Below are 115,343 nucleotides of genomic sequence, written 5' to 3'. Positions count from 1 at the left end.
TTGCCCTGGCGGGGGACGCGTTGTCCGCCGGCGCCTTCCTCGGCCTCACGGGGCTGATCTTCACCAGCGGCTTCGACGGCTACATCTACGCCATCGGCTATTCCACCGGCATGCCCATCGTGGTGTTCCTGCTGGCGGAGCGGCTGCGCCGGATGGGCAAGTTCACCTTCTCGGACGTGGTGAGCCTCCACCTCGAGGAGACGCCCATGCGCATCTTCGGCGCGGTGGCGTCGCTGGTGGTGATCGCCTTCTATCTCATCGCCCAGACCGTCGGCGCCGGCGCCCTCATCGAGCTGCTGTTCGGCATCGACTTCAAGGTGGCGGTGACCCTCGTTGGCGCGCTGATGATCTGCTACGTCATGTTCGGCGGGATGATGGCCACCACCTGGGTGCAGATCGTCAAGGCCTGCCTGATGCTGGCCGGCGGCGCGCTCATCGCCGTGCTGGTGCTGCAGCGCTTCGGCTACGACCTCTCGGCCCTGCTCAAGGGCGCCGCGTCGGCCCATGCGAAGGGAGCCGGCGTGCTCGCCCCGCAGGCGGCCTCCCGCTCGCCCTTCTCGGCGCTGTCGCTGGCCCTCGCGCTCATGTTCGGCACCGCCGGGCTGCCGCACATCCTGATGCGCTTCTTCACCGTCCCGGATGCCCGTGCGGCGCGCAATTCGGTGGTGTGGGGCACCGCCTTCATCAGCACCTTCTACGCCGCCACCGCCATCTTCGGCTTCGGCGCCATCGTCATCCTGTCGGGCGATGCCTCGGCCGTCGGCGCGGATGGCAAGGTGATCGGCGGGGTCAACATGGTGGCCGTCCACCTCGCCCGCGTCCTCGGCGGCGACGTGATGCTGGGGCTGGTCTCGGCCGTGGCGTTCGCCACCATCCTGGCCGTGGTGGCCGGGCTGACGCTGGCGGGGGCTTCCGCCGTCAGCCACGACCTCTACGCCCGGGTGGTCCTCAAGGGTCATGTGGACGAGAAGCGGGAGCTGAAGATCTCGCGTCTCGCCACGGTGGCGCTCGGCCTGTTCGCCATCGCGCTGGGCATCGCCTTCCAGGGCCAGAACGTCGCCTACATGATCTCGCTGGCCTTCGCCATCGCCTGCTCCTCCACCTTCCCGGTGCTGGTGCTGTCGATCTACTGGCGCGGGCTGACGACACGCGGCGCCATCGCCGGCGGCAGCATCGGGCTGCTGGCGGCGCTGGGGCTCACCGTGCTCGGCCCCTCCATGTGGGTGAAGGTGTTCGGCTTTGCCGCGCCGGTGGTGACGCTCGATCCGCCCACCCTCATCTCCATGCCGCTGGCCTTCCTCACCTGCTGGCTGGTGTCGACGGTGGAACGGCGCGGCGCGCGCGTCCTGCCCGGAGCCGCCTGATCGCTCGGCCGGGGCGGAGCGGCCCCGGCCCCTCCCGAACATCCGGACGGGCGCGCCCCGCGCCCATGCCTTCCCTTGCACTGGTGATCCGACTCCATGACCACGATCGATCCGCAAAGCCTGAACACGTTCCGCGAGTTGATGGCCATCCGCTCCGGCCCGGACCTGCCGGCCGGCGAGGTGACGCTGACCGGGCGCGACCCGTTCTTCCCCACGCCCCTCCGCATCGGCGAGGTGTCGGCGGCGGTGCTGGCCGCGCGCGGCGTTGCCGCCAACGACCTGTGGGCGCTGCGCACCGGCCGCCGCCAGACCATCGCCGTGGATGCCCGGGCCGCGGCGGCGACATCCCTCTCCGGCGGGGAGGAGACCCTGCTGAAGGGCGAGGACGGCTGCTACCATCCCATTCCCGCCTCTGCCGCGGTGAAGCACATGGTGGCGCTCACCCAGCCCTGGGCGACCAAGGATGACGGCTGGGTGCTGCCGCACACCAACCTGCCCCATCTGGAACGGCGGGTGCTCGACGTGCTCGGCTGCGACAGCTCGGTGGAGGGTGTCGCGCGCGGCGTGGAGCGCTGGGAGGCCGATGCGCTGGAGGACGCGCTCGCCGCGGCGCGGGCATGCGGCGGCAAGGTGCGCACGCCGGAGGAATGGCTCGCCCATCCCCATGGGGCCTATCTCGCCTCCCGTCCGGTGGTCGAGATCACCAAGGTGGCGGACAGCGCGCCCGAGCCGCTGCCGGAGGAGGGCGATGCGCCGCTCTCCGGCCTGCGGGTGCTGGACCTCACGCGCATCCTTGCGGGACCCACCGCCGGCATCAGCCTCGCCGAGCACGGGGCCGACGTGCTCATGGTCACGGCGCCGGACCTGCCGCAGGTCCCGGCCTTCGTGCGCGACACCAGCCACGGCAAGCGCAGCACCTTCCTCGACTTCACCCGCCCGCAGGAAGCGGCGCGCCTGCGCACGCTGGTGCGCTCCGCCGATGTGTTCATCGACGGCTACCGGCCCCATCGCCTCGCGGCCCATGGCTTCGGCGCGGAGCAGCTCACGGCCCTGCGGCCGGGGCTGATCCATGTCTCGGTGAACTGCTTCGGCTCGGGCGGTCCGTTCGCCGATCGGGCGGGATGGGACCAGGTGGCGCAGGCCGTCACCGGCATCTGCCACACCCAGGGCGAGATGAGCGGCGCCGGGCGCCCGCAGCTGACGCCGGTGTTCATGTGCGATTTCATCACCGGCTTCCTCGGCGCCTATGGCGCAATGCTGGCGCTGGCGCGCCGTGCGCGCGAGGGCGGCAGCTACCGGGTGCAGGTCTCCCTGTGCCAGTCGGCCATGCTGCTGCAGCGGGAAGGGCTGGTGGCGGACTTCGCCGAGGCGCCTGGCCGGCTCGCGCGCGAGGAGTTCGAGGCGCTCTCGGTGCGCGTCGACGGCACCTGCTACGGCGACCTGAAGACCCTCGCCCCGGTGCTGCGGATGTCGCAGACGCCCTGCCGCTGGTCGCGCCCGACCCCGCGCCTCGGCAGCGACCGCGCCGAGTGGCTGGGCGGCGACGCGCCCGCGCGCCTGCCGGCGGCGGCTGTCGCCTGACGCGCGATGTGTCCGGGGGGCGCCGCTCGCCGCGCTCCCCGGATGGCGCGCTCCACGCCCGCCCCGGACTTCGCCCGTGGTGGATGCTTGCGGGGGTGGCCCGCCCCTCGGCGCGATGCTGATCCCCGCCCAAGCCGCTCCCCGCCGCCGCCGCTCCCTGCCGGCGCCGCTGCCCGACGGACTGCGCCGCTCGTGGCGTCGCCGAGGCGGGGGCGGCGGCGGGCGCGCGATGATGCCGCGACCGGGCGCGCGCTCCGCCGCCGCTTGTCCCGCATATGGTTCTGAGCCGGGCGATCGGCACCGGCTCGGATTCGACGTGCGGGAGGCGCCGGGCCGGTGCCGCGGCGTCCGGCATGCGCGGACGCGAACCGGCCTTGCGACCGATGCTTCAAGTCTCTGCTGTTCTTGATGCCTGATGGTACAGGTGGGTGGGCTCGAACCACCGACCTCCGGTTCCACAGACCGGCGCTCTAACCAACTGAGCTACACCTGCACGGTCACCGCGGCGCGAGGCGCCTGCGGAGAGCGCGGAACCTACGCGGACGACCGGGTAATTTCAAGAGGCCCTTTGGCGCAAGCCACAACCGATTTCAAGGCCCCCCGCCGGGCCTCCGCGGGTGGCGATGCCACCCGCGCCAAGCCTCAGTTCGCCAAGATGAAATTGGCGTCGGTGGTGAGTGTCTCCACCTTGGTCAGGATGGAAACCCAGGCCGCATGCTCCTCCGACTTGCCGCCCATCTCGAAGCTCTCCGCCATGCGTGCGGCGAAGGCGACGCCTTCCGGCCCGTACTGCTCGGCGATGACGAAGGCGGCGCGCCAGGCATCCTCTTCGCAAACCATGGTCCGTCCCCCGCGCGAATGATGGTTTCCGCCTGTCACAAATCCAACACGAGCAGGTCGCCTTTGCCCCGCGAGACGCAGGCGAGGAACCAGCCCTGGGCCTTCTCCTCCGGCTTCAGGCGCTTGTCGCGGTGGTCCACCTCGCCCTCCACCACCTTGACCTTGCAGGTGCCGCAGGCGCCCTGCTCGCAGGAGGTGGGCACCTTCACGCCGGCCTCCTCCAGCGCGGTGGAGACCGAGCGGTCGCCGGGGATGGTGATGACCTGCCCGGTGCTGGCGATCTTCACGTCGAACACCTTGTCCAGCAGCGGCGGCGGCGCCTTGGCGGTGAAGCGCTCCACGTGGATGCGGTTGACGCCGTAGCCCTTCTTCTGCGCTCCGGCGACGATGGGGTCGAGCCACCAGTCCACCCCGCACAGGAACAGGTGGGTGTCGTCCGGCCGGTCGGACAGCAGGGCCTGCGGGTTCATGCGCGGCTCGGTGGTCTCGAGATAGAAGGTGGTGTTCCCGGCGTAGGGCGAGGCTTCGATGGTGGAGCGGAACGAGCCCGGGGAGCCGCCGGCGAACATGTAGTGGAACTCGAAGGGGATGCCCTTCGCCTTCAGGTGGTCGGCGATGGAGAGCACCGGCGTCGCGCCGATTCCGCGCGCGAACAGCAGCGCCCGCTTGACGTCGCGCGGCACCGCGAACCGGTTGCGCGGCACCCCCACGGCGAGGCGGTCGCCCTCGTTGACGGTCTGGAACAGGGCCTTGGAGCCGCCGCGGCTGTTGGCATCCTTCCACACGCCGATGACATAGCGGTGCCGCTCGCTGGCGCTGTTGCACAGGGAATACTGGCGCACCAGCCCGCCCGGCAGGGTCACGTCCACATGGGCGCCCGCCGTGAAGGCGGGGAGGGCCTCATCGTCCGCCGGCACGAGCTCGAGCGAGATCATGTTCTCGGCTTCGATCGTCTTGCGGGCGACCACCACCGGGTGAAGCGCTTCGTCCGACATCGCACACTCTCCCTCCGCACACAGGACCTGGACCGGGACAAGCAAGCCCGGGGCCAGTTCGCGGGGCAGGGGAGGGCGCGCCCGCCCTCAGGGCTTCAGGGCGGAGCTCTCGCTGCGGCTGCCGGCCGCGAGCGCGTCGGCGATCGCCTTGCGCAGGGCCGGGTTCTCCCCGGCGAACCGGGCGCCGGCGGAGGACAGGTGGTCCATGTCGAAATAGTAGAACTTCAGCCCGTCGGCGGCCTTGCAGGTGTCACCGGCGCAGAACACGTCCGACATGTTGAAGGCGGTGACGCCCTTGTGGCGCGCGGCGGTGGAGGCGATCACGTCGTTGGCGTAGCCCACGTCGGCCAGAACGTCCTTCAGGCTGCGCGAGACGCAGGTTTCGTGGCTGCCGGAATGGAAGAACTCGCTGCGGGCGACGCAGCGCGGCACCGGATTGGGATATTGCGGCGACTGGCCCAGCACGATCACCTGCGAGCCGATCTCGCGCAGGGTCGTCACCGTGCGGTCCAGCATGTGCACGAACACCCGCGAGCTGTTCCTGGGGTTGAGCTCCTGCCCGCCCGGCAGTTCGTCGGTGATGAGGGTGAAGCCGGCCCCGGCCATGGTGGTCCACAGCGCCCAGCGCCCCACCAGGATCACCACCTTGGGCTTCACCCGGCGGATCTCATCGATCACCGAGGCATTGAAGGTGGTGCAGAAGCTGCTCAGCACCAGATCGCGCCGCGCCACGCCGCCGATGAGGGGCGGGCAGCCGGCCATGGTCTGGAGGCGCGCGGTGTAGCCCATCGCCGCCACCTGCTCGGCGATGCCGAGGAAGGTGGCGCCGGCATGGGAATCGCCCCACATCACCACGTCGTAGGTGCCCTTGGCGAGGCCCGGACCGATGCCGCAGGCCGTCATGGGCTTCATGTCGGCCTCGCTCCAGAACTTCTTCTCGTTGTTGCAGTCGCGCTGGAACGTGCTCTTGTCGTCGGCCGCGGCCTCGGCCATGGCGCCCACCGGCGAGATGGAGAAGAAGCCCTGGCCCGCCCGCTCGATGCCGACGGCCACGAGGATGGTGGCGAGGATGGCGCCCGCCCCGGCGGCGATGCGTGTCATCCGCCGGCCGCCCAGCGCGTCCGAGCGGCGCATAGGGGTCTCGATGTACTTCAGCGTCAGCGCCGAGAGGGCGATGGCGAGCACCACCAGCAGGCCGGACTGGATATGCGTCAGGCTGCGGCCGCGCAGGATGGTGGGCAGCACCAGCAGCGGCCAGTGCCACAGGTAGAGCGAATAGGAGATGCGGCCCACGTACACCATGGGACGCAGGCTGAGGATGCGCGAGACGATGCCCGACGGCGCGAAGCTGCCGGCATAGATGATGGCGGCCGCGCCCAGCACCGGCGGAGCGGCGGTGAGGCCGGGGAAGGGGGTGTCGTGGTCGTACAGGAACACCGGCACCACGATGGCCAGCGCGCCGGCCGCAGCGACCCATCCGGCCACCTTCTGCGGAATGCGAGGCCAGGCGAACAGGGCGAGCAGCGAGCCCACCAAAAGCTCCCAGGCGCGGCTGGTGAGCAAATAGAAGGCCGCGTGGCGATCCACCTCCACGATGCTCTGGGCGTACACCGCCGAGACGATCGCGATCAGGGTGAGCCCCGCCAGCGCCACCTTGCGCCCGCCAAGCCGCATGAGCGCGAAGAGCACCAGCGGGAAGAAGATGTAGAACTGCTCCTCCACCGCCAGCGACCACAGGTGCAGCAGCGGCGCCTCGGCCGCCTTCGGGCCGAAATAATTGAGCAGGTTCTGGAAATAGATGTTGGCATAGAACAGCGCCGCCGGCGGCAGCATCTGCACGTATTCCATCATCTGCCGCGGCATCAGGATCAGCGCGCACAACAGCGTCGTCACCGCGATGACGGTGAACAGCGCGGGGAAGATGCGGCGGATGCGCCGGTCGTAGAAGTCGACCAGCGAGAAATTCCCGTTGCTGATCTCGCGGTAGATGATGGAGGTGATCAGGAAGCCGGAGATGACGAAGAAGACATCCACGCCGATGAAGCCGCCGGAGAACGGCGGAAAACGCGCGTGATAGAGCACGACGCTGCCCACCGCGACGGCGCGCAGGCCGTCAATGTCGGACCTGTAGGCCAGACTCATCCGCTTCCCTTTCGACACCTGCCCGTTCGACGCCCGCCCGTCCGGCGGCCACCCGCCGAAATCGGGGCGCGCGCCCGGACGCTCCCGCGCCCGGATGCCCACGGGCGCCGCGATCCGCGCGCCCTTCCCGGCCGGGGACGCATTTAGCCGCTTAACGGCGGAGCGGCAACCGAGGCGCGCGCCGGCCGGGCCGGAGCGTCGTCGTCGGCGGGGCGTTCCGCGTCGCGTTGACACCCCGACGGCGGCGCTTATGGTCCCTGCGCCTTTTGCCAGGAGACGGGTCCCATGAAGCTCACCGCCATCTCGTTGGTCCGCGACGAGGCGGACATCATCGAGGCGTGGGCGCGGCACAATCTCCAGATGGTGGACCGGCTCTATGTGGTGGACGACGGCTCCACCGACGCCACGCCGGAAATCCTGCGCCGGCTCGCGGCCGAGGGGCTGGACGTGCGCATCGTCGACGACGGCGTGCATGCGAGCCTGGTGCAGAGCCGCCGCATCCGCGCCCTCATGGCCCATGCGGTGAGCGACGACAGCTGGGACTACGTCTTCCCCATCGATGCCGACGAGTTCATCGCCGCCGAGAGCCGGCAGGTGCTGGAGGAGGATCTCGCGGCGCTGCCGGCCCCCCACGTGGGCGGGCTGTGCCCCCTGCATTACCGCAGCAGCCCCCAGGACGACCCGGCCGACCCGGATCCGCTGTCGCGCCTGAAGAACGTGGTGGTGCACGATCCCTATCCGTTCAAGGTGGCCATTCCGCGCCATCTGGCGGAGCACCCCGAGACCGGCATCCAGGACGGCTACCACAAGATCACCCAGTGGCAGAACGTCATCCCCTCGCCGATCCTGCCGCGGGTGCCGCTGGCGCATTTCCCCATGCGCTCGCGCGAGCAGCTCGTGGCGAAATGCGTCATCGGCTACATGCGCTGGCGGGCGCGCGACGATTTCCGCGAGACCTTCGCCACCATGATGATGGAGGCGGCGCGCATCCTGCGGGACGAGAAGACGCTGGAGCTTGAGCATTTCGAGCGGTTCGAGGCCACCTACGCGCCCTATTCCGGCAACGCCACCATGTTCCGCCCCTTCACCGAGCGGCGCGGGCGGGTGGCCTATTCCGACCTTTCCGCCACCTATCCCTACCGCCGCATCCTCGCTGCCGCAGAAGGCCTGATCGACGGCGCGCGCGCGGCCGCGCAGGAGAACCGGGCGCTGAAGCACCAGCTGGAGCTGAGCCGGGGCGGCGCCTTCTCCCACTTCGTCGCCAAGACCCGGCGCTCCCTCATGAAGCGCCTCACCCGGCGGGGCTGACACGGCCCTTTAACCACATCGCGCCTCCAGCGGAGAGAACATATTGCGAACATGGAACAAAGCATGTACAAGTCGGGTGTTCTCATTTCCCCTTGCGCCAATACCGGAGCGCGGCGATGACTCAGGCGACACTCCGACTCGTCGAAGGTTCTTCCATGGATAAGACCAAGGCGCTGGATGCCGCGCTCTCCCAGATCGAGCGGCATTTCGGCAAGGGCTCGATCATGCGGCTCGGCAAGGGCGGCAAGGCCCTGGAGATCGAGAGCATTCCGACCGGCTCGCTCGGGCTCGACATCGCGCTCGGCATCGGCGGCCTGCCCAAGGGCCGTATCGTCGAGATCTATGGGCCGGAATCGTCGGGCAAGACCACGCTCGCCCTGCACGCGGTGGCGGAATCGCAGAAGCGCGGCGGCACCTGCGCCTTCATCGACGCCGAGCATGCGCTCGATCCGATCTACGCCCGCAAGCTGGGCGTGAACCTTGACGACCTGCTCATCTCACAGCCGGATGCCGGCGAGCAGGCGCTGGAGATCGCCGACACGCTGGTGCGCTCGGGTGCGGTGGACGTGCTGGTGGTCGATTCGGTCGCCGCGCTGACGCCCCGCGCCGAGCTCGACGGCGAGATGGGCGACAACCAGCCGGGCCTGCAGGCGCGCCTCATGAGCCAGGCGCTGCGCAAGCTCACCGCCTCGATCTCCAAGTCCAACACCATGGTCATCTTCATCAACCAGATCCGGATGAAGATCGGCGTGATGTACGGCTCGCCGGAGACCACCACCGGCGGCAACGCGCTCAAGTTCTACGCCTCGGTGCGCCTCGACATCCGCCGCATCGGCGCCATCAAGGAGCGTGACGAGGTGGTGGGCAACCAGACCCGCGTGAAGGTGGTGAAGAACAAGCTGGCCCCGCCCTTCAAGCAGGTCGAGTTCGACATCATGTACGGCGAGGGCGTGTCCAAGACCGGCGAGCTGCTGGATCTCGGCGTGCGCGCCGGCGTGGTGGAGAAGTCCGGCGCGTGGTTCTCCCACGACAGCCAGCGCCTCGGCCAGGGCCGTGAGAACGCCAAGACCTTCCTCAAGCAGAACCCGGAGATTGCCGGTCGGATCGAGGCTGCGATCCGTCAGAATGCCGGCCTCATCGCCGACCAGATTCTCGCCGGCACCCCGGAAGAGGACGCCGAGGGCGACCCCGCCGACGCCTGAGGACACGGACGCCTTTCTGGACAAGCGGCGAGGGCGTCGCTAAACGAACCCGGTTCCGGCGGACCGTACCCGTGTCCGCCGGAACCGCGCGGCCTGCCGGTGGGCCGGCCGGCGCGGAGCGATCACTCACCGGCTCCGCCCTGCGGACCCGGACCGAAGGGCAATGGCCGGCACATGAGCGGCGTCAACGAGATCCGGTCGAGCTTCATCGACTACTTCGTCAAAGCGGGCCACGAGGCGGTGTCGTCCTCGCCCCTGGTGCCGCAGAACGATCCGACGCTCATGTTCACCAACGCGGGCATGGTGCAGTTCAAGAACGTCTTCACCGGTGTCGAGAAGCGTCCCTATTCCCGTGCCGTGACCTCGCAGAAGTGCGTCCGCGCCGGCGGCAAGCACAATGATCTCGACAATGTGGGCTACACCGCGCGGCACCACACCTTCTTCGAGATGCTCGGCAATTTCTCGTTCGGCGACTATTTCAAGGATCGCGCCATCGAGCTGGCATGGAACCTCGTCACCGGCACCTTCGACCTGCCGCGCGAGCGCCTGCTCGTCACCGTCTACAGCGAGGACGAGGAAGCACACGCCCTCTGGAAGAAGATCGCTGGCCTGCCGGACGACCGGATCATCCGCATTTCGACCTCCGACAACTTCTGGTCCATGGGCGATACCGGCCCGTGCGGCCCGTGTTCCGAGATCTTCTTCGATCACGGCGATCACATCTTCGGCGGCCCGCCGGGCTCGGCCGACCAGGACGGTGACCGGTTCATCGAGATCTGGAACCTGGTCTTCATGCAGTACGAGCAGCTGCCGGGCGGCGAGCGGGTGGCGCTGCCGCGGCCGTCCATCGACACCGGCATGGGTCTCGAGCGCGTCTCCGCCGTGCTCCAGGGCGTGCATGACAATTACGACACCGACCTCATGCGCGCGATCATCGCCGAGGTCGCCGAGCTGACCTCGGTCGATCCGGACGGCCCGCAGCAGGCGAGCCATCGCGTGATCGCGGACCACCTGCGCGCGTCCGTCTTCCTCACGGCCGATGGCGTGCTGCCGTCCAACGAGGGGCGGGGATATGTTCTGCGCCGCATCATGCGTCGCGCCATGCGCCACGCTCAGCTGCTCGGCGCCAAGGATCCGCTGATGCACCGTCTGGTGCCGATCCTGGTGCGCGAGATGGGCCGGGCCTATCCCGAGATCGTCCGCGCCGAGGCTCTCGCCGAGGAGACGCTGCTTCTCGAGGAGACCCGTTTCCGCCGCACGCTCGAGCGCGGCCTCTCGATCCTTGAGGAGGAGAGTTCCGGCCTCGTTGCCGGAGCCAGCTTCCCCGGTGAGGTGGCGTTCAAGCTGTACGACACCTACGGCTTCCCGCTCGATCTCACCCAGGACGCCTTGCGCGCCCGCGGCATCAGCGTGGACACCGACGGTTTCGGCGCCGCCATGGCGCGGCAGAAGGCCGAGGCGCGCGCCAGTTGGGCGGGCTCCGGCGAGGCGGCGACCGACACGCTCTGGTTCGCCGTGCGCGACAAGGTCGGCGCCACCGAGTTCCTCGGCTATGAGACCGAGAAGGCCGAGGGCGTGGTGACTGCGCTGGTCCGCGACGGGGTCGAGGTGGACAGCCTCGGGGCCGGCGAGACCGGTCTCGTCATCCTCAACCAGACGCCGTTCTATGCGGAATCGGGCGGTCAGGTGGGCGACACCGGCCGCGCGAGCGGCGAGGGCGGCATTGCCGTGAGCGTGGTGTCCACACAGAAGAAGCTGGGCGACCTGTTCGTGCACGAGGTGAAGGTGGAGGCCGGCACGCTGAAGCGCGGCACGGCGCTGGTGCTGGATGTCGACCATGCGCGGCGGTCGTGCGTGCGTGCGAACCACTCGGCCACCCATCTGCTGCACGAGGCCCTGCGGCGCGTGCTGGGCGACCATGTCGCCCAGAAGGGGTCGCTGGTGGCGCCCGACCGTCTGCGGTTCGATTTCGCCCACCCCAAGCCGGTGAGCGATGCGGAGCTGGCGCGGGTGGAGGACATCGCCAACCATTTCGTGCTGCGGAACGAGCCGGTCGAGACGCGCCTGATGGCTGTTGACGACGCCATCGCGTCCGGCGCGCGGGCCCTGTTCGGCGAGAAGTACGGCGAGGAGGTGCGCGTCGTGTCCATGGGCACGGACGACGGCAATGGCGCGCCGTACTCGGTGGAGCTGTGTGGCGGCACCCACGTGCGTCGCACCGGCGATATCGGGCTGATCTCGGTCGTGTCCGAGGGCGCGGTCGGCTCGGGTGTGCGGCGCATCGAGGCAATGACCGCCGATGCCGCACGGCGGCACCTGAATGCTGCGTCGGCGGCCTTGGCGGCCTCGGCCGCGACGCTGAAGGCGCCGGTGGCCGAGGTCGAGGCGCGCGTGGCGACGCTGGTCGAGGAGCGGCGGCGCCTCGAGCGCGAGCTGGCCGATGTCCGCAAGAAGCTCGCCATGGGCGGGGGCCAGGGTGGCGCCGAAGGCGGCGTGCGCGCCGTGGGTGACGTGAAGCTCCTGGCCCGGCACGTGGAAGGCATCGAGATCAAGGATCTCAAGAGCCTGGTGGACGAGGGCAAGAAGCAGATCGGTTCCGGTGTCGTCGCCATTGTCGGTGTCACGCCCGATGGCAAGGCGGGTGTCGTCGTCGGCGTCACCGCCGATCTCACCCCCCGCTTCGACGCTGTCGCTCTGGTGCGCCGCGCGGCCGAGGCTCTGGGTGGGAAGGGCGGCGGCGGACGGCCCGACATGGCGCAGGCCGGTGGTCCCGACGGCGCCAAGGCGGAAGACGCGCTGGCGGCGGTCGAATCCGCTCTCGCTGGCTGATCGGCTCCGGCGGCTTGCGGTCGCGTGAATGCGCGCGGCCGCCGGTGGTATCGCGGGGACGTGGGACATCGCGCCTGCGGGCACCCGGTGCTTCCGCCTGTCGGCATGGGCGCGTGGAGTGCGTTCCGGCGCCCGAGGCGCCGCGTGCGTGATGATGCGCCGCTTCGCTGTCGTCCCAAGGTGTGGCGTCGCGTCGGGCGGCACCGGGGATTTGGCTGCCGGCATTGTTCTGCCTGCCTGATCGGTGACGCGGATCGACAGCGCAGGGTCGGAATGTCGCGCCGGGTTGGATCTGCGCCGCCGGCCGTTCCCGGGAACTGTTTTTCCAAGCTCTGCCACCGGCATCGCGTTTGCGCTGGGGCAGAGTTGCAAACGGACCGGTGAGGGGTGCGGACGCTGCTTCGGCCCGGGCTTGGTATCTGCGTGAGCCTAAGGCCGGGATGTGGCGTCCCACGCCTGCATCCGTGAAAGCAAATTGGCCGCTTGTCTGGACGGTTTCGCGACCCCCGGTTTCCTTCGGCACGGAAAGCCCTGCTCGTCCCGTGTGTCCGTCTCCGGGCACGGCCCATGGACGATGGGGCGCTGGCGCGGGAAACGCGTGGTCTCGGCAATTCCGATACGTCGGGCCACGCGTTGGTGCGCGCGGCGGTCCGGCCGGATTTTCCGGCCTTTTCCATGGCTTTGCATTGCGGCGTACGCAGGTCTGGCTTGCAGAAGCCTGCGCCTGCGAATCTGCGTGTTTTCTGTCGTTTCCTCCGCCGGTTTCGCCGCGACGCCGAAAGGTGCAGCACGGCTGCCTGAAATTGGAGCGGTTCCGGACAACAAACAGGGTTTTCGCGCCTTGTTCCTGGGCCCCGGCGCGTTCAGATAGGCGCCAGGACGCAGCTTGGCCTCGGCGGAGCGCGCGGCAGCCTCGGCTGCCGTTGCCGGCCGGGACCGGGCTGCCCCCAGCGCGTGCTGCTCCGGCGCCATGTGCCGGGGTGACGAACAGCAACAGGAAAGGTATCCCCATGGCGACCACGACGGCGGAGCTCGACGCGCTCCTCTCCCAGCGCTCGCTCACGGATCCGCAGCTGCTTGCCGCCGCCGAAGCGGCAGCCGACTACCGGATTCTCCCCGAAGCCAGCGTCATCAAGATCGGCGGCCAGAGCGTCATCGATCGCGGCCGCGCGGCGGTCTATCCGCTGCTGGAGGAAATCGTCGCCGCCCGCAAGGCGCACAAGCTGCTCATTGGCACCGGCGCCGGCACCCGCGCCCGTCACCTCTACTCGATCGCCGCGGAGCTGAACCTGCCCGCCGGCGTCCTGGCGCAGCTCGGCGCCTCGGTGGCGAACCAGAATGCGGAAATGCTGGGCCAGCTGCTGGCCAAGCACGGCATTTCCAGCGTCAGCGGCGCCGCCCTCTCGGCGGTTCCGCTCTACCTCGCCGAGGTCAATGCGGTGGTGTTCAGCGGCATGCCGCCCTACGCGCTCTGGACGCCCCCGGCGGCGGAGGGCGTCATCCCGCCCTATCGCACGGATGCGGGCTGCTTCCTGCTGGCCGAGCAGTTCGGCTGCAAGCAGATGATCTTTGTGAAGGATGAGGACGGCCTCTACACCGGCAATCCGAAGACCGACAAGGCGGCGACCTTCATTCCGAAGATCTCCGTGGACGAGATGAAGACGCGGGGTCTCGCCGACTCCATCCTCGAGTTCCCCATGCTCGACCTGCTGAAGAAGGCGCGCCACGTGCGCGAGGTGCAGGTGGTGAACGGGCTCAAGCCCGGAAATCTCACCCGCGCCCTCGCCGGCGAGCACGTCGGCACCATCATCACCGCGAGCTGAGGAGACCGCATCATGACCGAGAGCACCATCAAGCACGTCTCCTCGCCCCTCGCGAGCCAGACCCTCCTCGACGGCGCCCTGACCCGCCCCGTGGCCGGCGTCCGCCCCATCCGTCTCCTGCCCTGGCTGCAGGTGGTGAAGATCGGCGGCCGCTCGATCATGGATCGCGGCCCGCAGGCGATCCTGCCCATCGTGGATGAACTGCGCCGCGTGCTGCCCGAGCACCGCCTGCTGATCCTCACGGGCGCCGGCATCCGTGCCCGCCACCTCTACGGCGTCGGCCTGGATCTCGGCCTGCCGGTGGGCTCGCTGGCGCCGCTTGCGGCGAGCGAGGCCGGGCAGAACGGGCATATCCTCGCCTCGCTGCTGGCGCCGGAGGGGGTCTCCTACATCGAGCACCCGACCATCGCGAGCCAGCTGGCGATCCATCTCTCCGCCGCCCGCGCCGTGGTGGGCAGCGCCTTTCCGCCCTATCACCATCACGAGTTCCCCGGCTCGCGCATTCCGCCGCACCGGGCGGATACGGGCGCCTTCCTGCTCGCCGACGCGCTTGGCGCCGCCGGCCTCACCATCGTCGAGGACGTGGACGGCGTGTTCAATGTCGATCCCAACGGCCCGGAGGGCGACAAGGCGCGTCTCATCAGCGAGACCGGCTATGCCGACCTCGCCAAGACCGAAGGCACGCTGCCGTTCGACCGCGCGCTGCTGGAAGTGATGGGCACCGCCCGCCACATCGAGCGAGTGCAGGTGGTGAACGGCCTCGTCCCCGGCCGCCTCACCGCGGCGCTGCGCGGCGAGCATGTCGGCACGCTGGTGCATACCGCAGCCCGCACCGCCTGATCGGCGCAGCACACAAGCAAAGGCCCTCTCCCCAGCCGGGGGAGGGCCTTTTGCTTTTGTGGCGGGGTCTCGCCGGTCTTGCTTGCGGAGCGCTCAGCCGCCGGATGGGAGGCCGGCACCGGGCGGCTCGAAGCCGTAGAGGCCTGCCGGATTGTCGATGAGGATCTGCCGGCGCACCGCCGCCGGCAGCTGCGGCAGGCCGAGCGCGCCGGCAAGTTCGATGTCGTCGGGAATATCGGACCACATTTCCGAGTGCGGCCAGTCGCTGGCCCACAGCAGCCGGTCGGGGCGATGGGTTGTCAGCGCCGACACGAACGGCATGAGTTCGGCATAGGGGCATCCCGCCGCGCTGATGCGATAGGGGGCGGACAGCTTCAGCCAGAAGGCGCCGCCTTCCATCAGCCGCAGCAGGTCGGCGAACGGGCCGGGCGCGACCGGCCAGCGCGGATCGAGCAGGCCGAAATGGTCGATCACCAGCGGCACCGGGCAGTGGCGCGCGAGGCTGGCGAGATCCGGTCCCCGCGCCAGCTCGATCTGCAGCTGGATATGCCATCCCAGCGGCGCGATCCGCCGGGCGAGGGTGCCGACATCCTCCAGCGCCAGGCCGCCGGGGTTGCGGCGGTTGACGCGGACGCCTCGCACGCCGGCCTCGTGCAGGGCGACCAGCTCCGTATCGGGCACGTCCGGCGGCACCACCACCACCGCCCGCAGCCGCTCCGGCATCCGGGCGAGGGCTTCGAGCAGGGCGGAATTGTCGGTGCCATAGACGCTCGGCTGCACCAGCACGGCGCGGTCGATGCCGAGCGTCTCCATCACCGGGAGGTAGTCGTCGAGGCCCACCGGCTGCGGCGTGTAGTTGCGGCCGGCCGCAAGCGGATAGCGCTCCGCCGGACCGAAGACGTGCATATGGGTGTCGCACGTTCCGGGCGGCAGCGGCCGCACGGTGGGCGGCGGCCCCACCGGGCGCGGCGGCAGGCAGAGCGGGGCGGCGGGCGTCACGCGGCCTGTCTCACTTGCGGATCATGAAATCGAAGTCGCACCCTTCGTCCGCCTGTAGAACGCTCTGCTGGAACAGGCGGGCGTAGCCGCGATCGGGCAGGGGCCGTTCCGGCGCATCGGCGAGCGCCTCCCGCCGGCGGGCAAGCTCCTCCTCTGCCACCATGAGATCGATGCGGCGCCCCGCGGCGTCGAGGCGGATGGTGTCGCCGCTCTCCACCAGGGCGAGCGGGCCGCCCACCGCCGATTCCGGCGTGATGTGCAGCACGATGGTGCCGAACGCCGTGCCGCTCATGCGGGCATCGGAGATGCGCACCATGTCCTTCACGCCCTGCCGGCCGAGCTTTTTCGGGATGGGAAGATAGCCGGCCTCCGGCATGCCCGGCGCACCCTTGGGGCCGGTGTTGCGCAGCACCAGCACGTCGTCGGCGGTGACGTCGAGATCCGGGTCGTCGATGCGCGCCGCCATGTCGGCCACCGAATCGAACACCACGGCGCGGCCGGTGTGCTGCAGCAGCCGCTCGGTCGCGGCGGCCTGCTTCAGGATGGCCCCACCGGGCGCGAGATTGCCGTGCAGCACCACCATGGAGCCACTGGCCTTGATGGGGTTGGAGCGCGGGCGGATGACGTCCTGGCCCGGCACCTCCTCCGCCGCGTCCACCACCGCGCGCAGGGTGCCGCCGGCGATGGTGGGCGCATCGAGGTCGATCAGGTCGCCCAGCTGCTGCAACAGCTTGGGCACGCCGCCGGCGTGGTGGAAATGCTCCATGTAATGGGCGCCGGACGGCTTGAGATCCACCAGCACCGGGACCTCGCGGCCGATGTCGTCCAGCGTCGCGAGGTCGAGGCGAACCCCGGCGCGGTTGGCGATGGCGGTGAGGTGGATGATGCCGTTGGTGGAGCCGCCGATGGCCTGCATCACCACCATGGCATTGCGGAACGCGGCCGGCGTGAGCAGCGCGCTCGGCACCGGACCGCCCTTCACCGCCAGCCGCGCCGCCACCTTGCCGCTCGCCTCGGCGAGGCGCACGCGCTCGGCGTGGGGGGCGGGGATGGTGGCGCTCATGGGCAGCGAGAGGCCGAGCGTCTCGGTGATGCAGGCCATGGTGGAGGCGGTGCCCATCACCATGCAGGTGCCCACCGATGGCGCGAGGCGGCCGTTGACGGTCTCGATCTCGGCCTCGTCGATCTCGCCGGCGCGATGAGCGCTCCACAGGCGCCGGCAATCGGTGCAGGCGCCCAGCACCTCGCCGCGATGATGGCCCACCACCATGGGGCCGACGGGAACCACCACGGTGGGCAGGTCCACGCTCGCCGCCGCCATGATCTGGGCGGGCAGCGTCTTGTCGCATCCGCCGATGACGACCACCGCATCCATGGGCTGGGCGCGGATCATCTCCTCCGTGTCCATGGCCATCAGGTTGCGCAGGAACATGGAGGTGGGATGGGCGAAGCTCTCGTGAATGGAGATGGTGGGGAACACCATGGGCATCGCCCCCGCCAGCATCACGCCGCGCTTCACCGCCTCGATGAGCTGCGGCGCGTTGCCGTGGCAGGGGTTGTAGTCGCTGTAGGTGTTGGTGATGCCGACGATGGGCCGGTCGAGGGCATCATCCGAATAGCCCATCGCCTTGATGAACGCCTTGCGCAGGAACAGCGCGAAGCCGTCATCGCCATAGCTCGTCAATCCTTTTCGCAGTCCCCGGGCCATCCTCGCCTTCCTCGTGCCGATCATCGCCGACCTGGATGCCGACAATTCTCCGGCGTCGGATCATTGTCAATAATATAAGCCAAGACATGGAGCTTATTGCGCAGAAAGTGCCTTTACGCCGATTCATTATTGACAATAATTAGGAGCCCACGCAGTCTCCCGCCAAAAGCCGGCCGTGACCGGATAACAGCGGGAGGGAAGCGGATGAGAAGCGTTCGAGGCATCGGGGCTGCGGCGGTCGTGGCGCTCGCCACCGGATGGGCGGGGCATGCCATCGCCCAGTCCACCGAGATCACCATGTGGAGCAACTGGCCCGACGAGCCCGCCAAGAAGGAGTGGGTGACGGCTCGGGTGAAGGAGTTCGAGGCCGCCAACAAGCAGTGCACGGTGAAGCTCAGCTTCATCCCCAAGGCCGACATCTACACCCAGGCGAAATCCGCCGTGCGCACCGGGCAGGCGCCCGACATCTTCTACATGGAGCCGGACCAGCCAGAGTTCCTCGCCGGCGGCTTCCTGGAACCCCTCGACGGCTATATCGACGTCACCGGCATCGAGGATTGGGCGCGGCCCGCCTGGACCTCCAAGGGCAAGGTCTACGGCGTGCCGGTGGAGGCCTACACGGTCGAGCTCTACTACAACCGGGATCTGGTGAAGAAGGTCGGGGTGGATGTGCCGCCCTCGTTCCAGCTCTCCCAGGCCCAGTTCGCCGACCTCGTGAAGAAGGGTGTCGCGGCCGGCATCACGCCGGTGTCGCAGGGCGTGGGCGACCGGCCCTTCCCCGGCGGGCAGCTGCTGTTCGAGTCGCTGCTGCGCAAGCTCGGTCCCGACGATTACATGAAGCTGCTCACCGGCGAGCTGTCGTTCAAGGACCCGCGCGTCAAGGACGTGATGACCTGGGTGAAGGGGCTGGTGGATACGGGCGCCTATCCCAAGAGCTTCTCGACGCTGAAGCTCGGCGAGTCCCACTTCTATTTCTACAACTCGCCCGGCGCGCTCACCTTCCCCGATCCCAGCTGGTTCACCGGCCGCGCCTTCGCCGCGCCGGAGAAGGGCGGCATGCCTGCCGATTTCCCGCTCGGCATCATGAAGTTCCCGGCCATGGACAGCGGCGCCTGCCCGAACTGCAAGACGCTCGCGGTGGCAGGCAGCTTCGTCATGTATTCCAAGGGCAAGAACAAGGATTGCGCCGGCGCGCTGCTGAAATCCATCGCCAATGCCGAGAACGGCACCAAATGGATCAGCGAGGTGGCTCTGCAGAGCGGCCTGAAGTCCGATCCGGCGAAGATCGTCAGCCCCCACAAGGCGTATTTCGACGAGCTGAACGCCCGCAACAAGGATGTGACCTACTTCTTCGGCACGCCGCTGCTCTATTACCGGGCGAAGTGCGCCGAGACCTACGTGCAGGTCATGAACAACGCCTTCCCCGCCGGCCTCATCAGTGTCGATGACGCGGCGGAGAAGATGGACGCCGCCTGCCTGAAGAAGTGAGCGATGCCCGACGCCATCTCCCTGCGAACCCCGGCGAAAAGCGGGGAGGCGAAAGCCTCCTCGCGTGCCGCCCTCGCCGATCCTCGCCGCGCCACGCGGCTGGTGCTGGCCATCTTCCTCGGGCCGGCGCTGCTGGTCTATTGCGGGCTGACGGCCTATCCCGCCTTCCGCACCATCTATGACAGCTTCTTCACCATCGAGGGGCTGGACGCCACCTTCGTCGGCCTCGCCAACTACCGCGACCTGATGGGGGACGAGACTTTCTGGGTGGCGGTGCGCAACACCTTCATCTGGTCGTTCGTGGCCCCCATCCTGGATGTGGCGACGGGGCTTCTGCTCGCCCTCGCGCTCTATGCCGGGGTGCCGTTCGCGCGCTTCCTGCGGGTGGCGTGGTTCACGCCGGTGCTGCTCTCCTACGTGGTCGTCGCGATCCTGTGGATGTGGATCTACAACTACGACTGGGGCGTGCTGAACGTGATGCTGCGCGCCGTCGGCCTCGGCGACCTCGCCTCCTCCTGGCTCGGCGACCCCAACCTCGCGCTCGGCGCGGTCATCGTGACCCATGCGTGGAAATGGGCCGGCTTCAACATGGTGGTGTGCCTTGCCGCCATCCATTCCCTGCCCAAGGAAGTCCTGGAGGCATCCGACCTCGACAATTGTGGCTGGGGCGCCAAGCTGCGCTACATCATCGTTCCGATGCTGCGGCCGACGCTGCTCAGCCTCTACATCCTCTCCTTCATCGGCAAGATGAAGGTGTTCGACCTGGTGTGGATCATGACCCAGGGCGGGCCGCTGTGGGCCACCGAGACGGTCTCCACCTACGTCTACAAGCGCGCCTTCAACTGGAACACCTTCGACCTCGGCTACCCGTCCGCCATCGCCACCGTGTGGTTCCTGGTGGTGTGCGCCGCGGTCGTCATCCTCAACCGCGTGCTCGGCGCGCGCGAGCGGCTGGAGTATTGAGATGTCCGCATCCCTCGCCGCCCGCGAAGGCGCCCGGCCGCTGCCGCGCCTGTTCTCGCGGGGCATCCTCGCGCTGGTGCTGGGCGTCTACACCATCTACCAGCTGGGCCCGTTCCTGTGGCTCGCCACCATGTCGGTGCGCACCACGGCGGAGATCAGCGCTGATCCCTACGCCTGGCCGAGCCCGCTGCACCTCGACCAGTTCCGGACCGCCTGGGTGGATTCCGACTTCGCCACCTATTTCTGGAACTCCACCCTCGTGGTGGTCGGCGCGGTGGCGGTCCTCACCTTCATCGGCGCGGCGGCGGCCCATGCGCTGGCGCGCTACCGCTTCCGCGGCAACCGTCTGATCTACGGCATCCTGTTCTCGTCCATCATCTTCCCGCCGCAGATCACCCTGATCTCGCTGTACCAGATCCTGGTGGACTACCACCTCTACAACAGCCTGTTCGGGCTGGCGCTGGTCTATATCTCGCTCCAGCTGCCGTTGACCGTGTATCTGCTGGAGGGCTTCTTCGCCCGCATCCCGCAGGACCTGTTCGACGCGGCGAAGATGGATGGCTATGGCGACCTTGAAATCTTCTGGCGCGTCGTGCTGCCGGTGGGCATGCCGGCCATCGCCACCACGCTGATCCTGAACTTCATCCAGCTGTGGAACGAGTTCCTGTTCGCCGTGGTGCTCATCACCGATCCGGACAAGCGCACGCTGCCCATCGGCATCCGCGCCTTCATGGGCGACCATTTCCAGGACATCGGCATGATCGCCACCGGCGTCATGATCTCCGTGATCCCGGTCATCGTCGTCTACGTCTTCTTCTCCGAAAAGCTGATCCGCGGCATGACCGCCGGCGCGATCAAGTGAGGCTGCCATGGCGGTGGTGAAACTCGACAAGATCGTGAAGCGCTACGGCCCCGCGGGCGGGCCGGTGGTGGTGGAGGATGTGGACCTCACCATCGCGGACGGGGAATTCATGGTGCTGCTCGGCCCCTCGGGCTGCGGCAAGTCCACCACCCTGCGCATGATCGCCGGGCTGGAGACCATCTCCGGCGGCACGCTCTCCATCGACGGGCGGGTGGTGAACAACGTGCCGGCCAAGGACCGGGACATCGCCATGGTGTTCCAGTCCTACGCGCTCTATCCGCACATGAGCGTCGCCGACAATCTGGCGTTCGGGCTGCGCCGCCGCGCCATTCCCGCCGGCGAGATCGAGCGGCGGGTGGGCGAGGTGGCGGCCATCCTCGGCCTCGCGCCGCTCCTGGCGCGCAAGCCCAGCGCGCTCTCCGGCGGCCAGCGCCAGCGTGTCGCCCTCGGGCGGGCCATGGTGCGCGAGCCGCAGGTGTTCCTGTTCGACGAGCCGCTCTCCAATCTCGATGCCGCGCTGCGCGTCAACACCCGCAGCGAGATCATCAAGCAGCACCACCGCCTCGGCTCGACCATGATCTACGTCACCCACGACCAGGTGGAGGCGATGACCATGGGCACCCGCATCTGCGTGATGAACGCGGGCAGGGTGGCGCAGATCGGAGCGCCGCTGGAGGTGTACTGGCAGCCGGCCAACACCTTCGTCGCCCGCTTCCTCGGCTCGCCTCCCATGAACCTGATGGAGGCGACCCTCTCGGGCGGCGAGCGCCGCGCCACCAGCGCCGCGCTCGATGCGCCGCTCGCGCGCTGGACCGACGGCGTGCTCGCCGCCCACGACGGGCGCACGGTGACGCTGGGGGTGCGCGCCGAGGACATGGTGATCGACCGCGCCGGGCTCGGCGGCGCGCCATTCGGCAGCGTGAAGGGCCGCACGGTGGCGGTGGAGCCGCTGGGCGCCGAGACCCTGCTGCTGCTGGAGCTGCCGGGGGGCGGGGAGATCACCGCCCGCCTGCCGCGCGATGTCTCGGCCGCGCTGGACGAGATGGTGGAACTGTTCTTCCGCGCCGACGCCGCCTATCTGTTCGACGCCCGGACCGGCGACGCCATCGCCCCGCGGGAGACCGGCTCCGCCGCCGTGCGCGCGGCCGTGCAGAGGCGGGCGCACTGATGGGCGCGCCTGTTCACCCCGCTCCCCTGCGTGTCGGCCTCATCGGCGCCGGCTGGGTCACCCAGCATCACCTGAAGGGATGGGCCGCGCTGGGCGATGCCGCCCGCGTCGTCGCCATCGCCGATCCGTCGGCGGAGCGCGCCGCGGAGCGGGCGGCGGCGTTCGGCATTCCCGCCGTGTTCGCCAGCGCCGGGGCGATGCTGGAGGCCGGCGGGCTCGACGCGGTGGACATCGCTGCCCCCCGCGCGGTCCATGCGGACCTCGCGCGCCTCGCCGCGCGGCACGGCCTGCCCATCCTGTGCCAGAAGCCGCTGGCGCCGACGCTGGCCGAGGCGGAGAAGCTGGTGGCCGACATCGGCGGGCAGGTGCGCCTCATGGTGCATGAGAACTGGCGGTTCCGTGACTATTACCGGCAGGCCGCCGAGTGGCTGCGGGCCGGGCGCATCGGCAGGGTGAAGGCCGCGCACCTCACCCTCGTCACCTCCGGCACGGTGCCCGACGCCCACGGCCGCCTCGCGGCGCTGGAGCGGCAGCCCTTCATGCGGGACGAGGCGCGCATGCTGGTGGCGGAGGTGCTGATCCATCACCTCGACACGCTCCGCATGCTGCTCGGCCCGCTGAAGGTGGAGGCCGCCGCGCTCAGCCGCACCTGCCGCGAGATGCGCGGGGAGGATGGCGCCGTCATCCAGCTGTCCACTGCGGAGGGGGCGGGCGTGTCGGTGTTCGCCAGCTTCGCGGCCCACGGCGCGCCGCCGCAGCAGGCGGACCGGCTGGCCATCATCGGGGATGCCGGAACGGTGTGGCTCGACGGGCCGGAGCTTCGCCTCGCCGGAGCATCGCCGGAGCAACTGGCCTATGATGCGGAGGCGACCTATCTCGGCTCCTACGCCGCGACCATCGCCCATTTCGTGGATTGCCTTGCCAGCGGCTCCCCCTTCGAGACCTCGCCGGAAGACAATCTGGAGACCTTGCGGCTGGTGGAGGACTGCTACAGGCTCTCCGGCTTCGAGACGGCGAACAGGAGCGCCGCATGACCGACACCTCCCTCACAGCCACCCGTGATGACGAGCAGGCGGACGTGCTCCGCCAGCTGGAGGACGACATCATCTTCGGCCGGCTCGCACCCGGCGCGCGGCTGGTGGAGGACACGCTGATGGCGCGCTATGGCGCCTCGCGGCATTACATCCGGCAGGCGCTGGTGCAGCTGGAGCGCACGGGCGTGGTGCGCCGGGAGAAGAATGTCGGCGCCACCGTCTGCTCCTATTCCGCCGAGGAGGTGCAGCAGATCTACGCCGTGCGCGAGATGCTGACCCGCCAGGCCGCGCTGATGATCCCGCTGCCCGCGCCGCCGGATTTGATCGCGCGGCTGAAGGCGATCCAGGCCGAATATTGCCGCCACGCCGATGCCGGCAACCTGCGCGGCATCCACGAGACCAACGACCAGTTCCACCTGGCGCTGTTCTCGGGCTGCGGCAATCCCTATCTCGTGCGCACGCTGCAGGACTACATGGGCTACACATTGCCCATGCGTGCGAAGAATCTGGCAGACCACGACGGCCTCCAGCTCTCCCGCCGGCAGCACGACATCATGATCGAGCTGCTGCAGGGAACCGACCACTGGGCGCTGGCACAGCTCTGCGTCGATCACATGCAGTACAGCAAGGCGGACTATCTGGCGCGCACCGCCAACGGCACCCCCGCGGGACGCCTCACCCTGGCGGACTGATCCCGCCGCGCGCTCACCAAGAAGGAAAAGCCATGGATCTGGGACTGAACGGCAAGGTCGCGCTCGTGCTTGGCGCCGGCGGCGGCCTCGGCAGCGCGATCGCCGAGACACTGGCGCGCGAGGGCGCGAAGCTCGCGCTCGGCGACATCGACGCGGCGGCGGCGGAACGTACCGCGGCCAATATCACCGCCGCGGGAGGGACGGCGCTCGCCCTGCCGTGGGATCTTGCCGACCTCTCCATCATCGAGGCGCGGTTCGCCGCCATCGAGCAGGCGCTCGGCGGCGTGGACGTGCTGGTGAACAACACCGGCGGCCCGCCGCCCACGCCGGCCGGCGGCCAGCCTCCCGAGCTGTGGGCGAAGAGCTTCCAGCAGATGGTGCTCTCCGTGATCGCCGTGACCGACCGGGCGCTGCCCGGGATGCGCGCACGCAAGTGGGGGCGGATCGTCACGTCCACCTCGTCCGGCGTGGTGGCGCCCATCCCCAACCTCGGCATCTCCAACGCGCTGCGCCTGTCGCTGGTGGGCTGGTCGAAGACGCTCTCCCGCGAGGTGGCGCGCGACGGCATCACCGCGAACATCGTGCTGCCCGGCCGCGTCGCTACCGACCGCATCAAGTTCCTCGACGAGCAGAAGGCCAAGCGCGAGGGCCGCTCGGTGGAGGAGGTGTCCGCCGAAAGCACCGCCTCGATCCCGGTGGGCCGCTATGGCGAGCCGCAGGAATACGCCAACGTGGTGGCTTTCCTCGCCAGCGCCCCCGCCTCCTACCTCACGGGCTCCGTCATCCGCGTGGACGGCGGCCTGATCGCCAGCATCTGAGGACACATCATGCCTCTCGACCACACCGCCGCCGGCCTCTACCCCATCGCGCCGACGCCGTTCCTTCCCGACGGTCGGATCGACGAAGCCTCCGTCGATACGCTGATGGAGCGCTATCTGGCCGCCGGCGCCACCGGCGTCACCGTGCTCGGCATCATGGGCGAGGCGCCCAAGCTGGAGCCGGAGGAAAGCCTTGCCATCGCCGCACGCTTCGTCACCGGCATGGCCGGCCTGCCGGTGATCGTCGGCGTCTCCGCGCCCGGGTTCGCCGCCATGCGGGCGCTGGCCCGCTCGGTGATGGAGAAGGGTGCTGCCGGCGTCATGATCGCCCCGCCGCCGAGCCTGCGCACCGACGACCAGATCACCGGCTATTACCGTCAGGCGGTGGAGGCCATCGGCGCCGACATCCCCTTCGTCATCCAGGACTATCCGCTCACCCTCACGGTGCAGATGACGCCGAAGGTGATCCGCCAGATCGTGATGGAGAACCCCTCCTGCGTGATGCTGAAGCACGAGGACTGGCCGGGGCTGGAGAAGATCTCCACCCTGCGCGGCTTCCAGGCCGACGGTTCCATGCGGCCCATCTCCATCCTCACCGGCAATGGCGGCCTGTTCCTCGATTTCGAGATGGAGCGCGGGGCGGACGGCGCCATGACCGGCTATGCCTTCCCCGAGATGCTGGCCGACGTGGCGCGCCTGCAGAAGGCGGGCGAGCGCGACGCCGCCCACGACCTGTTCGATGCCCACCTGCCGCTGCTGCGCTACGAGCAGCAGCAGGGCGTGGGGCTGGCGGTGCGCAAATATGTGCTCATGAAGCGCGGCTTCATCGCCTCCGACGCCCAGAGGAAGCCCGGCGCCGCGCTCACCGCGGCCGCCCGGTCCGAGGTGGACTATCTCCTCGGGCGCCTCGCCCGGCTGGACCCGCGCGCGCGGGTCTGAGCGGGCACGGCATCGACACGATCATGCTCGGCAGCTCTCCTTTGCTGCCGAGCTCAAGTCTCCCTCGCGGCCCTGGGCGGCATTTCCGCGCCGGGCCCAGTCCATCTGCTCCTGCTCCACATCCGGACGTTGAACTGACGGCCGGTTTGCTGCAAGACGGTCCATGTCGCGTTGCGGCATGTGAGCGATCGCTGCACGCAAGCGTTGCGCCGGGTGGCGCTGACATCCGCGAAACGCGCCCTCGGCCGGGCGCGGCGGCGGTCGGGACGGAGATGTGCCAGGGGAATGACGGTTCAGGTTGAGCACGAATCGCCCCCGCGTGACGCCGGTGGCGCGCTGCGGGTGGCGCTGTTCGTCCATGCCTTCTTTCCGGATCAGATCTACGGAACGGAATCCTATGCGCTTGCGCTGGCCCGGCAGCTGATGCGGCTCGGCCACGAGGCCGTCGTCGTCACCGTGCGCGAGGACAATGGCCCGCCCCAGGCGGAGGAAGTGGAGCGCTTCAGCTACGCCGGCATCCCGGTGGTGCGCATCGATCGCAGCCGCACGCCACCGCGGGATGCGCGCGAGGAATACGACATGCCCGCGCTGGTGCCGCTGTTCCGGCGCATCCTTGCGGAGATCCGGCCGGACGTGGCGCACATCTGCCATCTGGGCAATTTCACCACGGCGCTCGCCACTGCGACACGCGGCCTCGGCATCCCGACCTTCACCACGCTCACCGACTTCTTCAACCTGTGCATGACCGGCACGCTCGAAGTGCCGGGCGGCGGCCTGTGCGACGGGCCGGACGCGCATCGGGCCAATTGCATGGCGTGCGGCATCGCCCTGCGGCGGTACATTGAGCCGAGCCGCTTCTGGTGGACGCTGGCGCAGCCGGGCCTGCGGCCGCTGGTGGCCGCGGCGGGCGCGCGGCTCGCCGCGGTCCTGCCGTTCGCGCTCGGCCGGGATGCCCGGGCGGTGGTCGAGCGCCCGCAGGTGCTGCTTGCCGCCATGGAGCAGTGCCGCGCGGCCATCGCCCCCACGCTCTACCTGCACGATGCCTTCAGGCGCCATGGCGCCCAGCTGCCCATGGTGCACAGCACGTTCGGCATCGACATCGACCGCGCCGAAAAGCCGCTTCCCCGTCCGGACGGAGCACCCGGCCCGGTGCGCTTCGGCTTCATCGGCCAGTTGCTGACCCACAAGGGGCCGCACCTGCTGGTGAACGCGATCCGGCAGCTCCCGCCCGGCTCCTTCACGCTCGACATCTGGGGGTCCGAGCAGCTCCACCCGGACTACGCCCGCGATCTGCGCGAGGTCGCCCGGGGAATGGCGGTGGCGTTCCGCGGCACGTTCGAGGAGAGCGCGACGGCCGCCATCTTCGCCGGGATGGACGTGGTGGTGCTGCCCTCCACCTGGCGCGAGAACGGGCCGCTGACGCTGCTGAAGGCGCTGGCGACCCATACCCCCGCCGTGGTTTCCGACGTGCCCGGCATGACCGAGTTCATCACCGAGGGGGTGAACGGCTTCGCCTTCCGGCGCGGCGATGTCGCGGCGCTCGCCGAGGTGCTGCGCCGGTTCGTGACCGACCCCGGCCTTGCCCGCCGCATGAGCGGGGAGACCCATTATCCCCGGACCGAGGCGGACATGGCGCGCGACGTGCTGGGGCTGTATCGCCGGTTCGGCGTCGGGCGCGCGCTGAGCAGGAGCGGGGCGTGAGGATCGCCATCCTCACCTCGGGATATGCGCCGGTTCTCGACGGCGTGGCGGTGAGCGTCGAGACGCGCGTGCAGCGGCTGGCGGCCGGCGGCCATGAGGTGCTGCTGATGGCGCCCCGGCCCGCCGACGCCATGGGGCCGCCCGCCGGGCTGCCCGGCGATGTCGCCTTCGCCGGCCTGCCGGCGGCGCGCTTCGGTGAGGCGGCGGGCGACCTCAATCCTCTTCCGTCGGCCCGGCCCGTGATCGACGCGGCGCTGGAGCGCTTCGCGCCGGACCTGCTGCATGTGGACGAGGCGGAGCGCCTCGCCTGGGGCATGCGCTGCATTCCGGGGCTCGGCTTCGCGCGGCGACGGGGCATTCCGGCGGTGGCGTTCTTCCACACCAATTTCATTGACTACCCCGGGCAATCGACGCCGGCCTTGCTGCCTTGGCTCGCTCCGGTGCGGGCCGCCGGGCTCGGCCTGCTCTCGCAGCTCTACAACCGCTATGACGCGACCCTCGTGCCCAGCACGGCGACGCTGCGCCGCCTGCGTCGCACCGGCCTCGCCAACGGTGTCGCCGGCGCCTTCAACGGCGCGGATACGGCCTGCTTCTCGCCCGCCCTGCGCACGCCAGGATACTGGGGCGCGCGGTGGGGGCTGCGGGAGCTGGACCGACGCCGGGTGCTGCTGATCGCCGGCCGGCTCACCGCCGACAAGGGATGGGCCGGCTGGCGCCGGGCGCTGCCGCTGCTGGCCGGCCGGCTCCGGCGCGATCTGGGCGTCGTCATCGCCGGCGATGGCGGGCTCCGGGACGAGGTGGCGGCGCTGGCGCGCGGCCTGCCGAACGTCCACCTCATCGGCGGCGTGCCCCATGGCGCGCTGGGGCCGGTGTTCGCCAACGCCGATCTCTTCGCCACCTTCTCGCGGTGCGAGAATGCGAGCCTTGCCGTCTACGAGGCGCTCGCCGCCTGCCTGCCGGTGATCGCGCCCCGCGCCGCCGGCATCCCGGGGCAGGTGCGGGACGGGGAGAATGGTCTCCTGTTTCCGCCCGGCGATGCGCCGGCGTTCGCGGCAGCGGTCTCGCGGCTGCTCGACACGCCGGAGCTTGCGGCCGCGCTGGTGCGCCACCTGAAGGCGGAGCGCGCCTCCGTCGACTGGGATCGCGCGTTCGCGGCCTGGCTGGACGCCGTCAGCGCGATCGCGGGAGGCCGAGCGCGTCGGCCTCCTCGGTGAGGACGGCGACGGCCTGCTCGATCTGGGCCGGCTCATGGGCCGCGGACAGGAAGAAGCGCAGCCGCGCCGAGCGCTCGGGCACCCCCGGCGGCAGCACCGGAAAGGCGTTGATGCCGCGGGCCAGCAGCTTCTGCGCCAGCGCCACGGTGCGGATGGTCTCACCCACCATCACCGGCACGATGCCGAAGCCCCAGGCCGCGCCTGCGTCGAGCCCGGATGCGCGCAGCAATGCGAGGAAATGCGCGCTGTTGGCCTGCAGCCGCGCCACGCGGTCGGGCTCCGCCCGCATCAGGGCGAGGGCCGTGCGGGCCGCCTCGGCCACCGGCACCGGCATGCCGACGCTGTAGACCATGCCGGGCGCGAACGCCTTGAGATAGTCGACCAGCGGCGCCGGGCCGGCGATGTAGCCTCCGCAGCTCACGAGCGACTTCGACAGCGTGCCGAACCAGATGTCCACCGCCCGCGGATCGACGCCCGCATGCTCGGCGATGCCCAGCCCGCGCGCCCCGAGGACGCCGAGGCCGTGGGCGTCGTCCACCATCAGCCAGCAGCCGAACCGTTCCTTGAGCGCGACGAGGCCGGCAAGGTCCGGGCCATCCCCATCCATGGAGAACAGCCCCTCCGACACGATCAGAACCCGGTCGAAGCGGGCACGGTCGCGGGCCAGCATCGCCTCGAGCGCGGCGAGATCGTTGTGCGGGAAGGTCCGCCGGGTGCAGGGGCTGTGCTGGGCGCCGAGCACCACCGAATTGTGCATCAGCGCGTCGGTGACCACGAGATCCTTCGGGCCGAGCAGTGTCGGCAGCACCGCGAGGGCGGTGGCATGCCCGCTGACGAAGGCCAGCGCCGCCTCGGCGTCGTAGACATCGGCCAGCGCGCGCTCCAGCGCCACATGGGCCGGGCGCTCGCCGGCCGACAGGCGGCTGGCCGAGACGCTGGTGCCCCATTCGGCGGCCGCCTCGGCGACGGCGCGGGTGATGCGCGGGTCTCCGTTCAGCCCGAGATAGTCATAGGAGGCGAAGTTGATGACCTCCCGCCCGCCGATCCGCGCGCGGGCGCCGGCCCTCGCCTCGTGCAGCCGGTGATAGGGGCTCTCCAGCCCGAGGAAATCTGCCGCCGCCTGCTGCGCGCGCAACTCCTCGAACCGCGGCAGCGTCTCGAACGACCGCCGCTCCGGACCGATGACAGGCGCAGGAGCCGGCGCGGGGGCGGCGTTGGCGTCCCGCATCTCGCCGAGGAGGCGGGCGAGGTCCGCATCCGACAGTCCGCGTCGGCCGGTCATGGTGCGCTCGTCATGGGGCGGTTCCGGTCGAGCCACGCGCGTCCGAAGCCAATTCCACGAACGTGTCCATGGCCTGCGCGTCGATCCCCACGCCATGCTGGACGGCGAGCGCGGTAACCGCCGGGGTCACCCGCGGCCCGGCGTCCGGGGCGGCGGACGGCTTGCCTTCCGCCGGCCGCAGGCTCGCCAGGGCGACGGCAGCCAGATCATCCAGCGTGCGACCGCTGCCGATGGACAGGAGCGGCAGCTCGAACCGGAATTTCTTCTCCAGCGTCAGCCGCAGCTCCAGCGCCATCAGCGAATCCATGCCCAGCTCCGACAGCACCGCCGTGCCGGAGACGGCCTCTGCCGGAAGCCGCAGGATGGCCGCCACCTCGCGCGCCAGAACCTCCCGCAGGCGGGCACGGGCCTCGGCATCGTCGAGGCCGGCGAGCTGCTCCAGCAGGTCCTCCCCCCCGCCGCTCCCGTCGTCGGCGCCGGCGGCGAACAGCCGGGGGAAGGTCGGCGTCTTCAGGACCGGAAGCTGGCTGGCGATGGCGGTGCGGTTCACCTGCGCATAGACATTCACCGGCTCCGCCGCCGGCCCGGCCGCCATCAGCCGGCCGAGGAAGCCCAGAGCCTCCTCGGAGGTGATGCCGGCGACGCCGGTCGCGCGGGAGAGGCGTTGGCCCAGCTCCTGATCGCGTGCGATGACGCCCGCATCCGCGATGGCGCCCCAGGCGAGGGCGAGGCCGGGCAGCCCCCGCGCGCGCCGGGCCCGCACCACGCCCTCCAGGAAGGCGTTGGCCGCGACATAGGCCCCCTGGCCGGGGCTGCCGATCATCGCCGAGGCGGACGAATAGACGACGAAATGCGCCACCGGGTGCCGCTCGGTGATGCGGTCGAGGGCGAGCACGCCGTCGATCTTCGGCGCGAGCACCGCATCGAGGCTGTCGGCGTCGAGGTTGGCGATCGCCCCGTCGCGCAGCACCATCGCGGTGTGGACGATGCCGCGCAACGGCCCGTGCTCCGCGACAAGGCGCTCCACGAGCGCCTCCAGCGCGGCGGCGTCGCGGGCGTCGGCCTGCTCCACCTCGATCCGTGCCCCGGCCGCGCGGGCCGCATCGATGCGGGCGAGATCCTCCGGGGCGCGCACGCCGCTGCGGGAGGCGATGGCGACCGTTCCCGGAACCCGCGCCGCGAGCCACAGCGCGGTTTCCAGCCCGAAGCCGCCGTTGCCGCCGACCACGAGATAGACGCCCTCGGGGAAGACCGGCGCCTGCGGCGCGGCCGGTGCGATCCAGCCGGTGGAGGCCGGGCGGACGACGATCTTGCCCACATGCCGCGCCGCCTGCATCTGGCGGAACGCCTCCTCCACCGCCGGTCCCTCCAGGACACGGTAGGGACTGAGATGAAGCGCCCCCTCGGCAAAGGCCGCGCCGATCTCGGACATGAGCGCCGTGGCGCGACCGCGGTCGTGGGCGAGGAGCTGGTCGAGATCGACGCCGAAATAGCTGATGTTGCGGGCGAACGGCCTCAGGCCCACCGTGGTGTTGGCGAGGAAGTCGCGCTTGCCCAGCTCCACGAAGCGGCCGAACGGCTTCACCAGCCTCAGGCTCGCCGTCATGGCATCGCCGGCCAGCGAGTTCAGCACCACATCGACCTTGCCGTGGTCGAGCGCGATGTCCTGCGCGAATGCGAGGTCGCGGGAATTGTAGACCCACTCCACCCCGAGCGCCTTCAGCAGCGCCGCCTTCTCCGCGGTGCCGGCAGTGGCGATGACGCGGGCGCCGCGGGCGTGGGCGATGCCAACCGCGGCAAGGCCGACGCCACCCGCCCCACCATGGATCAGCACTGTCTCGCCGGCGGTGAGCCGCGCGCGGTCGATGAGCGCGTACCACGCGGTGGCAAAGGCGACGGGAATGCCGGCGGCCGCCTCGGTGTCGAGCCCGTCCGGCACCTTGAAGGCGAACCACGCCGGCACCGTCACGTGGGAGGCGAAGGCGTGGGGCGCAAACCCCATCACCCGGTCGCCGATCCGGTGGTCGGTCACCCCCGGTCCGACCCGCACCACGTGCCCGGCCATCTCGAAGCCGAGGGAGGCGCCGGTGAGGCCCGGGCCCAGGATGTCGTCGTCCAGCGCGCCGAGCGCCAGCATGACATCGCGGAAATTGAGCCCGGTGGCGGCGATCTCGATCTCGATCTCGCCCTCGCCGGGGGCGACGCGCGGTTCCGGCCGCCACTCCATGGCGCCGAGAACGCCCTGACGCCCGACGTGGAGCCGGGTCCGCGTGTCTGCGTCGATGCGGCCCATCGGGCGCGCCGCGCCACGCCGGACGCGCACGGCGCATTCGCCGGCAGGCCGGGAGACGCGCTCGGTCTCCTCGCCGGGACGCGCGATCAGGCGGCGCACGCGGTCGGTGGCGGCGGCATCGAAGGCGTCCACGTCCACGAGACGCAGGTCGAGCCCGGGATGCTCGTTCATGGCGACGCGGCAGAAGGCGGAAAGCGCGACCGCGGACGGGTCGGGGATCACCTCCGGCCGGGGCCGGGCGCCGGCGGTCACGACCCACAGCGCGCAGCCCGCTCCCTGGGCAAAGGCGATGAGGGCGCGAAGTTCCAGAAGCACGGCGGCGAGCCCTTCGCGGGCGGGTGTCGCCGGGTCGAACGCGGCCGGCAGCACCAGCGCTCCCGGCGCGGTTTCGACCGGCGCGGCCGGCACACCGTCGACGATGCTGTCGCCGTCGCCGGCCAGGGCCTGGGCGAAGCCGGGCGCGTGGTGGCCGACGATCCACAGCGGCAGTGGCGCCGCATTCTCGGGCGGAGGCGGCGGCAGCGCGCCGCTGACGACGGTCGACAGGCCGCCGGCGCTTTCGGCCGATGCGATCGCCTCGCAGCCGAGGCGCGCCAGCATCTCCTCCAGGGCACGGGCCGCCGGCGCCCGCAGCTCCGCCGCCTCGGCAAGGTCCGGCGCGCCGAGGAGCAGGGCGAGGGCCGGGTCCGGCAGGGGCGCGGCGAGCGCCACCGCCGCGCCGGGCGCCAGCGGCAGGGTCCGCTCGATCACGTCGAGGTCGGCGGGGCCGGTCGCAAGCCCGACGACAAGGTCGATGGGGGGAAGGCGGAAGTCTTCGGCCGAGCGGTCGAGGATATCGAAGGCATCCGCGCACGGCAGGGCCGCGAGGCGCTCGCACTCCGCGGCGCCGGCGCCGACGAGCGACACCCGGATCCGCTCCGCGCGCGCCAGCGGCAGCAGCAGGGACAGGAGACCCGCGCCGAGGCGGGACGCGACGAGGATGCGCGGCGCACGCGGCGCGCACGTGGCGATGCGTTCCTCGATCCGGGCGCCGAGCAGGCCGAGCGCGGACCTCGATGCGTGCGCGTCGGTCTCGAACAGCTCGACGAGCGGGGCCGGCGTCTCCCCGCCGGCGCCGTCCGCGAGCGCGCCCGGCAGGCTCGCCATCAGCTGTGCCGCGAGGCGGATCTCCGCATTCGCATCGGCGAAGCGTTCCAGCAGCGTGCGATAGATAACCTGGGAGGGCAGGGGCGGGGTCGGGTCGAGACGCCACCCGGCGGCGGCATCGCGGTTCGCGAGGCCGCAGGCGCGCAGATAGTCCAGCGCCACCGCGAGCCGTCCTTCCGGCGCGTGAAGGCGTGCCTGGATGTCAGGCGCGGCGACGCACTCATAGGTGAAGGAGCGCACGAATGCGCGCAGCACCAGCGCCGCATCGGGCGTCTCGGGCGGCACGTGCAGCGGGGCGAGGGGGGCCGTTGCGCCCGCGCTGCGGACCGGCTCGATCTCCACGCGGAACTGGCGGTCGTCATCGGGGCGCTGGGCGAGCACCACCTCGCGCAGGACCACGTCCGCCGCTTCCGCGACCACGCTGCCGTCGTGCGCCAGGAGCGTCAGGTCGATGACGGCGGTGAAGCGGTTGCGGCGCTGCCGGCGCATGATGGCGTGGGTCGCGGCGACGCCCGGCTGCCACACGCGCAGCGCGCCGAAGCGGACCGGCAGGTGGGTGCGCGTCTCGCCCTCCACCGCCTCGGCGTCGAGGAACAGTATGTGCAGGGCGGCATCGAGGGCCGTGGGGTCGATCAGGTGGCTGTCGCGATAGGCGCCCAGCGGTGGGGAGCCCGCGGCAAGGTCGGCGATCCCGCAGTCGGCATCGCGGAGCACGCGCAGGACACGGCGGAAGCTCGGTCCGTAGTCCAGGCCGCAGCGCTCGGCCGCGGCATAGACCTCGGCGCCGCCCACCTCGCGCGCCGTCTCGGCCGCCGGCGGCCGGGGCGGCAGGGGCCTTCCGGTGGCCGGCGAAAGCCGCCCGGTGGCGTGCAGCACGAACGCGCCGCCGCCAAGACGGTGGCGGGACCAGATCTCGCAGGTGCGCGTGGTCGCCTCATAGCGGGTCGAAACCTCGCGCATGGAGCCGTCGGCGAGGGCGAGCGGGCGCAGGATGTCGAAATCCGACAGCTCCAGCGGCCCGTTGCCGAGCTCCGACCGGCCGACCGCGAGCATCATCTCCGCGAGCGCCGCGCCCGGAACCACGGCCTCGCCATCGACCCGGTGGTCGGCGAGATAGGGCACGATCTCCGCATCCACGCAATTGTGCCATTCCGGCACCGCCGCGCTCACCTTCAGGCCCAGCAGGGGATGGGGGGGGGGCGCATCGTTGAGGCGGCCGAACAGCTCGATGGCTTCCGAGGTCGTCGGCAGAACGTAGCGCTGGCGATCCCACGCATAGTGCGGCAGCGCGAGCGGGGCAGGGGGCGCGCCGAAGCAGCGCGCGGTGTCCACGGCGAGCCCGCGCGTCACCAGCCGGGCGGCGAGCTCGCGCACCGGGTCCGCCGTGCTCTGGTCGTCCCGCTCGGACAGGCTGCCGACGCACTCGGCAGCCAGCGAGGCGGTGCGCAGCGTCTCGCTGGTCGCGCCCGTGAGGATGGGGCGGGGGCCGATCTCGACGAAATGCGTGCCGCCGAGCGCGCCGGCTGCGGCGACGGCGGCCTCGAAGCGCACCGGCAGGCGGATGTTGCGCCACCAGTAGTCCGCATCGAGGTCCGTTCCCACGAGCGGCCCGCCCGTCACGGTCGAGATGAACACGACCTGCGTCGGTGCCGGCGCCAGAGACTTCAGGTCCTCGCGGATCGCGTCGGCGGCGGGATCGAGCAGGCTCGAATGGAAGGGATAGGCGATGTCGAGCGCGACGGTGGCGAGGCGCTGGAGCCGCGCGGCCTTCTCCGCCAGCACGATGGAGGCTTCCGGGCCGCTGAGGGTCACCGAATGCGGCCCGTTGTAGGCCGCGACCACCAGACCGGGCGCGCCGAGCGTCTCGACGAATGCGTCCGCCTGCTCGGCGCCTGCGGCCAGCGCGATCATCCGGCCGGCGCCGGCGACGCTCTCCTGCCGGTGGCTGCGGTGGTGGATGAGGTGCACGGCGGCATCGAGATCCAGCGCGCCGCTGGCGAGCGCGGCCGCGACCTCTCCCACGCTGTGGCCGAGCACGATGTCGGGCGTGATGCCCTCATCCTTCAGGGCCGCCGTGAGGGCGGCCTGGATGGCGAACAGCAGGGGCTGGGCGACGCTGGTGCGGCCGAGCCGCGTCGCAAGGTCTGGCGCGGCGAGCGCCTCGGCGAGCGACCAGCCGGCGAGCGCCTGGAACCTCTGGTCGACCGCCGCGAAGGCCTCGCGGAAGCAGGCGTTGCGGGCGAGGGCCGCGCGGCCCATGCCGACCCACTGGGCGCCGTTGCCGCTGTAGACGAAAACGGTCTTGCCGTGCCGCGCCTGCGCCTTGCCGATGGCGAGGCCGGGCACCGGCGCGTCCTCGCGCGCGAAGCTGCGGAGCGCTGCGGCCATGTCCGCCGCATCCGTGACCGGCACGGCAAGGCGCACGTCCATCAGCTCGCGCTGGTGGAAGGCCGCGGCGGCGATGGCCGGAGCGGGCGCATCCCCCTGCTCCATCCGCTGCGCGTAGGAGGCGGCCAGATCGCGCAACGACTGCCGCGAGCGGGCGGACAGGAGCAGCATCCGCGCGGTCCCCGCGGCGGGAGCGTCCCGCGCTTCAGGCGCGCGCAGGATGACGTGGGCGTTGGTGCCGCCGAAGCCGTAATTGCAGATGCCGGCGAACGGCGTGCGCTCCAGGTCGAGGGCGATCTCGTCCCGGGCCGGCAGCAGGTTCAGCGCGGCGAAGTCGATGTGGGGGCTCAGCTCCTCGAGGAAGAGCGTGCGCGGCAGGCGGCGCTCCCGCAGGGCAAGGCTCGCCTTCACCAGACCGGCGAGGCCGGAGACGCATTCCAGATGGCCGATGTTCGACTTCACCGAGCCCACCGGCAGCGGCGTCGCGCGGCCGGCGCCGAGCACGGCGCCGATGGCGTTCGCCTCGATCGGATCACCGACCGGCGTGCCGGTACCATGCGCCTCGACGAAGGCGACGCGATCGGCCGCGATGCCCACCGCGCCGTAGAGGCTGCGCATCAGCCCCGCCTGCCCCTCCACGGAGGGCAGGGAGATGCCGGAGGTGCGCCCATCGGAATTGGCCGCCGCGCCCACGATCTCCGCATGGATGCTCTGGCCTGCGGCGCGGGCGTCGGGCGTGCGCCGCAGCACCAGCGCGATGGCGCCCTCGGCCCGCACGTATCCGTCGGCACCGGCCGAGAACGGCCGGCAGCGCCCGGTGGGCGAGAGCATGGAGGCGCGGGAGAAGCCGATGAACGGGGCGGGCGACAGCAGCAGGTTCACACCTGCCACGACCGCCGTGTCGATGAGCCCGGCGCGCAGCGCCGCGGCCGCCTGGACCAGCGCCACGAACGACGAGGAGCAGGCCGAATCCACAGTGAAGCTCGGGCCGCGCCAGTCGAAGATGTAGGAAATGCGGTTGGAGATGATCGACAGGGAGTTCCCTGTCATGAAATGGCTCTCGATGGCGGCAGGATCACCCGCGGCGCCGGACTGGTAGTCCACGTTCGAGGCGCCCACATAGACGCCGATGTCCTGTCCGGCGGTGCGGGACGGCGCGATGCCGGCGTCCTCGAGCGCCTCCCAGACCACCTCCAGCAGCAGCCGCTGCTGCGGATCGATCTGCTGCGCCTCCCGCGGGGAAATGCCGAACACGGCGGGATCGAACGAGAACGGGTCGTCGAGATAGCCGCCCGCAAAGGTGTAGCTGAAGCCTGGCTCGGAACGGCGCGGATGCAGCGCCCGCTCGACCGGCCAGCGGCCGACCGGCGCATCCTGGACGCAGTTGCGCCCGTCGCGCAGCAGGCGAGCGAGCGCCTCGATGCTCCGCGCGCCCGGCAGGCGGCAGGCCTGCCCGATGACAGCGATGTCGAAGTCCGACGAAACCGTTGCGATTGATGAACTCAAATTCCCCGTTCCCGCGCTTCCTGATGCAACTCCGCGACGAGGCGTCCTGCCCTCATCCACGATCGGAGACGCCGCCGGCGGCACTAGGCCTGTGTTCCGGTCCCTTCCGCAACGCCCATTCGAGGTATGCGCTCGCCGCCGACGTCACCGACAGCGGCGGCCGCAGCGAAGCCTGAAGACGGTCCCATGTGTCCGGGTCGGTCGCCGCGAGCAGGCTCTCGCCCCAGTCGGTGGCATTGCCGACGCCCACATGGATGCCGTCCACGCCATCACGCACATGCTCGGCCATGCCGCCGATGTTGGAGCACAGGATCGGCCGTCCGAACCGGCGCGCCTCCTGGATCACGACCGGCGAATTCTCCCACCACAGGGACGGAACCACCACCCAGTCGATGCGCGCCATGCGCCGCGCGAGGTCGTCGCGATGGTAGGCGCCGGGCCAGTGCAGGACCCCTTCCTCCATCAGCGGCTTGCGCAGCGCCTCGATGCGCGCGCGGAAAGCCGGGTCCTGATTTTCCAGGTTTGCGCCGTGGATTTCCACATGCAGGGACTGCCGCTGCTTGCGGCCGAGGTTCGACAGCGCCGCGAGCAGCAGGTCGACGCCCTTGAACGGCGTGACCTGGCCGAAGAAGGCGAACCGGTTGCGCCTGCCGCCGTCGGGGAGGGGGCGCGCCGGCAGGCGGTCACCGTCCGGCTGCCCGTTCTCGATGACCGCGATGCGCTCGGGCGCCAGTCCCCACGCGATGTAGCGCTGGCGCAGGAATTCCGATGGCGCCACGAAACAGTCGACGCAATCGAAATGGCGCCGGATGAAGTGCTTGCGCAGCCAGAACTCCTCCTCGCTGCGCTCGGGAAAGCAGCCGACGCAGGCCTGGGGCGCGCCCTCGAAGCACAGCTCGCGGGTGGCCGTCTTCACCATCTGCCCGCCGTTGGCGCACATGGCGTAAAATTCATGGAACGTCAGGACGATGCGCGCGGCGGGACAGGTGCGGCGGATCTCCCGCAGCATCTCCAGTCCCATGTGCGCATAATGATGAATGAACACCACGGACGGCTTGAGCCGGGCAAGGAAGCTGCGGAACGCGCCGAGCACGCTGTCCGGCGCCGCCGACTGGAACTTGAACCAGTTGCCGATGCCGGTGCTCCAGAGATACTCGTCCTGCCGGAGCGGCGTGATGAGCCCGTTGGGGGCGCCGCGGCTATGGCGGGCCAGCAGCACCACCTCGCGCGCAGGCTCGGCCTGCCGCAGGGCGGAGAACAGCTGGTGCGCCGCGACCTCGGCGCCGCCGGGGCTGAAATCGCGATGGCCGTGGGAGATGATGAGGACCGGTCCGGTCACGCGGCTGCCTCCCCGCCCTTGCCCTGAAGGCGCGCGATGTCGGCGCCCCAGCGGCCCTGGTGCAGCCAGGCATTGAAGAGGGTCACGCGCAGCCGGAACTCGCCGGCGCCCTGGAAGCCATAGGATTGCCGCTCCAGATGGGTCAGCACGATATCACGGCACACCCCCACCTTGCGCCCGGCCGCTCTCATCTTCAGGCAGAGGTCGGAATCCTCGAAGTCGCCGATCAGGTAGTCTTCCGAGAATCCGCCAGCGCCCAGGAGCTCGTCCCGCCAGCCGAGAAGGCATGCGCCGGTGACCGCCGGCCACTCCACCAGTTCACCCGAGAGCGCATCTTCCGGCACGAGGCCCTTGCCGGGATGGTCGTTCATCCACACGCCGAAGGAGTCCACGTATCTGAAGACCATGCCGTCGTGCTGCAGGCCCCCGGACGGAAACAGCAGGCGCGTGCCGATCAGCGCGAACTCCCGATGATGCTCCAGCCTCTGGCTCAGCTGCTGCAGCCACCCGGCGTCGATGGGGATGACGTCCGAGTTCAGGAACAGGACCTGCCTGCCGCGCGCCTGCTCCAGCCCCAGGTTGCTCGCGCCGGAAAAGCCGCGGTTGCGCCGGCCCCAGACCACCGTCAGCGGCACCTCGTACAGCTGCCGCCAGGTGTCGAGCGCCGAGAAGACCGGGGTGACGATGCGCGGATCGTCGATGACATAGATGACCTCGCACCGCTCGCGGATGAAGGGATCGCGTGCGAACTCGAGAAGCTGGTGATCGACGAAATCGTATCGCCCGTACAGCGGAACGACGATGGAAACGTCCGGCTCCGGGACGGCATCTCCCACGCGCCGGATCTCAGGCTGCGGCGGGCGGCTCGCCCGGCCGATGAGCGTGCGGAGCGTGGGGCCGAAATGGGGGACGAAGCGGTCCACGTTGACCTCGAACGCGGACGGCAGCGAGAACGCCCAGCGTGCATAGCTCACCGCATCCCGCGGCGCGGGCTCCACGGCGCGCTCGTGAAGCAGCACCAGTTCGTCTCCATGCCGCGCAACGAGCCGCACATGCGCGCCGAATGGCGCCGGCAGGCCCTGCAGGAAGCCCGCCTCCGCGCAGTCCGCACCGAAATCGTCGGCGAAGGCCTCGAAAATGTCCGGCCTGTTCCAGCGCAGCGCCGCATCGAGCGCCTGGCAATTGCCGGTCTCGTCCACAAGGTAGAAGGGCCCGCTGCCCAGGGTCCAGCCGACGCACACCCCGCCGGCGCCTGAAACGGCCTTCACCGACTCCATGTGGCCGTGTGGAGCGAGCGCGCCGGATCTGGGCGCCGCCGATGCCGCGATCGCGGCCACGTGGCGGGGATTGTCCCGCGCGATGTCGAGCAGCCGCGCGCCGGCGCAGCGATAGTCACGCAGGATGCGGCTGAGGTCCGGCTCGCGCCGGTCGGGAAAGCCGTGAGCCTCCGCAGAGCGCTCGGCACCACCCGCGCGCACCATGATGCGCGCGCCGGACGAGGGGGCGAGATAGGCCAGCAGCACGCCCTGGGGCTGGTCGGTGAAGCCATAGGCCGTTGCGACATCGGGACGCGGCAGGCTGACGCGGATGTCGGGAAGGACCGGCTGGCCGCCATCCTCCACGGTGATCGTTCCGCTGCCTGCGACCCACCCCGTGAGGACGAGAAGCCCGTCATCGCGGAACACGCGGTCGAGGCCCGCTCCTGCGCGGGGAGGCCTGCCATCAATGACCGGCGGCCAGACGGGCCCGTCGGTCAGCGGCTCCGATGCGGGGCCCCTGGCGGGCTGCGCGCTGCCGGTAGCGCCGCTCACGACGGCTCCGCTTGCTGCCGGGCCGGAGACCTGGCCCGTCGCGCCCGAGGTAACCCCGGTCGTGCGCCCCAACAAGTTCGTGAGCCAGCCCATGCCCGTGCCTTGTTCATTCCCCTTCGCCCCGACGCACGTCAGGGTTTGGATGTCGAACCGTTCAATTAAAGACCGGGGCAGAGGGTGTCAAACGCGCTTCCGCAGCGTTGGCATGGTCTCCGCCCATTGTGTCATCCCTGTCGCAATCAGCAGCATGAATCGGTTTCAATCCATCTTGTAAAAATAGTCCTGCCGGACACGTTTCGCCTGCTCGCGCCGGGCAGGATCGGGACGAAACATGGCGAGGCTATCGGTGCAATCTGTCAGGGTCATGAAGCTCTCCACAATTCTATATTGTTCTCTATCTTGATAGTCGTGAATCAATATTTCAGTATTCGCATCGTACCTGATGGCGCACTCGGCAGCTGTCGCGACGCGGAAGCGTCCGTCGAGCAGGACGAGGTCCGCGTCCGGGACCATTTTGGGCCACGACAGGTAATTTTCAATTTGTCGATCAGGCGGCGTCGTTCGCGGATAGCCCCATTTTCCGGTCCGCCCCACTTCCACATGGCGCATCGACAGCCGCCCCGTGTCGATAAATCGACGCAGGGAGTAACGCTGAATGAGGCTGCTCAAAAACGACAGATCGGTCTCCACGGACGTGATCCTCTGCACGCCGGAATGGCAGGCCAGCGCGGTTGTCCCCCCAGATCCAAATTCAAGATAGCTGTTTGCATTCTTGAACCGCCGCTCCAATTCACGAGTTTCAGCCGGAGTGGCGACAATGTCGTTTAGATAGGGTGCCTCTATTTGTGTTATCTGCTCCAATGATTTGAATGGATGAAGGAATGCCCCTGAAACCGGGGGAGCGAAACGTTGGGGAGTAACATTGAATTCATTGATAAATGTGAGCTTTTCTCCCGCTTCGCCCAATTCCACCAGAGTGATGCCCGCTTTTCGTGCGAGCGTCGGCATCAGCGCCTCATAGTGGCCTGTCCATCCAATGCGAAGCATTTCCTTATAATAATCAATAAAGCTGCGCGAGAACGTCATGAGCGGTAAAAATGCCGCATGACGATCAGCCTTCGTTATTTCGTTCCCGTCCGGATTCTTCAATGAAGACCAATATATCCAATCTGCATCATGATGGCCGTTGCGTATAAAGCTCGCCGATAGGCGTCCGGAGCGTGCGATATCGCACAACTCGGCAGTCCGGTCATCTGCGAGCTGGGATGGCCAAACATCAAACTCGATGCGAACAAAAAAATCGAATTCAGGCAAAGCCGCTACAGCAGCCACAATCTTCAGGTCGACATTCCCCGGGATGATGAAATCGCCCTTCACATGAGGGAACGACTTAAATATGTCGTCTCTGGACAGCACGATGGTGCGGCCAAAATCGGTATTCGGTGGTGGTTCGCCATCGAAAACAGCGACGATCTCACCATGTCGGGCGAAAAGGTCGACGATGCGCTCGTAGCTGCGGATCAGGACATCACGCCCAGCTTGTCGATGGGCATCGAACATGATGCAAAGCCGGCCTGATCGCCCCATTCCAAACCCTCGCCTCCGATGTGCTGCTCGTATATGGAAGATCGGCGCTATGCGGGCAATACCGGGTTGCAACGGGTAACGGCGGCCGTTGCCCGGATGAAGTGGCGCTCATCCTCTCGCGCCTGGCTCCTGCGCTGCAGACTGATGGGCTGTCATCCCGAGCGCGTGGCCGCCGCATCTCGTGAACCCGGCCCGCCTGGACGCTTCGCAGCAGGGGCTCGCAGCGGTAAACGGTTTGAGGCAGAAGGGAATCACCCGCTACGGCTATGCCGATGTTCGGAGATGAAATGGCTGAGATCAAACACGCGTACCTGAAGCAGGCCAAGGTGCAGGCGTTCCGCGAGCCGGTCCTGAGCTTTGTCGGTGGCGTGGTTTTTGACAATCCCGAGGATCCCACGGTGTCGCCGCTGCGCCACAGCCGATATCGAAAGCCTTGCGATGCCGCTGCTCAGGACGCCGACTATTCCGCCTACTTGCCGGGGCGCTTCATCTATGGCGGACCAGTATACCATCATTTCGGCCATTTCGTCGCCGAGATGATGCACCGGATCATACCAGGCAGGCAGCTGCAGCCGGACTGGCCGCTGTTGTTCGTGGCGCCGCTTGGTAGTGGCGAAGCCGCGACGATTCCGGATTATATCAGCGCCGTTCTGGATTTTTTCGGGCTCCACGGTGAGAGTCTTCGGATCATCAACAAGGATACGGTCGTCGAAGAGCTTCTCGTGGTTGAGGCAGGCTCGGATTTCGGCGGTGGCCCCAAGCCAGGCTACACCGACCTTCTCGCTCAGTTTACACCGGCGCGTCTTGCCGAGCTGACGCCCGATCAGGTGACGGCCGAGAGGATATATGTCTCCCGCTCGCGCATCCCTCACGGTGGATCGTTTCTCGGAGAGAAATATCTCGAGCAATGGCTCGCGACGGCAGGGTTCAGGTACATATTTCCCGAGGAGCTGCCCTACGCCAATCAGGTGAAGGCTTATGCGAGCGCTCAGACGGTGATCTTCGCCGAGGGTTCTGCGTGCCATGGCGCCGAAGTCCTGGGAACTGCGGCGATCCAAAACTGTCTTCTTGTGGGCAGGCGTCAGAATCACATGCACATCTTCATGGATGTTCTGCGGGCTCGCTCCAAGGTCTTTCACGGGCTCGTGTGCGGGCCGGATCTCGGGACCGCTGTGGGGCGAACGGGCAGTCATGAGCCGCTGCCGAATTTCGGCGTCAGCCTGCTGGACCGTGCAGTGATTGTTCAACTGCTTACGTCAGGCAATGTTCTGCCCGATACGCCATTCGACGTGGAAGCCTACCTTGCTGCAGCGGAAAGCGAGCTGCACGCCTATCTTGCCTACCACAAGAATCGGCCGTCCCCGCTTTTCGAGCCTTGCTTTTCCGATACGTTGCTGGAGCGCTTTGACGCCGCCGTGAAGGATTATGGCGCCCCCATCTCGCATCCGGGGGGCTGAACGCGGCCGGGCTGGCACCGGTCTTCAGTCTTCTAGCGCGCCGCAAGGTCTCGCACGAAGTCCTCTATTTCAGGTTTGCCGACAGCAACCTTTCTGAGCATGGGGGTGTCGCGGGTGTTCGCGGCCCTTATTTCTGCGACGGATCGAAAGATGTAAGGACGCGGAGTTCGTGTCCAGTCCGTGAATACAAGCGCCTTCGTTCGGGGCAGCGGGCCAATGACCGTGTGGATGTATTGCTCTTCGGGAATGGCCGAAAATTCGAAGCTCTCCCGGAGGTGGGCGTCGCTGTGATAGCTTGCGATGAACTTGTCGACCTGCGCGCGCGTCAGGCACCACCACGTTCCGCCGTCAAACATTGGATTTAACTGCGCTTTTCCCGTTTTTTGCAATGCCTCCATGCGCTTGATCGTCGCGATCATCTCAGGTGTCCACGCGCGGTCGAGGCGTTCTGTCGTGCGAGGGTTCGTTGCGAAAGAATCAAGGTAAAAGTAATTCTCGTATCTGGCGATCCATTTGGGATCTGACGTGGGGTAGATTTGAATCCACTCTACGTCGTCAGACATGCGTTCTCGGAATTCGGTTTTAGGAATGAGGGGAATGGTGTCTTCGGTAAGAAAGGCGATCCGGTCATAGTTCGCGGTCCGCAGCGCCTGCTCGATGGTCGCAACGCAGGCCTTCACGGTATTGAACCCGCCCCAGAAGATGGGAAAACGAAGCTCAGACAGGGTTATGTTGCCATTCAGCTTGGCCACGGCTTCATATGGCGCAGCATCTGACTTTGCGTCGACGTGCACGTAAACATCTGCAATGCGGTCAAAATAGTGTGCCAGCAGCGCAGCCCCTGCCGCGCTCTGCATGTATCCAAGGCAAACCACCGCCATCGTCATGCGCCACCCTCACCTGAGACTGGGGTCATATTACTCTTCTCATCAGCGCAAGTATGGTCATTCCGGTCAGGACGAGGCAGATCAGAGCGGAATTTAGCATGGTCTGATCGAGGAAAGTGCTATAGTATTCGGCATAATACGCCGTTCTGAATGAATCTATTATTTGACATAGGGGGTTGTAGATCAAGAGATCGCGTACTTTGTCGGGCGTTGAGTCCGGGAGAAAAAAAATACCCGATACCGCCCACAAAATCGGGCCGAGAACGTTGCCGAACAGATATGCGAGCGGAACAAGCGGACCTATGGAGCCGAACACCAGCCCCGTGCCGATGCCAAAAAGCCAGGCTTGCGATAGCGCGACAATGAAGCCCTGCCAGTTCGCGACTGTTGGCTGATGGCCAAGCGCGGCGAGCGTGCCGAGGACAATGAAAACGACGAGCGTTGCGGTCACGATCTCCAGGATGGCGCGCGAGGCGAACAGATCGAAAATGTCGACGCCGGGAAAATAGAGCAGCGACCTGTTCTGCGCGAGCGTCTGCATGATCTGGCGGTGGCCGTACAGCCAGACCACGAAGGGCAGCACGCCGGTCATCAGGAACAGCGGGACGTCCGTTCCGATGGCGGCCGGGCGGCCCAGAATGGTCGTGACGGCGATCGCCACCGTCAAATGCGCCAGCGGGATCAGCAGCCCCAGCAGGAAGCCGAAATAGCCGGTGCCGAACCGTGTCTGCAGGTCGCGCATGATGACGGCGCCGACCACGCGGGCGTGCATGGAGAGGGCGGTGCGCCAGCTTTCGCCGGCGAAGCGGGTGGGCGGGGAGGGGGACATGCTCATGCCTCCATCGCCTGGCGGTGGACCTCGATGGCGTCGTTGATGTCCTCGAACACCATCAGCCGCCCGCGCTGGAGCACCATGCCGGCGGTGCAGTAGTCGCGGATGGTGCCGGTGGAGTGCGATGCCATGATCATGCCGGCCCGGGCCCGGCGCTCGGCGAAGGCGCGCGCGCATTTGAGCTGGAAGCGCGCGTCGCCGACGGCGGTGATCTCGTCCACGAGGTAGAATTCGAACTCCACCGCCATCGACACGGCGAAGGCGAGCCGCGAGGTCATGCCGGAGGAATAGGTCTTCACCGGCATGTCGAGGTCGCGCCCGAGCTCGGAGAAGTCCTCCACGAACTCGGTCACCTCGGCGATGTCGCAGTCGTACACGCGGGCGAGGAAGCGGATGTTCTCGCGCCCCGTCATCTGCGGGTGGAAGCCCCCCGCGAATCCGAGCGGCCAGGACAGGCGGACCGACCGGTAGACGCGGCCGGAAGTGGGCGCCTCGGTGCCGGCGATCAGCTTCAGGAAGGTGGATTTGCCGGCGCCGTTCTGGCCGAGCAGGCCGTAGCTTACGCGCGGGTCGAGCGTGACCGAGACATCCTTCAGCACCACCTTGCGCCGCAGGTGGGTCCAGTAGGTCTTGGTGAGCCGGTCGGTGACGATCATGGCGCCGCTCAGCTCTTCAGATGGCGCATCAGCTCGAAGGCCGACACCACCACCAGCCACAGCAGCGCGAACAGCAGCGCCGCCGCCACCGGCATCCAGAAGCGGTGCGGCCAATCGTTCTCCTGGGCCAGCACCGGCTTCACGAAATTGGCGAGATAGAGCCCCTGCCGCTCGGCGGTCACGCGGGCCTGCTCCAGCGCGGCGGCGGCGGCGGTGTACTGGCGCTCGGCGATCTGGCGCTCGAGGTCGAGGGTGTCGTAGCGCGTCATCACCGCGGAGAGGGTATCGGCCGATCCGGCCGGCGTGGTCAGGCGCGCCTTCAGCGTGGCGATGTTCTCGCGGATCGCCTGGCGGCGGGCTTCCAGCAGGCCGAACTGCGGGGCGTCCGGGCTCAGGGTGCGTCGGGCGGTGGCCAGCTCCTGGTCGATGAGCACCTGGTCGCTCTCGAGGTCGCCGAGCAGCTTGGCGATGCCCTCGTTGGTGCGGGCGGGGTCGATGACGCCCACCTCGTTGCGCAGGTCGCGCACCGCGGCCCGCGCCTTGCGCAGGCGCGCCTCGGCGCGGGCCAGCTCGGCCTCGGCCTGGGCCACCGCGTCCTTGCGGGCGCGCTCGCCGAGCTTGTTCACCATGTCCTCGCTGAGGCCGACGATGGCCTGCGCGATCTTCAGCGAATCCTCCGGCGAGAACGCCCACACCTTCACGGTGATGATGCCGGAGGGCGTCTCGATGGCGGTATCGATCTGGCTGCGCCAGCTGCGCTCCAGCCGCTCGATGGGCCGGTTCGGGTTGAAGCGGGAGATGGGGTCGATCTCCGGCCGCGAGAACAGCCGGCGCAGGCCGACGCGCTCGTCGAGGGCCGCCACCGCCGCGAGGCTCTTCACGTAATTGGCGATGATGAGCGAATCCTGCACCTCCGACAGCCCTTGGAACGCCCCCGCGCCGGCGAGGTTCTCGATGCCCGAGTGCTCCGCGGTCCGCACGGCGAATCGCGCTTCCGAGAGGTACTGGCTGGAGCAGAAGAAGACGAAATAGATCGCCACCAGCACCGACGGGATCACGACGATGGCGATGAAGCTGGTCATCAGGGGCAGGCGGAACGCGGCGAGGGCCTGAACCTCCGCGCTCCAGAAGGCGGAGCTGGCCGGGCGGACGGCGGATTGCCGCAGCCGGGCCTCGCGCGCCTGCCGCCGCAGCTCCTCCCGAAAGCGCGCGTTGCGCCGCACCAGCGCCTCGGTAGAGGCGGGCTGCGCCGGCAGGTGCTCCACCGATGCGACATTGCGGTTCAACGTGCCAACCTCGTCCTCAAGCCCGGGCAGCGCCCGGCGTTCAGCTTTTCTGGCCGGCACCACACCGCGGCGACCGTGGATGGCGGGCGCCGCCCGGTACCGGCGTGCGGAGCGGGGTGCTCTAGCCTTCGGTTGTCTTCCATGTCTATCCTAACGAGTAGTGGCGAGGCCACAAAATCCCCCGGACGATCGCAGCAGATGACCCCAGACCACCTTGCCCGCACGCCCGCGCGCCCCGGCTCCGCCGCAGCCGGGGAGGGGAGGGCAGAGGAGGCCGCCGGGGGCGCGCCCGATGCCGCGGTGGAGGCCCTGCGCGCGCAGGTCGCGGGGCTGGAGCGGCAGACGGCCGCCCTGCTGGAGGGGCAGGCGGCGCTCGCCGCGCAGCTCGCGGCCATGCAGGAGCACGCCAATCTCGTCGGTCACATGGTGCAGCAGATCCATGGCCGCCGCAGCCTTGCCGGAGGCATCCCGCTGCCGCTTCCCCTGCGGCGACTCGGCGAGCTGATCGCCGCGCCGGGGCCTTCCTGGCGCTATCTGACGGAGCTGGCGCAGTCCGGCATCATCGCCGGCGCCGAAGTGGTGCCCGACGGTCGCGGCGGCTGGCGACTCAGGCGCCGGCCGGTGGCGACTGCGCGCCATCTCGCGCGGGATTTCGGGGGGCTCATCTTCGGCCTTCAGCCGGTTGTCTATCGTGTGCGGCCGCATCATCCGCCGCTGGCGGTGCGGCCGCGCGTGCTGCATGTCATCCCGAACGTCTACGTGGGTGGATCGACCCAGCTGGTGGTGGACCTGCTGGAGCGGCTCGGCCACCGCTACGAGATGCAGGTGGTCACGGCCGGGCTGCCGCCGGTGGGCCGGCACGAGGGCATGGTGCTGCACCACGTGCCGCTCGGCAGCCCGCGCGCCGCGTTCGACAACCTGCTCGCCTCGGTGCGGCCGGATCTCGTGCATTTTCATTACTGGGGCGAGGGCGACCAGCCCTGGTACGAGGCGGCTCTCGCCGCCGCCCGTGCCACGCCCGCCGTCCTTGTGGAGAACGTCAACACCCCGGTGCCGCCGCTGCGCGACGAGGCGATCCGCACCTACGTGTTCGTTTCGGACTACATCCGCCGGCAGTTCGCGCCGGATGTGGCCAACGGAATTGTGGTGCACCCGGGCATCGATCTCGACCGCTTCTCGGCCGGCGCGTTCGAGCCGGGAGCGGAGGACACCATCGGCATGGTGTACCGGCTGGACCCGGACAAGCTCGACGCCGATTCCATCCTGCCGCTCATCGACGTGGTGCGGCGCCGGCCGTCGACGCGGGTCATCGTCGTCGGCGGGGGCACGCTGCTGCCGGTGTTCCATGCCCGCACGCGGGAGGCGGGTGTGCGCGGGAATTTCGAGTTCACCGGCGTGGTGCCGTTCGATGCGCTGCCCGCCCTCTACCGGCGGTTCCGGCTGTTCGTGGCCCCGGTGGTGCGCGAGAGCTTCGGTCAGGTCACGCCGTTCGGCATGGCGGCAGGGCAGGCCGTCGCCGGATACAGGGTCGGGGCGTTGCCCGAGATCCTGGGCGGGGAGGAGACGCTCGCCGCATCGCGGGACGCTCTGGCCGACATCGTCGTCTCCCTTTTGAACGACCGCGAACGCCTGGCGGCCCTCGGCGCCGCCAACCGGACCCGCGCGCCCATGTTCGCGCTGGACGGGATGATTGCCGCCTACGGACGCATCTATGCGGAAGCCCTGGGCCTTGATGCGGACCTGATGCCGGGCTTTCCCCCCGCCCGCCTCTACCCAGAGGTGTGACCTTCCTGCAATACCCGTATCTTTGTTGTGCGGCGCAGCGGGTTTCGCTTGGCGTTGGGTCACGCTCTGGTCCAGAATGGAAAAGGTCGGGGCTTGGATAGATGTCGGCGCGGTTTGCATTTTGAGAAATTGCGCTTCATCAAACCTCAAGCTGGGAATGTAGGTACAGTTTCGTATTATTCCGGTGTCGGTATGGATAGATTCCTGCCGTACCCAGCGGAGAGATGCGGGACTTCCAAGGGGTTGGGGGAATGACATCTCTGATTGTCGGCGGTAGCGGGCTGATCGGTCAGCGCCTGTGCGCGCGGCTGTCCCGGCAGTCCGTCGGCATCGTCGCCACCGCGCGGCGCATGGGGGACCTGCCGGCAATTCCGCGCGTGAGCTGGAAGTGCGTTGACCTTGCGACATGCACCGACTGGGACGCGCTGCTCGACGGCGTGACCACCGTCTACCATCTCGCCTGGTCCACCATTCCCGCCAGCGCCGACCCGGATCCGGCGCGCGACATCATCGAGAACGTGGTCGGCACGGTGCGCCTGCTCGAGGCGGCGCGGCGCGTGCCCGGCCTGCGCATCGTCTTCGCCTCCTCCGGCGGCGCGGTCTATGGCCCGGCGGAGGGCCTGCCGGTGCATGAGACCCATGCCACCCGCCCGGTCAGCGCCTACGGCATCTCCAAGCTCATGGTGGAGCACTATCTGGAGAAGCACCGCGCCCTCTACGGGCTGGACGCGGTGGCCCTGCGCATCGGCAATTGCTATGGCGCCGGCCAGCACAAGCACAAGGGCCTCGGCGCGGTGACGCTGTTCGCCCGCGCCGCCCTGCGACGCGAGGCCATCAGCCTGTTCGGCAACGGCGGCGTGGTGCGTGACTATGTCCACGTGGACGACGTGGTGGATGCCCTGATCGCCGCGGCCATGCGCCCGACGGTGCCGGGCCCCATCAACATCGGCTCCGGCGTGGGCCACTCGCTCATCGAGGTGATCGGCAAGCTGGAGGCGGCGCTCGGCCGCCGTATCGAGGTCCAGCGGGCGGCGGCGCGCACCTTCGACGTGTCCGCCTCGGTGCTGGACGTGTCCCGGGCCCGCGAGCGGCTGGACTGGACCCCCGCCATCACCCTCGATCTGGGCATCGAGCTGCTGCTCGGCGAGCTGCGCAGCGAACTGGAAGCGGAATGCGGGTCGCGCTCTACGTCCATTGTTACTATCCCGAACATTTTTACGGTACGGAAAGCTATACTCGGACAGTAGCGCGCGAGCTGGCGGCGCTGGGGCACGAGCCGGTCGTCGTCACCGCCACCTTTCCTGGCGAGCCGGCGCAGCCCGGCCTGGTGGAGCGCTACACCTTCGACGGCATCCCGGTCATCCGCATCGACCGCAACGTCCACCCCAACACCGGGCTACGCGACACCTACGGCCTGCCGGCCCTGCGGGCGGTGCATGAACGCATCCTGCGCGGCATCGCGCCGGACGTGGTCCACGTCTGCCACCTCATCAACCACACCTCGGCGCTGCTCGAGGTGACGCGACGGCTCGGGCTGCCGACGGTGGCGAGCTTCACCGACTTCTTCGGCTTCTGCTACACCAACAAGCTCAGCGACATCCGCGGCCGCCTCTGCGCCGGGCCCAACGCGGCGCGATCGAACTGCGTGGCCTGCGCGCTGTTCGGCGACGATGCGGCGCGTGCCGGGGTGACCGGACAGGTCGGCTCGCGCCTCCTTCCGCCGGTGGTGGCGCGGCTGCCGGGGCTGGTGCCCGCGTGGACCGAAATGATCCGCGCGCTGAAGGATCGCCCGGCCCACCTCGCGGCGGCCTATGCCTCCTACGCCGGAGCGCTGGTTCCCACCCGCTTCATGCAGGATGCCTACCGGCGCAGCGGCATTTCGGTGCCGGTGGAGCTGAGCCGCTTCGGCATCGACATCGACCGCGCGCCCAAGCCGGTCCGCGCCGCGGGTCCGGTGCGGCTGGGCTTCGTCGGCCAGCTGGCGGAGCACAAGGGCCTGCACCTGCTGCTGGATGCGCTGCGCCGGCATCCGGCGGGGGCGTTCACGCTCGACATCTACGGCGACGAGAAGCTCGATCCGCCCTATGCAGTCCGTGTCCGCGGCCTCGCCCAGGGGCTGGAGGCCACCTTCCGCGGCACCTTCACGCTGGACCGCATCGCGGCCGTGCTGGGCGAGATGGACCTGCTGGTCATTCCCTCCACCTGGGTGGAGAACAGCCCCCTCATCCTGCTGCAGGCGCTGGCGACCCACACGCCGGTTCTGGTGGCGGACGTGGAGGGCATGACCGAGTTCGTGGAGCCGGGCCGCAACGGCTTCACCTTCACCCCCGGCTCGGTGACGGCGCTCGCGGCGCGGCTGGCAATGTTCGCGGAGCAGCCCGGCCTTGCCCGCGACATGAGCGCGATGACGCATTATGAACGAACTTCGCACCATATGGTGCAGGACGTGGCGGCGCTTTATGCGCGCGCGCTGGAGCGTACGGCGGGGTGATGACGGGGACGATGGCTGCGGAGAGGACAGGCTTGCGCGCGGCGGTTCCGGCCGCGGCGGTCGGCATCGACGGGGATTTCGAGGGGTGGCTCGCCCGCAACCTGCTGCCGCCCGGCGCAGCGGGCACGGAGGAGGTCGCGCCGTTCCCTCCGGCCGAGCTGATGCACAACACCACCGGCCTGACCGACCCGGCGCACTTCGCCTCCCACGGCGTGGACTTCATGCGCGCGCTCGCCCGCCTCAGCCCGGTGCGGCTCGCCGATATCGGCGACATCCTCGACTTCGGTGTCGGCGTGGGGCGGCTGGCGCGTCTGTTCCGCGGCTGCCGGGGCCGCTACGTGGGGCTCGACGTGGACGCGCGCCACATCGCCTGGGTGGACGAGCACCTCGATCACGTGGAGGCGGTGGCCACCGAGCCGCGCGCGCCCCTTCCCCTCGCCGACGGCAGCTTCGATGCGGTGGTGTCCATCTCCGTCTTCAGCCACCTGAGCGAGGCGGACCACCTGTTCTATCTCGGCGAGCTCGCCCGGGTCGCACGGCCGGGCGCGCTGCTGTTCCTCTCCATCCACGGCGCGCGGGCGCTGCGGCGGGCGATCGAGGAGGAGCACATCTTCGCCATGCTGGCGATCCCGCAGGAGGAGCTCGCCGCCGCGCGCGAGCGGTTCGCGGAGCACGGCTACGGCTTCATTCGGCAGGACGGCCACCTCTCCAGCGATGCCTATGACTACGGCATCACCTTCATCTCGCCCGATTACGTGCGCCGCCACTGGGATGCCCGGTTCGAGGTGGTGGCGATCGGCGAGGGCGCGCTGCACGATTTCCAGGACGTGGTCGTCCTGAGGGCACGCTGACATGGCCGGGCTGCCCGTCGCCCCGCCGATCCGGGTCCTCATCGAGCGCAGCCGCGCCTTCGCCGTGCTGCCGTTCGTGCGGCCGGTGCTGCGCTGGAAGCGGCTGCCGCGGACCTACGGCACGGGGGCGACGGCCTCGGCCCGGTGGTTCCAGCTGCTGCGCATCACCTTCGCGGTGCTGGTGGTGCTGCCGGCGGCCATCGCCGCGCTTTTCACGGGCTTGGTCTCGACCCCGGTCTATGTCTCGGAGGCCCGGCTTGCCATCCGCGAATCCCTCGCCGGCCGCACGGTGAGCGACCAGGGGCCGGATGCCAAGGGGCTGATCGCCGGCGCCATGAGCGCCCTCGCCGGGCTGCTGGGCAGCGCCGGGGGCTCCTCGCAGGCGCAGGCGCCCTTCATCCTCGTCAACTACATCACCAGTCGCGCCTTCGTGGCCCGGATGCAGAAGGACGGAGTGCTTCATGCCGCGTTCGCCCGCCCCGGCATCGATCCGCTCTCGGCGCTCTCCGCCGATGCCAGCCTGGAGCAGGCGTGGCGCTACTGGAACCGGCATGTCACCGCTGCGGTGGACCGGCGCTCGGAGATCGTCCTGTTGCGGGTGCGCGCCTTCTCGGCCGCGGAGGCGCAGGCCATCGCCGAGCGGGTGCTGAAGGACGGCGAGACGCTGCTGAACGACATCGTCGCCGGCACCCGCGCCGACACCGTGGCCCGCGCGCAGGACCAGTTCGACCGGGCCCGCCAGCGCTACACCGAGGCGCTGGTGCGCCAGCAGGAGTGGCGGGCCAGCCGGCGGGCCATCGATCCGGTGCAGGCCGCGGACGCGCTGGCGCAGAGCCTGCTGCGGCTGGAGCAGGAGCGCATCGCCGCCGACCGCGAGATGCGCGCGCTGCAGCGCCTCTCCGCGCCGGATGGGCCGACGCTGGGCGTGCTGAAGGACCGGGTGCAGGCGCTCGACAAGGAGATCGCCGACTTCAGGGCCCGCCTCGCCCGCTCCGATGCCGGCGGCACGGCGGTGGAGGCGCTTGCCGCCTATGAGGAGGCCGAGCTGGAGGTGCGGTTCGCCGAGACAATGCAGTCCATCGCCCTCGCCGGCCTGCAGGAGGCGGAACGGCGCGCGCGGGCGCAGAGCGCCTTCGTCAACGTGTTCGTGCCGCCGAGCCTGCCCGCCGCGGCATCCGAGCCGGTGTGGTGGAAGACCGGCCTGTTCGTCTTCACCCTCGGCACCATCCTGTGGATCAATGCCATGATCCTGGTCGCGGTCATCCGCGACCATCGCCGCTGAGGGGGCCGGGGCGTGCTGTTCAGCATCGACGAGGATGCGGGAAGCCGGGTCGTCGGCTGGATCATGCCGGACAATCCGTCCAGCACGCCGCACGTGGCCGTCTTCACCGGCGGGGAAATGCGCAAGGTGGTGCGCGCCACCGTGCTGCGCCCGCTGCTGCGCGAGCAGGGCCTGCACGAGACCGGCATCTGTGGCTTTGTGGTGGACCAGCACGTGCTGGCCGACATCGAGGGCGCGAGCGACCTCGAGCTCTATGACGAGGCCACCAACATCCGCATCTACCGCCGCCGGCCGCCGGCGGCGAAGGCGGACCTGAAGCTGTTCCGGCTGGAGACCCGCCTCGTGCCGCAGGTGGGCATGACCGAGCCGCTGCAGGACCTGTTCCACATGGCCTTCACCCGGCTCGACCGGGTGCCGGAAGAGGCGGCGCGGGCGATCATCGGCATCGCCTTCACGCCCTCCATCTTCTGCTCCGGCCGGCTCTATTTCCGCGCCTACGAGCCGCTGCTGAAGGATCGCGGCTTCAAGTGCTCGGTGCTGGTGCGCGATCCGTTCGAGGAGATGGCCGAGCAGCTTCTGGCCCTGCGCTGGGCGGTGAAATCCCCCAGCCTCGCCTATTCCGTCCTCGCCGATGCCTTCCGCCCGCTGGTCGACAGCCTTGCCCGGGCGGACGTGACGCAGATGGGTGACATCGAAGGCTGGCTCGGCACCCTCACGCCGTTCGAGCGCGCCCAGCTGTCCAATCCGCTGGCGCGGCTCCTGACCTGCCGCAGCTCGGACGAGAACCCCGAATCCTCGGCCGTGGAGCAGGCGCTGCAGACGCTGGCGGACATGGACGTGGTGGGGCTCGCCGGCGACGAGGAGGCCTACTGGGCCACCCTGCGCGCGGTGCTGGAGCTGGACCTGCCGCCGCTGCCATCGCTCGCCACCTCCCGCCAGGTGGGCGAGCTGGCCCAGATGGTGCGGGGCTGGACGGTGGTGCAGGACCTGATCTCCGCCGACCTGCAGATCTTCTCCGACCTGACCGAGGCCGCCCGCCGCGCCGACGCCGCGGTGGACGAGGCGGTGGTGGAGCCGGCCGCCTCCTGATCCGGCCGCCCCCCGGTCCGGGTGTGCCGGGGCCCGGCCTGCGCGCGGGTCCGGCCCGTGCGGTCGTCGGGTGCCGGCCCGCATCGGCGCGCCTGCCTGCTCCGGCTGTGCGTCCGGGCCCAGGCTCTCTCGCAGGGCGCTGTCCGGCCGGGCGCAGGCGCGATCAGCGCACGTCGCGCGTCCCGTCCATCACTCCGGCGACGGCTTCGCCCGGTGGTCGGCACGCCAGCGCGTGTCCCTCCGCGTGGACCCCCGCTATCGGGTGCGGGCGTAGACGCTGCCGACGTAGAGCGTCACCACCGCCCAGAACGCGAACAGGATGCCGGCCACCGCCGCCGTTCCGGTGAGGGGGGAGGGGAAGTCCGTCTCCATCGGCAGGGTGGGGGCCATGAAGGTGAGGATATAGACCTGCTTCTGCCCCTGCTGGGCACGGGCGTCGAGCAGTTCCGCCTCTGCCTGCCGCAGCCTCTGCTCGGCGAGGCGGCGGCGCACCTCCATCTCGGCGGCGGCCTTCAGGTTGGCGCTGGTGCCCGCCGCGGCCTGCCCGGCGCCGAGCAGCTCGGCATCGAGCGCGCCGATCTTCTCGTCGAGCGAGCGCATCCGCTCCCGGAGCGCGCGCACCACCGGCGAATCCTCGTCCAACCGCGCACGGGCCACGGAGATGTCCGTGTTGAGGCTGGAGCGCTGGTCGCGCAGCTTGGCGATCATGCCGAAGCTGTCCAGCGCGGTGCGGGTGGGGTCGAGCGTGCCCTGGGCGTTGCGGAACTCCTCCAGCGCCGACCGGGCGGCGGCGAGCTCGGTGAAGGCGGCGCGCTCCTCGGCCTCGGCCTGGAGCACCCGGTCGCCGCGGTTGCGGTTGGTGAGCTCGTTGGTGACGGCCTCGGCCTCGCGGACCACGGCGGCGGCGACCATCGCGGCGCTCTGCGGGCTGAAGGCGTGCACCTGCACGCGGATGACGCCGGACAGCGTCTCCAGGCTCACCTTCACCTGCCGGTTCCAGTAGGCCACCATGTCGTCGACGCCGGCGGTGGGGGAGAGCCCGAACACCGGGTCGCTGGCGGAGATGCCGAACACGCGCCGCAGGTCCAGCTGCTCCTGCAACGCATCCACCATGGCGCGGCTGCGCAGGAAGTCGACCACCACGCGGGCTTCCTGGGTGTTGGGCACCTGCGGCACGCCCCCGGCGGACACGGGGCTGGAGCCGCCGGCCACGGTCTCCAGGTTGCCGCGCACCACGAAGCGGGTCTCGGACTTGAACTGCGGGGCCGCGAAGGCGGTGAGGTAGATCAGGGTCGCGACGCTGGGCAGGACCACGCCGACTGCGAACGAGAGGATGGCGACGTCCAGCCGCGTCAGCCGGCTGCGGGCCGGGCGCGGGGGGGCGGGGAAGGCCGGCCGGCTCGCCTCGGCCTCGGTGCGGGACGCGGCGGGCAGGAAGCGCGCGAGGTTGGCGGCGACGGGCGACAGGATGCGGCCCAGCCTCCGGCCGCGGGGGGCGGGAACCTTGGCCGTCCCGGTGTCCTCGGCGGCGAGCGTGCCGCGCGGGCGAGCCGGGGAAAGCACGGCCACCCGCCTATTGGACCACCGCCGCCGTGCTGACCACAGGCGCGGCGACGGAACTGAACAGCGAGGTGATCTTCTGGATGTCGGCCAGCGGGGCGTTGGCGACGTAGATCGCGTCCTTGTTGCGGATCTCGAAGCCGCGGGCGAGGAACACGAAATTGGGGTTGCGCATGTTCCAGCGGTAGATGACGCGCACGTAGCCGTTGCTTTCCAGCGGCCGGGCGTCGGGCCGCAGCTGGGCGGCGAAGCGCACCTGCTCCAGCCGCATCAGGTAGACGCCGGAGGGGTCGGCCCGGTTGTCCATCACGCCGCCGACGCGCGCGACGCCTTCCTCGAGCGTGATGCCCACGGCATCGAACGGCACGATGGTCGGGTTTCCGGCCGCGCCGAACACGGTGAAGGTCTGCGGGTCGCGGATCACGACGATCTTGTCCAGCGGGCGGACGTAGACGTCCTCCTTGGGATCGTTGAGCAGCCGCTGCATGGGCAGGGTGACGGTGGTGCCGCCGCGGCTCAGGCGCACGAACACCTCGTGGGCGGGCACCTTGATGCCGCCGGCGGCGGCGATCACGTCCAGCACCCGGTCGCCGCGGGGCGAGAGGGGCACGACCGCGCCGTTGGTGGCCTCGCCCAGCACGGTGACGGAATTGGAGACGCCGCGCGTCACCACCACCACCGCCTGCGGCTCGATGGCCTTGCCGGCGAGGCGGTCGACGATCGCCTGCTCGATCTGCGAGGGGGTCTTGCCGGCGACGGGGATGCGGCCTGCATAGGGAACGGTGATGGAGCCGTCCTGCGCCACCTGCTGCTCGGGAATCACCGCGCTGCGCGAGCCGGTGCCGAGGCGGTCGATGATGGGGCCGGAGAACAGGCCGCCCGCCGCCGCTTCCCAGATGGTGACGGAGAGCACGTCGCCCACGCCCACCACATAGCGGGAGGGCGGGCGATAATCGCCGAACCGGCCGCCGAAGGTTGCGGGGCGCTGCTGCGCCAGCAGGGAAAGGGTGCGGTCGTCCACGTCGACGAGGAGGTAACGCTGATCGTCCTCGGGCTGCGCCATCTCGATCTCGACGCGGGATGGCCCCGACGAGGGAAGAACAGTGCAACCATTCGTTGCGCCGGCAATCAACCCAGCCGCCAGCAGCCCGACCCAGCCCTTCATGCGATTCCGCTTCTTTATGCCGACGAGACCTGCCGCCGTTATACATGGCGACGCAGGCCAGTGCGATCTAGGGATACAACGTTTAAGGGAGCGTTGCTTCGCTGCAACATTCGCAGATTGCATTTAAGTGCGCTGCACGTCCGCGGCGCCCGGGAGCGGGGCTGGCGGCATCGGGGACGGGGGAGGATCGGGGTTTGGACGCGGCTGCACGGCCACTGGCCATCATCACCGGCGGCTCCAGCGGAATCGGGCTGGCGGTTGCCGGGCTGCTGGCCCGGAAGGGCTGCCGCGTGGCCCTCGTCGCACGCGATTCCGCGCGTCTCGCAGCAGCGGCGGAGCGCCTTGCGGCGAGCGGCGCCGGCGGCGTGATGACCCGCCAGGCAGATGTGGCGGACGGGGCGGCCGTCACCGCGGCCATCGAATCCCTGATCGCCGAGGGGGGGCCGCCGCTCTGGCTCGTCACCGCCGCCGGCATCGTGGAGCCGGGCTTCTTCCTCGACCAGGATCTCGCGCGCACCGAGGCGCAGCTGGCCGTCAACGTGATGGGCACCGCCGGCGCAGTCCGCGCCGCAGTGCCCGCCATGGTCGCGGCCGGGCGGGGGCGCGTGGTGCTCGTCTCCTCCGGCGCCGGCCTGTTCGGGATCGCCGGCTATGGCGGCTATTGCGCCAGCAAGTTCGCCGTGCGCGGGCTGGCGGAGGTGCTGCGGGTGGAGCTGGCGGGGACCGGCGTCTCGGTCACGCTGGCTGTGCCGTCGGATACGGATACCCCCCAGCTCGCCTACGAGGCCGAACGCCGCCCAACCGCCATCGCGCCCTTCGCGGGGGCGGGGCCGGTGCTGGCGGCGGAGGCGGTGGCCCGGCACATGGTCGCGGCGGCCGAACGCGGCCGCTTCCTGTCCGCCCCGGGGCTCCGGCTTGGCGTGCTGGCGTGGCTGCAGGATTTCATCTCTGCCCGGACCGCGGCCTTGCAGATCCGCCTGCTGCGCCGCGCGGACAGGCGCTAGAGCATGGCGCGCAGGGCCTGAGGCGCTGTGCTCCCGCGAAGCCGTGCGGTGGCCGAGGGAGATGCAACCGTCTGGCCGCAGAAGCCGACCTGCGCCCGGTTCCTCCTCCCGCGTGAGAGAGCCCGCAATTGAGGTGTGGCCTCAGGCGACCACGGTTTCCGCTGCGATTGTTGCGGCAATCTCGGGCCGATGCTGGCGCGGTCCTGCGCATCCGGCATGAAATCACGGCTCCAGTGGACGTTGCCTCGGTCCGACCCCTAGATCTGGCGGCGATTCAGCAGTTCAGGTGGCACGGATCTTGTCCAGTCGCCGGGATTCCACATCGACCGCGAGCGATTGGTCTACGTGTTCTCCGTCATATGGCGTAGCCTTGCCGCATGGGACTATTGACCTTCAGCATCAACATCACCCTGGACGGCTGCGTCGACCACCAGGAGGGCATTGCCGACGACGAGACGCACGCTTTCTTCACCCGTCTTATGGACGAGGCCGGAGCGATGCTGTGGGGTCGCGTCACCTACGAGATGATGGAGAGCTATTGGCCGGCAGTCGCCCGCAGCGGCGGCGATGCGCCTGCGGCGATACGCGAGTGGGCGGTCAAGCTGGAGGCCAAGCCGAAATACGTGGTGTCGTCGACGCGAAATGCCTTCCCGTGGACCAACAGCCACCACATCGCCGGCGACCTGCGCACGGGCGTCCAGAAGCTCAAGGACGCAACCCCGGCCGGCGTGCTTCTGGGTAGCGGCAAGCTCGCGACCGAGCTGGACCGGCTGGATCTGATCGACGAGTACATTCTCCTCGTCCACCCCAGAATCGCCGGCCACGGCCCGACCCTCTACCAGAGCGGGCTTCCCCGCACGCGACGGCTTGAATTGATCTCGGCCACGCCGCTCCGCAGCGGCGCCGTCGCCATGCATTACCGGCGCGCCCTGTAATTTCGTCTCGAACCGGGCATTCATCCTTCAGGCCGGTACGCGCAGCGGGCGTGCTCTATCGGTCGGCAGCTTCCGGACTTCCCGCGTCCTCAGGCGGCGCGCCCTCGCGCATGGCCGCGATCCCGAAACGCTGGCGGTACTCGCGCGGACCAAGCCCCGTCACCTTGACGAAGACCTTCCGGAACGCGCCCGGATCCTCGTAGCCGACATCCCACGCGACCTGCTCGACGGGGCGCGTGGTGGTCTCCAGCATCTCGCGCGCCTTGCCGACGCGCAGATGCTGGCAATATTCGGTCGGCTTCAGCCCCGTCGCCTTGTGGAAGCGGCGCAGGAAGGTGCGCGGCTCAAGTCCCGCCTTGCGCGCCATGGCGTCGAGGGTCGCATCGCGGGCACAGGTGGCCTGGAGCCAGTGCTGGACCTTCAGAACCGCCTCGTCGCCGTGGCGCAGCTTCGGCGAGAACACGCTGTAATAGCGCTGCTCGCGGCCCGGCGGGTCGATGAGCAGGAAGCGCGCGGTCTCAAGCATCGCGGTCGGTCCGAGAAGCCGGTCCACGAGCTTGAGCCCGAGGTCCGTCCAGGCCATGAGGCCGCCCGCTGTGATGAGGTCGCCATCGTCGATGACGAGCTTGTCGACGTCCATGCGGGCTTCGGGAAACCGTTCCGCGAAGTCGTTAGCGTAGAACCAGTGAGTGGTGGCGGGGCGGCCCTCCAGCAGCCCGGTCTCGCCGAGCAGGAATGCGCCGGCGCAGACCGAGGCGAGCGTCGCGCCGCGGGCATGGCGCTCTTTCAGCCAGATCGCCAGAGGCGCCGCCTCGTCGGCGGTGATCGGGGCGATGACGGCTGGCGGCATGATGACGAAATCCGGTTCGCCCGCGGCGCCCGGATCGCTGTCGAAGACGCGTTCGGCGCCCTCGCCGTTTTCCCGGCCGCGCCAATGGCTGACGCGGAGGCGCGGCGCGCCGTCGCCGAGACGGCGCTTCACCATCAGGTTGGCGACCGAGAAAAGGTCCGTCAGTCCATGCGCCGCGCCGAGCTGCGCGCCGGGATAGAGCAGGACGGCGATCTCCGCCAAGGGGGGCGCCAAGGGTGTCGGTTTCGTCATTTGTCACTTATGGCCTGAAATCTGTCCATCACGCCAATCCGAAAGCGAACCGCCGGCCACTAGTGTCTCTCCATCGAACGAGCAACCGGGGACGACGCCCCGGCCACACCGAGGAGTTCCGCATCATGAGCACGGTCATCACCACGGACGGCGCCGAAATCTTCTTCAAGGACTGGGGTCCGAAGGATGCCCAGCCGATCATGTTCCATCACGGCTGGCCGCTGTCGTCCGACGACTGGGACGCGCAGATGCTGTTCTTCCTGTCCAAGGGCTATCGCGTCATCGCCCATGACCGGCGCGGTCACGGCCGCTCAAGCCAGGTCTGGAATGGCCACGACATGGATCATTATGCGGCCGACGCCGCGGCGGTCGTCCAGCATCTCGATCTGCGCAATGCCGTCCATATCGGCCATTCGACCGGCGGTGGCGAGGTCGCCCGCTATGTCGCGCGGCACGGCAAGCCGCAGGGCCGGGTGGCCAAGGCGGTGCTGGTGAGCGCGGTTCCCCCGCTGATGGTGAAGACGCCGAACAATCCCGGCTGCCTGCCGATCGAGGTGTTCGACGGCTTCCGCAAGGCGCTCGCCGACAACCGGGCGCAGTTCTTCCTCGATGTCCCGACCGGGCCCTTTTATGGCTTCAACCGTCCGGGCGCGAAGATCGACCAGGGCGTGATCAACAACTGGTGGCGCCAGGGCATGATGGGCTCCGCCAAGGCCCATTACGACGGTATCAAGGCCTTCTCGGAGACCGACCAGACCGAGGACCTGAAGGCGATCACCGTCCCCACCCTCGTGCTGCATGGCGAGGACGACCAGATCGTCCCGATCGACGACAGCGCCCGCCTCTCGGCCCCTTTGCTGAAGAACGGCACTTTGAAGACCTATCCGGGCTACGGCCACGGACTGCTGACCATCAACGCCGATGTCCTCAACGCCGACCTGCTCGCCTTCGTGAAGGGCTGAGCCACCCACGATGGGCGCGCCGCCGATGGTGCGCCCATTGCCGCCGGACTCGCATCTCGCATCAAGGTGGAGGGCGCACATGATCCCCCCGGAAAGCCGCACGGCGGTCTTCGCCATCATCATCGCCGCCTTTGCCGCCACGCTCGGCATCGGCATGCTGATCCCGGCGATCCCCGCTTTGACGGTGGGCCTGCCGGCGGTGGCGCACGGCGCGCTCATCTCCGCCTTCGCCTTCGCCCGCATCCTGGTGGAGGTGCCCGCCGGATTCGCCATCGATCGCGTCGGCGCCCGCCTCTCCTCGGTGATCGGCCTCGGCATCGTGATCGCGGGCGCGCTTCTGGGGGTGCCAGAGCTCGGCTACGGCATGCTCGTGGTCTCCGTCGTGGTGCAGGGCGCGGGCATCGCCATCTTCTCCACCGCGGCCATGACCGCCCTCATCAACATCTACGGGCCGGCCGGGCGCGGCACCGCGCAGACCCTGTTCCAGGGCGCGCTGCTGCTCTCCTACTCCGCGGGGCCTGTGGTGGGCGGCTACGTGGTCGGCGCGTTCGGGCCGCGCGCGCCGTTCATGGTGGAGGCGCTGCTCGGCATCGTCGCCTTGCCCATCTCGCTGCTGATGCCCAAGGCCGCCGCCATGGCGAAGAAGGCGGTGGGCCCGCTCCGCCTCACGCCGGGGCTCGCCAGCGGCACGGTGATGACCTTCGCGGGCTTCCTCGCCCGCATCACCATATCCTGGGTGGTGGTCCCTGCGGTGGCGAGCACCATGCTCGCCCTTTCGCCGCAGCATTATGGCCTGATCATCGGCGCGGGCACCGCCCTCAACCTCGTGTTCCTGCCGCTGAACGCGCGCCTCATCGACCGCTGGAGCGCCAGCCGGACGGTGCTCGCCGCGAGCGCGCTGACGCTGGCCGGCGTGGTGCTCATGTGGCTCGCGCCGGTGCAATGGGCGCTGTGGGCGGGCACGGCCTCCGTCATGATCGGCACCAGCGCGCTGGTGACGGCGGCGGCTACCGTGGCGCTGGAGGGCATCCTGCCCGAGCAGACCGGTGCGGTCACCGGCACCAACCGGGCTGCCGGGGACATCGGCACCGCGCTGGGGCCGATCCTCGCCGCGGGGGCGACCACGCTGCTCGGGCTGACGGCGGCCGGCGGATTCGCCATCACAGCCGCCGTGCTGATGGTCTGTCTTGCCGCCTTCGCCGTGCTCCGCCTCTCGCTCCCGGAAGCTCCCGCGGCGCGGGCCGCGACCACGGCGGGCGGCAGCGAATGCTGAGGCGCGGCCAGCGCGTCATCTTGATCTCGGTACCCCGCGCATCGACCTGCGGCCGATGCGATAGTCCTGCGGAGAGGATAGCGACCATGCTGTTCAAGAACGCGTTCCATGAGGACTTCGGCACCTGGCCGCTGGCTTACATCCCCTATGGCGGCGCCGATTTCGGCGAGGTGAGAGCGGTGGCGGACGCCGTGGGGGACGGCGATGACAGCGCCTTCCATGATGCCTTCGTCGCCGCCGGCGACCGGCTGAAGGGGCAGGGCGATGCAGCCCTCGCCAAGGGCCATGAGGCGAGCGCCCGCGACTCCTACCTGCGGGCAAGCGTGTTCTACGCCGCCTCCTTCCACCCCCTCTTCGGCGCCCCCGTGGACCCGCGCCTCCTGGCCGCGTTTCGCAAGCAGGTGGAGGCTTTCGACAAGGGACTGGCGCTCGGCCCTCATCCGCTGACGCCCCTGAGCATCCCGTTCGGCGAGACGCCCATGCCGGGCTATTTCATTCCGGCGCACGGCTTCGAGGCCGAGACGCGGCCGCTCGTCATCCTCAACAACGGCTACGACGCCACCATCACCGACACCTATTTCGCCTCCGCGGTGGCGGCCTCGCGGCGGGGCTATCATGCGCTGCTGTTCGACGGTCCCGGGCAGGGCGCGATACTCTATGAGCAGGGCATCCCTTTGCGGCCCGACTGGGAAGTGGTGATCACCGCGGTGGTGGACTTCGCGCTGACCTCGCCGCTGGTGGATCCCGAGCGCATCGCGCTCTATGGCTGGAGCCTCGGCGGGCATCTGGCGCCCCGTGGCGCCTCCGGTGAGCCGCGCCTCGCCGCCCTCATCGCCGATCCGGGCACCTGGAGCATCGCCGATGGATTCCGCAAGGTGGTGGTGGACAAGTTCGGCGTCGCCCCCGAGGCGGCGGCCGATCTCGGCACGCTGGAACAGGCGGTGATCGAACGTCTGGACGCGGTCATCCGCAAGGACCGCACGCTCCATTGGAAGGTGGTCCAGCGCGGCTTCTGGGTGCATGGCGTGGACAATCTGCGCGCCTTCTTCGCCGCCGCCGAGCCCTTCACCATGAAGGGCCGGGCCGAGCTGATCCAATGCCCCACGCTGATCACCCAGGCGGAGAATGATGGGCTGGCCGCCGGTGCCGGCGCTTTCTTCGATGCGCTCAGCTGCCCCAAGACCCTCGTCCACTTCACCGCCGCCGAGGGCGCGGACGGGCATTGCGAGATGCAGAACCGCTCGCTCCTCAATCGCCGCGTCTTCGACTGGTTGGATGAGCAGTTTGCTCGCGGTAAATCCGGCGTTCGCCAATCGGTTGGCTCTGCGAGAACGTGATGATCGCGTGTCACAACTGGATGACATCTGTATGCGGTGGCCGTTCCGTCATGGCTCTGCCTGGAAAATCCAGGTTGCGGCGCAGAAGCGCAGCTCTTTCCGCAGCCTTCTCTTTGCGCTCGTCGAGGCGGTCTGCCTACCACCGCATCGGCGGTATCCTGTTCCTGCGAGACTGCCGCGCGATGTGGAGAGGCTCACTTTTCACCCCAGACGGGAGAGTGAGTGCCGCCCCCGCGCGCAGACGTACCGCCGGGGGCAACATGGTGGTGACTTGGCCCCAAACGCCAAAAGGGCCGCCTTGCGGCGACCTGTACGAACGTGCTGATTTTCAAGGGAATTTTTGGTTGCGGGGGCAGGATTTGAACCTGCGACCTTCAGGTTATGAGCCTGACGAGCTACCGGGCTGCTCCACCCCGCGTCCGAGCCAACGTTGAGCCGGCGAAGCGGCCGTTGACGAGGCGTATGTAGCAACCCCCGGCGGGGATGGAAAGGGCAGGGGGGAAAAAAAGCGCCGGCCCGGCGGTGCCTGTGGACGAAATGGGCGGGGAGCGTCCGATAAATCCATACAACATATTGATTGTAAACGAAAATAATCCAGCATGCGCCGGACGCATGGGGCGGTTGAGCGGGCGGGCGGCACGGGGCCGGAGTTCATGAACTTCGGCAGGATCGGCGACGTTCGGCGCCTGTTCGCATCAAATCCGTGTCCGGCGATGCCGGCCGCGCGGTCAGGCGCGGGGAGAGCAGGGCGGAGATGGCCGCATTCGATCCGATCGCGCCCGCCATCCGCGTGGCGCCGGGGGCCGCCCGCCTTGCGCCCGAACTGCCCCACCCGGGGGCGCCGGATGATGCGGCGGACGCCGACCGTGCCGTTCCCCTCCCGCGAATGCCCACCCTCAGCGCTCGCTGTCGCCATCCGCCCGGCGCGGGAGGATGCGCCGGCCGGCGGCTGCTTCCTTGCCCGCCGACGCAGGAGCGGGGCGATTGGTGCATCCTGCCGGGGGCGACAGCGCCCGCGGGCCACCTTCCTAGCCGGCCTTCCCCGGCCAGTCTTTCCTAGCCGGCCTTCCCAGCCAGTCCTTCCCAGCCTGTCCTTTCCCAGCCAGTCCTTCCCGACCTTGAGGCGAACGCCGTCAGGCCTCGCCGTCGTCGGCCGCGCGGGGAGCGCGCGCGGTCTCCTTCTCGCTCTTGCGGGCGGCGGCGCGGGCGTTGTTCTCGACCTTGCGGGCCTCGCGGCCGGCGCGGCCTTCCTCCAGGGCGGTCACCGCGCCGTGCAGGGTGGCGAGATCCTGCCGGGTCAGGCCCAGCCGGTGGAAGATGTTGCGCAGGTTGCGGATGGTGGAGGGCGCCTTTTCCGGCGAGCGGAAGAAGCCGGCCGTCTCCAGCGCCCCTTCCAGGTGATCGAAGAAGGCGAACAGGTCGCCCTTGTCGGCCAGAGGCGAGCGGTCGGGCGGGGCGAAGGGCAGGGCGCCGCCGCTCGCCGCCTTCGACCATTCATACGAGGCCACCGCCACGCAGGTGGCGAGGTTCAGCGAGGCGAAGGCCGGGTTGACCGGCAGGGTGAGGATGGCGTCGCACAGGGACACCTCCTCCGTATAGAGGCCGGTGCGCTCGCGGCCGAACACGAGCGCCACCTCCTCGCCCGCCGCGAGACGGGCGAGGGCATCGCCCGCCGCGCCGTCCGCGCCCAGCACGGGCTTGGCCATGCCGCGCTCGCGCGCGGTGGCGGCGAAGGCGTAGTTGACGCCGGCCAAAGCGGACCGCAGATCGGGAAACAGCTCAGCCTCTCCCAGGATGCGGTCGGCGCCGGCGCTGAACACGCGGGCCTTCTCGTTCGGCCAGCCCTCGCGCGGATTGACGATCCGCAGGCGCGAGAGGCCGAAATTGCCCATGGCCCGCGCCGCCGAGCCGATGTTCTCCCCAAGCTGGGGCTCCACCAGGATGACGAGGGGCCCGCCCTCCATCCACGGCTTGGTGCTGTCGGTACCCGAACCCGGCATGATCTCTCCCGTTTGCGGGCTCTGTCGCACGGCGGGGCCGGCGAAGTCGAGAGCCGGCTCGCGGTGGGAAATTATCTCACGCGTGCGACGAAGGTTGCGGCTTTTGCGGCGGGCTGTGCCGGTGCTATAGCGGCTGCGTCGAGGATCGTCGGCGTGCCCCGCTCCACCGGTCCTCCGCCAGTTTCTCCAATGCTCTGGAAGCAAGAGCGAAAGGTCGACCCATGGCGAAGATCAAGGTGGCGAACCCGGTCGTCGAGCTCGACGGCGACGAGATGACCCGGATCATCTGGCAGTACATCAAGGACAAGCTGATCCACCCGTACCTCGACATCGACCTCGAGTATTACGATCTCTCCGTCGAGAACCGCGACGCCACCAACGACCAGGTGACCGTCGACGCGGCCAACGCCATCAAGAAGCACGGCGTGGGCGTGAAGTGCGCCACCATCACGCCGGACGAGGCGCGCGTGAAGGAGTTCAACCTCAAGGAGATGTGGAAGTCGCCGAACGGCACCATCCGCAACATCCTCGGCGGCGTGATCTTCCGCGAGCCCATCATCTGCCAGAACGTGCCGCGCCTGGTGCCGGGCTGGACCCAGCCCATCGTCGTCGGCCGTCACGCCTTCGGCGACCAGTATCGCGCCACCGACTTCAAGGTTCCCGGCAAGGGCACGCTGACCGTCACCTTCGTGGGTGAGGACGGCACCAAGATCGAGAAGGAAGTGTACAAGTTCCCGGGCGCCGGCGTCGCGCTGTCCATGTACAACCTCGACGAGTCGATCCGCGAATTCGCCCGCGCCTCGCTGAACTACGGCCTGCTGCGCAACTATCCGGTCTATCTCTCCACGAAGAACACGATCCTGAAGGCCTATGACGGCCGCTTCAAGGACATCTTCCAGGAAGTCTACGAGGCCGAGTTCAAGGAAGAGTTCGACAAGCGCGGCCTCACCTACGAGCACCGCCTGATCGACGACATGGTCGCCTCGGCGCTCAAGTGGTCCGGCGGCTACGTGTGGGCCTGCAAGAACTACGACGGCGACGTGCAGTCCGACATCGTGGCCCAGGGCTTCGGCTCGCTCGGCCTGATGACCTCCGTGCTGATGACGCCGGACGGCCAGACCGTGGAGGCCGAGGCCGCCCACGGCACCGTGACGCGCCACTATCGCGAGCACCAGAAGGGCAAGGAGACCTCCACCAACTCCATCGCCTCCATCTTCGCCTGGACCCGTGGCCTCTCCCACCGCGCCAAGCTCGATGGCAACGCGGAGCTGGCCAAGTTCGCCGCCACCCTCGAGAAGGTGTGCGTGGACACGGTGGAAGAGGGCTACATGACCAAGGACCTCGCCCTGCTGGTCGGCGCCGACCAGAAGTGGCTGTCCACCACCGGCTTCCTCGACAAGATCTCCGAGAACCTCTCCAAGGCCCTCGCGGCCTGAGGCTGACGCCTCGGGCTGGCGTCGCGAGGCGCCGTCCGGGCCCGGTTCTTCCCCAAAGCCAAAGGGCCGCCTCCGGGCGGCCCTTTTTCGTTCGGCTCTTCTGCGTTCGGCTCTTCTTCGTGCGCCTGTGCCCGGCGGCACCGGGCGGCAGATGCTGCGGCGACTGATGGTCCGGCGAGGGGCCTGCCCGCCGCATCACGGCACGGATGGCGCCTGCGCCGGCTCCGTGCGCCGCCCGCGCGTTACTCCTCCGGCCGGTCGCGGGCGGCGTCGGCGAGGCGGCCCATGACGGCGGGATGGCGCAGCGCCAGCATGTGCAGCTCGTTCTCCTCGATCGCGAGGATCTTGCACTTGGCCACCGCGCGCACCGGCACGTTGCTCGCCTTGGCATGGCCCGGCAGCAGGCCGAACACGTCGCCGGGCCCGAGCGCGCGGATCCCGGTCTCCGTCTCCATCTCCGCCCGCCCCTCCAGCACGACGAACAGGTGCGCGGCCTCGTCGCCCCGCCGCACCACGTGGTGGCCCCGGTCGAAGCTGCGCGAGTTCAGAAGCGGCAGGATGTCGCCCAGCACCGGCGCCTCCAGGTCGGCGAACGGCGGCAGCCGCGAGATCATGGAGAAGGTGACGACGAAATTGTGCTTGGAGATCACCTCCGAGAACGAGCTGGCGATGATGGCGATGGGCAGCGCCAGCATCATCAGCCCCGACACCATGGTGAGGGCGCCGATCATCCGGCCGACGGTGGAGATGGGCACCACGTCGCCATAGCCCACGGTGGTGAGGGTGGTGATGGCCCACCACATGGCCTGCGGGATGGAGCCGAACTTCTCCGGCTGCACGTCCCGCTCGACCAGATACATGGCGGTGGCTGCGAACAGCACGCCCGCCCACAGGATGATCAGGCACGACAGCAGCGCATAGCGCTCGCGCCGGATGGCGAGGTACAGCGCGTTGAAGCCGGAGGAATAGCGCGCCAGCTTCAGGAAGCGCAGCAGCCGCAGCACCAGCATGGCATGGAGCTCGCTGGTGCTCACCATCGCCACCGCCCAGGGCAGGATGGCGGCGAGATCGATCAGCGCCGGCACCGTCACGGCGTAGCGCAGGCGCGCCTTGAGCGGCGACATGCGCCGCCTGAGCGGATGCTCCGGCGCCACCCACAGGCGCACCACGTATTCCACGGTGAAGATGACGAGGGCGAGGAACTCGCCCCACGCGAACCACCAGGTGTCGCGCAGCGCCAGCGAGGGCACCGTGGCGAGCACCGCGCCCAGCACCGACAGCAGCACCGTGCCGATGAGGAGATAATGGACGACATCCGCCGCCCGGTCGCCCGGCAGGTCCCGCTCCAGAATGTCGAACGCGCGGCGGCGCAGCTTTCCGTCCCTCATGCCCTCAGCTTCCCTCCCCTGCCGCCTGCCGCTCGATGGCGGCACGGATGCGGGCGCGCGTCGCCTCCGTGCGGGCGGCCACCACGTCGTCCGGCAGGCCGAGCGAGGCGAGCAAATGGCCGGCCAGCTGCAGGCTCGCCTCCATCGCCTCCGGAATGACGCCCTGCACCCCCATGTTGGCGAGCCGCCGCGCGTGCTCGGCATCGCGGGCGCGGGCGATCACGGGGGCGGCGGCCCAGTGCTGGCGCACGGAGCGCACCATGCGCTCGGCGGCATTGGGGGCGTCGAGCGTCACCACGAAGGCGCGGGCCTTCTCCGCCCCCAGCCGCTCCAGGATCTCCGGGCGGCCGGCATCGCCGAGATAGACCGGGTGGCCCGCCGCCCGGGCCTGCGCGACGCGGCGCGGATCGGCGTCCACCGCCACAAAGGGCACGCCCTCCTCGTCCAGCGCATCGGCGATGGTGCGGCCGACCCGGCCGAAGCCGCCGATGATCACATGCTCGCTCGCGCCCGGAACGTCGGGGGCGAGGGCGTCGTGCATCCGCGCGTCCATCTCGCGGCCGAGCCGGGCGGCGAAGCGGGCGAGGAAGGGCGTCGCCACCAGGCTGAGGCTGACCACCGCCACCAGCACCCCCGCCTCGCGCGCGCCGAGGGCGCCGTTGGCGGTGAGCAGGCCGAGCACGACGAAAGCGAACTCGCCGGTCTGCGCCAGCAGCAGGGCCGCTTCCGCCGCCGCCGGCGGGGCGACGCGGATGAGGCGCGCGGCGATGTAGGTGAACAGCGCCTTCACCGCCAGCACGCCGACGACACCCGCCATCACGATGTGCAGGGCGGGCAGCACCGCGGCGAAATCGATGCCCATGCCCACCGTGACGAAGAACACCCCCACCAGCAGGCCCTTGAACGGCTCGAGATCCACCTCGATCTGGTGGCGGTAGGCGGTCTCCGACAGCGCCATGCCGGCGAGGAAGGCGCCCAGCGCGGCGGACAGGCCGGCGGCGCGCGTCACGCCGGCCGAGCCCACCACCACCACCAGCGTGATGGCCATGATGAGCTCGCGCGAGCGGGTGGAGGCGGCCGCCGCCACCAGCGGCGCCAGCACGAACCGTCCGGCCACCAGGATCAGCGCCACCGCGCCCGCCGCCTTGGCGAGGGCGACGGCCGCGAGCGTCAGCACGTCGGTGGTGCCGCCGCTCACCAGCTCGGCCGCGAGCAGGATGGGCACCACCATCAGGTCCTGGAACAGCAGCACTGCGATCACCAGCTGCCCCAGCGGGGCGAGGGAGCGGTGCTGGTCGATCAGCAGCTGGCTCACCAGCGCGGTGGAGGAGAGGGCGAGGGCGATGCCCAGCACCAGCCCCACGCCCGCCTTCGGCCCGCCCAGCACGGCGATGCCCACCGCGAGCGGCACGCCGCACAGAAGCACCTGCAGGCTGCCCACGCCGAACACCTCCCGCCGCAGCTTCCACAGCCGGGGCGCCGAGAATTCGAGGCCGAGCAGGAACAAGAGGAACACCACGCCGAGCTCGCCGAATGGCGCGGTGCGCTCCGGGCTGGAGATGGTGATGAAGCGGATGGCCGGCACGCTCTCGGCGAGGCGCCCCAGCCCGTGCGGCCCGATGAGGGCGCCGGCGGCGATGAAGCCCACCACCGCGCCGATGCGCGCGCGATGGAACAGGGGAACGAGGATGCCCGCGGCCAGGAGATATACGAACGCGTCCTTCAGGAAGGCGTTGCTCACCTTCTTCTCTCCCGGCCCGTCTGGATGTGTCGCCCGCCGCGCTTCTCGTAGCGGCAGAGACATCCGCGCGGCAAGCCGAACCGGACGCTTAGGCGCCGCCGGCGTCGATTTTGCGGCGGCGCTTGCAGGGACTGGATGGGTGCCGCTGGGGAAGCGCCGCGGGAGCCGCCGTCGCCCCGCCGGGCCGGCAGGCGTGAGACCCGGACCCAGCCGCGAGCCGCCGGGCCACGCTCGGGGTGGGAACGGGCCCGCCACGCGCGGGGGGATCGCATCCGCGCGGCCGGGGACTGGTGCCGTTTGCGGGCCGGGGCACTGGCGTCGCCGGCAGGTCTCGAATCCGGGTTTGGCCTTGCGGAGCGACGGCGGATCGCATCCGTGCGGCCGGTACCGCTGATGCCGCCTTGGGGGTGGGACCGGGACGGGCGACCGGCGTTGACGATGCGGTGGCGCTTGGCGCGGCGCCGGGAGTGCCGCCCCGGCGGAGCTGATGCCGGCGTCGCCGGCAGGTTCCGATCCCGGTCGGCCGATCCCGGTCGGCCGATGGCGTCGCCGGGCCCCGGTCGAGACCGGTACGGGCCCGCCCGCGCGGGCGGATGGCTTCCGCGGAGCGGGGGCGGTGGTGCAGCTCAGGCGCGGAGCGGGACGGGCTGGCGTCGCCGGGCCAGTTCGGGGCCGGGCGGGCGCGCCGCGTGACGGCGGCCTGCGCGCTGCGGCGCCAGCGTTCTGGGGCCTGCGCGCGAACCGCACGCCGGGACCGGGGGGCATCGGCCCTCGGCGCTGGAGGCGGGCGCCTGATGCCCCGCATCCATCCCGCGTCAGGGCCAGAGGCATGGAAGCCATCTCCTGCCCGTACCTGCGCGTGGTCCGCGGGCCGCCGTGCGTTCACGTCGGGACGCGCCCGCCCATCTGCGGGTGGACGCCCGAACGCCTCAGCGGCCGAGGCGGGCGAGGGCTTCGGCGGCGAGGGTGCGCGTCAGCTCCGCCGCGGGCAGGCGGGGGGCGAGGGCGGCGGCCTGGCCGGACCAGAGGTTGGTGAAGTCGCCGCGCCCGTCCGCCTCCGCCTTGGCGCGCAGCGGGGCGAGGGCACCGCCGGAGGTGGGGAAGGCCGGCGCCTCCGGGGCGAGCGGACCAACCTCCCGCATCACCCGGTTCATGATGCCGCGCGCGGGCCGGCCGGTGAACAGGTTGGTGAGGGCGGTGGCCTCGTCCGTCGCCGTCTCCAGCGCGGCACGGTGGACGGCGGGAATGCGCGCCTCCGGGCTGAACAGGTAGGCGGTGCCGATCTGCACCGCCGCCGCGCCCAGCGCCAGCGCCGCGACGATGCCGCGGGCGTCGGCGATGCCGCCGGCGGCGATCACCGGCACCCGCACCGCGTCCACCACCTGCGGCAGCAGGGCGAAGGTGCCCACCTGCCGGCTCATGTCGGCGAGGACATCGGCGCTCAGGAAGGTGCCGCGGTGGCCGCCCGCCTCCAGCCCCTGGGCGATGATGGCGTCGCAGCCGCGCTCCTCCAGCCAGCGCGCCTCCGCCACCGTGGTGGCCGAGGAGATGACCTTGGCGCCGGTGGCCTTCACCCGCTCCAGCAGCGACGTCTCCGGCAGGCCGAAATGAAAGCTCACCACCTCCGGCCGGAAGCGCTCCACCAGCGCGCACGCATCGGCATCGAACGGGGTGCGTCCGCTCGCCGGCGGCGTCTCCTGCGGGTCGAGGCCGAGCTCGACATAATAGGGCGCGAGCCGCGCGCGCCAGCGCATCGCCCGTACCGGGTCCGCCGCCGGCGGCGTGTGGCAGAAGAAGTTGAGATTGAGCGGCCGATCCGGCAGGCCGGCGCGCACCGCCTCCACCACGGGCACGAAATCGGCGGCGCTGTATTGCGCGCCGGGCAGGGAGGCGAGGCCGCCGGCCTGTCCCACCGCGATCGCCAGCGCCGGCGGGCCGGCCCCCACCATGGGCCCGAGCAGGATGGGATGGGTGATGCCGAACAGGTCGATCACCCGCCGGTCGGGCCAGGGAGCGACGGGCGAGGGAGCGACGGGCGCAGCATGGGCGGTGGTCGCCGTGGTCTGGTGGGTCATGTCTCGTCCTCCCGTCAGCGGATGGCCCGCATTATGGCCGGATGCACGATCATTGAAATTGAAACATTGAGATAATATCGTTCACTTATGATGATGGATGTGCGCGACTTCCAGTTCCTCGCGGCGGTGGCCGAGACCGGCAGCGTCACCCGCGCCGCCGAGCGGCTGGGGTGCGTGCAGTCCAATGTCACCGCCCGGTTGCGCAAGCTGGAGGACCGGATCGGCCAGAAGCTGGTGGCGCGGGTGGCGGGGCGGATGGTGCCCACCGCTGCCGGCAGCCTCGCGCTCGATTATGGCGCGCGCATCGCCGGCCTCGCCCGCGAGGCCGAGGAGCGGCTGCGGGCCTCGGCCCAGGCGCTCCCGCCGCTGCGGCTCGGCACCATGGAGACCACCGCCGCCTTCCGCCTTCCGCCGCTGCTGAAGCGCATCCGCGCCGAGCTCGCGCCGCTGCGGCTCACCGTGCGCACCGGCACCAGCGGCGAGCTGGCGGCCGGCCTGCGCAGCGGCGCCCTCGACCTCGCCTTCCTCGCCGAGGAGGCGGCGGACGACAGCCTCGACAGCGCGCCCCTGTGGACCGAGCAACTGGTGGAGGTGCTGCCTCCCGGCGGCGCGGCGGACGGCGCCGCCGTGGTGTTCCGCGAGGGCTGCTGCTACCGCGCCCGCAGCCAGGCGTTCCTCGGCGACCTGCCGGTGCTGGAGCTGGGCACGCTGGACGGCATCATCGGCTGCGTCGCCGCGGGGCTCGGGCGCACCCTGCTGCCGGAGGCGGCGGTCGAGCGCTGGCGCGCGGCGGGCGAGATCGAGACCCGGCCCCTGCCGTCCGCCGATGCGCGGGTGCGCACGCTGGCGGCATGGCGGCCGGGCAGCGCCTCGCTACGCTCCATCACCGCCGTGGTGGGCCTCGCGGCGGGCTGATGCGGGGCTGCGGGGCCATCCTCGCGAAGACGTGTTCGCGGCGATGAAACGGATCGGCCCGCTCATACGAACAAGCCGGGGAGAACCATCGCGCGGCTGCGGGCGTTTACGCCTTGCGGACGGTTGCGCCGTGAGCGAGGCCCCATGAACGTTCCCTTCTCCCGACCGGCTCCCGCGCCGGGCATTGCGGAAGCCGGCGCGGACCGGCTGCTCGCGCGGTTCCTCGGCACCCGCGGCCTGTCCGAGACGCTGACGCGCGATCTCCACCCCGAGGACCAGACCGTGCAGTCCATGCCGGATTGCAGCCCCACCAAGTGGCACCTCGCCCACGTTTCCTGGTTCTTCGAGACCTTCATCCTGATCCCGCATCTGGCGGGCTACGTGCCGGCCCATCCCCAGTTCGGTTACCTGTTCAATTCCTATTACGAGGCCGCGGGCGCCCGGCATCCGCGGGCCGCGCGCGGGCTGCTCAGCCGGCCCACCGTGGCGGAGGTGACGGCCTATCGCCACCACGTCACCGATGCCATGGCCCGGCTGCTGGCCGCCGCCGCCCCGCCGCTGCGGGAGAGCGTGGCGCCGCTGGTGGAGATCGGCATCCAGCACGAGCAGCAGCATCAGGAGCTGATCCTGATGGACATCCTGAACCTGTTCGCGCAGAGCCCGCTGCACCCGGCCTACCGGCCGGCCGAGCCGCCGCGGCCGGAGACGGCGGCGCCGCTCGCCTTCATCGACTTTCCCGGCGGCATCTTCGAGATCGGGCACGACGGCGCCGGCTTCGCCTACGACAACGAAGGGCCGCGCCACCAGGTGCTGCTGCGCCCGTTCCGCCTCGCCTCCCGGGCGGTGACCAACGCCGAGTGGCTCGCCTTCATGGAGGATGGCGGCTACAGCCGTCCCGAGCTGTGGCTGGCCGACGGCTGGGCGCGGGTGCGCGCCGGAGAGTATGAGGCGCCGCTTTATTGGGAGCGCGGGGCGGACGGCTGGCAGGCCATGAGCCTTGCCGGCCTGTGCCCGCTCGACCTTGCCGCGCCGGTGGTCCACGTCAGCTTCTTCGAGGCCGATGCCTATGCCCGCTGGGCCGGGCGCCGCCTGCCGACGGAAGCGGAATGGGAGGTGGCGGCGCAGACGGTGCCCGTCTCCGGCACCTTCCTCGAGAGCGGCGCCCTGCGCCCGCTGCCCGCGCCGGCGGGGGAGGGGCTGACGCAGATGTTCGGCGACGTCTGGGAATGGACCGCCAGCCCCTACGCGCCCTATCCCGGCTACCGCGCCGCGCCCGGCGCGCTCGGCGAGTACAACGGCAAGTTCATGTCCTCCCAGATGGTGCTGCGCGGCGGCTGCTGCGCGACGCCCGAGGGGCACGTGCGCGCCACCTACCGCAACTTCTTCTATCCCCACCAGCGGTGGGCCTTCGCCGGCCTGCGCCTTGCCGAGGATGCGCAATGACGATCCATACGCCCGCCCGTCCCGCGTCCGATCCGGCCGAGGGCTTCCGCGCCGATGTGCTCGCCGGCCTCGGCGCGCCGCGCAAGGCGCTGTCGCCGAAGTATTTCTATGACGACGAAGGCTCCCGCCTGTTCGACCGCATCTGCGAGCTGCCGGAATACTACCCGACCCGCACCGAGCTGCAGGTGCTCGCCGCCCGCGCCCCGGCCATCGGCGCGCTGGCCGGGCCGGGCGCGAGCCTGGTCGAGTTCGGCGCCGGATCGAGCGTGAAGGTGCGCCTGCTGCTCGACGCCATGGAGGCGCCCGCCGCCTACATGCCCATCGACATTTCCGGGCCCCACATGCGCGCCGCGGCGGGCCGGCTGGCGGCGGATTATCCCGGCCTCGCGCTGGTGCCGGTGGAGGCCGACTTCACCCGTCCGCTGGTGCTGCCGCCGCTCGCGGCCGGAGGCCGGCGCGTCGGCTTCTTCCCCGGCTCCACCATCGGCAATTTCACCCCCGAGGCCGCCGGCCACTTCCTCGCCCACGCGGCGCAGGTGCTGGGGCAGGGGGCGGCCTTCGTGGTCGGGTTCGACATGGTGAAGCCGCTGGACGTGCTTGAAGCGGCCTACGATGACGCGCAGGGCGTCACCGCCGCCTTCAATCTGAACCTCCTGGCGCGCATCAACCGCGAGCTCGGCGGCGATTTCGACCTCTCGCGGTTCCGCCACCACGCCTTCTTCAATGCCGCCCAGAGCCGCATCGAGATGCATCTGGAAAGCCGCGTGGCGCAGACGGTGCGTGTCGCCGGCCACAGCTTCCGCTTTGCCGCAGGGGAGACCATCCACACCGAGAATTCCTGCAAGTTCACCCCGGCCGCGTTCCTCGCCCTCTCGCGCGCGGCCGGCTGGGAGATGCAGGAACTGTGGACCGATCCCGCCGGATGGTTCGCCGTGACGGTGCTGGCGCGCCGCTGAGCGGCCGCCCATCGCGCCCCGCGCGCCCGCCTTCGCTTCCACTTTGCGATCCCGCACGGCCGGCAACGCCTTGCCGGGGCCGGCGCGTGGCTTTGCGAAAGCCGGTGGGGCCCGGCGGCGGGAACATGCCGTTGAGGCAGGCGTTGCGATCAGGAAGCCGGCTGCGGCGCGGTGAAGGCAGCGCGCCGCGGCCCGGCACGTACAGGAGACGGATGATGGCGATGGACCCGAACGTGCCGGCGCGGTGTCGTCCGCTGCTGCCGCCCCGCGCGCGGCGCCCTGGCTGAAAGGGAGCATCATGGCCCGGTTCTGGGAGATCGACCTGCCCTGCGCCATCTGGCTGCATGACGGCACCCGTCTCGCCACCCTGTCGGATTGCGGGCGTCTGCTGCTCCAGCGCTTCGCCGAGGGCGAGAGCGGCGACGAGATGAGCGCTGCCTTCCGCGCCCTCATCGGCGCCGCCGAGGCCGGGCGGCCGGAGGATGCGGCCTATGCCGAGCACCAGTTGCGGGTGTTCTTTCACGCCAAGGCGCTGCTCTAGCGCCGGCGCGCCATCAATGGGCCGTGTTCGTGAGGCCCGTTCCGGCCATGATCTGCGCTGAATGCGGCCGGTGCGGCCGCCGCTCCCTTCTCTCCGACCGGCAGGCGCCGGCTCCCCGCACGCTTCTGCCCGGCCCGGGCGAGGACACGCCCCGGCTGCGCTGCGACCTGTGCGGCAGCCGGCGGGTGCGGGTGGTGGAGTTCGATTCGCCGTTCGCCGCGGTGTCGTTCGTGACCGGGCGCGGCAGCGGGCGCTGAGCCCGGACGCCGGTGCTGCGGCACCGGGGCGATCGCGTCGTCAGGCCATCGTGGCGGGGCGGTCCTGCCGCGCCGGGGCGCAGGAGACGGGGCAGCCAGACCGCGGCGCAGCGGTGAGCGAGCCGGCCCAGAAGATCGGCGCGCCGGTGATGCAGCGCCCTTCCGCATCCAGCGGATAGACGCCCGACCATGCGCACATCTGGCAGTCTTCCCCGCCGGCGCAGTCCTCGCGCGCCAGGTCCATGGCGAATTCCCGATCGAAACAGACGGTTTCACTCTCGAGCACCAGAGCCCCTCCGGTGCGTACCATCGTCATCACGAGGTACGCCTCCGGCGTGCCGGTCAACGACATACTCCTCGACCCTTTCCGCCCCCGGAACGGTCCGATCGCGCGCGCGGACGTGCCGCAGACGTGCCGCAAATGTGCGCCGCGACGATGCGGAGCTTACGCGCTGAACCCCGGAGAAGCTACTCTGCGGAGCGGGCGGGAAAAGGGCGGGCGTGAGCCCGGTGTGCGATGGGGTCGGTTTTCGTTTCCAACGTTGTGCTTCTGGTGGTGGCGGCGCTGCTCGTGGTCGGCACCCTCTCCAGCCTGCTCGCGGCCCGTTTCGGTGCGCCCATCCTGCTCGTCTTCCTCGTCATCGGCATGGCCGCGGGGCAGGCGGGGCCGGGCGGCATCCAGTTCGACGACTACTGGGCCACCTACATGGTGGGCTCGGCGGCGCTCGCGGTCATCCTGTTCGATGGCGGCCTGAGGATGCGGGTCGCCAGCATGCGCGGCGCCATCATCCCGGCGGTCGGGCTGTCCACGGTGGGCGTGGTGCTGACCGCCGCGCTGGTGGCGCTGGTGGCGGCGCCGCTCCTGGGGCTCGGGCCGGTGGAGGGCCTGCTGGTGGGCGCCATCATCGCCTCCACCGATGCCGCCGCCGTGCTGTTCCTGGTGCGCGCGCAGGGGCTGCACCTCGGCCGCCGGGTGGGATCGGTGATCGAGATCGAATCCGCCACCAACGATCCCGCCGCCGTGTTCCTGACCGTGCTGCTGGTGGAGATCCTGACCACCAGCACCCCCGACCCCGGCCTTGCGGCGGCGTTCGGGGTGGTGCGGGAGATGGTGATCGGCGCGGCCATGGGCGTCGCCGGCGGCTATGCGCTGGTGGCGCTGCTGAACCGGGTGGACCTGCCCGGCGGCCTGCATCCGGTGATGGTGGTGGGCGTGGCGGTGCTGCTGTTCGCCGTCACCTCGCTGCTGCACGGCTCCGGCTTCCTCGCCGTCTATCTGGCCGGCCTCGTGCTCGGCAACCGGCCGGTGCGGGCCATCGCCTCCATCACCTCGTTCCTCGATACCATCACCTGGCTCTGCCAGATCGTCATGTTCGTGATGCTGGGCCTTCTGGTCTCGCCGGAGAAGATCCTGCACTACGCCCTGCCGGCGCTGGGGGTGGCGGCGTTTCTGATCGCGGTGGGACGGCCGGCGGCGGTGTTCCTGTGCCTCGCGCCGTTCCGCTTCTCCACCAAGGAGAAGCTCTTCATCTCCTGGGCCGGGCTGCGCGGGGCGGTGTCCATCTTCCTTGCCACCATCCCCATGCTGGCGCACCTGCCGCAGGCGGAGGTGTATTTCAACGTCGCCTTCACGGTGGTGCTGGTGTCGCTCATCCTCCACGGCTGGACCATGGCGGCGGCGGCGCGGCGGTTCGACGTGGCGCTGTCCGATCCCGACCCCGGCGTGCGGCGCTTCGAGATCGACCTGCCGGGCCAGACGGAAGTGGAGCTGGTGGCCTATCCGGTGGTGGAGGGCACCCCCGCCCTCGGCCACGACATGCTGCCGCCCTGGGCGCGGCTGATGATGGTGGTGCGCGGCGGCCAGACCCTGACGCCGGAGGCCGCGGGCGTGCTGAAGCCGGGGGATTTCGGCTATGTGCTGGCGCCGCCCAAGCGGGTGCACCAGCTCGACCGCCTGTTCCGCCCGCAGGAGGTGACGCCGCTGGACGACAGCGCCGCCTTCCCGTTCGTGGGCGAGGTGCGGCTCGGCGATCTCGCCAGCTTCTACGGCCTCGCCGTGCCGGAGGTGGAATGCGGCCTGACCATCGCCGACGCCTTCGCCGACCGTTCCGACGACCACCCCGCCCGCGGCATGCGCATCACATACGGCCATGCGGTGATCGAGGTGCGCGAGGTGGTGGACGGACGCGTCGCCTGGGCGGTGCTGCGGCTGGAGGCAGGCCGGCTGCGCCGCTCCATCACCCGGGTGCGCCGCCTGTTCGGGCTGGGGACCGGCGCCGACGAGGACGAGGCGTGAGCGCCGCCATGCTCCTGCCGCGGGGCGGGTCCACTCAGGGGGCCGCCCGCGCCCCGGCGGGCGAGCCGAGGAGACCTCGATGAGGCTGTTCATGCGCCGCCGCGGCGAGGCGGGACCCGAGCGCGACGCTGCCCGCGTGCTGGCGGACCTGGTGCGCGACACGCTCGCTTTGGATGCGGACGCCACCGTCTCCGTCTCGGAAATCTCCTGCGGCGACCCGGCCTGCGGCGGCGCCGAGACGGTGGTGCTGGTGATGCGCCCCGGCCGCCGCACCGAGGCCGCCAAGGTGCTGATGCCGATGGCGCAGGTGACGCCGGAGGCGCTGGTGGCGGCCCTCGCGCCGCTGGGCGCCGGCTGAGCCATCCCCCCCATCACCGCCTAACATCCCCGCGCGGGGCCGATGCGCGCCGCGGCGGGGTTCCGCCCGGCGCCGGGAGGGTCTAAACGGCGCCATCCGTTCCAGCCCGCGTGACCGCCATGAGCTCCACGACCGCCGTCTCCCGCGCCCCCGCCCGCCGCCTCAATCCGATCTATGCGGACCTGCCCACCACCATCTTCGAGGTGATGTCGCAGCTCGCCCGCACCCATGACGCGGTGAACCTGGGCCAGGGCTTCCCGGACGACCCCGGTCCGCTCGACGTGCGCGAGACCGCCGCCCGCGCGGTGGTGGACGGCTGGAACCAGTATCCGCCCATGATGGGCCTGCCGGAGCTCAGACGCGCCGCTGCCGAGCACTATCGCCACTGGCAGGGGCTGGAGCTCGATCCCGACGCCGAGGTCATGGTGACCTCCGGCGCCACCGAGGCGCTGGCCGGCGCGCTGTTCGCGCTGATCGAGCCGGGCGACGAGGTGGTGCTGTTCCAGCCGCTGTACGACGCCTACCTGCCGCTGGTGCTGCGGGCCGGGGGCATCCCGCGGCTGGTGCGCCTGGAGCCGCCCGCCTGGAGCATCACCCGCGAGAAGCTCGCCGCCGTGTTCTCTGCGCGCACCAAGCTGGTGCTGTTCAACAACCCGCAGAACCCCACCGGCGTGGTGCACTCGCGCGAGGAGATGGCGCTGCTCGCCGAGTTCTGCGTGGCGTTCGACACCTATGCCGTGTGCGACGAGGTGTGGGAGCACGTGATCTTCGACGGCCTCGCCTTCGCGCCGCTGATGGGGCTGCCGGGCATGCGCGAGCGCACGGTGAAGATCTCCTCCGCCGGCAAGATCTTCGGCATGACGGGGTGGAAGGTGGGGCTGGTGTTCGCCGCCCCGCACCTCATGAAGGTGCTCTCCAAGGCGCACCAGTTCCTCACCTTCACCACCCCGCCCAACCTGCAGGCGGCGGTGGCCTACGGCCTCGGCAAGGACGAGGGCTATTTCACCGGCATGCGCGCGGACCTGCAGCGCTCCCGCGACCGTTTGGCGCGCGGCCTGTCGGAGCTGGGCTTCCGGGTGTTGCCCTCGCGCGGCACCTATTTCCTCTCCATCGACCTGTCGGCGCTGGCGGGCGCGCCGGACGACGAGGCCTTCTGCCTGGAGCTGGTGCGCGAGCACGGCGTCGCCACCATTCCGGTCTCGGCCTTCTATGCCGAGGACGCCGTGCGTTCCGTGGTGCGCTTCTGCTTCGCCAAGCGCGACGAAACCCTCGATCGCGCGCTCGAACGGCTCGCCCGCGTGCCCTATCTCCGGTAAATCTGGAGCGGGGCCGTGCGCGCGGCCCCGTTCTACCCGGCCCGTGATCACGAAGCCGTCAGGAGACTGCCCCAACGGTAGCCTGCGACCTGACCAAACCTTAATTGGACCGGCCCGCCGATTTATTGTTGCATCGCCGCGCAGGCCTAAAGCCTTGCGTGGATTTCCGATCGAGGATCGCATGGCCTCCCCTGAGGGAAAGCGTAGCAGACGGATCGTGGTGGTCGTGGCGTGCCTCGCGCTGGCAGGCGCGGCCGCCTATGCCTGGGACAAGCTGCCGTGGACGGGAGGCGCCGCCGCCCAGAAGTCCGCGACCCCGCCCCAGCGCGCGGTGGCGGTGCTGGCCGGCAAGGCCGAGCGCATCGCCATGCCGGTGCGCGTGGAAGCGCTGGGCACGGTCGAATCCATGGTCACCGTGCCGATCCGCTCGCGGGTCGCGGCGGCGGTGGAGAAGGTGGGCTTTGCCGACGGCGCCTTCGTGAACGAGGGCGATCTGCTCTACGTGCTCGATTCCCGCGTCATCGACGCCGAGATCCGCCAGGCCGAGGCCACGCTCAACCGCGACAAGGTGCAGCTGGAGAAATCCCAGCGCGACGTGGATCGCTACGCCGGCCTTGCCACCCGCAACGCGGTCTCGCAGGTGCAGGTGGAGGATGCCCGCACCACCGTCGGCGTCCAGCAGGCCACCGTGGCGCAGGACGAGGCCAACCTTCAGTCCCTCAAGGTGCAGCGCGGCTATTACGAGATCCGCTCCCCCGCCACCGGACGCATCGGCGTCTCGGCGGTGCGCCCGGGCGCGGTGATCCGGGTGGACGACACCCTGTCCACGGTACGGCAGCTCAAGCCCATCTACGTCGCCTTCGGCCTGCCGGAGCGGTACATCGCCGAACTGCGCGCCGCCAAGGACGCACGGGTGTCCATCACCCTGCAGGGCTCGGGCGAGACCATCCCCGACGGCAGGGTGGCCGTGATCGACAACACGGTGGACCCGCAGACCGGCACCCTCACCGCCCGCGCCATCTTCACCAATGCCGACGAGCGCCTGTGGCCCGGCACCCTCGGGGCTGTCACCGTGACGCTCAGGGTGGAGGACGGCGTGGTGGCCGTGCCCAGCGAGGCGGTGCAGAGCGGGCAGGACGGCTCCTACGTGTTCGTGGTGGATGACGGCGTGGCGCGGGTGCGCCCCGTCACCGCCGGCCGCACGGTGGAGGGCAGGACCGCCATCCTGCGCGGGCTCGAGGGGGGCGAGGTGGTGGTCACCGACGGCCAGCTCTCCCTGCGCAACGGCAGCCGCGTGAACGTGCGCAGCCGTACCCAGCCGGTCGCCGGGAGCTGACGGACATGTTCGCAGAGCTGTGCATCCGCCGCCCGGTCATGACGACGCTGATGATGCTGTCGCTCGTGGTGGCCGGCCTGTTCGCCTATCGCCAGCTCCCCGTCGCGGCCCTGCCGCGGGTGGATTTCCCCACCATCTCCATCACCGCCACCCTGCCGGGCGCCAGCCCCGAGACCATGGCGACGGCGGTGGCCACGCCGATCGAGCGCCAGCTCGCCACCATCGCGGGCATCTCCTCGCTCACCTCGTCCTCGACCCAGGGCTCTACCTCCATCACGGTGCAGTTCGACCTGAACCGCAACATCGACGCCGCGGCGCTGGATGTGCAGTCGGCCCTCTCCGTGGCCCAGCGCCAGCTGCCCGACGAGATGACCACGCCGCCGAGCTTCCGCAAGGTCAATCCCGCCGATGCGCCGGTGATCCTGCTGGCGGTCTCCTCGGACACGCTGCCGCTCTCCACCGTCAACGAATATGCCGACACGCTGATCGGCCAGCAGATCTCCCAGCTGCCGGGCGTGGCGCAGGTGCAGATCTTCGGCACGCAGAAATATGCGGTGCGCATCCGCGTCGATCCCGCCGCCGCCGGCGCGCGCAACATCTCCGCCGACGACATCCAGAAGGCGGTGGCGGCCGCCGCCTCCAACACGCCGCTCGGCATCATCTCCGGGCCCAAGCAGGCCCAGACCATCGACATGGGCTCCACCAAGGCGGACGCCGCCCAGTTCCGCCGCATCGTGGTGGCCTGGCGCAACGGCGCCCCGGTGCGGCTGGAGGAGATCGCCACCATCTCCGACGGCGTCGAGAACGAGCGCGTCGCCAGCTGGTACAACGACGAGCGCGCGGTGGTGCTGGCCGTGGTCCGCCAGCCGGACGCCAACACCGTGCAGGTGGTGGACGAGGTGCGCGACCGGCTGCCCTCGTTCCGGGCCCAGCTGCCCGGCTCGGTCAACATCGAGGTGCTGAACGACCGCTCCGTCTCCATCCGCGAGGCCGTGGGCGATGTGCAGAAGACCCTGTTCGAGGCCATCGTCCTCGTGGTGATGGTGATCTTCCTGTTCCTGCGCAACGTGCGCGCCACCATCATCCCGTCGCTGGCGCTGCCCCTGTCCATCATCGCCACCTTCGCGGTGATGTGGCTGTTCGGCTATTCCATCAACAACATGACGCTGCTGGCGCTGACGCTCTGCGTCGGCTTCGTGGTGGACGACGCCATCGTGGTGCTGGAGAACATCTACCGCCACGTGGAGATGGGCGAGAAGCCGTTCCGCGCCGCGCTGCGCGGCTCGCGGGAGATCGGCTTCACCATCATCTCCATGACGCTGTCGCTGGTGGCGGTGTTCATCCCGGTGCTGTTCATGGGCGGCGTGGTGGGCCGTGTGTTCCGCGAGTTCGCGGTGACCATCTCGGTGGCCATCCTGGTCTCCGGCTTCGTCTCGCTCACCCTCACGCCTATGCTGTGCGCCCGCGTGATGAAGGCGCCGGACCACCACAAGAAGCCCTCCGCCTTCTTCCGCGTCACCGAGGCCATGTTCGACGCCTGGCTCGGCGCCTATCGCGTCAGCCTCGATTTCGTGCTGCGCCACCGCCCCTTCATGCTGGTGGTGACGTTCGCCACCGTGGCGCTTTCGGTCTATCTCTACATCGTCATTCCCAAGGGCTTCTTCCCGCAGGAGGACAACGGCTTCATCACCGGCACGGTGGAGGCGGCCACCGACAGCTCGTTCGACGCCATGGTGGAGCGGCAGAAGCAGGTGGCGGCGGCCGTGCGGTCCGATCCCGACGTCGCCTATCTGGTCTCGACCGCCGGCGCCACCGGCATCAGCCGCACCACCAACACCGGGCGCCTGTTCATCGCCCTCAAGCCCAAGGGCTCGGCCGCGGGCGATCGGCGCATCAGCGCCAACGACGTGATCCAGAACCTGCGCCGGCGGGTGTCGCAGGTGCCGGGCGTCAACGTGTTCTTCCAGCCGGTGCAGAACATCTCGGTGGGCGGCGTCGCCTCCAAGAGCCAGTTCCAGTACACCCTGCAGAGCGCCGACACCCAGGCCCTGTTCACCTTCGCCAAGGACATGGAGCAGCGCCTCGCCGCCCTGCCGGGCCTGCGCGACGTGACGAGCGACCTGCAGATCTCCAACCCGCAGCTCACCATCGTCCTCGACAAGGACAAGGCGGCCGCCCTCGGCATCACCGAGCAGCAGCTGCGCGACGCGCTCTACACCCAGTTCGGCACCCGCCAGATCGCGACGCTCTACACCTCCACCAACCAGTACGCGATCATCGCCGAGGTGCAGCCGCGCTTCCAGCGCGAGCCGGGCGACCTCGGCCGGGTCTATCTGCGCACCTCCTCCGGCGCCGTGGTGCCGCTGGAGACGGTGGCCAACATCACCCGCACGGTGGGGCCGCTCTCCATCCAGCACCAGCAGCAGCAGCCGGCGGTGACCATCTCCTTCAACCTCGCGCCCGGCACCGCGCTCGGGCAGGCGGTGGAGCAGATCCAGGGCGTGGAGCGCGAGGCGGGCCTGCCGGCCAGCATCTCCACCGGCTTCCAGGGCACCGCGCAGGTGTTCCAGGATTCGCTGTCCAACCAGCCGCTGCTGATTCTCGCGGCGGTGGTGGTGATCTACATCGTGCTCGGCATCCTGTACGAGAGCTTCATCCACCCCATCACCATCCTGTCCGGCCTGCCCTCGGCCGGCATCGGCGCGCTTCTGACGCTGATGGTGGCGGGCATGGAGCTGTCGGTGATCGCCATCATCGGCATCATCATGCTGGTGGGCATCGTGAAGAAGAACGCCATCATGATGATCGACGTGGCGCTGGAACGCCGGCGCGGCGGGGCGGATGCGCGCGACGCCATCCGCGAGGCGGCGCTGCTGCGGTTCCGGCCCATCATGATGACGACGCTGGCCGCCATCTTCGGCGTGCTGCCCATCGCGCTGGGCGCGGGCGCGGGCTCCGAGCTGCGCCAGCCGCTGGGTGTCGCGGTGGTGGGCGGCCTCATGCTGTCGCAGCTGCTGACGCTGTACATCACGCCGGTGATCTACCTCTATCTCGACAAGCTGGACGCGCGGGTGCACCACGCGGTGTCCGGCCGCCACGAGGAGCCCGCGGCTCCCGGGCCCGGCACCGCGACGCCGGACCGCATCGCCGCCGAATAGGGCAGGGGCGCAGGCCCCGCCCGCCGAGAATCGGCCGCGCCCGCCGCGCGTGTCCCGGCCCATCCCCGGCCGCCGCTGCCCGATGGCGCCGCCCCATGCGGCTGTCCGTGGCCGCAGCCGGACGGCTGGAGGCGTGCGCCACCCGCCGTGCGCCGCCCTCCGTGCTCCCGGCGCCCCTCCCTGTCTCCACCAGCCCGCGATGTGAGGCGCCGCCCGCCGGCGCAGCGCCTGCCGCCGCGCGTGTGTCCGGGACGGGCGCCTTCGCGGCGCCATTCCCCAGAGACGACGCCCCGCGCCGCGCGCCTGCCGAGTTGGCACTCATTCGCAAGAGGCATTGATTGCAAGGCGGCAATGTATTATCCAAGCATCAGGAAGAGGTAATCTAGTATTGAATCCTTCTAAACTGGCCCCGTTACGGAAGTTCCGGTGCGGGGCGCATAGCTAGTCTGGAGCGATTTCAAAATGGGCAGGCATGAACACGGGGCCGGCGCCTTCGGCGTCGAGACGGGCGAGGCGGGTGGGCTCAGGGCCGGGCGGGCGTGCCGCGCCATTCCCATGACCGATGCGCAGCTCGACAGCCGCGACCTTTTCGCCGCAGGGCGGCTCGTCACCATCACCCACGGCGAGCACACCTACCAGCTGCGCCTGACGGCCCAGAACAAGCTGATCCTGACCAAGTAGCCGTCCTCCCGCGCGCCTTGCCTTTGCCGCGTTTCGCCGGCATCAGGGCGGCCCCTTCCGGTGGTGCGCGCGGTGCGGCCGGACCGGCCCTTTTCGGCCGGGGGGTTTCTGCTATTGTCCGCGCCGTTTTCAGCGGATCAAAACAGAAGCATGGCCATCACAGAGCCGGCGTCCGAAAAGCGCCGGGCATTCGACCTCGACCTGCCGCGACGCCTCCTGCGCGTCATGGAGTGGGCTTCGGCGCGCCACGGCCGCGCGAGCCTGCTCCTCGTGGTGGTGGCGCTTCTCGCCTTCCTGCCGGGCTTCTTCCAGCTCTCGCCCATCGACCGCGACGAGGCCCGCTTCGCGCAGGCCACCAAGCAGATGCTGGAGAGCGGCAATTTCGTGGACATCCGCTTCCACACGCAGGCGCGGCACAAGAAGCCGGTCGGCATCTACTGGCTGCAGGCCGCCACCGTGACCGCCGGCGAGGCGATCATCGGCCCTTCCGCCCGCACCTCCATCTGGCTCTATCGCCTGCCGTCCCTGTTCGCCGCCATCGGCGCGGTGCTGCTCACCTACTGGACCGCGCTCGTCTTCCTGTCGCGGCGCGGCGCGCTGTTCGCCGGCCTGATGATGGCGGGATGCGTGCTCCTGGGGGTGGAGGCGCGCCTCGCCAAGACCGACGCGGTGCTGCTGTTCACCATCCTCGCCTCGTTCGGCGCGCTGGCGCGGGCCTATGTCCGCCCCGCCACCGAGCGCGCCGGCGACTGGGGGCTTGCCGCCATCTTCTGGACCGGCCTCGCCGCCGGCATTCTCATCAAGGGCCCCATCGCGCCTTTGTTCGTGGGGCTGGCGGTGGCCGCGCTCGCCATCGCCGACCGCTCCGGCGGCTTCCTGAAGCCGCTGCGGCCGCTGCTCGGCCTCCTGTGGTGCCTGCTGCTGGTGCTGCCCTGGTTCGTTGCCATCTACTACGTCACCAACGGCGCCTTCTATGAGCACGCCGTGGGCGTGGACATGCTGGGCAAGGTGGCCGACGGTGCCGAAGGCCACTGGGGTCCGCCGGGCACCTATTTCCTCGCCGCGTGGGGCACGTTCTGGCCGTCCGTGGTGCTGGCCGCCATGGCCGCCCCCTTCGCCTGGCGCGAGCGGCGGGATGCCAGCGTCCGCTTCCTGCTGTGCTGGCTGGTGCCGGGCTGGCTCGCGTTCGAGATCGCGGTGACCAAGCTGCCGCACTATGTGCTGCCGCTCTATCCCGCGCTGGCCATCCTCGCGGCCCTCGCCATCGAGCGCGGGGCGATCGCCCGGGCCGGCAGCCGGCTCGCCGGGCTGGTGTGGCTGTGGCCGGTGCTGGCCATCGTGCTGTCGCTGGGGCTGGGCGGGGCCTACGTGTGGCTCGGCAGCGGCTTCGGCCTCGCCGCATGGCCGCTGCTGGCGCTGGCGGTGCTGCTGCTGGTGATGGCGGCGCGATCCTTCCCGAAGGTGGGCATCGAGGGCGCCTTCCTCACCGCGCTCCTCGGCGCGCTGGTGCTCTATCTCGCGGTCTATCAGGCATTGCTGCCGCAGATGCGCGCCCTGTGGATCTCCGAGCGGCTCGCCGCCGTGGTGCGCGAGGAGGGGTGCCCCGCGGCCAACGTCTCCTCCTTCCCCTATCAGGAGCCGAGCCTCGTGTTCCTGGTGGGCACGAAGATCAATTACGGCCCGCCGGATGAGGCCGTGGCCATCATGAAGAAGGGCGGCTGCGCCCTCACCTTCACCGACGAGCGCTTCGCGCCGCTGTTTGCCAAGCGCGCTGCCGCCGCCGGGCTGAAGTATCACGCGGTCGCGACCATCGCCGGCTTCACCTACAACGGCGGCCGGCGCACCTCGATCACCGTGTTCCGCACCGACGAGGCGCCGCAGTGAGCCTCGAGGCCGCTCCCGAGGCGCCGGCCGGCGCCGCGCTGCCCGTCTCCGGCCTGCGCCGGCTGGGGCAGGGGGCGCGGCTGCTGGTGGTCTCCGTCGGCGCGGCCCTCGCCTATCTCGCCCGCCGCCGCATCGGCGTGCCGCTGCCCCGGCTCGGCTTCGCCGGGCGGTGGGAGGCGCTGGCGCTGGCCCTCCTCGCGGCCGGGCTGGTGGCCGCCGCCATGATCCTGGTGGACCCGCTGGTGCCCGGCCTGCGGCTGAAGCTGCCGGGCTGGCTCGTCACCCTGTCCGAGCGTATCACCGACCTCGGCTTCAGCGGCGTGGTGCTGTGGCCGCTCGGCATCGCGCTCGCCTATGCGCTGCTTTTGACCCACGCGGGCGACGCCGCGACCCGGCGCATCGCCGCCGCGTTCGCCGCGCGGGTGGGCTTCCTGTTCCTCGCCATCGCGCCCGTGGGGCTGGGCGTCGCGCTCTTCAAGCACCTGCTCGGCCGCGCGCGGCCCTATGCGGCCTTGCACCTGCCCGGCCCCAATCCGGAGATGACGTTCCAGTTCCTCGGCTGGAAATCGAGCTTCGCCTCCTTCCCCTCCGGCCACTCCACCACCACGCTCGCCATGGCGGTGGCCTTCGCCGCCCTGTTCCCGCGCGCCCGCGGCATCCTGCTGGCGCTGGCGGTTCCGGTGGTGGCGACGCGGGTGGTGCTGGGCTCCCATTATCCCAGCGATGTCATTGCCGGTGCGGCGATCGGCGCGGGCTTCGCGCTGTGGATGATCCGCGTGTTCGCGGCGCGCCGGCTGGTGTTCCGGGTTGACTCCCAAGGGGGGATCGCGCCCATGGCGGGGCCGTCCGCGCGACGGCTCGGCCGCCTCCTGCCCCGCGCGCCCTCCAGCCCCGCCGTTCCAGCCGAAGAGGCGAGACCGTGACTTCTGATGCTGCCAACCTGACCGCGGCCCCCCGCCTTTCGGTGGTGATCGCCGTGAAGGACGAGGCGGACAACGTCCTCCCGCTCATCGACGAGATCGACCAGGCGCTCGTGGCCGAGCCGTTCGAGCTGATCTTCGTGGACGACGGCTCCACCGACGCCACCCTCGCCAACCTGCGCAAGGCGGCGCAGACGCGGCCCTACCTGCGCATCCTGGTGCACGAGAAGTCCTGCGGGAAGACGGCGGGCGTGGACACCGGCGCCCTTGCCGCGCGCGGCGACATCCTGCTGCTGCTGGACGGCGACGGCCAGAACAATCCCGCCTACCTGCCCGAGATGATCCGCGTCATGGATGCCGGCGGCCCGCGCCTCGGGCTGGTGCAGGGCGAGCGGCAGGGGCGCAAGGATACCCGCTTCAAGCGCTTCCAGTCGCGCCTCGCCAACCGCATCCGGAACGCGCTTCTCAACGATGGCTCGCGCGATACCGGCTGCGGCCTCAAGGTGGTGCGGCGCGAGGTGCACCTGCGCCTGCCGGTGTTCGACGGACTGCACCGCTTCATGGCGGCGCTGGTGCGGCGCGAGGGGTATGAGACCGCCACCGTGAAGGTGGTGGACCGCGACCGCTGGTCCGGCGTCTCCAAATACGGCTTCTGGAACCGCCTGTGGGTGGGCATCGCCGATCTCGGAGGGGTGTACTGGCTGATCCGGCGGCGGCGCGTGCCGCGCGTGGTGGAGCGCGACTGATGCTCTATTTCCTCTCCGAAATCGGCACCTACCTCCACGAGGTCTTCATCGACCAGTTCGACGCGTGGGTGCTGCTGGGACTTGTGGCCCAGTTCATGTTCACCATGCGCTTCGTGGTGCAGTGGATCGCCAGCGAGCGGGCGCAGCGCTCGGTCATCCCGTTCGCCTTCTGGACCTTCTCGCTCGGCGGCGGGACGCTGCTGCTGGTCTATTCCATCTACCGGCGCGATCCCGTGTTCATCGCCGGGCAGGCGCTCTCCACCTTCATCTATATCCGCAATCTGCAGTTCGCCCTGCGCGAGCGTCGCGCCAACCGCGCCGTGACCTGACCGTTACGTGACCTGACCGCTACGTGACCTGACACGACGGGCCCGGCGGTCGCTCGGGGCCCGTCGCTGCTCCCCGGCTCGCCCCCACAGCTTCCGCACAGGCCTGAAACAAGCGCCCCGCCAGCTGCCGGTCCAATCCATGGCCGTGCGGCGGGCGGGGCGCATTGCGTATGCGGCCCGCGCTCAGTGCAGGATCTGGCTCAGGAACAGCTTGGTGCGCTCGTGCTGCGGGTTCGAGAAGAAGGCGTTGGGCTCGTTCATCTCGATGATCTGCCCCGCATCCATGAAGATGACGCGGTTGGCCACCTGACGGGCAAAGCCCATCTCGTGGGTCACGCACAGCATGGTCATGCCGTCCTGGGCGAGGGAGACCATGGTGTCCAGCACCTCCTTCACCATCTCCGGGTCGAGGGCCGAGGTCGGCTCGTCGAACAGCATGATGCGCGGGCGCATGCACAGGGCGCGGGCGATGGCCACGCGCTGCTGCTGGCCGCCGGAGAGCTGGCCGGGGTACTTGTGCGCCTGATGCGGGATCTTGACCTTCTCGAGGAAGTGCATGGCCAGATCCTCGGCCTCCTTCTTCGGCATCTTGCGCACCCACATGGGCGCGAGCGTGCAGTTCTCGAGGATGGTCAGGTGCGGGAACAGGTTGAAGTGCTGGAAGCACATGCCCACCTCGCGGCGCACCTCGTCGATGCGCTTGAGGTCGTCGGTCAGCTCGATGCCGTCGACCACGATGCGCCCCTTCTGGTGCTCCTCCAGCCGGTTGATGCAGCGGATCAGCGTGGACTTGCCCGAGCCCGACGGCCCGCAGATGACGAGGCGCTCGCCCCGCTCCACGGTCAGGTTCACGTCGCGCAGCACGTGGAACTCGCCGTACCACTTGTTCACGCCGATGAGCTCCACGGCCACCTTGGGGGCGTTGGCCTCGCTCGCGGCGATGATGGGATCTGTGCTCACGGTCCTGTCCCTTTCGTTAGTGGTGGCGGCCGCGGTCGAGGCGCTTCTCCAGCGCCATCGAGTACCGGGACATGCCGAAGCAGAAGACGAAATAGATGATGCCGGCGAAGCCGAAGCCGGTGAACAGCGTGGTCGGCGAGGCCCAGTTGGGGTCGGTGAAGGCCGCCCGCATGGCGCCGAGCAGGTCGAAGATCGAGACGATCAGCACCAGCGTCGTGTCCTTGAACAGGCCGATGAAGTTGTTGACGATGCCGGGGATCACCAGCTTCAGCGCCTGCGGCAGCACCACCAGCCGCATCATCAGCCCCGAGCGCAGGCCCACCGCCATGGCGCCCTCATACTGGCCCTTGGGGATGGCCTGCAGGCCGCCGCGCACCACTTCCGCCATGTAGGCCGAGGCGAACAGCGCGACACCCACCAGCGCGCGCAGCAGCCCGTCGATGGTGAGGCGCCCGGGCAGGAACAGAGGCAGCATGTAGGTGGCGAAGAACAGCACCGTGATGAGCGGCACGCCCCGCCAGAACTCGATGAAGACGATGGAGGCGATCTTCACCAGCGGCAGCTTCGAGCGCCGCCCCAGCGCCAGCAGGATGCCGAACGGCAGCGACACGGTGATGCCGGTGACGGCGATCACCAGCGTCACCAGAAGGCCGCCCCACAGCCGCGTTTCCACCTGCGGCAGGCCGAGCGGCACGTCCACCGCGAGCAGCACGATGGCGAGGATGCCGAACACGGTGAGGCTGGTGCGCACCGACCCGCGCGCCGCCGCCTCCCCCGCGAGGAAGCGGGAGATGGCGTAGACGATGGCCGTCACCAGCACCGTCGAGAGCGCGAAATCGAGCCAGAACGACAGCCGCATGCCGCTGCCGGTGGCCGGCACCAGATCCGAGAAGCCGAGATAGCCGAATAGGAAGGTGCGCAGGTCGAGGTTGCCGCCGGTGAGCAGCACGAACGCCACCACCGGGTAGACGCCGAAGAAGGCGATGGCGTTCAGCCGCTTGCCGGGGATCTTCTGGATCAGCAGCGGCAGCAGCAGGAGCGCGCCCAGCGCGTAGACCACGTTCACGCGCCAGCGCTCGGTGGCCGGGTAGAAGCCATAGACCAGCTGGTCGAACTTGGCCCAGACGAACGGCCAGCAGGCGCCGACGGTGCGGCCCACCTTCTCGGGCAGGCAGGCGTCGCGGTTGGTGCCGGTCCACACCGCGTCGATGAGGAAGAACTTCACCAGCGGCGGCACGGTCGCGTAGACCAGCCACGCGCCGAACAGGGTGAGCAGGATCTGCGGCACCGAGCCGAACAGGTGCTCGCGGGCCCAGCGGATCGGCCCACGGGTGGAGACGGGCGCCGGCTCCGGCTCGCGGAAGGCGCTGGAGACGAAGGGCTTCGCCGGGGTGATGGCGGGGCGGGTGGCGGAGATGTCCGTCATGTCACCGCTCCACCAGCGCGACGCGCTTGTTGTACCAGCCCATGACCAGCGAGGTGACCACCGAGATGGTGAGGTAGACCGCCATGGTCACGGCGATGATCTCGATGGCCTGCCCGGTCTGGTTCAGGGTGGTGCCGGCGAACACGGCGAACAGGTCCGGATAGCCCACCGCGACGCCCAGCGACGAGTTCTTGGTCAGGTTGAGGTACTGGCTGGTCAGCGGCGGCACGATCACCCGCATGGCCTGCGGGATGATGACGAGGCGCAGCGTCGGCCCGGTCCTCAGGCCCAGCGAATGGGCCGCCTCGCTCTGGCCCTTGGACACCGCGAGGATGCCCGAGCGCACGATCTCGGCGATGAAGCCGCCGGTGTAGATGGCGAGCGCCAGCAGCAGCGAGACGAACTCGGGGATGACGCGCAGGCCGCCCACGAAGTTGAAGCCGCGCAGCTCCGGCTTCTCCACGGTGACGGGGAAGCCCGCCAGCGCGGAGGCGATGAGCGGCAGGCCCACCAGCAAGGCGAGGCCGGTCCAGAACACGGGGAAGAACTTGCCGGTCGCCTCGCGCCGCTTCTTCGCCCAGCGGGAGATGACGAAGATCGCCACCACCGCCGCGATCAGGGCGTAGAGGATGGCCATGGAGCCGTCCTCGAAGACGGGGCGGGGCAGCACCAGGCCGCGGTTGTTCACGAACACCGCCGGCGCCGTGAGCGAGGCGGCGAAGTTCGAGAGCGGCGCGCCCATCCCCGCAAGGCCGATGGCGGAGAGGCCGGAGCCGATGGCGCCGATCAGCGGCTGCAGGCCGAAGCCCCAGCTCTGCCGCGGGCCGGGCAGTGCGGCGAGCACCGCGAGGTACCAGAACAGGATCTGGAACAGCGGCGGCAGGTTGCGGGTGATCTCCACGTAGGCGGAGGCGAGCGCCTTGATCACCACGTTCTTCGACAGGCGCGCCACGCCCATGAGGAAGCCGATGACGGTGGCGAGGATGATGCCGAGGAAGGCCACCAGCAGGGTGTTCAGCAGGCCCACCACGAAGGCGCGGCCGTAGCTCATGGATTCATTGTAGGGGATCAGCGACTGGCTGATGGCGAAGCCGGCGCGGTTGTCGAGGAAGCCGAAGCCGGAGGCGATGCCGAGCCGGGCGAGGTTCGCCTGGGCATTGGCGTAGAACGACCAGGCCATCCACACGAGGATGAGCGCCAAGACAATCTGGATCACCGAGGAGCGCAGCTTGGGATCCGTCCAGGACCAGCGACGGCGCGACGCCGCCGGTGGCCCCGAAAGGCGAACATCCGACATGGTACCCCCGAGAAAGCCGGGCTTTCAGCCCCTATTGTGTTGTGGAGAGCGGGCGCCGGTGTCCGGCGTCCGCAACCCTTTCGGAAGGAGCGCGGCGCGCTCCAGCTGCGGGAGGGAGGGCGCGGCGCGCCCCCGCCTCAGCGCACCGGCATGCCGTACTGGATGCCGCCCTTGGTCCACAGGTTGTTCAGCCCGCGCTCGATGCCGAGCGGGGTGGCGGGGCCGACGTTGCGGTCGTAGATCTCGCCGTAATTGCCCACCGCCTTGACGATGCGCACCGCCCAGTCGGCCGGCAGGCCGATGCCCTCGCCATACTTGCCGTCCGTGCCCAGCAGGCGCTTCACGTCCGGATTGGCGGAATTCATCATCTCGTCCACGTTCTTGGACGTGACGCCCAGCTCCTCGGCGTTGAGCAGCGCGAAGTAGGTCCACTTCACGAGGTCGAACCATTGGTCGTCGCCATGGCGCACCAGCGGGCCGAGCGGCTCCTTGGAGATGGTCTCCGGCAGGATCACGTGGTCGGCGGCGTTGGTGAGCTTCAGGCGCACCGCGGCGAGCTGCGAGCGGTCGGCGGTGAACACGTCGCACCGGCCGGATTCATAGGCCTTCACGGTCTCGTCGAGGGTCGCGAACGCGATCACCTCGCGATACTTCATGTTGTTGGCCCGGTAGAAGTCGGAGACATTGAGCTCGTTGGAGGTGCCGGTCTGCACGCAGATCGAGGCCTCCTGCAGCTCCTTGGCCGACTTCACGCCCACCGACTTGCGGATCAGGAAGCCCTGGCCGTCGTAATACATGACGCCGGCGAAGTTGAAGCCGAGCGTGGTGTCGCGCGACATGGTCCAGGTGGTATTGCGCGACAGGACGTCGATGGCGCCGGAGGTCAGCGCGGTAAAGCGGTCCTTGGCGGACAGCGGGCTGAACTTCACTTTCGTGGGATCATTGAAGATCGCCGCCGCGATGGCGCGGCAGAAGTCCACGTCGAGGCCGCTCCACTCGTTCTTGTCGTTGGGGCTGGAAAAGCCCGGCAGGCCCTGCGACACGCCGCAGTTCAGGGCGCCGCGGGCCTTCACCTCATCGAGCGTGGCCGACTGGGCGGCGCCCGCCAGCGACAGGAGCCCGAGTGCTGCGAGGAGGATGCGTTTCACGGAAGGTTCCTTCTCTGAGATGACGCCCCGCGGCCCCCGACGTTCGCTCCGGCCGCTCCGCATCTTGCCGCGGCCTCGACGGGACGACCCAAGACGTCTATCCCGCCCATCACAACCCCTCGGCGCGGATGGGTCAATAGCACCATGACCGCATTCCGATACCATAGGCACAGGAGATTTGCATGGCGAGCGGGCATGATGAGAGAACAGGCACTCCGGAAAGCCTCGGCGCCGGCACCCGGATCGTTCATGCGGGACGCGATCCGCAGCGCTTTGACGGCTTCGTGAACACGCCGGTCGTGCGCGGCTCCACCGTCCTCTCCGCCACCTATGACGACCTCATCCATCATCGCGGCCGCTACAGCTATGGCCGGCGCGGCAATCCCACCACCGAGGGATTCGAGGCGGCGCTGCGCGCGCTCGAGGGCGGCGACGGCGTGGCCCTCACCCCGTCCGGCCTGTCTGCCGTCACCATTTCCCTGCTCTCGGTGCTGGGCGCCGGCGATCACCTGCTGATGGTGGACACCGCCTATCGCCCCACCCGCACCTTCTGCGACAGCGTGCTGAAGCGCCTGGGGGTGGAGACCTCCTATTACGATCCCTTTGTCGGCGCCGGCATCACCGAGCTCATCCGGCCCAACACCCGGGCCATCTTCCTCGAATCGCCCGGCTCCCAGAGCTTCGAGATGCAGGACGTGCCCGCCATCACCGCCATCGCGCGGGAGAAGGGCATCACCACCCTCATCGACAACACCTGGGCGACGCCGCTCTACTTCAAGCCACACGCCCACGGGGTGGACATCTCCATCCAGGCCGGCACCAAGTACATCGGCGGCCACGCCGACCTGAACCTCGGCACCATCTCCGCCGTCGGCCCGGCGTGGAAGAAGGTCATCGCCACCCACGGCACCCTCGGCATCACCATCAGCCCGGACGATGCCGCCCTCGGCGCGCGCGGCCTGCGCACGCTCGCGGTGCGGCTGGAGCGGCACTGGCGCTCGGGGCTGGAGATGGCCGAGTGGCTGGCGGCGCGGCCCGAGGTCTCCCGCGTGCTGCATCCGGCGCTGCCGTCCGATCCCGGCCACGCCATCTGGAAGCGCGATTTCTGCGGCGCCAGCGGGCTGTTCTCGCTCATCCTGAATCCGGTGCCGGAGGCGGCGGTGGCCGCCTTCTTCGATGCGCTGAAGCTGTTCGGCATGGGCTATTCGTGGGGCGGCTACGAGAGCCTCGCCATCCCCTTCGACTGCTCGGACTACCGCACCGCCACCAACTGGGACGTGGAAGGCCCGGCCGTGCGCCTCCACATCGGGCTGGAGGACGTGGCGGACCTCAAGGCGGACCTGGACCAGGCGTTCGCCAAGCTGCGCGCCGCCGCCTGAGGCCGCCGCTATCGGCGCGGGGTGGAAACCCCGCCGCCGCGCGGGCGTTCTCCCAGCATCAGGGCGATGTGAGGAGAACGGCCATGCAGGATCCCGTCGAGGCGCGCGAGGAGCGCGCGTTCCGCCAGCCCGACGGCCGCACCGCGGAAGGGGCGCCGGTGACGCCGGCGGTGAAGGCCCGGCAGGGCCTCGCCGCCGGCCGCGTCCTCACGGTGCTGCTGGTGGGCATCGGGCTCGTGATCGTCGCTTTCGCCGTCAGCTACATGGGCGCGGTGTAACCGGGCGCGGGTGTAGAGGGGGCCCCGGATCACGGTCCTCGGCCCGCGAAGGTCCGCGACCGCGAGGCTGAAGGCGCCGGGGCCGCCGGAGCAGCCCGCCCGCAGCGCGGCTGCCGCGTGCCGGGTCCCGGCGCGATCGGGCCGCAGCGGTGCCGATCAGCCGGCGTCGGGCGGCGCTTCCGCCCCCGGCGCCACCGATGGCGGCGAGCATCATCCCCCGTGCCGGCACCCGTCGTGCGCTGACCGGCGCGCGGAACTCACACCGGGATGTTGTCGATGAGCCGCGTGGTGCCGAGCCACGCCGCCGCCAGCAGCCGGACCGGCTCGCCCGGCCCCTTCAGCGGCGCCAGCGTCTCGGCGTTGCGGGCGGCCACGTAGTCGACCTTCAGGCCCAGCGCCGCGATCATCCCCTGCGCCACGCCAACCGCCTCGTCGGGCGCGGTGCCGGCGCGGATGGCCTCGGCCGCCCGCGTCAGGGCGGTGAAGATCACCGGGGCGATGCGGCGCTCCTCCTCGTCCAGATAGGCGTTGCGCGAGGAGAGGGCGAGGCCGTCCGCCTCGCGCGTGGTGGGAACGCCCACCACCTCCACGCCGAGGTCGAGGTCGCGCGAGAGGCGCGTGACCACCTTCAGCTGCTGGTAGTCCTTCTCGCCGAACATGGCGTAGTCCGGCCGGCACTGGGTGAACAGCTTGCCCACCACGATCGCCACGCCGCCGAAGAAGTGCGGGCGGAAATCCGTCTCCAGCCCCTCGGCCGGGCCGCCCATCTCGATGCGGGTGGCAAAGCCGGCGGGGTACATCTCGGTGGGGGTGGGCGCGTAAACGAGGTCCACGCCCACGTCCGCCAGCTTGAACAGGTCCGCCTCCAGCGTGCGCGGATAGCGCGAGAAATCCTCGTGCGGGGCGAACTGCGTGGGGTTCACGAAGATGGACACGACCGTGCGCTGCGCCAGCTCGCGCGCCCGCTCGGCCAGCGCCACGTGGCCGGCGTGCAGCGCGCCCATGGTGGGCACCAGCGCCACGCGCGCGCCCTCGGCCCGGAAGCCGGCAACCGCCGCCCTGAGGTCCGCCACGCGCCCAACGACCTTCGGCAATGTCGCCATGTCCCAGCCTCGCCTTCCTGCCCCCGGCCGCGTTCCATCGCACGGCGCGGGGGAGGAGATACGGTGTCGCCGCCCCGTCATCAACTCTCTTGGCGTCCGCTCCGGGCGATCCGCTGTCCGTGCCGATGCTCCGGGACGGCCCTTGGTTCCGCCCGGGCGCGGGATTATGTGTGGACCGAAGAGGGATCGATGACGCACAAGGACCGGCAGAAGAGCCCGCAGGTAACCCCCACCGAGAGCCCCGTGCAGTCCGGCAGGCAGGCCGGCGCGCAAGCCAACGGGGCGGTGGCGCCTTCGAGCGCCGACGACATCGCCCGGTTTCTTTCGGCGGTGCGCGATCTGCCGCCGGCGCGGGCCGGGCAGGGGCGCGGGCGCCTCGCCTTCGCGCTCGACGCCACCGGATCGCGTCAGCCCACCTGGACGCTCGCCTGCGATATCCAGGCCGACATGTTCGCCGCCGCCGCCAGCCACGGCGGGCTGGACATGCAGATCGTCTATTACCGGGGCCACGATGAGTGCCGCGCCTCTCCTTTCGTGGCCGATGCCGCGACGCTGGGGCGGCTCATGCGCCGCATTTCCTGCGAGGGCGGGCTGACCCAGATCCACCGCGTGCTCGGCCACCTCGGCCAGGAGGCGGAACGCTCCGGCCTCAAGGCAGCGGTGTTCGTGGGCGACGCCATGGAGGAGGACGCCCACCGCCTTGCCGAGGCCGCCGGCCAGCTGGCCCTGCGCGGCGTGCGCCTGTTCATGTTCCAGGAGGGCGACGACGGGCGGGTGGAGGACACCTTCCGCGCGCTGGCCCGCATCACCGGCGGCGCCTGGTTCCGCTTCGATGCCCGCGCTCCGCACGAACTGCGCCAGCTGCTGGCGGCTGTCGCGGCCTACGCGGCCGGCGGCGCCCCCGCGCTGGAGGCCCGGCGCGATGCCGGCGCGCGCCGCCTCATCGCCGCGCTCGGCCGCTGAGCCGTTCGCGCGGATGCCGTTCCCCGACACCCTCGCCCTCGGCCGGCCCCGCCGCCGGGAGCCTGCCCATCCGTCGGCGCGCGCGGCGTGCCGCCATTTCGGGAGATCTTCGTGATTAGCCTCATCGCCGGCGTCGTGCTGCTGGCCGTCGGCCTCTACGGCCTCAAGCTGTGGACCCGCGCCGACCCCAAGGTGCTGATGGCCATCCTCATGCGCTCGCTGGCCTATGCCGCGCTGCTGGGCGCGGCTGGCGCGCTCGCCACCGGGCGGTTCGCGGCGGCGGTGCCGCTGGCGGTGGTGGGCATCGGCCTGCTCGGCCGGCTCGATCCGCAGGGGGTGGGGGGATTTCTGGGCGGCCTGTTCCGCCGCAACAAGGCGCCGAAGGTCTCCGGCGTGCGCACGGCGCTGCTGGAGATGGAGCTGAACCATTCGACCGGCGAGATGCGGGGGCGGATCCTCTCCGGCCCCCATGCCGGCAGCAACCTGGACGATCTGGACATCCCGGCGCTGGTGGCGCTGCGCGCCGCGTGCGACGCGCAGTCCCTGGCCTTACTCGAAGCTTATCTCGACCGCCGGGCGCCCGCCTGGCGTGAACACGCTCAGGCCGATGCGGGTGGCGGGCAGATGGGCGGCGCTCCCGGCAGCCGGAGCGACGGCACGATGACCGAGCAGGAGGCCTACGAGATCCTTGGCCTTCCGCCCGACGCGGATGCCGAGGCCGTCCGTGCGGCCCATCGCTCCCTGATGAAGAAGCTCCACCCCGATCATGGCGGGTCCAGCTATCTGGCGGCGAGGATCAATCGAGCCAAGGACGTGATCTTGGGCAAGCATGGCTGATTCTCATGCAGGACTTCAATTCTTAAGAGTCATGCAGTCGAAGTCGTTACGCTTGAGTAAACGGCAGGCCTCGCGGGCATTCTTCTCGGTCAGGCCGGAGAAGCGGGCGCGGTAGAGGTCGGACGACCCCTTGGTCACCTTCTCGGTGTAGGGATCGGCGCTGCCCAGCACGGACTTGGCGCGGCTGCGGGCGGCGTCGAGCTTGGCCTTGGCCTCGCGCTCGCCACCGAAGGCGCCGATCTGGATGCCCCAGCCGGACCGGGCCGAGGCCGGGATGGCGGACGCGCTGGCGGCGGGCTTGGGCGCGGCGGCCTGCTGCGGCACGGCCACCGGGGCGAGGGATGCGGTGCGGATGGGGCGCTGCGGCGCCGCCGCCGGCTCGGCGCGGCGCTGGGCGGCGCGCACGGCGCGGGCGTAGGCGTCATCCGGCTCCATGGCGGCGATGCGGGCGGCGCGCAGGGCTTCTTCCGAGGCGGTGCTGGCCACCGCCGAGGCGAGGCGGGACGTGTCCTTGCCGGCGGGCGCCTGGGGAGCAGCAGCGGCCGGCTGGGCGGAGGCGGTCTGCGTGCCGGTGTGGCGCATCTGGCCCTGCGCGGCGGCCTGGGCGGCTGCAGCGGCGGGGGAGAGCGAGCCGGAGGACGGGCCGAGATAGCCGAGCACGCCGGCCGGGGCGGAGAAGCCCACGGGCAGGATCGGCGCGCCCACGGACTGGGTGGCCGCCTGCTGGGACGCAGGCTGCGGCGCGGCGCGGCTCGCCGTCTGCACCGGAGCGGGGGTGGGAGCAGGGGCGTTGGCGGCGCCCGCCTGGCTCGGCCGCTGCACGGCGACGGTCTTGACCGCGGTGGGACGGATCGGCTCGGCGGAACCGGGCTTCACGCCCGCGCCCTGGGGAATGGAGGCGGTGGTGGCGGGATCGCCGCCGGCAAGCTGCGCCGCGGCGGGCTTCGGCAGGGGAGCGACCGCGTGGGGCTGCTCCTCGTCGCGGCGGGCGGCCACCGGGGCGGGGGCGCTGGCGAACAGCGGGCGGGAGACCGGAATGGCGGCCTCCGCGACTTCCGTCACCTTGGGCGCGGTGCGCATGCCGGCATAGGCTACCGACAGGTTCTGGTTGATGAGGCCGGTCATCCGCGCATCGCGCGAGCCGGCGGATGAGCCGCCCAGCACCACGCCCACCAGGTAGCGGCCGTCGCGCTTGACCGAGGTGACGAGGTTGAAGCCGGAGGCCTGGGTATAGCCGGTCTTGATGCCGTCCACGCCCTCCACCCGGCCGAGCAGCCGGTTGTGGTTACCGATGGCCTGGCCGCGGTAGTAGAAGGTGCGGGTGGAGAAATACCGGTACTGCTTGGGGAACCGGTCCTGCACCGCGCGGCCGAGGATGGAGAGGTCGCGGGCGGTGGTCACCTGGTTCGGGTTCGGCAGGCCCGAGGCGTTGCGGAACACGGTGCGGCTCATGCCGAGGGCGCGGGCCTTGGCGGTCATCATGTCCGCGAAGTCGGATTCCGTGCCGCCCAGGTTCTCGGCGATCACCACGGCCACGTCGTTGGCGGAGCGGGTGACCAGCGCCTTGATGGCGTCCTCCACCTCGATGGTGGAGCCCGGCTTCACGTTCAGCTTGGAGGGCTGCTGCGACGCCGCCTTGGCGGAGACCTGCAGGTTGCTGTCCAACTTGAGATTACCGGCCTCCAGCTGCTCGAACAGGAGGTAAAGCGTCATGATCTTGGTGACTGAGGCAGGGTGTCGCAGGGCGTCCGCATTGTCCTCGTACAGGACCTTGCCGGTATTCGCGTCCACGATGATGGCCGAAGAGCCATAATGCCAGCGGCTGGCATCCTCGCGTCCGGACGATGGCGCGGAGGCGACGGCGCGGGACTTGGAGCTGGCCTTGGACCGATCCTTGCGCTCGACCTGGGTCTTCTTGCGCGGCTTCGCGTCGGCCACCGTGGTGGTGAGGGTGAACGCCGCAAGCACCGCAAAAGCAAGGGCTTTCGTGGTGAAGGCGAGGCCGGCTGGCGATGTCCGCATGAACTTGTGTCCCGTGTCGCAGGTCGCAGTCGTCATGGTTTTCCCGCGCCCGTTGTGACAGGAAAGCCTTGCCGAAGGCTTGTGCGTCGCATCGGGAGTGAAGGAAGCGACCTGCTGCTGACCCTAAAAACGCGGAGTTACCAAGGCGTAAACCGGGCGGCGGTGCCATATTGTGCGCTGCACAAAATTCACTTGACGGCCGTGCTGCAGTGCATAATATCCACAGCTGAGCGGAGGCATAATCCACTCGACGCGGGGCCGGCGCGATAGCTGGCGGAAAAGGGGACTCCCATGGTTCAGAACGCTGAAGAGCTGCAGAAGATCAGCAAGGACAACATCGAAGCCGCCATGAAGAGCTTCGGCACTCTCTCGAAGAGCGCCCAGGCCATCGCGGTCGAGATCGCCGATTACACCAAGGCCTCGTTCGAGCAGAGCACCGCGGCGCTGGAGAAGCTGCTCGGCGCCAAGACCGTCGAGCAGGCCATCGAGATCCAGCAGACCTATCTGAAGTCCGCCTACGAGGGCGCCGTGGCCCAGGCGACCAAGATCGGCGAGCTGTACACCGAGCTCGCGAAGGAGGCCTACAAGCCCTTCGAGACCTCTTTCGGCAAGTTCCCCCGCTGAGGGACGGCCTTCCCTCCCTGAGGGAACGGTTCTGCCCGCACCGCGGGCGGACCGCCGGGGCAGCGGTTCTGCGTCGCCCGGCATCTGCGGCTCTGCGTGAGCCGCGCGCGTAGCTGCGTCAACAAGGCCCGGCCCCGTGCCGGGCCTTTGTCGTTCCCCGACAGGCTCCGCCTCTGGCGGAAGGGCCGCGCGCTTCCTATTATCCGGAGCGATCAGGGAGCAGCGCTACCCTCCGAGCCATGGCCGGGAGAGCGGGTGAAAGCGCGACGGATATGATGCACGTTTCCAATTTCTCGCTTCAGGCGGTCCGCATGGCCGGTCCCGAAACCCCGCGGCGCCCCGGTGGCGACGGTCCGGGAACGGCCGTCATCACCCGCACCAAGCCGCAGACCAAGCGGCCGAGCCTGTATCGCGTCCTGCTGCTGAACGACGACTACACCCCCATGGAGTTCGTGGTTCACGTGCTGGAGCGGTTCTTCAACAAGAACCGCGACGACGCCAACCGCATCATGCTGCACGTCCATCACCATGGCGTGGGCGAGTGCGGCGTTTTCACCTATGAGGTGGCCGAGACCAAGGTCACCCAGGTGATGGACTTCGCCCGCAAGCACCAGCATCCGCTCCAGTGCGTGATGGAAAAGAAGTGAGCGGCCGCTAGAGCCGTTCCCCGGGGCCGCCGCGACGGATCGCGGCCGATCGCCCGAAAGCAGCGCCAGCGCTTGAAAATGCCCACTCGAACCGGAGCCGGCCGCAGCCGCTTCGGGCGCCGGCGTGCGGCCGCATGGTCGCCGATCACGGATCCGCGGGAACCGGTTTCGGCCACATGAGGGGCTTGCGCACTGCGGCATCCAGTACGAAGTTTGTGTGAATGGCGCACGCGCTCCACGAGCCGGCGGGGTCTCCGACGGACGGGGGTGACGCGCGAAACGAGGTGTCGATGCCTACTTTCTCACGCAGCCTCGAACAGTCGCTCCACCGTGCGCTGGCCCTCGCCAACGAACGCCACCACGAGTACGCGACCCTCGAGCACCTGCTCCTCTCCCTCGTGGACGATCAGGACGCCGCAGCGGTGATGCGGGCCTGCAACGTCGACATGGAGAAGCTTCGCCGCAATCTCATCGAATACGTGGACACCGAGCTGGAAAATCTCGTCCAGTCCGGCTCTGACGACAGCAAGCCCACCGCCGGCTTCCAGCGCGTCATCCAGCGCGCGGTGATCCATGTGCAGTCGTCCGGCCGCGAGGAGGTCACCGGCGCCAACGTGCTGGTCGCCATCTTCGCCGAGCGCGAGAGCCATGCCGCGTATTTCCTGCAGGAGCAGGACATGACGCGCTACGACGCGGTCAACTACATCTCCCACGGCATCGCCAAGCGCTCCGGCATGTCCGAGAGCCGGCCCGTGCGCGGCGCCGAGGAGGAGACCGAGACCAAGTCCGGCGACGAGCAGAAGAAGAAGGCCGATGCGCTCGACGCCTACTGCGTGAACCTCAACAAGAAGGCGCACGAGGGCAAGATCGATCCCCTCATCGGCCGCGCCAAGGAGATCGAGCGCACCATCCAGATCCTCTGCCGCCGGCAGAAGAACAACCCGCTGTTCGTGGGCGACCCCGGCGTCGGCAAGACCGCCATCGCCGAAGGCCTCGCCAAGCGCATCAATGACGGCGAGGTGCCGGAGGTGCTCGCCACCGCCACCGTCTTCGCCCTCGACATGGGCGCGCTGCTCGCCGGCACCCGCTATCGCGGCGACTTCGAGGAGCGCCTGAAGCAGGTGGTGAAGGAGATCGAGGCCTATCCGAACGCGATCATGTTCATCGACGAGATCCACACGGTCATCGGCGCCGGTGCGACCTCGGGCGGGGCCATGGATGCGTCCAACCTCCTGAAGCCGGCGCTGGCCTCGGGCACCCTGCGCTGCATGGGCTCGACCACCTACAAGGAATACCGCCAGTATTTCGAGAAGGACCGCGCCCTCGTCCGCCGCTTCCAGAAGATCGACGTGGCCGAGCCCACCGTGCCGGACGCCATCGAGATCCTGAAGGGGCTGAAGCCCTATTTCGAGGACTACCACAAGCTGCGCTACACCAACGAGGCCATCAAGGCCGCGGTGGAGCTCTCGGCCCGCTACATCCATGACCGCAAGCTGCCCGACAAGGCGATCGACGTGATCGACGAGAGCGGCGCGGCGCAGATGCTGCTGCCCGAGGCCAAGCGCAAGAAGACCATCGGCCTCAAGGAGATCGAGGCGACCATCGCCACCATGGCGCGGATCCCGCCGAAGACCGTCTCCAAGGACGATGCCGAGGTGCTGGCCAACCTGCAGACGACCCTGAAGCGGGTGGTCTACGGCCAGGACAAGGCCATCGACGCGCTCGCCGCCTCCATCAAGCTCGCCCGCGCGGGCCTGCGGGAGCCGGAGAAGCCGATCGGCAGCTACCTGTTCTCCGGCCCCACCGGCGTCGGCAAGACCGAGGTGGCCAAGCAGCTCGCCTCCATCCTCGGCGTGCAGCTGCTGCGCTTCGACATGTCGGAGTACATGGAGCGGCACACGGTCAGCCGCCTCATCGGCGCGCCTCCCGGCTATGTGGGCTTCGACCAGGGCGGCCTGCTCACCGACGGGGTGGACCAGAACCCGCACTGCGTGCTGCTGCTGGACGAGATCGAGAAGGCCCATCCGGACCTGTTCAACATCCTGCTGCAGGTGATGGACCACGGGAAGCTGACCGACCACAACGGCAAGCAGGTGGATTTCCGCAACGTCATCCTGATCATGACGACCAACGCGGGCGCCGCCGACCTCGCCAAGCCGGCCTACGGCTTCACCCGCACCAAGCGCGAGGGTGACGATTCGGAGGCCATCAACCGCACCTTCGCGCCGGAGTTCCGCAACCGGCTCGACGCGGTGATCCCGTTCGGCCACCTCACCACGGACATCATCACCCAGGTGGTGGAGAAGTTCGTGCTGCAGCTGGAGGCGCAGCTCGCCGACCGCAACGTCACCATCGAGCTCTCCGACGAGGCGGGCGCGTGGCTGGTGGAGCGCGGCTACGACGAGCAGATGGGCGCGCGCCCCATGGCCCGCGTCATCCAGGAGTACATCAAGACCCCGCTCGCCGATCTGGTCCTGTTCGGCGCGCTCAAGAACGGCGGGCATGTCCGCGTGGTGGTGGAGGGCGAGGGACGCGACTCGAAGCTCGGCTTCGAGTTCCCCGAAGGCCCCGTCACCCCCAAGCCGGACAAGATCGCCCCCGCCGCCAAGCGCCGCAAGCCGGTGGCCAAGGCCAAGGTGGCGCGCCCCAAGGGTCCGAAGTCCGGACCCAAGGGCGGGCCGAAGTCCGGCCCCCGGTCCGGCCCGGCGGGCGGCGGCTCCGGACGCTCCGGCAGCCCGGTGCCGAAGCTGCCGCTGGTCAAGGCCTGAGCCTGAAGCGCCACGCAAAACGAAAGAGGCGGCCCTCGCGGGGCCGCCTCTTTTGCGTTCCGGTGCCGGATGAACGCTGGCGCTACTCCGCAGGCTCGGTGTGCTTCAGGCTGCCGCCGTGCAGCTTCTTCAGCTTCGCCTTCAGCGCGGCCGGCGGCGGGGCGTAGATGAAGCCGAACGACACGCAGCCCTCCTTGCCCTCCACCGCATGATGCAGCCGATGCGCCTGCACGAGGCGCTTCAGGTAGCCGTTGCGCGGCACGTAGCGGAACGGCCAGCGCTGGTGGGTGATGCCGTCGTGCACGAAGAAATAGAGGAAGCCGTAGACCGTCATGCCCACGCCCACCCACAGCAGCGGTCCGCCGTTGCGGTAGAAATAGATCAGGGCGATGGCGATGCCGGCGAACAGGACGGCATACAGATCGTTACGCTCGAACACGCCGTGGCGCGGCTCGTGGTGCGACTTGTGCCAGCCCCAGCCGAAGCCGTGCATGATGTATTTGTGCGCGGCCCAGGCCACCCCTTCCATGGCGGCGACGGTGGCGACCACGATGAGCGCGTTGACGAGGAAGGCGAGGGCGGTTGACATGCTGATCCCGGAGGCTTGCTGCTCGGTTGCGGACGGGCGCCGCCGGTGGCGGGCCAGCCCTTTCGGATGCAGCATATACAGCATTCGCCGGCGCATCGCCCTGTGCCAGATCAACACCCCGGGGGGCGCACCGGCAGCAGGAGGAACGCCATGACCGTGGATCGCAAGGCAACCTTCAGCCCTGAGGAGATCACCGCGCGCCTCGCCGCCGAGCTGCCCCACTGGCGCTATGAGGACGGCTGGATCCGCCGCACCTACAGGACCAACAGCTGGAAGGGCACGCTGATGGTCATCAATTGCGTGGGCCATCTGGCCGAGGCCGCGTGGCACCATCCGGACCTCACGGCTTCGTACGCCTGGGTCGAGGTGCGCCTCCAGTCCCATGACGCCAAGGGCATCACCGTGCGCGATTTCGCCCTCGCCAGGAAGATCGAGGAGGTGGTGCAATGGCAGCCCGGCGCCGCGCCCGACGCGCCGCTGGAGGGCACGCCGCAGCACGACCTGCGCTTCTCCTACATCAAGTATGATTGAGGCCGCCGTGAAGGGCTCCTACGACGACATCCTCTCGCGCATCCCCGATGCGCCGCTCTGGTACGACGAAAACGGCGTGCCCCGCTTCGAGCCGTTCGCGCCGCACTGGAAGGCCGAGCCGCTGGCGGAGGAGGCGGCGCTGGTGGAGGTGGTGTGCCAGCACTGCCTGCGGGCCTTCACCGTGTGCTGCTCGTACGCCGATGCCCGCGGCGACGGGTGGCGCCGGGTGGCGGACGCCATCGCCGACAATGGCGACGGGCTCTATGGCGATCCTCCCATCCACACCACTGAGGCCGAGCGCCTCACCGGCATGGACGGCTGCGCCATCGGCGAGACCATGACGGTGATCCCCCTGCGGGTCCTCGAATACTGGCGGCGCGATGCCGGCGGCTGGGTGCGCGACGGTGCGCTGGAACGCGCTTTCACGCTGTCCGAGAGACAAGCCGCCCGCGTGGCCGCCGGAAAGTGGTAGACTGCTCCTCCGCGTCTTGAGGCGGAGGGGCCGGGCATGAGCGGGGACAGCGGCACGAACGGGTCGGCGCGGGCGGCAGATGGCGCTGCGGCGGAGGTCGGGACATCGCCCGCCGCGGGCGCGGCGTCTTCCGGCGAGACGCGTCCGGCGACCGAGCCGGAGCCCTCGTCGACGTCCTCACCGCTGCGGACCACCGCGGAGTTCGCTGGGGACGGCAGTGAGCGCCTCACGCCCGCAACACTCCCCACTGCTCCTTCCCAACCCGCCGCTACTGCCATCGTCCCGCGTCAGGCGCGCGCGCCCTTCCACGGCGCCGGACGCCAGGCGGCAGGCGCGTCCATCTCGCCGCCGTTCGGTGCGCCGATGGTCGCCGACAGCTCGGCCGCCCCCCCTGCGCCTGCGCCGGATGCCACTGCCGCCCGGCTGGACTTCTCCGGCGCCCGCCTGCTCGCCGTTGGCCCAGAGCCGGACGCCGCCGAGCCCGCCCTGGACGCCGCGATCGCGCCGCCGGAGGCCTGCGCGCTGCTCACCGCCCACTCCTTCGGTGATACGGCCCTGCTGGTGCCGGACGCCGCCAGCGCCCGCCGTCTGGCGCTGGAGACCATCCGCACCCATCACCGCACCGCCGGCCGCCCCAAGCGGCGCGAGCTGCTGGTGCTCGCCGGCGGCCTGCCGCTGCCGCCCGATTTGGCCGCCGATGCGGAGGTGGCCACGCTGTCCGACGACCCGGGCGCCGTGGAAGCCGCGATCACCCCGCGCACCGCCGGGCTCTTTATCGCCTCGCTCCGCCGCGCCGCCGGTCTTGCGACGGTGGATGGCGGCCTGCTGGCGACGCTCCGCACGCTGGCGGACGACTATGGCCTGCCGCTGGTGTTCGATGAGACCGACGCCGGCCTCGGCCGCACCGGCATGGCCTTCGCCCATGAATGGCGCGGCGTGACGCCGGACCTGATGCTGGTGGGGGAGGGCGCCGGCCTGCCCGTTGCGGCCCTCGTGCTCTCTGCACGCCACGCCCGCGCCCTACCGCCGTCGCGGCCGCCTGTCGACGAGGCGCAGGCAGCGGCGGCCGGCGAGATGCTCGCCGCCATGTTCGCCGAGGGGTTCGAGGCGCGCATCCAGGCGCTGGGCTGGCTGCTGGAGGACCGGCTCGCGGGCCTGCGCTACGCCCGGCCGGACCTGTTTCGAGAGGTGGTGGGCATGGGCCTCGCGCAGGGGCTCGCCTGCACCGGGCCGGCCGCGCCGCTGGCCGAGGCGCTGGCGGAGCTTGGGCTCGATGTGGCGGTCTTCGGCGACGTGCTGGCCTTCCTGCCGCCGCTGGACGTGAGCGAGGCGGACATCACCGCCGCCGCCGACATCCTCGCCGCCGTGGTGGCAGAGCGGGTGCCGGAGGAGGCCTGAGCCGCCGGATCAGAAGCCGACGGCGGTGCCGGTGAGGTCGTAGGGGCCGGCGGCCTCGATCTTCACGGTGGCGATCTCGCCCACCCTGAGCGGCCGGCGCGAGAGCACGCGCACCGTACCGTCGATCTCCGGCGCATCACCCTTGGTGCGGCCGATGGCGCCATCCGCGCTCACGGAATCGATGATGACCTGCTGGCGCGTGCCCACCTTCTTCTTCAGCCGGCGGGCGGAGACCTTCTGCTGCGTGCGCATGAAGCGGTCGTAGCGGTCCTGCTTCACCTCGTCCGGCACCGGATCGGGCAGGGCGTTGGCATCGGCGCCGCGGACCGGCTCGAACTTGAAGGCGCCGGCGCGGTCGATCTCGGCTTCTTCGAGGAACGACAGCAGCTCCTCGAACTCGGCCTCGGTCTCGCCTGGGAAGCCGACGATGAAGGTGGAGCGCAGGGTGAGGTCCGGCACCGCCTGCCGCCACGCCTGAATGCGCGCCAGGGTCTTCTCCTGCGAGGCCGGGCGCTTCATGCGCCTGAGCACGGTGGGGCTCGCGTGCTGGAACGGGATGTCGAGATAGGGCAGCACCTTGCCGGCGGCCATCAGCTCCATCACCGCATCCACGTGCGGGTAGGGGTAGACATAGTGCAGCCGCACCCAGGCGCCGAGTTCGCCCAGCGCGCCGGCGAGGTCGAGGAAGCGGGCGGCCACTTCCTTGTCGCCCCACTGGCTCGGCGCGTAGCGCAGGTCGACGCCGTAGGCCGAGGTATCCTGCGAGATGACGAGCAGCTCCTTCACCCCCGCCTTCACCAGCCGCTCGGCCTCGCGCAGCACGTCGGCGGCGGGGCGGGAGACGAGGTCGCCGCGCAGCTTGGGGATGATGCAGAAGGTGCAGCGGTTGGAGCAGCCCTCGGAGATCTTGAGATAGGCGTAGTGCCGGGGCGTCAGCTTGATGCCCTGCTCGGGCACGAGGTCGAGGAAGGGGTCGTGCTTGGGCGGCACCGCCTGATGCACGGCGGCAAGCACGCTCTCGTACTGCTGCGGGCCGGTGATGGCGAGGACGCTCGGGTGCACCTCGCGGATCTGCTCGGGCTCGGCGCCCATGCAACCGGTCACCACCACCTTGCCGTTCTCCGCCAGCGCCGAGCCGATGGCCTCCAGGCTTTCCGCCTTGGCGCTGTCGAGGAAGCCGCAGGTGTTGACGATGACGAGGTCCGCGCCCTGGTGGCTCTTGGTCAGCTCATAGCCCTCGGCGCGCAGCCGCGTGACGATGCGTTCCGAATCCACCAGCGCCTTGGGGCAGCCGAGGGAGACGAAGGAGATGCGGGGCGAGGAGGAGGGTTCGGCCATGGGGCGCGCGGCGTTCTTCTGCTGTGTGTGAAGGGCGAGCGCTTACGCAAGCCGGCCCGGACCGTCAATCCCGCGCCACATGACGCGGCTTTGTGGCTGAAGCAGGGAGAGGCGCGCGCGGCGTCCCTTACACCGGCTTCAGCAGCACGTGCTTCTTCTTGCCCAGCGAGAGCTTCACCACGCCTTCCGGCGTGAGCGCGGCAAGGTCCAGCGCCGCCTTCTCGTCGGTGACGGCGGCGTCGTTGACCTTCAGGCCGCCGCCCTTGATCTGGCGCCGCGCCTCGCTGGTGGAAGCGACGAGGCCGGCCTCCACGAACGCGTTGGCGACGGGGATGCCCGCCTCCAGCTTCGCGCGCGGCAGCTCGACGGTGGGCAGGTCCACGGCCAGCGCACCCTCGGCGAAGGTGGTGCGGGCGGTCTCGCGCGCCTTCTCGGCGGCGTCGCGGCCGTGCAGGAGCGCGGTCGCCTCGGTGGCGAGCACCTCCTTGGCGTGGTTGATCTCCTGGCCTTCCAGCGCGGCGAGGCGGGCGATCTCGTCCAGCGGCAGCTCGGTGAAGAGCTTCAGGAAGCGCTCGACATCCGCGTCGCCGGCGTTGCGCCAGTACTGCCAGTATTCGTAGGGGCTCAAGAGGTCGGCATCGAGCCACACCGCGCCGCCGGCGGTCTTGCCCATCTTGGCGCCGGAGGAGGTGGTGAGCAGCGGTGTCGTCAGCGCGAACAGGTCGGCGCCGTGCATGCGGCGGCCCAGCTCCATGCCGTTGACGATGTTGCCCCACTGGTCGGAGCCGCCCATCTGCAGGATGCAGCCGTGGCGCTTGGACAGCTCCACGAAGTCATAGGCCTGCAAAATCATGTAGTTGAATTCGAGGAAGGTGAGCGGCTGCTCGCGCTCCAGCCGCAGCTTCACCGAATCGAACGTGAGCATGCGGTTGATGGTGAAGTGCGGCCCCACTTCCCGCAGGAGGGGAATGTATTTCAGCTCGTCCAGCCAGGCCGCGTTGTTCTCCATGATCGCGCCACCCTCAAAATCGAGGAAGCGCGCGAACACCTTGCGGATGGAGGCGATGTTGTCCGAAATCTGCTGGTCGGTCAGCATCTTGCGGGCCTCGTCCTTGCCGGACGGGTCGCCGATCTTGGTGGTGCCGCCGCCCATGAGCGCGATCGGCCGGTGGCCGGTGCGCTGCAGGGTGCGCAGCATCATGATGGAGAGCAGGTGCCCCGCATGCAGGCTCGATGCGGTGGCGTCGAAGCCGATATAGGCGGTAATCGGCCCTTCCGCGGCCTTGGCGTCGAGGCGCTCGAGGTCCGAGCACTGGTGGATGTAGCCGCGCTCGTGGAGCGTGCGCAGGAAGTCGGAGCGGAAGGTGGTGGTCATCTTTCAATCGGTCTTCTTGGGGGCGCTCATGCGCCGGAAAGGTGCGGTGGTGTATCAGGTCCGCGCCGGGAATGCACAGGGCAATGGGTGGGGGGCTGAAGGATGCGCGTCGTCGGGCTCATGAGCGGCACCTCCATGGACGGCATCGACGCCGCCCTGATCGAGACCGATGGCGAGGAGGTGTTCTGGCTCGGCGCAGCGCTCACCGCGCCCTATGACGCGGAGACCCGCGCGCTGCTGGTTCAGGCCATGGAGGACGCGCGCGGCCTCAACCACCGCACCGACCGGCCCGGCGTGCTGCGCGCGGCGGAGGAACGCATCACCGATCTGCACGCGGCTGCGGTGCTGCGGCTGCTGGAGCAGCTGCGCCTGACGCCTGGCGACATCGACCTCGTGGGCTTCCATGGGCAGACCGTGTTCCACCGGCCCGAAGCGGGCCTGACCGTGCAGATCGGCGCGGGCGAGCGCCTCGCCCGCAGCCTCGGCGTGCCGGTGATGGCCGATTTCCGCGCCGCCGACGTGGCGGCTGGCGGGGAGGGGGCGCCGCTGGTGCCGGTGTTCCACCGGGCGCTGGCGCGGCGGCTCGCCCTGCCGCAGCCGGTGGCGGTGCTGAACGTGGGCGGCGTCGCCAACGTCACGGTGCTCGATGGCGATGCCCCGCCGGTCGCCTGCGACACCGGGCCGGGCAATGCGCTGCTGGACGACTTCCTGTTCGCCCGCACCGGCGTGCCGTTCGATGCGGACGGCCGCACGGCCGCCCGCGGCCGGATCGATGAGGAGCGGCTGTCGGCGGTTCTGGATCACCCCTTCTTCGCAAAGCCACCGCCGAAGTCGCTGGACCGCAACGCCTTCCGCCTGTTCGTGGCGGAGCGCATGGGCCTTGACGGCCTGTCGCTGGAGGATGGCGCGGCCACGCTCACGGCGCTCACGGCGGCCACGGTGGCGGCGGTGGTGCGGCATCTCGCGAGGGCGCCGGCGGCGTGGATCGTGGCCGGAGGCGGCGCGCGCAATCCGACGCTTCTTGCCATGCTGGCGGCGCGGCTCGGGGTGCAGGTGCGCACGGCCGACGAGGTGGGCTGGTCCGGCGACGCGCTGGAGGCGCACGCCTTCGGCTTCCTCGCCGCCCGGGCGCTCAACGGCCTGCCGCTGACGTTCCCCACCACCACGGGCGTGGCGGTGCCGACCACGGGCGGGGTGCTGTTCCAGCCGTGAGGGGCGCTGCTGCCACCTTCCCCTTGCGGGGGAGGCAGGAGCACCGCGTCAGTCCATTGCGGGGCGCCAAACAAAAACGGCGCGCCGAAGCGCGCCGTTGAAGCATTAAACGGAACGGCGGATCAGGCCGCGCTGTCCTTGCGGGTGCCGGGCAGGCGCTTGTCGAGATAGGTCCCGACCACGCCCATCAGCTCCTCGGTCTTGCCGTCGAAGAAGTGGTTGGCGCCGGGCACCACCTGCTGCTCGATGACGATGCCCTTCTGGGTCTTCAGCTTCTCCACCAGAGTCTGCACCGCGGAGGTGGGCACCACCGCGTCCTTGTCGCCATGGACGAACAGGCCCGAGGAGGGGCAGGGCGCGAGGAAGGAGAAGTCATAGAGGTTCGCGGGCGCGGCGATGGAGATGAAGCCCTCCACCTCCGGCCGGCGCATGAGCAGCTGCATGCCGATCCACGCGCCGAACGAGAAGCCGGCGATCCAGCACGCCCGCGCATCCGGATTGACGGACTGCGCCCAGTCGAGCGCGGCGGCGGCGTCCGACAGCTCGCCGGTGCCGTGGTCGAACGAGCCCTGCGAACGGCCGACGCCCCGGAAATTGAAGCGGAGCACCGAGAAGCCGCGGTTCACGAACTGATAGTAGAGATTGTACACCACCGGATTGTTCATCGTGCCGCCGAACTGCGGGTGCGGATGAAGAATGATGGCGATGGGCGCATTGCGGGTCTTGGCGGGCTGGTAGCGGCCTTCGAGGCGCCCCTTTTCGCCGGGGAAGATCACTTCTGGCATGGAAGTCCTGCAACCTCTGGGTGGCAATGGCGCGCGGATTAACGGCGGACCTTGTGGGAAAGCGCGGCTTCCCGGCGGCAGATCCGCCCACATCACCCTAACGACTTGACGCCGAAACGGTAATGATTGACTTACGGACAGAGACGACCTAAGTCTTTAGAATAATTCTAATCTGTTCCCGCCGGCTGCGCAAACCGAAGGGCGCTGCGATGCGAGAACGGGTGAAGTTTGTCCTATGACCGAGATTGCCGGCAATTGCAAGCCTGGCGCATGTTCCGGACCGTGTTGGGCGGGGCGGAACGGGAGGCGGGGATGAGCGCGAGCGACACAGCGCGGTCGCAGGCCACTCTCCGCCCGGCCGAGGGCTTGTCGCCGGCCGGGCGCGCGCCCGCGCGCCGGTTCTACCTCGATCACAATGCCACGAGCCCGCTGCGCCCCGAGGCGCGGGCCGTCCTGCTCGATCTGCTCGACGCGCCCGGCAATGCCTCGTCCGTCCATGCCGAGGGCCGCGCCGCGCGCGCCCGGCTGGAGGCGGCGCGCAGCGCCGTGGCGCGGCTCGTCGGGGCGCCCTCGCGCGGCGTGGTCTTCACCTCCGGCGCCACCGAGGCTGCCGCGCTCGCGCTGTCCCCCGCGCTGGAGCGGGACGGGCGGGCCTGCCGGTGCGACGTGCTTTTGGTGAGCGCCGTGGAGCACCCCGCCGTGCTGCGTGGCCACCGCTTCCCCGCTGATGCGGTGGAGGTGCTGCCGGTGGATGGCGCCGGGCGCCTGGACCTCTGCGCCCTCGACGATGCGCTCGCCCGTCATTCGGCCGCCGGTCGCCGGGTCCTGCTGGCGCTGATGGCCGCCAACAACGAGACCGGCGTGGTCCAGCCCGTCGCCGAAGCTGCGGCGCGGGTGCGCGCGCATGACGGCGTGGTGTTCTGCGACGCGGTGCAGGCGGCCGGCCGCATGGCGTTGGATATCGGTGCGCTGGGTGTCGATTTCCTCGCCCTTTCAGGGCACAAGCTGGGCGGCCCGCAGGGTGCTGGCGCGCTGGTGGCGGCCGGGGCGGACCATCGCCCGGCACCGCTGCTTGCCGGCGGCGGGCAGGAGCGCGGCTTGCGGGCGGGAACGCAGAACGTGGCGGCCATCGCCGGCTTCGGCGCCGCGGCGGCGGCTGCCGGCGCGAACCTGGCCACCGAGGCCGCACGGCTCGTGTCGCTGCGGGACGCATTGGAGCGGGAGGTGTTGGCTCGCGTTGCCGGTGCACAGGTCATCGCGGCCGAAGCAGAGCGGCTACCCAATACCGCAATGCTGTCATTCGCGGGTTTGCGGGCCGAGACACTGGTGATCGCGCTGGACCTTGCCCACGTAAGTGTCAGTGCCGGCGCGGCCTGCTCCTCGGGAAAGGTGGGCGCCTCCCACGTGCTGGCGGCCATGGGCCTGCCGGCGGCCCGGGCCGAGGGGGCCATCCGGCTCTCGCTGGGCTGGGCGAGCACGCAAGAGGATGTGGATCAAGCGGTGGCGGCCTTGGAGAGGGTCGTGCCGCAGTTGAGGGGCCGGGCGTCACGCGCGGCCTGAGGAAAGCGCCGCCAGCGGGCGGCAAACGGACTTGACCCGCGGGCCTTGACCCCGCGCGGGAGAGGAGACGAGAAGATGCCTGCGGTTCAGGAAACCGTCGAACGCGTCCGCGCGATCGACGTGGACCAGTACAAGTACGGTTTTGTCACCGACATCGAGAGCGAGAAGGCCCCCAAGGGCCTTTCCGAGGACACGATCCGCTTCATCTCGGCCAAGAAGAACGAGCCGGAATGGATGCTGGAATGGCGCCTCGACGCCTATCGTCGCTGGCTGACCATGGAGGAGCCGACCTGGGCCCGGGTCAGCTATCCGCGCATCGATTTCCAGGACTATTATTATTACTCGGCGCCCAAGGCCGCGCCGAAGTCCATCGACGAGATCGACCCGGAAATCCTGAAGACCTACGAGAAGCTCGGCATCCCGCTGCGCGAGCGCGACGCGCTGCTCGGCATCGAGAGCACGGGCGGCACCAGGGTGGCGGTGGACGCGGTGTTCGACAGCGTGTCGGTGGCCACCACCTTCAAGGCCGAGCTCGCCAAGGCGGGCGTGATCTTCATGCCCATCTCGGAAGCCATCCGCGAGCATCCCGAGCTGGTGAGGAAGTATCTCGGCTCGGTCGTACCGGTCACGGACAATTTCTACGCGACGCTCAACTCGGCGGTGTTCTCGGACGGTTCGTTCGTCTACATCCCCAAGGGCGTGCGCTGCCCGATGGAGCTCAGCACCTACTTCCGCATCAACGAGCGCAACACCGGCCAGTTCGAGCGCACCCTCATCATCGCCGACGAGGGCGCCTATGTGAGCTATCTGGAAGGCTGCACCGCGCCCCAGCGTGACGAGAACCAGCTGCACGCCGCCGTGGTGGAGCTGGTGGCGCTGAAGGATGCCGAGATCAAGTATTCCACCGTCCAGAACTGGTACCCGGGCGATGCCGAGGGCAAGGGCGGCATCTATAACTTCGTCACCAAGCGCGGCGACTGCCGGGGCGACAATTCCAAGATCTCCTGGACCCAGGTGGAGACCGGCTCGGCCATCACCT

Annotated in this window: 90 protein-coding genes and 2 tRNA genes (2 of these 92 cut by a window edge); 58 read left to right on the top strand and 34 right to left on the bottom strand. The window is 69.8% G+C overall.

Translation table 11 applies throughout. The features are described 5' to 3' along the window. Positions 1-1,364, top strand: the 3' portion of a protein-coding gene (locus V5F49_RS01270) for a sodium:solute symporter family transporter (protein WP_394116334.1). It extends 139 nt beyond the left edge of the window; only the last 1,364 of its 1,503 coding nucleotides appear in the window; the start codon falls outside the window, past its left edge; the stop codon is at positions 1,362-1,364. A gap of 96 nt (positions 1,365-1,460) precedes the next feature. Further along, the gene (locus V5F49_RS01265) at positions 1,461-2,945 is read left to right on the top strand and encodes a CoA transferase (RefSeq protein ID WP_394116335.1); all 1,485 of its coding nucleotides are present in this window, start codon (positions 1,461-1,463) and stop codon (positions 2,943-2,945) included. 416 nt (positions 2,946-3,361) lie between these two features. On the opposite strand, the gene V5F49_RS01260 is transcribed toward V5F49_RS01265, so the two are convergent. From V5F49_RS01260 to V5F49_RS01245, 4 genes are all read right to left on the bottom strand, one after another. Then, a tRNA-His gene (locus tag V5F49_RS01260) sits at positions 3,362-3,438 on the bottom strand. Positions 3,439-3,587: 149 nt separating this feature from the next. Beyond that, positions 3,588-3,785: a hypothetical protein gene (locus tag V5F49_RS01255; protein ID WP_394116336.1), complete on the bottom strand. Its 198-nt coding sequence runs from the start codon at positions 3,783-3,785 to the stop codon at positions 3,588-3,590. 35 nt (positions 3,786-3,820) lie between these two features. Then, positions 3,821-4,780, bottom strand: coding sequence for a PDR/VanB family oxidoreductase (locus V5F49_RS01250; protein WP_394116337.1), 960 nt, complete (start codon positions 4,778-4,780; stop codon positions 3,821-3,823). Between the two features lie 87 nt (positions 4,781-4,867). Next, positions 4,868-6,922: an acyltransferase family protein gene (locus tag V5F49_RS01245; RefSeq protein WP_394116338.1), complete on the bottom strand. Its 2,055-nt coding sequence runs from the start codon at positions 6,920-6,922 to the stop codon at positions 4,868-4,870. 285 nt (positions 6,923-7,207) lie between these two features. Between V5F49_RS01245 and V5F49_RS01240 the strand changes: the two genes are divergently transcribed. From V5F49_RS01240 to V5F49_RS01220, 5 genes are all read left to right on the top strand, one after another. Beyond that, a complete protein-coding gene (locus tag V5F49_RS01240; protein WP_394116339.1) occupies positions 7,208-8,230 on the top strand; it encodes a glycosyltransferase family 2 protein in 1,023 nt (340 codons plus the stop codon). Between the two features lie 116 nt (positions 8,231-8,346). After that, positions 8,347-9,432, top strand: a complete 1,086-nt coding sequence (gene recA / locus V5F49_RS01235) for a recombinase RecA (protein WP_394116340.1) — start codon at positions 8,347-8,349, stop codon at positions 9,430-9,432. A 174-nt stretch (positions 9,433-9,606) separates the two neighbouring features. After that, positions 9,607-12,261 carry an alanine--tRNA ligase gene (alaS, locus tag V5F49_RS01230; RefSeq protein ID WP_394116341.1) on the top strand — a complete coding sequence of 885 codons (2,655 nt, stop codon included), beginning with the start codon at positions 9,607-9,609 and terminating at the stop codon, positions 12,259-12,261. Between the two features lie 1,010 nt (positions 12,262-13,271). Next, complete coding sequence (locus tag V5F49_RS01225) at positions 13,272-14,084, top strand: amino acid kinase family protein (RefSeq protein WP_394116342.1); 813 nt, start codon at positions 13,272-13,274, stop codon at positions 14,082-14,084. 12 nt (positions 14,085-14,096) lie between these two features. Further along, entirely contained in the window at positions 14,097-14,924 is an 828-nt protein-coding gene (locus V5F49_RS01220) for an amino acid kinase family protein (RefSeq protein ID WP_394116343.1), read from the top strand. Positions 14,925-15,017: 93 nt separating this feature from the next. Here V5F49_RS01220 and V5F49_RS01215 read toward each other — a convergent pair whose 3' ends face one another. Beyond that, the gene (locus V5F49_RS01215) at positions 15,018-15,923 is read right to left on the bottom strand and encodes an amidohydrolase family protein (protein WP_394116344.1); all 906 of its coding nucleotides are present in this window, start codon (positions 15,921-15,923) and stop codon (positions 15,018-15,020) included. A gap of 10 nt (positions 15,924-15,933) precedes the next feature. Continuing rightward, on the bottom strand, positions 15,934-17,631 hold the full coding sequence (locus tag V5F49_RS01210) for an IlvD/Edd family dehydratase (protein WP_394116345.1): 1,698 nt from the start codon (positions 17,629-17,631) through the stop codon (positions 15,934-15,936). Between the two features lie 204 nt (positions 17,632-17,835). Here V5F49_RS01210 and V5F49_RS01205 point away from each other — a divergent pair, with 204 nt between their 5' ends. The 10 genes from V5F49_RS01205 to V5F49_RS01160 all read left to right on the top strand — a co-directional run bounded on the left by V5F49_RS01205 (position 17,836) and on the right by V5F49_RS01160 (position 28,510). Then, positions 17,836-19,119 (top strand): ABC transporter substrate-binding protein, encoded by a 1,284-nt coding sequence (locus V5F49_RS01205; RefSeq protein WP_394116346.1) that lies wholly within the window; start codon positions 17,836-17,838, stop codon positions 19,117-19,119. A 3-nt stretch (positions 19,120-19,122) separates the two neighbouring features. Beyond that, on the top strand, positions 19,123-20,082 hold the full coding sequence (locus tag V5F49_RS01200; protein ID WP_394116347.1) for a carbohydrate ABC transporter permease: 960 nt from the start codon (positions 19,123-19,125) through the stop codon (positions 20,080-20,082). 1 nt (position 20,083) lies between these two features. After that, positions 20,084-20,944 (top strand): carbohydrate ABC transporter permease, encoded by an 861-nt coding sequence (locus V5F49_RS01195; protein WP_394116348.1) that lies wholly within the window; start codon positions 20,084-20,086, stop codon positions 20,942-20,944. A gap of 7 nt (positions 20,945-20,951) precedes the next feature. Continuing rightward, positions 20,952-22,112 (top strand): ABC transporter ATP-binding protein, encoded by a 1,161-nt coding sequence (locus V5F49_RS01190; RefSeq protein ID WP_394116349.1) that lies wholly within the window; start codon positions 20,952-20,954, stop codon positions 22,110-22,112. Continuing rightward, complete coding sequence (locus tag V5F49_RS01185; RefSeq protein ID WP_394116350.1) at positions 22,112-23,146, top strand: Gfo/Idh/MocA family protein; 1,035 nt, start codon at positions 22,112-22,114, stop codon at positions 23,144-23,146. Before V5F49_RS01190 ends, V5F49_RS01185 begins: the two co-directional genes overlap by 1 nt. Continuing rightward, the gene (locus tag V5F49_RS01180; protein ID WP_394116351.1) at positions 23,143-23,838 is read left to right on the top strand and encodes a GntR family transcriptional regulator; all 696 of its coding nucleotides are present in this window, start codon (positions 23,143-23,145) and stop codon (positions 23,836-23,838) included. The genes V5F49_RS01185 and V5F49_RS01180 overlap by 4 nt, the downstream gene beginning before the upstream one ends. Positions 23,839-23,870: 32 nt before the next feature. Next, positions 23,871-24,656: an SDR family oxidoreductase gene (locus V5F49_RS01175; RefSeq protein ID WP_394116352.1), complete on the top strand. Its 786-nt coding sequence runs from the start codon at positions 23,871-23,873 to the stop codon at positions 24,654-24,656. A 9-nt stretch (positions 24,657-24,665) separates the two neighbouring features. Continuing rightward, positions 24,666-25,595, top strand: coding sequence for a dihydrodipicolinate synthase family protein (locus V5F49_RS01170; protein WP_394116353.1), 930 nt, complete (start codon positions 24,666-24,668; stop codon positions 25,593-25,595). Between the two features lie 285 nt (positions 25,596-25,880). After that, positions 25,881-27,296: a glycosyltransferase family 4 protein gene (locus V5F49_RS01165; protein WP_394116354.1), complete on the top strand. Its 1,416-nt coding sequence runs from the start codon at positions 25,881-25,883 to the stop codon at positions 27,294-27,296. Then, positions 27,293-28,510 (top strand): glycosyltransferase, encoded by a 1,218-nt coding sequence (locus tag V5F49_RS01160; RefSeq protein ID WP_394116355.1) that lies wholly within the window; start codon positions 27,293-27,295, stop codon positions 28,508-28,510. Before V5F49_RS01165 ends, V5F49_RS01160 begins: the two co-directional genes overlap by 4 nt. On the opposite strand, the gene V5F49_RS01155 is transcribed toward V5F49_RS01160, so the two are convergent. The 5 genes from V5F49_RS01155 to V5F49_RS01135 form a co-directional block, all read right to left on the bottom strand. Then, positions 28,467-29,792, bottom strand: coding sequence for an aminotransferase class I/II-fold pyridoxal phosphate-dependent enzyme (locus V5F49_RS01155; RefSeq protein ID WP_394116356.1), 1,326 nt, complete (start codon positions 29,790-29,792; stop codon positions 28,467-28,469). The two genes, V5F49_RS01160 and V5F49_RS01155, sit on opposite strands and share 44 nt — an antisense overlap. 10 nt (positions 29,793-29,802) lie before the next feature. Further along, positions 29,803-37,125: an SDR family NAD(P)-dependent oxidoreductase gene (locus V5F49_RS01150; protein ID WP_394116357.1), complete on the bottom strand. Its 7,323-nt coding sequence runs from the start codon at positions 37,123-37,125 to the stop codon at positions 29,803-29,805. 52 nt (positions 37,126-37,177) lie between these two features. Continuing rightward, positions 37,178-38,464, bottom strand: coding sequence for a glycosyltransferase family 4 protein (locus tag V5F49_RS01145; protein WP_394116358.1), 1,287 nt, complete (start codon positions 38,462-38,464; stop codon positions 37,178-37,180). After that, a complete protein-coding gene (locus V5F49_RS01140) occupies positions 38,461-40,149 on the bottom strand; it encodes a glycosyltransferase family 2 protein (RefSeq protein ID WP_394116359.1) in 1,689 nt (562 codons plus the stop codon). Before V5F49_RS01140 ends, V5F49_RS01145 begins: the two co-directional genes overlap by 4 nt. 384 nt (positions 40,150-40,533) lie before the next feature. After that, the gene (locus V5F49_RS01135) at positions 40,534-41,835 is read right to left on the bottom strand and encodes a hypothetical protein (RefSeq protein ID WP_394116360.1); all 1,302 of its coding nucleotides are present in this window, start codon (positions 41,833-41,835) and stop codon (positions 40,534-40,536) included. A gap of 314 nt (positions 41,836-42,149) precedes the next feature. On the opposite strand from V5F49_RS01135, the gene V5F49_RS01130 reads away from it, so the two are divergent. Further along, the gene (locus tag V5F49_RS01130; protein WP_394116361.1) at positions 42,150-43,319 is read left to right on the top strand and encodes a glycosyltransferase 61 family protein; all 1,170 of its coding nucleotides are present in this window, start codon (positions 42,150-42,152) and stop codon (positions 43,317-43,319) included. A 32-nt stretch (positions 43,320-43,351) separates the two neighbouring features. On the opposite strand, the gene V5F49_RS01125 is transcribed toward V5F49_RS01130, so the two are convergent. From V5F49_RS01125 to V5F49_RS01110, 4 genes are read right to left on the bottom strand one after another with little or no spacing between them, the layout of a single operon-like run. Further along, the gene (locus tag V5F49_RS01125) at positions 43,352-44,206 is read right to left on the bottom strand and encodes a beta-1,6-N-acetylglucosaminyltransferase (RefSeq protein ID WP_394116362.1); all 855 of its coding nucleotides are present in this window, start codon (positions 44,204-44,206) and stop codon (positions 43,352-43,354) included. Between the two features lie 25 nt (positions 44,207-44,231). Continuing rightward, positions 44,232-45,041 (bottom strand): ABC transporter permease, encoded by an 810-nt coding sequence (locus V5F49_RS01120; protein ID WP_394116363.1) that lies wholly within the window; start codon positions 45,039-45,041, stop codon positions 44,232-44,234. Further along, entirely contained in the window at positions 45,038-45,694 is a 657-nt protein-coding gene (locus V5F49_RS01115; protein WP_394116364.1) for an ABC transporter ATP-binding protein, read from the bottom strand. The genes V5F49_RS01120 and V5F49_RS01115 overlap by 4 nt, the downstream gene beginning before the upstream one ends. Before the next feature lie 8 nt (positions 45,695-45,702). Then, on the bottom strand, positions 45,703-46,980 hold the full coding sequence (locus V5F49_RS01110) for a KpsE/RkpR family capsule polysaccharide export protein (protein ID WP_394116365.1): 1,278 nt from the start codon (positions 46,978-46,980) through the stop codon (positions 45,703-45,705). A gap of 198 nt (positions 46,981-47,178) precedes the next feature. Between V5F49_RS01110 and V5F49_RS01105 the strand changes: the two genes are divergently transcribed. From V5F49_RS01105 to V5F49_RS01080, 6 genes are all read left to right on the top strand, one after another. Beyond that, positions 47,179-48,765: a glycosyltransferase family 4 protein gene (locus V5F49_RS01105; RefSeq protein ID WP_394116366.1), complete on the top strand. Its 1,587-nt coding sequence runs from the start codon at positions 47,179-47,181 to the stop codon at positions 48,763-48,765. A gap of 251 nt (positions 48,766-49,016) precedes the next feature. Continuing rightward, positions 49,017-50,012 carry an NAD-dependent epimerase/dehydratase family protein gene (locus tag V5F49_RS01100; RefSeq protein WP_394116367.1) on the top strand — a complete coding sequence of 332 codons (996 nt, stop codon included), beginning with the start codon at positions 49,017-49,019 and terminating at the stop codon, positions 50,010-50,012. Continuing rightward, positions 49,937-51,256, top strand: a complete 1,320-nt coding sequence (locus V5F49_RS01095; RefSeq protein ID WP_394116368.1) for a glycosyltransferase family 4 protein — start codon at positions 49,937-49,939, stop codon at positions 51,254-51,256. The genes V5F49_RS01100 and V5F49_RS01095 overlap by 76 nt, the downstream gene beginning before the upstream one ends. Before the next feature lie 32 nt (positions 51,257-51,288). Then, a complete protein-coding gene (locus V5F49_RS01090; RefSeq protein ID WP_394116369.1) occupies positions 51,289-52,107 on the top strand; it encodes a class I SAM-dependent methyltransferase in 819 nt (272 codons plus the stop codon). A 1-nt stretch (position 52,108) separates the two neighbouring features. Next, positions 52,109-53,389 (top strand): KpsE/RkpR family capsule polysaccharide export protein, encoded by a 1,281-nt coding sequence (locus tag V5F49_RS01085; RefSeq protein WP_394116370.1) that lies wholly within the window; start codon positions 52,109-52,111, stop codon positions 53,387-53,389. 12 nt (positions 53,390-53,401) lie between these two features. Next, positions 53,402-54,478: a hypothetical protein gene (locus V5F49_RS01080; RefSeq protein ID WP_394116371.1), complete on the top strand. Its 1,077-nt coding sequence runs from the start codon at positions 53,402-53,404 to the stop codon at positions 54,476-54,478. Between the two features lie 255 nt (positions 54,479-54,733). On the opposite strand, the gene V5F49_RS01075 is transcribed toward V5F49_RS01080, so the two are convergent. Together V5F49_RS01075 and V5F49_RS01070 are read right to left on the bottom strand one after the other, a co-directional pair. Further along, positions 54,734-56,041, bottom strand: coding sequence for a KpsE/RkpR family capsule polysaccharide export protein (locus V5F49_RS01075; RefSeq protein ID WP_394116372.1), 1,308 nt, complete (start codon positions 56,039-56,041; stop codon positions 54,734-54,736). A 10-nt stretch (positions 56,042-56,051) separates the two neighbouring features. Continuing rightward, the gene (locus V5F49_RS01070; protein ID WP_394116373.1) at positions 56,052-57,101 is read right to left on the bottom strand and encodes a polysaccharide biosynthesis/export family protein; all 1,050 of its coding nucleotides are present in this window, start codon (positions 57,099-57,101) and stop codon (positions 56,052-56,054) included. 296 nt (positions 57,102-57,397) lie between these two features. On the opposite strand from V5F49_RS01070, the gene V5F49_RS01065 reads away from it, so the two are divergent. Continuing rightward, positions 57,398-58,207 carry an SDR family NAD(P)-dependent oxidoreductase gene (locus tag V5F49_RS01065; RefSeq protein WP_394116374.1) on the top strand — a complete coding sequence of 270 codons (810 nt, stop codon included), beginning with the start codon at positions 57,398-57,400 and terminating at the stop codon, positions 58,205-58,207. A 377-nt stretch (positions 58,208-58,584) separates the two neighbouring features. Continuing rightward, positions 58,585-59,142, top strand: coding sequence for a dihydrofolate reductase family protein (locus tag V5F49_RS01060; RefSeq protein ID WP_394116375.1), 558 nt, complete (start codon positions 58,585-58,587; stop codon positions 59,140-59,142). 55 nt (positions 59,143-59,197) lie between these two features. Here V5F49_RS01060 and V5F49_RS01055 read toward each other — a convergent pair whose 3' ends face one another. Continuing rightward, positions 59,198-60,244 carry a GlxA family transcriptional regulator gene (locus V5F49_RS01055; protein WP_394116376.1) on the bottom strand — a complete coding sequence of 349 codons (1,047 nt, stop codon included), beginning with the start codon at positions 60,242-60,244 and terminating at the stop codon, positions 59,198-59,200. A 125-nt stretch (positions 60,245-60,369) separates the two neighbouring features. Here V5F49_RS01055 and V5F49_RS01050 point away from each other — a divergent pair, with 125 nt between their 5' ends. The 3 genes from V5F49_RS01050 (at position 60,370) to V5F49_RS01040 (ending at position 63,816) form a co-directional block, all read left to right on the top strand. Next, on the top strand, positions 60,370-61,206 hold the full coding sequence (locus V5F49_RS01050; RefSeq protein ID WP_394116377.1) for an alpha/beta fold hydrolase: 837 nt from the start codon (positions 60,370-60,372) through the stop codon (positions 61,204-61,206). Between the two features lie 79 nt (positions 61,207-61,285). Beyond that, positions 61,286-62,479: an MFS transporter gene (locus V5F49_RS01045; protein WP_394116378.1), complete on the top strand. Its 1,194-nt coding sequence runs from the start codon at positions 61,286-61,288 to the stop codon at positions 62,477-62,479. Between the two features lie 86 nt (positions 62,480-62,565). Next, entirely contained in the window at positions 62,566-63,816 is a 1,251-nt protein-coding gene (locus V5F49_RS01040) for an alpha/beta hydrolase family protein (protein ID WP_394116379.1), read from the top strand. A 341-nt stretch (positions 63,817-64,157) separates the two neighbouring features. On the opposite strand, the gene V5F49_RS01035 is transcribed toward V5F49_RS01040, so the two are convergent. Then, positions 64,158-64,234 (bottom strand) — tRNA-Met (locus V5F49_RS01035). Between the two features lie 715 nt (positions 64,235-64,949). Then, a complete protein-coding gene (locus V5F49_RS01030; RefSeq protein ID WP_394116380.1) occupies positions 64,950-65,816 on the bottom strand; it encodes an RNA methyltransferase in 867 nt (288 codons plus the stop codon). Between the two features lie 221 nt (positions 65,817-66,037). On the opposite strand from V5F49_RS01030, the gene V5F49_RS01025 reads away from it, so the two are divergent. Then, the gene (locus tag V5F49_RS01025; protein WP_394116381.1) at positions 66,038-67,252 is read left to right on the top strand and encodes an NADP-dependent isocitrate dehydrogenase; all 1,215 of its coding nucleotides are present in this window, start codon (positions 66,038-66,040) and stop codon (positions 67,250-67,252) included. A gap of 242 nt (positions 67,253-67,494) precedes the next feature. On the opposite strand, the gene V5F49_RS01020 is transcribed toward V5F49_RS01025, so the two are convergent. From V5F49_RS01020 to V5F49_RS01010, 3 genes are all read right to left on the bottom strand, one after another. Beyond that, positions 67,495-68,640 (bottom strand): cyclic nucleotide-gated ion channel, encoded by a 1,146-nt coding sequence (locus tag V5F49_RS01020; RefSeq protein WP_394116382.1) that lies wholly within the window; start codon positions 68,638-68,640, stop codon positions 67,495-67,497. Positions 68,641-68,644: 4 nt separating this feature from the next. Continuing rightward, positions 68,645-70,381, bottom strand: a complete 1,737-nt coding sequence (locus V5F49_RS01015; protein ID WP_394116383.1) for a cation:proton antiporter domain-containing protein — start codon at positions 70,379-70,381, stop codon at positions 68,645-68,647. Positions 70,382-71,310: 929 nt separating this feature from the next. Beyond that, positions 71,311-72,456 (bottom strand): NAD(P)H-dependent flavin oxidoreductase, encoded by a 1,146-nt coding sequence (locus V5F49_RS01010; RefSeq protein ID WP_394116384.1) that lies wholly within the window; start codon positions 72,454-72,456, stop codon positions 71,311-71,313. Positions 72,457-72,543: 87 nt separating this feature from the next. On the opposite strand from V5F49_RS01010, the gene V5F49_RS01005 reads away from it, so the two are divergent. From V5F49_RS01005 to V5F49_RS00985, 5 genes are all read left to right on the top strand, one after another. Then, positions 72,544-73,371, top strand: coding sequence for a LysR family transcriptional regulator (locus V5F49_RS01005; RefSeq protein WP_394116385.1), 828 nt, complete (start codon positions 72,544-72,546; stop codon positions 73,369-73,371). A gap of 144 nt (positions 73,372-73,515) precedes the next feature. Continuing rightward, positions 73,516-74,814, top strand: coding sequence for an ergothioneine biosynthesis protein EgtB (gene egtB, locus V5F49_RS01000; protein WP_394116386.1), 1,299 nt, complete (start codon positions 73,516-73,518; stop codon positions 74,812-74,814). After that, the gene (gene egtD, locus V5F49_RS00995) at positions 74,811-75,770 is read left to right on the top strand and encodes an L-histidine N(alpha)-methyltransferase (protein WP_394116387.1); all 960 of its coding nucleotides are present in this window, start codon (positions 74,811-74,813) and stop codon (positions 75,768-75,770) included. Before egtB ends, egtD begins: the two co-directional genes overlap by 4 nt. 298 nt (positions 75,771-76,068) lie before the next feature. After that, positions 76,069-76,311: a hypothetical protein gene (locus V5F49_RS00990; RefSeq protein ID WP_394116388.1), complete on the top strand. Its 243-nt coding sequence runs from the start codon at positions 76,069-76,071 to the stop codon at positions 76,309-76,311. A 47-nt stretch (positions 76,312-76,358) separates the two neighbouring features. Next, a complete protein-coding gene (locus tag V5F49_RS00985) occupies positions 76,359-76,568 on the top strand; it encodes a hypothetical protein (protein ID WP_394116389.1) in 210 nt (69 codons plus the stop codon). A 40-nt stretch (positions 76,569-76,608) separates the two neighbouring features. Here V5F49_RS00985 and V5F49_RS00980 read toward each other — a convergent pair whose 3' ends face one another. Further along, positions 76,609-76,914 carry a hypothetical protein gene (locus tag V5F49_RS00980; protein WP_394116390.1) on the bottom strand — a complete coding sequence of 102 codons (306 nt, stop codon included), beginning with the start codon at positions 76,912-76,914 and terminating at the stop codon, positions 76,609-76,611. Between the two features lie 171 nt (positions 76,915-77,085). Here V5F49_RS00980 and V5F49_RS00975 point away from each other — a divergent pair, with 171 nt between their 5' ends. From V5F49_RS00975 to V5F49_RS00930, 10 genes are all read left to right on the top strand, one after another. Next, positions 77,086-78,864: a potassium/proton antiporter gene (locus V5F49_RS00975; protein WP_394116391.1), complete on the top strand. Its 1,779-nt coding sequence runs from the start codon at positions 77,086-77,088 to the stop codon at positions 78,862-78,864. A gap of 79 nt (positions 78,865-78,943) precedes the next feature. Then, positions 78,944-79,222, top strand: coding sequence for a hypothetical protein (locus V5F49_RS00970; protein WP_394116392.1), 279 nt, complete (start codon positions 78,944-78,946; stop codon positions 79,220-79,222). A gap of 119 nt (positions 79,223-79,341) precedes the next feature. Continuing rightward, positions 79,342-80,538, top strand: coding sequence for an aminotransferase (locus tag V5F49_RS00965; RefSeq protein WP_394116393.1), 1,197 nt, complete (start codon positions 79,342-79,344; stop codon positions 80,536-80,538). Between the two features lie 217 nt (positions 80,539-80,755). Further along, positions 80,756-81,874, top strand: coding sequence for an efflux RND transporter periplasmic adaptor subunit (locus tag V5F49_RS00960; RefSeq protein ID WP_394116394.1), 1,119 nt, complete (start codon positions 80,756-80,758; stop codon positions 81,872-81,874). Between the two features lie 5 nt (positions 81,875-81,879). Beyond that, positions 81,880-85,032: an efflux RND transporter permease subunit gene (locus V5F49_RS00955; RefSeq protein ID WP_394116395.1), complete on the top strand. Its 3,153-nt coding sequence runs from the start codon at positions 81,880-81,882 to the stop codon at positions 85,030-85,032. A 462-nt stretch (positions 85,033-85,494) separates the two neighbouring features. Beyond that, positions 85,495-85,713 carry a hemin uptake protein HemP gene (locus V5F49_RS00950; RefSeq protein ID WP_394116396.1) on the top strand — a complete coding sequence of 73 codons (219 nt, stop codon included), beginning with the start codon at positions 85,495-85,497 and terminating at the stop codon, positions 85,711-85,713. Between the two features lie 150 nt (positions 85,714-85,863). Continuing rightward, the gene (locus V5F49_RS00945) at positions 85,864-87,597 is read left to right on the top strand and encodes an ArnT family glycosyltransferase (RefSeq protein WP_394116397.1); all 1,734 of its coding nucleotides are present in this window, start codon (positions 85,864-85,866) and stop codon (positions 87,595-87,597) included. Continuing rightward, positions 87,594-88,520, top strand: a complete 927-nt coding sequence (locus tag V5F49_RS00940; RefSeq protein WP_394116398.1) for a phosphatase PAP2 family protein — start codon at positions 87,594-87,596, stop codon at positions 88,518-88,520. The genes V5F49_RS00945 and V5F49_RS00940 overlap by 4 nt, the downstream gene beginning before the upstream one ends. After that, a complete protein-coding gene (locus tag V5F49_RS00935) occupies positions 88,517-89,263 on the top strand; it encodes a glycosyltransferase (RefSeq protein ID WP_394116399.1) in 747 nt (248 codons plus the stop codon). The genes V5F49_RS00940 and V5F49_RS00935 overlap by 4 nt, the downstream gene beginning before the upstream one ends. Further along, positions 89,263-89,592, top strand: a complete 330-nt coding sequence (locus tag V5F49_RS00930) for a lipid-A-disaccharide synthase N-terminal domain-containing protein (protein WP_394116400.1) — start codon at positions 89,263-89,265, stop codon at positions 89,590-89,592. The genes V5F49_RS00935 and V5F49_RS00930 overlap by 1 nt, the downstream gene beginning before the upstream one ends. Positions 89,593-89,775: 183 nt before the next feature. On the opposite strand, the gene V5F49_RS00925 is transcribed toward V5F49_RS00930, so the two are convergent. The 4 genes from V5F49_RS00925 to V5F49_RS00910 form a co-directional block, all read right to left on the bottom strand. Further along, on the bottom strand, positions 89,776-90,552 hold the full coding sequence (locus V5F49_RS00925; RefSeq protein ID WP_394116401.1) for an amino acid ABC transporter ATP-binding protein: 777 nt from the start codon (positions 90,550-90,552) through the stop codon (positions 89,776-89,778). A 16-nt stretch (positions 90,553-90,568) separates the two neighbouring features. Then, positions 90,569-91,978 carry an amino acid ABC transporter permease gene (locus tag V5F49_RS00920; protein ID WP_394116402.1) on the bottom strand — a complete coding sequence of 470 codons (1,410 nt, stop codon included), beginning with the start codon at positions 91,976-91,978 and terminating at the stop codon, positions 90,569-90,571. Between the two features lies 1 nt (position 91,979). Then, positions 91,980-93,275, bottom strand: a complete 1,296-nt coding sequence (locus V5F49_RS00915) for an amino acid ABC transporter permease (protein ID WP_394116403.1) — start codon at positions 93,273-93,275, stop codon at positions 91,980-91,982. 137 nt (positions 93,276-93,412) lie between these two features. Continuing rightward, the gene (locus V5F49_RS00910; protein ID WP_394116404.1) at positions 93,413-94,423 is read right to left on the bottom strand and encodes an amino acid ABC transporter substrate-binding protein; all 1,011 of its coding nucleotides are present in this window, start codon (positions 94,421-94,423) and stop codon (positions 93,413-93,415) included. 182 nt (positions 94,424-94,605) lie between these two features. Here V5F49_RS00910 and metC point away from each other — a divergent pair, with 182 nt between their 5' ends. Together metC and V5F49_RS00900 are read left to right on the top strand one after the other, a co-directional pair. Beyond that, positions 94,606-95,802, top strand: a complete 1,197-nt coding sequence (metC, locus tag V5F49_RS00905; RefSeq protein ID WP_394116405.1) for a cystathionine beta-lyase — start codon at positions 94,606-94,608, stop codon at positions 95,800-95,802. An 83-nt stretch (positions 95,803-95,885) separates the two neighbouring features. Further along, positions 95,886-96,080, top strand: coding sequence for a hypothetical protein (locus tag V5F49_RS00900; RefSeq protein WP_394116406.1), 195 nt, complete (start codon positions 95,886-95,888; stop codon positions 96,078-96,080). Positions 96,081-96,337: 257 nt separating this feature from the next. Here the strand turns inward: V5F49_RS00900 and panC are convergent, their stop codons facing one another. Beyond that, positions 96,338-97,183: a pantoate--beta-alanine ligase gene (panC, locus tag V5F49_RS00895; RefSeq protein WP_394116407.1), complete on the bottom strand. Its 846-nt coding sequence runs from the start codon at positions 97,181-97,183 to the stop codon at positions 96,338-96,340. A 189-nt stretch (positions 97,184-97,372) separates the two neighbouring features. On the opposite strand from panC, the gene V5F49_RS00890 reads away from it, so the two are divergent. Together V5F49_RS00890 and V5F49_RS00885 are read left to right on the top strand one after the other, a co-directional pair. After that, on the top strand, positions 97,373-98,146 hold the full coding sequence (locus V5F49_RS00890) for a vWA domain-containing protein (RefSeq protein WP_394116408.1): 774 nt from the start codon (positions 97,373-97,375) through the stop codon (positions 98,144-98,146). Between the two features lie 111 nt (positions 98,147-98,257). Further along, positions 98,258-98,983, top strand: a complete 726-nt coding sequence (locus V5F49_RS00885) for a DnaJ domain-containing protein (protein ID WP_394116409.1) — start codon at positions 98,258-98,260, stop codon at positions 98,981-98,983. A 15-nt stretch (positions 98,984-98,998) separates the two neighbouring features. Here V5F49_RS00885 and V5F49_RS00880 read toward each other — a convergent pair whose 3' ends face one another. Beyond that, a complete protein-coding gene (locus V5F49_RS00880; protein WP_394116410.1) occupies positions 98,999-101,041 on the bottom strand; it encodes a D-alanyl-D-alanine carboxypeptidase family protein in 2,043 nt (680 codons plus the stop codon). 255 nt (positions 101,042-101,296) lie between these two features. Here V5F49_RS00880 and V5F49_RS00875 point away from each other — a divergent pair, with 255 nt between their 5' ends. From V5F49_RS00875 to clpA, 3 genes are all read left to right on the top strand, one after another. Next, complete coding sequence (locus V5F49_RS00875) at positions 101,297-101,629, top strand: phasin family protein (RefSeq protein WP_394116411.1); 333 nt, start codon at positions 101,297-101,299, stop codon at positions 101,627-101,629. A gap of 311 nt (positions 101,630-101,940) precedes the next feature. Beyond that, the gene (gene clpS / locus V5F49_RS00870; protein ID WP_394116412.1) at positions 101,941-102,276 is read left to right on the top strand and encodes an ATP-dependent Clp protease adapter ClpS; all 336 of its coding nucleotides are present in this window, start codon (positions 101,941-101,943) and stop codon (positions 102,274-102,276) included. 290 nt (positions 102,277-102,566) lie between these two features. Further along, entirely contained in the window at positions 102,567-105,044 is a 2,478-nt protein-coding gene (gene clpA / locus V5F49_RS00865; protein ID WP_394116413.1) for an ATP-dependent Clp protease ATP-binding subunit ClpA, read from the top strand. Positions 105,045-105,126: 82 nt separating this feature from the next. On the opposite strand, the gene V5F49_RS00860 is transcribed toward clpA, so the two are convergent. Then, positions 105,127-105,633 (bottom strand): sterol desaturase family protein, encoded by a 507-nt coding sequence (locus V5F49_RS00860; RefSeq protein ID WP_394116414.1) that lies wholly within the window; start codon positions 105,631-105,633, stop codon positions 105,127-105,129. A gap of 150 nt (positions 105,634-105,783) precedes the next feature. Here V5F49_RS00860 and V5F49_RS00855 point away from each other — a divergent pair, with 150 nt between their 5' ends. From V5F49_RS00855 to V5F49_RS00845, 3 genes are all read left to right on the top strand, one after another. Beyond that, complete coding sequence (locus V5F49_RS00855; protein WP_394116415.1) at positions 105,784-106,164, top strand: 4a-hydroxytetrahydrobiopterin dehydratase; 381 nt, start codon at positions 105,784-105,786, stop codon at positions 106,162-106,164. A gap of 7 nt (positions 106,165-106,171) precedes the next feature. After that, on the top strand, positions 106,172-106,636 hold the full coding sequence (locus tag V5F49_RS00850) for a hypothetical protein (RefSeq protein WP_394116416.1): 465 nt from the start codon (positions 106,172-106,174) through the stop codon (positions 106,634-106,636). A 363-nt stretch (positions 106,637-106,999) separates the two neighbouring features. Beyond that, the gene (locus V5F49_RS00845) at positions 107,000-108,034 is read left to right on the top strand and encodes an aminotransferase class III-fold pyridoxal phosphate-dependent enzyme (RefSeq protein WP_394116417.1); all 1,035 of its coding nucleotides are present in this window, start codon (positions 107,000-107,002) and stop codon (positions 108,032-108,034) included. 9 nt (positions 108,035-108,043) lie between these two features. On the opposite strand, the gene rimO is transcribed toward V5F49_RS00845, so the two are convergent. Both rimO and tyrS read right to left on the bottom strand, forming a co-directional pair. Then, the gene (rimO, locus tag V5F49_RS00840; RefSeq protein ID WP_394116418.1) at positions 108,044-109,372 is read right to left on the bottom strand and encodes a 30S ribosomal protein S12 methylthiotransferase RimO; all 1,329 of its coding nucleotides are present in this window, start codon (positions 109,370-109,372) and stop codon (positions 108,044-108,046) included. 127 nt (positions 109,373-109,499) lie between these two features. Beyond that, positions 109,500-110,747: a tyrosine--tRNA ligase gene (gene tyrS / locus V5F49_RS00835; protein ID WP_394116419.1), complete on the bottom strand. Its 1,248-nt coding sequence runs from the start codon at positions 110,745-110,747 to the stop codon at positions 109,500-109,502. A gap of 102 nt (positions 110,748-110,849) precedes the next feature. On the opposite strand from tyrS, the gene V5F49_RS00830 reads away from it, so the two are divergent. Further along, positions 110,850-111,959 carry an anhydro-N-acetylmuramic acid kinase gene (locus tag V5F49_RS00830; protein ID WP_394116420.1) on the top strand — a complete coding sequence of 370 codons (1,110 nt, stop codon included), beginning with the start codon at positions 110,850-110,852 and terminating at the stop codon, positions 111,957-111,959. A gap of 122 nt (positions 111,960-112,081) precedes the next feature. On the opposite strand, the gene V5F49_RS00825 is transcribed toward V5F49_RS00830, so the two are convergent. Then, positions 112,082-112,744, bottom strand: a complete 663-nt coding sequence (locus V5F49_RS00825; protein ID WP_393977995.1) for an alpha/beta hydrolase — start codon at positions 112,742-112,744, stop codon at positions 112,082-112,084. Between the two features lie 228 nt (positions 112,745-112,972). Here V5F49_RS00825 and V5F49_RS00820 point away from each other — a divergent pair, with 228 nt between their 5' ends. Continuing rightward, positions 112,973-114,304 (top strand): aminotransferase class V-fold PLP-dependent enzyme, encoded by a 1,332-nt coding sequence (locus tag V5F49_RS00820; RefSeq protein WP_509210727.1) that lies wholly within the window; start codon positions 112,973-112,975, stop codon positions 114,302-114,304. 75 nt (positions 114,305-114,379) lie between these two features. Next, on the top strand, positions 114,380-115,343 hold the 5' portion of the coding sequence (sufB, locus tag V5F49_RS00815) for a Fe-S cluster assembly protein SufB (protein ID WP_394116422.1). Its footprint extends 509 nt past the window's final position; the window shows 964 of its 1,473 coding nt (coding positions 1-964); the start codon lies at positions 114,380-114,382; the stop codon falls past the right edge of the window.

It is taken from the genome of Xanthobacter lutulentifluminis, from assembly GCF_043194675.2.
GTDB lineage: Bacteria > Pseudomonadota > Alphaproteobacteria > Rhizobiales > Xanthobacteraceae > Xanthobacter.
This window is presented reverse-complemented; position numbering and strand designations above follow the sequence as displayed.

What these genes read in the sequence shown, in the direction of transcription:
- V5F49_RS00975 (WP_394116391.1), top strand. Translation starts at nt 77,086, where the DNA reads ATGGGGTCGGTTTTCGTTTCCAACGTTGTGCTTCTGGTGGTGGCGGCG.
- recA (WP_394116340.1), top strand. Translation starts at nt 8,347, where the DNA reads ATGACTCAGGCGACACTCCGACTCGTCGAAGGTTCTTCCATGGATAAG.
- V5F49_RS00965 (WP_394116393.1), top strand. Translation starts at nt 79,342, where the DNA reads ATGAGCTCCACGACCGCCGTCTCCCGCGCCCCCGCCCGCCGCCTCAAT.
- V5F49_RS00855 (WP_394116415.1), top strand. Translation starts at nt 105,784, where the DNA reads ATGACCGTGGATCGCAAGGCAACCTTCAGCCCTGAGGAGATCACCGCG.
- V5F49_RS01255 (WP_394116336.1), bottom strand. Translation starts at nt 3,785, where the DNA reads ATGGTTTGCGAAGAGGATGCCTGGCGCGCCGCCTTCGTCATCGCCGAG.
- V5F49_RS01240 (WP_394116339.1), top strand. Translation starts at nt 7,208, where the DNA reads ATGAAGCTCACCGCCATCTCGTTGGTCCGCGACGAGGCGGACATCATC.
- V5F49_RS01195 (WP_394116348.1), top strand. Translation starts at nt 20,084, where the DNA reads ATGTCCGCATCCCTCGCCGCCCGCGAAGGCGCCCGGCCGCTGCCGCGC.
- V5F49_RS01180 (WP_394116351.1), top strand. Translation starts at nt 23,143, where the DNA reads ATGACCGACACCTCCCTCACAGCCACCCGTGATGACGAGCAGGCGGAC.
- V5F49_RS00875 (WP_394116411.1), top strand. Translation starts at nt 101,297, where the DNA reads ATGGTTCAGAACGCTGAAGAGCTGCAGAAGATCAGCAAGGACAACATC.
- V5F49_RS00930 (WP_394116400.1), top strand. Translation starts at nt 89,263, where the DNA reads ATGCTCTATTTCCTCTCCGAAATCGGCACCTACCTCCACGAGGTCTTC.
- V5F49_RS01085 (WP_394116370.1), top strand. Translation starts at nt 52,109, where the DNA reads ATGGCCGGGCTGCCCGTCGCCCCGCCGATCCGGGTCCTCATCGAGCGC.
- clpS (WP_394116412.1), top strand. Translation starts at nt 101,941, where the DNA reads ATGGCCGGTCCCGAAACCCCGCGGCGCCCCGGTGGCGACGGTCCGGGA.
- V5F49_RS01250 (WP_394116337.1), bottom strand. Translation starts at nt 4,780, where the DNA reads ATGTCGGACGAAGCGCTTCACCCGGTGGTGGTCGCCCGCAAGACGATC.
- V5F49_RS01175 (WP_394116352.1), top strand. Translation starts at nt 23,871, where the DNA reads ATGGATCTGGGACTGAACGGCAAGGTCGCGCTCGTGCTTGGCGCCGGC.
- tyrS (WP_394116419.1), bottom strand. Translation starts at nt 110,747, where the DNA reads ATGACCACCACCTTCCGCTCCGACTTCCTGCGCACGCTCCACGAGCGC.
- V5F49_RS00920 (WP_394116402.1), bottom strand. Translation starts at nt 91,978, where the DNA reads ATGACGGACATCTCCGCCACCCGCCCCGCCATCACCCCGGCGAAGCCC.
- V5F49_RS01125 (WP_394116362.1), bottom strand. Translation starts at nt 44,206, where the DNA reads ATGACGATGGCGGTGGTTTGCCTTGGATACATGCAGAGCGCGGCAGGG.
- V5F49_RS00830 (WP_394116420.1), top strand. Translation starts at nt 110,850, where the DNA reads ATGCGCGTCGTCGGGCTCATGAGCGGCACCTCCATGGACGGCATCGAC.
- V5F49_RS01205 (WP_394116346.1), top strand. Translation starts at nt 17,836, where the DNA reads ATGAGAAGCGTTCGAGGCATCGGGGCTGCGGCGGTCGTGGCGCTCGCC.
- V5F49_RS00985 (WP_394116389.1), top strand. Translation starts at nt 76,359, where the DNA reads ATGATCTGCGCTGAATGCGGCCGGTGCGGCCGCCGCTCCCTTCTCTCC.
- V5F49_RS00860 (WP_394116414.1), bottom strand. Translation starts at nt 105,633, where the DNA reads ATGTCAACCGCCCTCGCCTTCCTCGTCAACGCGCTCATCGTGGTCGCC.
- V5F49_RS01200 (WP_394116347.1), top strand. Translation starts at nt 19,123, where the DNA reads ATGCCCGACGCCATCTCCCTGCGAACCCCGGCGAAAAGCGGGGAGGCG.
- V5F49_RS00915 (WP_394116403.1), bottom strand. Translation starts at nt 93,275, where the DNA reads ATGTCGGATGTTCGCCTTTCGGGGCCACCGGCGGCGTCGCGCCGTCGC.
- V5F49_RS01130 (WP_394116361.1), top strand. Translation starts at nt 42,150, where the DNA reads ATGGCTGAGATCAAACACGCGTACCTGAAGCAGGCCAAGGTGCAGGCG.
- V5F49_RS01010 (WP_394116384.1), bottom strand. Translation starts at nt 72,456, where the DNA reads ATGACCCACCAGACCACGGCGACCACCGCCCATGCTGCGCCCGTCGCT.
- V5F49_RS01170 (WP_394116353.1), top strand. Translation starts at nt 24,666, where the DNA reads ATGCCTCTCGACCACACCGCCGCCGGCCTCTACCCCATCGCGCCGACG.
- V5F49_RS00970 (WP_394116392.1), top strand. Translation starts at nt 78,944, where the DNA reads ATGAGGCTGTTCATGCGCCGCCGCGGCGAGGCGGGACCCGAGCGCGAC.
- V5F49_RS01040 (WP_394116379.1), top strand. Translation starts at nt 62,566, where the DNA reads ATGCTGTTCAAGAACGCGTTCCATGAGGACTTCGGCACCTGGCCGCTG.
- V5F49_RS01245 (WP_394116338.1), bottom strand. Translation starts at nt 6,922, where the DNA reads ATGAGTCTGGCCTACAGGTCCGACATTGACGGCCTGCGCGCCGTCGCG.
- V5F49_RS01095 (WP_394116368.1), top strand. Translation starts at nt 49,937, where the DNA reads ATGCGGGTCGCGCTCTACGTCCATTGTTACTATCCCGAACATTTTTAC.
- V5F49_RS00890 (WP_394116408.1), top strand. Translation starts at nt 97,373, where the DNA reads ATGACGCACAAGGACCGGCAGAAGAGCCCGCAGGTAACCCCCACCGAG.
- V5F49_RS01055 (WP_394116376.1), bottom strand. Translation starts at nt 60,244, where the DNA reads ATGACGAAACCGACACCCTTGGCGCCCCCCTTGGCGGAGATCGCCGTC.
- V5F49_RS00990 (WP_394116388.1), top strand. Translation starts at nt 76,069, where the DNA reads ATGGCCCGGTTCTGGGAGATCGACCTGCCCTGCGCCATCTGGCTGCAT.
- V5F49_RS01025 (WP_394116381.1), top strand. Translation starts at nt 66,038, where the DNA reads ATGGCGAAGATCAAGGTGGCGAACCCGGTCGTCGAGCTCGACGGCGAC.
- V5F49_RS01185 (WP_394116350.1), top strand. Translation starts at nt 22,112, where the DNA reads ATGGGCGCGCCTGTTCACCCCGCTCCCCTGCGTGTCGGCCTCATCGGC.
- V5F49_RS01050 (WP_394116377.1), top strand. Translation starts at nt 60,370, where the DNA reads ATGAGCACGGTCATCACCACGGACGGCGCCGAAATCTTCTTCAAGGAC.
- V5F49_RS00945 (WP_394116397.1), top strand. Translation starts at nt 85,864, where the DNA reads ATGGCCATCACAGAGCCGGCGTCCGAAAAGCGCCGGGCATTCGACCTC.
- egtD (WP_394116387.1), top strand. Translation starts at nt 74,811, where the DNA reads ATGACGATCCATACGCCCGCCCGTCCCGCGTCCGATCCGGCCGAGGGC.
- V5F49_RS00950 (WP_394116396.1), top strand. Translation starts at nt 85,495, where the DNA reads ATGGGCAGGCATGAACACGGGGCCGGCGCCTTCGGCGTCGAGACGGGC.
- V5F49_RS01005 (WP_394116385.1), top strand. Translation starts at nt 72,544, where the DNA reads ATGATGATGGATGTGCGCGACTTCCAGTTCCTCGCGGCGGTGGCCGAG.
- V5F49_RS01045 (WP_394116378.1), top strand. Translation starts at nt 61,286, where the DNA reads ATGATCCCCCCGGAAAGCCGCACGGCGGTCTTCGCCATCATCATCGCC.
- V5F49_RS01030 (WP_394116380.1), bottom strand. Translation starts at nt 65,816, where the DNA reads ATGCCGGGTTCGGGTACCGACAGCACCAAGCCGTGGATGGAGGGCGGG.
- V5F49_RS00955 (WP_394116395.1), top strand. Translation starts at nt 81,880, where the DNA reads ATGTTCGCAGAGCTGTGCATCCGCCGCCCGGTCATGACGACGCTGATG.
- V5F49_RS01135 (WP_394116360.1), bottom strand. Translation starts at nt 41,835, where the DNA reads ATGTTCGATGCCCATCGACAAGCTGGGCGTGATGTCCTGATCCGCAGC.
- clpA (WP_394116413.1), top strand. Translation starts at nt 102,567, where the DNA reads ATGCCTACTTTCTCACGCAGCCTCGAACAGTCGCTCCACCGTGCGCTG.
- V5F49_RS00825 (WP_393977995.1), bottom strand. Translation starts at nt 112,744, where the DNA reads ATGCCAGAAGTGATCTTCCCCGGCGAAAAGGGGCGCCTCGAAGGCCGC.
- egtB (WP_394116386.1), top strand. Translation starts at nt 73,516, where the DNA reads ATGAACGTTCCCTTCTCCCGACCGGCTCCCGCGCCGGGCATTGCGGAA.
- V5F49_RS01100 (WP_394116367.1), top strand. Translation starts at nt 49,017, where the DNA reads ATGACATCTCTGATTGTCGGCGGTAGCGGGCTGATCGGTCAGCGCCTG.
- V5F49_RS01225 (WP_394116342.1), top strand. Translation starts at nt 13,272, where the DNA reads ATGGCGACCACGACGGCGGAGCTCGACGCGCTCCTCTCCCAGCGCTCG.
- V5F49_RS00900 (WP_394116406.1), top strand. Translation starts at nt 95,886, where the DNA reads ATGCAGGATCCCGTCGAGGCGCGCGAGGAGCGCGCGTTCCGCCAGCCC.
- V5F49_RS01120 (WP_394116363.1), bottom strand. Translation starts at nt 45,041, where the DNA reads ATGAGCATGTCCCCCTCCCCGCCCACCCGCTTCGCCGGCGAAAGCTGG.
- V5F49_RS01020 (WP_394116382.1), bottom strand. Translation starts at nt 68,640, where the DNA reads ATGAGGGACGGAAAGCTGCGCCGCCGCGCGTTCGACATTCTGGAGCGG.
- V5F49_RS01105 (WP_394116366.1), top strand. Translation starts at nt 47,179, where the DNA reads ATGACCCCAGACCACCTTGCCCGCACGCCCGCGCGCCCCGGCTCCGCC.
- V5F49_RS01115 (WP_394116364.1), bottom strand. Translation starts at nt 45,694, where the DNA reads ATGATCGTCACCGACCGGCTCACCAAGACCTACTGGACCCACCTGCGG.
- V5F49_RS01060 (WP_394116375.1), top strand. Translation starts at nt 58,585, where the DNA reads ATGGGACTATTGACCTTCAGCATCAACATCACCCTGGACGGCTGCGTC.
- V5F49_RS01210 (WP_394116345.1), bottom strand. Translation starts at nt 17,631, where the DNA reads ATGGCCCGGGGACTGCGAAAAGGATTGACGAGCTATGGCGATGACGGC.
- alaS (WP_394116341.1), top strand. Translation starts at nt 9,607, where the DNA reads ATGAGCGGCGTCAACGAGATCCGGTCGAGCTTCATCGACTACTTCGTC.
- V5F49_RS01265 (WP_394116335.1), top strand. Translation starts at nt 1,461, where the DNA reads ATGACCACGATCGATCCGCAAAGCCTGAACACGTTCCGCGAGTTGATG.
- V5F49_RS00845 (WP_394116417.1), top strand. Translation starts at nt 107,000, where the DNA reads ATGGTCGCCGACAGCTCGGCCGCCCCCCCTGCGCCTGCGCCGGATGCC.
- V5F49_RS01070 (WP_394116373.1), bottom strand. Translation starts at nt 57,101, where the DNA reads ATGGCGCAGCCCGAGGACGATCAGCGTTACCTCCTCGTCGACGTGGAC.
- panC (WP_394116407.1), bottom strand. Translation starts at nt 97,183, where the DNA reads ATGGCGACATTGCCGAAGGTCGTTGGGCGCGTGGCGGACCTCAGGGCG.
- metC (WP_394116405.1), top strand. Translation starts at nt 94,606, where the DNA reads ATGGCGAGCGGGCATGATGAGAGAACAGGCACTCCGGAAAGCCTCGGC.
- rimO (WP_394116418.1), bottom strand. Translation starts at nt 109,372, where the DNA reads ATGGCCGAACCCTCCTCCTCGCCCCGCATCTCCTTCGTCTCCCTCGGC.
- V5F49_RS01220 (WP_394116343.1), top strand. Translation starts at nt 14,097, where the DNA reads ATGACCGAGAGCACCATCAAGCACGTCTCCTCGCCCCTCGCGAGCCAG.
- V5F49_RS01190 (WP_394116349.1), top strand. Translation starts at nt 20,952, where the DNA reads ATGGCGGTGGTGAAACTCGACAAGATCGTGAAGCGCTACGGCCCCGCG.
- V5F49_RS01155 (WP_394116356.1), bottom strand. Translation starts at nt 29,792, where the DNA reads ATGACCGGCCGACGCGGACTGTCGGATGCGGACCTCGCCCGCCTCCTC.
- V5F49_RS00880 (WP_394116410.1), bottom strand. Translation starts at nt 101,041, where the DNA reads ATGACGACTGCGACCTGCGACACGGGACACAAGTTCATGCGGACATCG.
- V5F49_RS01165 (WP_394116354.1), top strand. Translation starts at nt 25,881, where the DNA reads ATGACGGTTCAGGTTGAGCACGAATCGCCCCCGCGTGACGCCGGTGGC.